This window comes from Alcaligenes sp. RM2, assembly GCF_052931795.1.
The window spans coordinates 170,975-286,317 of sequence record NZ_JBRFIO010000002.1 but is presented as its reverse complement, the minus strand read 5'-3'; the positions used below and the strand labels follow the sequence as shown (position 1 = coordinate 286,317).

The window sequence follows — 115,343 nt, the reverse complement described above, 5'->3', positions numbered from 1 at the left end:
ATCGCGCCCTGCCACTTCGCCGCCCATACGCATCAGATTCAGACGGATGGCGCCGGTATCCGAGAAAGCGTAGTTACCGTCAGCAGTCAGACGATATTGATCAGACGTGCCATAGCCCGCTTCCACCTGGAAGAAGTCTTTCAGCTTGGGAGACTTGGTCACCAGGTTCAGGCTGCCGCCGGTACCGCCACGGCCGGTATAAGCCGAGCTGGGACCTTTCAAGACTTCAACCGATTCCAGGTTGAAGGTCTCGTGCGAGCCACGGGAATAGTCGCGCACACCGTCGATAAAAATATCGGTACTGGCTTCGTAACCCCGGATAAAGGGACGGTCACCCATAGGCGTGCCTCCTTCGCCCGATCCCAGGGTAATGCCAGGAGTCGTACGCAACACATCTTGCAGCGACGTTGCGCCACGGTCCCTGATCACCTCCTCCGGGATCACGGTGATGGAACGCGGGGTGTTAAGCAATGTCTCGGAAAACTTCACCGATTGCGCTTTATGCGCTTGAAAACCATCAATGCCATTAGCATCCGTCGTGCCTTGAACTTTGATGGATTGCAGCTCGGTCACGCCTGGATTGGCGGTTTGAGCAATTGCAGGAGTTGTCAGAGCAGCAAACAATGCTGCGGACAAAACCGTCTCGGCGAACCGACGAGGCGGCAGGGTGGAAACAAACAACATCACCAGCTCCATGTGGTAGTTATCGCTCTTTTTTGGGGCAGTGCCATCGAATCAAGTCCGATCGCTCGCTATTAGCGATGTTTCGCTGCCAGATAAGCGCTTTTAAAGGAAGCGGTAATATTAATCATTCTTATTATGAAGTCCATCCATATCCTGCGATTTCCTGAAATTTGACTCAAAAACCGCGTTTTTGTCCTTACATTGTGGCGTCCATACATCGTATTACGATCAATTCTCATTAAGATGGACAAAAAATAAAAAATCGCTTAGCCACAAACGTTTGTTTAGCCCCTTATCTTCCTGCTTCTCCCCTTAGTCCTCTGCCAATGGACGCAAAAAAGCCTTGATCTTACAAATGAAGATCAAGGCTATGAGGCTAAACGATTGCTGACTCCACCCAGAGGCAGAGCCAGCAAGATTCAGGTTTACAGATTCAACAGCAAACGGTTCACACGCTTCACAAAACTGGCGGGATCCTGCAATGCGGCACCCTCGGCCAGCATGGCTTGTTCCAGCAGCAACTGTGCCCACTCACCAAAAGCCTCGTCGTCAGCGGCCTGGACTTTGGCGATCAAGGCGTGCTCCGGGTTGATTTCCAGAATCGGCTTGACCTCGGGAGCTTCCTGGCCAGCGGCTTGCAGCATACGCAGCAGGTGCGGGCTCAGCTCGTTGGCATCGACCACCACGCAAGCGGGGGAATCGACCAGGCGGGCAGTAATGCGCACTTCCTTGACCTTCTCGCCCAGTGTGGTTTGCAGGCGCTCGACCAGAGGTTTGAAGGTCTCAGCCACTTCGGCCTGATGTTTCTTTTCTTCCTCGTCCGCCAGCGAATCCAGGTCCAGGCCACCCTTGGCCACGGATACCAGTTGCTTGCCTTCAAATTCGCGCAAGTAAGACAACATCCACTCGTCCACACGGTCGGACATCAACAGCACTTCGATGCCTTTCTTGCGGAATACTTCCAGATGCGGGCTGTTAGATGCAGCGGCAAAAGTGTCAGCCGTGACGTAGTAAATCTTGTCCTGACCTTCTTTCATGCGACCGATGTAGTCGTTCAGGGACACGGTCTGGGCCGAACCTTCCTGATTCGTGGAGGCAAAGCGCAGCAAGGCAGCGATACGGGCCTGATTGCCCATGTCTTCGCCAGTGCCTTCTTTCAGGACCTGGCCGAACTGGTTCCAGAACTCGGCATATTGCTCGGGTTGGTTCTCGGCCAGATCTTCCAGCAAGGACAGGATGCGCTTGGCACTACCCTCACGGATGGCACGCACATCACGGCTTTCTTGCAGGATTTCACGCGAAACGTTCAGTGGCAAATCAGCCGAATCGATGACGCCGCGCACAAAGCGCAGGTAAGCAGGCAGCAGCTGCTCGGCGTCGTCCATGATGAACACGCGTTTCACGTACAGCTTCACACCACGGCGAGCATCGCGATCCCACAGATCGAAAGGAGCTTGCTTGGGTACGAACAGGAGCTGGGTGTATTCGCTACGACCTTCGACCCGGTTGTGTGTCCAGGCCAGAGGGTTCTCGTAATCGTGAGCGATATGCTTGTAGAACTCCTGGTACTGCTCGTCGGTGATTTCCGACTTGGAGCGTGTCCACAAGGCGCTGGCCTGGTTCACGCTTTCCCACTCGTCCTGCTTTACTTGTTGCTGCTTTTCTTCGTCCCACTCTTCCTTGCGCATTTGCACGGGCAAGGAGATGTGATCGGAGTAGCGACGCAGCACGTTGCGCAGTCGCCAGCCGTCCAGGAAATCGTCCTCGCCTTCACGCAGGTGCAAGGTGATGGTGGTTCCGCGCTCGGCTTTTTCAGCGGCGGCAATGGTGAACTCGCCTTCACCGGCGGACTCCCACAGCACGGCTTCCTGATCGCTACCGGCACGACGTGTCAGCACGGACACTTTATTGGCCACGATAAAGGAGGAGTAAAAGCCCACGCCAAACTGACCAATCAGTTGAGTGTCTTTTTGCTTGTCGCCCGTCAGTTGGGAGAAGAACTCTTTGGTGCCCGAGCGAGCAATGGTGCCCAGGTTGGCAATGGCTTCATCACGGGACATGCCAATGCCGTTGTCGGAAATGGTGATCGTGCGCTGGTCCTTGTCGAACTCCACGCGGATACGCATTTCTGGGTCGCCTTCCAGCAAAGCTGGATTGTCGATAGCCTCAAAGCGCAGTTTGTCACAGGCATCCGACGCATTGGATACCAGCTCACGCAGGAAAATCTCCTTGTTGCTGTACAAGGAGTGAATCATCAAATGCAGTAATTGTTTGACTTCAGCCTGAAAACCCAAGGTTTCGGACGTATTCGCAGTGTCAGTCTGGCTCATGGTGAAAAAGCAAAAAAATGGGTTGATTGCCGCACGCCAAAGCGCGCCCTATTGCAGACAGATAGGGACGACCCACCATATTTCAAGAGACGGATCAGGCCGCCGGCCCGGATGTCAGGGCAATGACTCCGCTGATCATGATGGCGCAACCGAGCAAACTCCAGACATTGGCCTTTTCGCGCAGGACGACCATACCCAATATGGTGCCGGCCATCATGGACATTTCACGGGCGGGAGCCACCATGGACAAGGGTGCGCCCATACTTAATGCCTGCAAGACCAGGATGTAGGACATGGGCGATAACAAACCCACTGCAGCCGCCAGTTTCCAATAAGGTTTGAACTTGACGAAGCCTGCCCGCCCCCGCTTGGCGATAAAAGGGGCCAGCATCCCCAGGCGCAACACATTGCTGAACCAATCCAGCAGGAATGGCGAGATCAGCAGCACCTTGACGCCATAGGCATCGACCACGGTATAGGCCGCAATCAGAATCCCGGTCTGCATGCCCCAACGCACACCCGTCAGCGCTGCAGGGCTGAAAAAACGGCGCAGTCGACCTTGCGTGGCGATCAGCAAAATCCCCATCACGACCAGCAAGATGCCGAGCACTCCCAAAGGACGCACAGGCTCGCCCAGCAGGATAAAAGCACCAATGGAAGAGAGCATGGGGCCCGTACCACGGGCAATGGGATACACCACGGACAGGTCTGCAACCTGATAGCCTTTTTGCAAACTCAGGCTATAGCACATGTGCAGCAAGGCACTAAGCACCAAACAGGTAATGGTCTCGCTGGTCCAGGGCATATTGCCTTGCGTAAAGACCACCCATAGCGTGATGGGGAAATAAAACAGAATGGCAAAAAAGGAATAGGCGAATACGAAATGCGCCCCTGCCATCGCCGCCCGTTTAGAGAGCAAGTTCCAACCCGCATGAATGAACGCAGCACACACCACCAACAACAAAGCGGTCCAGGACATGAGGGCTTCCACCAGCAAATAGCAAAAGAAAAACTATACGCCCCCTTCAAGGGGGAGGCCAGCCAATCACGGGCCTTTCAACGTCCCATGACAAATAAGAGACAGTACTGGACAATTCAAACATCAAGGTATGATGTTCGACACGTATTTTGATATGGAGCCGATCATGAGCACCCTGCTGTATGTTGATTTTCCTTACCCCGGCCCTTGGGGCTCAGAGATGAGCGAAGCCATGCAAGAACTGGCGCAATCCATCTGCCTGGAACCTGGCTTGATCTGGAAAATCTGGACCGAGAATAAAGAACAGTCCAAAGCAGGTGGCGTGTATCTATTCAGCGATCAAGCCAGCGCGCAGGCGTATCTGGAGATGCACAGCAAACGGCTCAACAGCTTTGGCATCACCGGCATTGATGCGCGCTTTTTTGATGTGAACCAGCCGCTGACAGCTATCAATTCCGGTCCCTTGTCAGCCAAATAAAACACAGACAACAGACGCAAGAAAACCCGCCTGCATATCAGCAAGCGGGCTTCCATATCGATGCTTAGGCAGTCAGCTCAACGGCCTTGAAATCCACCGGAACCTCCAGCGCATTGTTGATGTAGTTGGTGAACAGGTTCAAGGCAGTCACACCGACCAGTTCCACCACCTCACCTTCGGAAAAGCCGGCATCGCGCACGGCTTGCACATCGGCAGCCGAAACTTGCCCACGCTGATCCACCAGCTTGAGCACAAATTTCAAAGCGGCGGCGGTACGCGGGTCATCCGACTGACCACGCTGAGCCTGGGCCAGTGTCTCCGGACTTAGGCCAGCATTGGCACCCAGCACATTATGGGCAGCCAAGCAGTATTCGCAACGATTACGGTCGGCAATGGCAACCGCCAATTGCTCGCCCAATTTCGCACCCAGCTTGCCACCGGCAAAGGCACCGAAAGAGCCCCACATGCTGCGCAAGGCGGCGGGCGAATTGGACACCATACGGAACATGGCAGGCACGCTGCCACCAAAGGCTTTTTGAATTTCCTGCAAAGCAGGCTGGCTGGCGGCGGGAGCTTGAGCAACGTCGGGCAATGTAAGACGGGACATGATGATCTCCTGGTGAAGTAGGCCGGGGTGGCCGGAAAAAGCTTGCAGGGATAGTGTCTCGCCAAGATCAAGATCATTGGATAAGATTAGTCCCGACAACTTACCTTTTCATCCAGATGAGGATGTTTTCATGAACCTGGATCGCCTCTCCCTTCTGCTGGAACAATTCCGTGTTCGGGCTCATTTGTTCTACAACGGCTCTTTGTGTGGCGTAACCCGCTTTGCGGCCCAACCCGGACGGGCCTTCTTGCACATTCTGCGACGCGGCCAGTTAAGCGTGCGCCACGATCCGCGCGATCCCGTGCCGGAAGTCCTGACCATTGACCGCCCCAGCCTGCTGTTCTACCCCCGTCCGCTGGAGCACGCTTTTTACGATCTACCCAATGAAGGCTCGGATTTCACCTGTGCCACCCTGGATTTTGATGGGGGTGAGCATCATCCCTTGGCCCGCTCCCTGCCCGATCTGATTATTGTGCCGCTGGAAGAAGCGGCCGGCCTTGAACAGGCACTGGGCCTGCTCTTTGCAGAAACGGAGTCCGTGCGCTGCGGCCATCGCCTACTAGCAGACCGTCTGTTCGAGATCGTGTTGCTGCAATTGCTACGCTGGCTGTTTGACCATCCTGATCGTTGCGAGATTCCCGTAGGCCTGTTCCGAGGTTTGTCACACCCACCCATCGCGCGCGCACTGCTGGCGATTCAGGCCGATCCCGGTCGGGACTGGACCGTGCAATCACTGGCACAGGAAGCCAAGATGTCGCGCAGCGCCTTTGCCGTGCAATTCAAGCACTGGGTGGGCGACACACCGGCAGACTATCTGGCCCAATGGCGCCTGTCGCTGGCCTGCCAGCGGCTGGCACAAGGCCAGTCTGCCAAACGTATTGCTCTGGATCTGGGCTACGCCAACCCCTCTGCCCTGTCCCGCCTGTTTCGGCAGCGCACGGGACAATCCATGCGGGAATGGTTGGCTGCCCGCCAATCAACTTGAGCGATTCTGTTCCAGCACCGCCAGAAAATTCACCAAGGCCGGGTTGGTATTGTCCGAGACATAAGCACTCATCAGCTCAGCCGCAATATCGTCTGCATCCAGCAAAGGCAGATACTCCAAGGTATCGGTGCGCAAGCGCGCCAGGGAAGCGGGAACAATAGCTGGAGCAATGCCCGCTTCAACCATGACCAGCACCGTGGGCACCATGCTTTCCTGTGCAAAGCGCGGCAGGCAGCCTGAGCGCTGCAGCATGCGCTGCTGCAAGAGATGAAAGTAACGCGACTGTTGCCGCGAATACGCCACCATTTCGTAAGAGAAAGCCTGGTGCAAGGTCAGCCCCTGACTATGCTCCTGAGCACGTGGATCATCCCGCCTGACGACAAACATCATGGGTTCGGACTCCACCAGTTGCGGGTTCAAATCGGGCACGGCAAAGGAAGGCCGAATCAAAGCCACATCCACCCGGCGCTCGTAAAGAGCCGCAGGCATATCGCTGGAGTTCATCTCGTAGATCTGTATATCCACCTGCGGGAAGTCCTGTCGAAAGCGATACAAATGCTTGGATACCCCCGCATAGGCGCTGCTGGGGGTCAGGGCTATGCGCAACATGCCAGTCTCGCCTCTATGCACTTGCTGTACCGCTTGCAAGGTCTGCTCCAGTTCGTTGCCGATCAAGCGCAGGCGGCGCTGCAACTCCGCTCCCGCCGCCGTCAATTGCACCGTGCGTGTGGTGCGGATAAACAAGGTCGCCCCTACCTGCTCTTCCAGCCTGCGTATGGCCTGACTCAAGGGCGGCTGGGTCATGAACAAACGCTGGGCTGCCCGGCCAAAGTGCAGCTCTTCCGCCACCACCAAGAACATCTCGCTTAATTTGGAGTCCAGCATATGCCCGCCAATTAGGTTAGAAAAAAGATCAATAACGATTATTTTTAATATTAGACAACATAATTAGCTCTTACTACCATCCGTCCTGACACTTATCAAAAACAGGGCCATACTGCACGTCACTGCGAATATTGGCCCAACGCAGGAGATAGACATGACGGTATTCAAGCATCGCGCCCCTTTACTGAGTGGCCTGCTCACACTGACTTTGTTGGGTTCCGGTTCGGCCATGGCCGACGCGGCTTACCCTTCGCAGCCCATTACGTTTGTGGTGCCCTACGCTGCAGGTGGCAGCTCGGATACCCGCTCGCGCATGCTGGCTCAAAAAATGAGCGACAGCCTGGGCGTGACCATTGTGGTGGAAAACAAGCCCGGTGCCAGCGGTAATATCGGCACCAGCATGATTGCGCGCGCCAAGCCCAACGGCTACACCATCGGCCTGGGCAACTTTGGCCCCATGTCGGTGAACAAGGCGCTGTACGGCAGCAACCTGCCTTTTGATCCTGAACAGGATTTGCAGCCCATCGCCCTGATCGAACGCGGTGCCATGGCACTGGGTGTAAACAGCAACTCGCCCTACCAGTCTCTGGCTGATCTGGTCGCCGACGGTAAGAAGAACCCCGAAAAACTCGACTACGCCTCGACTGGCGCTGGTGGTGCCTCGCACTTGCTGACTGAACAGTTCAAGGCCACCTCCGGCTTTGACGCCGTACACGTGCCTTACCGTGGTGGCGCTCCTGCATCGAACGACCTGCTGGCCGGCAACATCTCCTTCTATCTGGAATTGGCCAGCCTGTTCCTGCCCCACATGCAAATCGACAACCCACGCCTGCGCGTACTGGGCGTGACCTCGGAAGAGCGTCTGAAAGCCATGCCTGACACCCCCACCTTCAAAGAACAAGGCGTGGATCTGGTGGCATCGAACTGGTTTGGCGTGATTGCCCCCGCCGGCTTGCCTGCTGATGTACTGGAAAAACTGAACAAGGCTGTCAACGACGCCCTGAAAGACCCCGACTACCGTCAGATTGTGGAATCCCAAGGCGCGGAAGTTGTAGGTGGCACACCTGAAGAATTTACCGCTTTTGTGAAAGAAGAAACCAAACGCTGGACCACGCTGATCAAGGCACAGAACATCTCGATTCAGTAGTTCCAGTTCTCGCTTATGACTGCAAGCCCTTCCCCTCTCGCTACGCAGGACCAGGCTATCCAGGCCTGGTCCTGGCTGGCTGATCCCGCCACCTGTATCAGCACCAATCCCACTGGCCCCTTGGCGGGTTTGAGCTTTGGTGTGAAAGATGTGCTGGATGTTCAAGGCATGCCCACGTGCTACGGCGCGCATTTCCCCAACGCGCTACCGGCCGAGCGGGACGCCGCCTGTGTCGCCCTGCTGCGTCAGGCCGGTGCCATTGCCCTGGGCAAAACCGTCACCGCCGAATTTGCCTACGCAGCCCCCGGCCCCACCCGTAATCCACTGAACCTGGAGCACACGCCCGGCGGTTCTTCCAGTGGTTCGGCAGCGGCCGTAGCAGCTGGCATGGTTGATTTTGCATTGGGCACCCAAACGGGGGGCTCCATGATGCGCCCCGCTGCGTTTACCGGCATTCTGGGTTTCAAACCCAGCTTTGGCGCGGTGCATCGCAGCGGTCTTTTCCTGTTGTGCGACAGCCTGGACACGATCGGCTACTTCAGCCGGGACTTGTCCGTGCTGCGCCGCGTGGCCACTGTCCTGCAAGGCTTACCTGATAGTCGAGTCCCCACCGCGCCGCGAATTGGCGTGCTGGATGGCAAAGATCTGGGCCCGATCACACCCGCAGCACTGGCCGCGTTGGAACAAGGCTGTGAGCATCTGGAGCAACAAGGCGCCCACCTGGAGCGTCTGCCTGCGGACCCACAACTGAAAGAGCTGCTGATCCTGCAAGGCCAGATCATGGCTTATGAAATGGCCCGCAGCCTGCTACCCGTCTGGCAAGCCAGCCCGGATGCCTTGCGCCCCATTACCGTGCAAGCCATCAAACAAGGCCTGGAATTGCCTGCAGCGGATTACCACGCCTGGCAGGCGCGCCGTCGCCAATTGCAAACAGAATGGCAGGATCGTTATGGTCATTTCGACGCATTGCTAACTCCAGCGGCTCCCGGCCCGGCTCCCTATGGACTGGATAGCACTGGCTCTTCGATACTGAATCGTCCTTGGTCCTTATTGGGCTGGCCTACCTTGAGCCTGCCCGCGCCCGGTCAAAGCAGCCCACTGCCCTTGGGTTTGCAACTGATCGGACAGCCTCACCAGGACGCGGCTTTGCTCGATCTGGCATCGCTTATCTGCCCGGCTTGATGGGTCTGAAAAGCAATCAAAAGAACTACTCTGCAACAAGCTGAAATAGAGTAAACAGCAACCAGAATCATTAACAAATGCTTTAAATAACAAATATTTAGGAGTGCTTTGAGTTTTCTCAAAACACTCTTGAATATTGGCTCCGCAAACGGCCTGGCAGCGTACTAACATCAATAAGGTGTTCCCGGTGCGCTGCGTCGGTACGTTCATCACATCGCGACTACGCAGCACCCGGCTCTTTCAAACAATCCGGAAAAGACCATGCGTCGCCCTCTCTTACTGCTGCTCTCCACTTTCTTTCTGATCTGGGCTGTTGAAGCCCTGTGGCTGGCCCCCTCGCCACCGGGCGATATGCTGTGGGTGGTCCGACAAGAAGGCATGCTGTTAACCGGGATTCTGGCACTAGGCACCATGACGGCCATCATGATTCTGGCCCTGCGTCCCCGCCGTCTGGAACCCTGGTTAGGCGGCATGGACAAAGCCTACAGGTTGCATAAATGGCTGGGTATCATCGCCATTTTGCTCAGTCTGGCCCATTGGCTCAGCAAGGAATCCAAAGGTCTGATCTCGGCAGCGATCGGCACGGGCGGCCGTCTGGCCAAAACCCCGGTTCCTGAATGGGTCAGCCTGTTCAAGCCCTATGCAAAATCACTCGGTGAATGGACGTTTTACGCGCTGATTCTGATGCTGATCATTACCCTGGCGCACCGCACGATTTCCTATAAAAAGTGGTACAGCCTGCATCGCCTGATGCCAGTGGCCTATTTGATCCTGATCTTTCATGGCGTGGTACTGACGCCCCCTGCTTACTGGAGCGGTATAGGCGGCTGGGCACTGGCCATCACCATGGTGATCGGGACAGCAGCAGCCGGCATCCAGTTGCTACGCAATTTGAGTTCGGCCTACCCGCATACGGGCACCGTGATCTCCTGTACGTCACAAGGTGATGTGCTGGAAGTGCAATGCCGCATGGACCAATCCTGGCCAGGTCACCAGGCTGGGCAGTTTGCCTTTTTGCGTTTGAAGGGTGAATCCGAGTCCCACCCCTTTACCTTGTCCGATGCGGATCAGGATAACCAGATTGTGCGCTTTCATATCAAGCAACTGGGCGACTGGACCCGCAGCCTGCCCGAGCGTTTGCATGTTGGCCAGAACATTGAGCTGGACGGCCCTTATGGACGCTTCACTCAGCCGGACCGCGATGACAAGGGCATTTATATCTGGGTGGGTGCGGGTGTCGGGGCCACGCCATTTCTATCCTGGTTAAGCCAGGAACATCAGGACGGTCACGCTCCCTACGCCTATCTGCAATATGCCTGTCAGCACAGCACTGACCCATTGGCTCAGGCCTTGAGCAAGGCTGCCAAAGAGCACCCGGACGTGAATCTGGAAATTTATGCCGATGGCCGTCGCTGGACGCCCAAAGAGGTGCTGCAGCATTACCATGCCGACAAACCTCTGCATATCTGGTTCTGTGGACCGGCTGCAATGGGCCGACAGTTGCGACGTGAGCTCAAGCAAACACTGCCTGCAAAATCCTGGACCTTGCACAAGGAACACTTCCAGTTCCGCTAAGCCTTTGCTCATCCAGCAACTGGCCTTGTTTAGAAATCAGAACAAGGCCAGTTCTGCGTATGCTGAGTGCAGCAATCCAGTGCGGCTAGAACAGCCTACATATTTTGGAGAGGCGGCGTCGCCCCGAGCATAGACACAAAAAGAGTCACCAGATTGTTCTCCATGACGGCCCACTGCTCTGCAGTTTCCAACCCCATATTGTCGACCGCGCCATGCATGCCCTGGTAGATCACCCAGGCGGTCAAATCCACGTCGGCCACAGACCAGGCCCCCGCTTGCTGCCCTTCGTTCAGGATCCTGTGCAAGGGCTCGGTTACCGTATTGCGTTCGCCCTGGTAGTTGCTGCGCATATGGTCTGAAAACACCAGATCATGCATCTCCAGCGTGTCCCTATAGGCCTGAACCGAAGCGCGAATCCAGCAAGCCAGACGCTGCACCCAATCATCTTCCGGCGCCTGCTCCAGCGCCCCCTGCACCCGGTCATGAAACTGCTGGATGAACTGCTCGCGCAGGGCAGCCAGAATCTCTTGCTTGGAGCTGAAGTAGTGATAGAACAAGCCCTTGGACATGCCCGCCCGCGACACAATTTCATCCACCGGCGTGGCATCAAACCCTTGTTGCAAAAACAAGGTGGCAGCCGCCTCCAATAAGTCTCGGCGACGAACTTCAGAGGGTTGGGTACGAGGTGTTTTGGCAGCGGTCATGGATGTCAAAGTATCAGAAAAACCCCGACAAAGTGCCTCGTCGGGTGTCACCGCGCTATTTTAGCCAGCCTGTTTATTTTTCATTGACTGACAGTCAGTCAATATTTTATAGTCGTCGATAATAATTCTCATTTATCAAATATCATGACTCGCCGACTTGCTCTAACCATCGCCATTTACCTGGGGACTTTTATGGTCACCCTGGACATCAGCATCGTGAATCTTGCCTTGCCACGCATGCAACAAGCCTTGCAAACCGATATGGCCGGGCTGCAATGGATCGTGGATTCCTATGCGCTGTGCCTATCCGCCTTCATGTTGTCTGCCGGGCTACTGGGGGATCGCTACGGACGCAAGAAGAGCTGGTTGCTGGGCGTGCTGGCCTTCACCGTCGGCTCCATGATGTGCGCCTTGGCCGGTTCACTAAGCGCCCTGCTCTGGGGTCGTGTCGTGCAAGGCATGGCCGGGGCTTTACTTATTCCTGGAGCCCTGTCGATCCTGACCCACGCCTTTCCAGACCCGGCCCAGCGTGCCCGCGTCATTGGCGGCTGGTCTTCCTTCAGCGCCCTGGCTTTGGTACTGGGCCCGATTCTGGGCGGTGTGCTGGTCGATGTAGCCGACTGGCCTTCGATCTTCAGCCTGAATCTGCCACTGGGCCTGCTGACCCTGGGCTTGGGCATGTGGGGTATTCAGGAGTCGGCCAATCCCGAACACGCAGCTTTCGACCCTGTCGGCCAGTTGCTTAGCGTTATCTGGCTTGGCTCCCTGACCTATGGCCTGATCTGCGCGGGTGAGCAAGGCTGGCACGCTACCGAGACGATTCGTTCCCTGGGCGTGGCCGCGCTCACCTTCGTGGCGTTTATCTATGCCCAAACCCGTGTCGCCCGCCCCTTGCTGCCTCTGAGTCTGTTTCGGGACTACCGCTTCAGCACTGCCAATATCGCCTCCTTTGTGCTGGGCTTTGCCGCCTATAGCAATGTGTTTTTCCTGTCCCTGTTCTTCCAGAACGCCCTGGGCTGGAGTGCCACCCAAACCGGCTGGGGGCTGGCTCCCCAGTTCATTGGCATGGCTGTGCTGGCCTCCCGTTTCGGTGCCTTGAGCCAGCGCTTTGGATTGAAGCTGATCCTGACTACGGGCTTTGGCCTGATGGCTGCCGGTTCCTGGTTGATGATGTTGCTGCAACCCGGCGCTTCCTACTGGATGGCTGGTTTCGCATTGGCCGTACTGGGCATTGGCATGGGTTTGTCAGTGCCTGCGTGCAGTACCTTGGTCATGAATCTGGTGCCGCGTGAGCGTTCCGGCATGGCATCAGCCACCACCAATGCCATCCGCCAAACCGGCATGACCCTGGGCGTTGCCCTGCTGGCTTCCTTGATGAGCCAAGGAGCAGTCAGCTCCCTGTCCAGTCGTCTTGATCCGGACAATCCCATGCTGGAACAGGCACAACAAATTATCAGCTCCGGTCAGGTGAATCTGCCTGCCTCAGCAGATTCCTTGTTCTGGATGCAAGCCATCCAGCACGCCTGGGCAGACGGCTTTCACCGCGTCATGTTCTGGGCTGGATTGCTGGCCGTCTTCAGTCTGGTTCTGCTGCTGCGTCTGCGTTTGCCTCGTGTACAGGCTGCTCCTGCCGCTGCGGTGGAACTGCATTAAGCCCAGCTTTTGCAGACTGGATTTACAATAGCGCATGGACAAATTACGACTGGATAAATGGCTCTGGGCAGCGCGCTTTTACAAGACGCGCAGCCTGGCTTCCGAGGAGATCACCAAAGGGCGGGTTTTGCTGAATCAGCAAAGCACCAAGCCTGCCCGCGAAGTCTCAATCGGTGATGTGATTACCTTGCGCAAGGAGACTCCTGCCATGGAGGTTCACGTCACCGCCTTAAGCGGCGTACGTGGTCCCGCGCCGCTTGCTCGCCAGCTGTATCAAGAGACGGAAGAAAGCAGCACACGACGCGCGCAGGCCGCCGAACAACGCCGTCTGGCACCTGAACCTGCACTGGACTTTGATGCTGGACGTCCGACCAAGAAAGATCGTCGTCAGATGCAGTTGCTGCGGGGGAAATAGACCGCTCCCTGCTCGTACTTCGCGGTATAGAAAAAGCCCTGCCAAGCTGCCCTGCCTGGCAGGGCTTTTTTTATGATTCGTTCTTTCGATGAGTCTATCACCAGCGTTTCACGGCGATCTGCACAGGGACTAAAAATCCACTCCTGCTTGCCTCTTCCCCGCCGGTCTACCTGCTTATGCCGCAAGCGCCTGCACTGCTTTTGAGCACCCCACAAAACGTCTGCACTCCCGTCCGCTAAAGCATCTGCCGATGCAGAAAACCTTCAACTAAAAACCTTAAAAATAGCGCTACAAACCCTTTTTGATATATCAGATCACGCTTTTATATATCAATGAAATCAAGGGTTTACACCATTGATCGCGCTTGCAACAAAACGCTATAAACCTAAAACAATTACATGCAAACGCATTCAAAAAAATGCAAGGAGACAGAAAAATGAAAATCACGGCAGTACGCGCGATTCCCTTGAACGTGCCTTTTCAGTTCGATAGCGCAGGCATCAAAAAACCCACGAATCTGGCTATCTGCCATGTGGAAATCGAGACCGATGAAGGCATCACCGGCTATGGACTTAGCGCCATTACCGAAGAGCACCCTGTTGCCAGCACGATCAACGATATTCTGGCCAGCGACCTGATCGGGCAAGACCCCTTGAACACCGAGCGCTTGTGGGATCGCATGTACTGGAACGTGTGCCCTCGTGGCCAGACGGGCTATGCCATGCACGCTATCTCTGCGTTGGACATTGCCTTGTGGGACATCAAGGGTAAAGCCCTGGGTCTGCCCGTATGGAAACTGCTGGGGGGCGCTCGTGAAAAAGTCCCTGCCTACGCGACCTTCGGCTTTGCTTTCCTGGGCGAAGAAGAGTTGGTTAAAGTTGCGCGCGACTGCGTGGATCAAGGCTTCAAGGGCTTGAAGATGGTGGTAGGCCATCATGGCTTGCAACGTCGCGACGAACCCCGTCCCCTGGCCGACCTGATCCGCCAGGACATGCGCCGCATGAGCCTGGTACGAGAGGCCATCCCCGCCGACATTCCGCTGTACATCGACGGCAATTGCAGCCTGGACTATGTACACGCCAAAGCCATCGCCCGCCATGCCCGCGATCTGGACGTCGGCTTTTTTGAAGAACCCATCACCCAGAACGACACAGGCCGCTTGCGCGAATTGCGTCAAAGCACTGGGATCACCATTGCCGCTGGTCAAAACGAAGGCCAGTCCTACCGCTTTCGGGATCTGTTGATGCAGCAGGCTGTCGACATTCTGCAGCCCAACGTGCTGATTTCTGGAGGTTTCACCCAGTCCCGCAAGATCTTCGCTCTGGCGGAAAGCTTTAACGCGTCCGTCGCCAATGGCGGGGCGTTCCCCTCCCACAACGGTCACCTGCACTGCGGATTGCTCAATGGCGGCGATGTGGAATGGCACCTGGCCGCCAGCGCCATGATGGCCGAGATCTACACCGGCCTGCCTCAGCCCGAACAAGGCTGGCTGCGCATGCCCGACGCCCCCGGCCTGGGGCTGACACCACGACAAGATCAAATCGACAAGCTGCGCAGCAACCCCGGCAGCCTGGGCTCCGGCAAAGGCTGAAACCGACGACTACCGAGGAGGTAAAAAAACATGAAACCCTGGTCCCGTGTTGTACTTGCCCTCAGTTTTATCTTTGCTGCCGCGCCCCAAATCTGGGCAGCTCCCCCCGCCTGGGCCGAACGCCCGGTGCGACTGATCGTCCCTTCTGCCGCGGGTGGTTCGGGCGACACCCTGGCTCGTCCTCTGGCCGAAGCTCTGGGCAATGAAATAGGTCAAACCGTTGTTGTAGAAAATAAAGGAGGTGTAGGCGGCGTGCTGGGTGCCAGCATGGTGGCCAACTCCAGCCCCGCCGACAATCAGCTCTTGTTTGGTGCCGTGCATCACATGATTGCACCTGCCGTGTTGAAGAACTTCCCCTACGACACACGCAAGGACCTGAAAGCCGTCACCCTGATTGCCGCCATGCCCAATGTGCTGGTGGTGAACGCCAATTCGCCCTATCACAGCGTGGACGACCTGCTGGCCGCCGCCAAGCAAGGGGCTGGCGTGAACTATGGCACCAGTGGCGTAGCCACCATGCTGCATCTGATGGCCGGCAAGCTGGAAAAAAAATCCGGCACCACCATGACCGCCGTGCACTACAAAGGCAGCGGCCCGGCTGTCATGGCGCTGATCAGTGGCGATCAAGTGGACTTCATGTTCGAGACCATGCCGTCGGCCGTGGCACAGATACGCAATGGCCGCCTGCGCGCCCTGGCCGTATCCAGCCCGGAACGCGCTCCTGCCTTGCCGGATGTTCCCACGCTGAAAGAACTGGGCATGGATGAGATCAGTGCCCAGACCTGGTACGGGATTTTCATGCAAGGCGATGTACCGGATGCCACCGTGCAAAACGTGGCAGACAGCATCCATCGTGCCTTGAATACCGACAAGATCAAGGAAATCTGGGAAGGGAACGGCGCGACCCTGGTCACCAACAGCCCAGCCGAGTTCACGGTCTATGTGGATCAGCAGCTGAACTATTGGGCCGACTCGGTCAGTGATCTGGGGCTGAGCAACTTCTAACTTTAAAAACTGCAATTCACCTTCAGGGCTGCCACTGGCAGTCCTTTTTCTTGAGCCTGTCCTGCCCCTGCTGCTTCGCGTTATGCTGTGGCACCATCTACAGCAAACCATAGCCATGTCCAGCCTGTTTCATCCCTTTGAAGAGCTTGCCACCCAACTCCTGCCCCACAGCAGCACCAGTCACAACGACGGCTCCCACGACCAAACGCACTTGCAGCGCGTCTGGAAGAACGTCTGTGCGATTCAGGAAAAAGAAGGTGGGGATCTGCGGATTTTGCTGGCAGCAACGGTGCTGCACGACTGCGTGGCGGTAGAGAAGAATTCGCCATTGCGCTCTCGTGCTTCCACCCTGTCGGCGGAGCAGGCACGACACATTCTGACCAGGCTGGGATGGTCAGAGCAGGACTGTGAAGCCGTGGGCCAAGCAATTCAAAGCCACAGCTTTTCAGCAAACATCCCGCCCGTCAGTCTGGAGGCCCGCATCTTGCAGGATGCAGACCGGCTGGATGCCATTGGCGCTTTAGGGATAGCTCGCTGCTTCTATACAGCGGGGCGAATGGGCTCCAGCTTGTATGAGCCGGAAGACCCAAAAGCAGAGACTCGTCCTCTGGATGACAAGCGCTACGCGCTGGATCACTTCCCGGCCAAATTATTCAAATTGGCCGAGGGTTTTCAGACTGAACGGGGGCAAGCAATCGCGCGTGAGCGACACGCGCGGATGGAACGGTTTATAGAGGAAATGCTGGGGGAGCTGTAATCCCTAGCCCCTTTTACAACTCCGTATATTTCTTGTTCGTCCCCCGCACTTTGTCAGCGGGGTATTTCCGGGCGTTTTTTACCAGCTTGTTGGTAACAGCCTCATTCATATCCACACCCAGAACGAAGGCCAGACGGCTCAGGTAGATTTGCACGTCAGCCAGTTCATCGCGCACGGCTTCAGCAGTTTTCGGGTCTTTGCCTGCTTCGCGGGACTGGTCTTCTGTCAGCCATTGGAAGATTTCGATCAGCTCGCCCACTTCGTTGGTCAGGGCCATGGCCAGATTTTTGGGGCTATGGAACTGGTCCCACTCACGCTCGCGGGCGAACTGGGCGACGGCCTCGTTCAGGCCAGTCAAATTCATCAAGGGGCGTTTTGAGTCTGTCATTACGTACTTCACTCTAAAAATTTCAATCCAGCGACAGACTCACACAAGGGCCGGGGGGATGGCAAGTCTGTTTACGATCTCGCAGCCGTTTGCAGGCTCATCATCAGGCGGTCCAATGCGTTGGCAAACTCACGCCGGTCGGCCTGGCTAAAGGGGGCCGGGCCTCCGATATCCACTCCAGTGCTACGCAGCTCTTCCATCATGTCGCGCATGGCCAGGCGCTCGCCTATGCTGTTGGCGTCCAGGCGTTCGCCCCTGGGTGTCAGGACCAGAGCTTTACGCTCCAGCACCTGGGCAGCCAGAGGGATATCGGCAGTAATCACCAGATCTCCCACGCTGGCGTGCTGGACGATGTAGTCGTCCGCCACGTCAAAGCCCCGTGCCACCTGCACCGCCCTCAACCAGGGCGATGGCGGGGTGCGCAGCATCTGATTCGCCACCAGGATCACATGGCGACTCCAGCGCTGCCCGGCGCGGTACAGAATCTCTTTGATGACTACGGGACAAGCGTCCGCATCGACCCAAATCTGCATGGGTTACAGGCCCAGAGTTTGAGCCAGCAGCCGATCAATGACCTCATTGGTCGAGACGCCTTGCTCGGTAGCACGAGCGCGCACGGCATCAATAACTGGCTGGGTCAGCTTGACGGGGAAGGACACCAGGCCAGCAGCCTGATCCAGACGACGTTGTTCGCGCCGATCGGCCACGGCGGAGTCACCTGCAAAGCGTTGTGGCGTACCCGCTTTTTTTACATTGCTCAGCAGTTTGACGGCGCTGAGTTTTTCCATATCGGTGCGTTTCATCGGATTTCTTTATAAGAATGGGCTGGTTCGCTCACGGTAAGCAAACAATACGGCGACAAGGCCGTTAGCCGGTATGGCTGGCATACTGCGCAGCTTGCAGGAAAATGTCCAGGCTTTTTATGTATAAGCCCTGATAATCAAAGCTTTAGTTTCTGTAAGCAGCCACCGCCCGGCCCTACACCTAACCACCAGTCACCAGTCACCAGTCACCAGTCACCAGTCACCAGATCAGCATGCGCAAAAAAACCCGCCGTAGCGGGTTTTTTATTGGCCTGATCGTATCAGTCCTGACGTGCAGTCACTTCTACCAGGTGGTAGCCGAACTGAGTCTTGACGGGGCCTTGCACAACGCCAACGGGGGCGCTGAACACAACCTGATCGAACTCGGGCACCATTTGGCCACGGCCAAATGTTCCCAGCTCACCGCCCATGCGGGCCGATGGGCAGCTGGAATTTTCCTTGGCCACCTGAGCAAAGTCAGAACCACCTTCGATAGCGGCTTTCAGTTCGTTCGCTTTCTCTTCGGTGCTGACCAGAATGTGGCGTGCGGAGGCTTGTGCCATGGTGTACTCCTTTTTTTAGAAAATCGTTTGAGCTTAACCCAGAACCATGCCGGAAGCGAAGCCCCCGGCACCGGTTCTACACCTGCTGTTTCAATTTCAGGCCTGGGCAGCTTTCTTGCGCTTGGCCGCGGCAATGCCATGACCCAGGGCAACGATCAGCAAGGCACCCACCACTTCAGCAATCAGCTTGGTGCTGGTGGAGGCCTCACCAAAGAACTCGATGAACTTCACGTCGGTCACGATCATGCCACCGGCAATCCAGCCCAGCAGCGCGGCGCCTAAGGTCACCACGATAGGGAAGCGATCGATCAGCTTCAGAACCAGGGTGCTGCCCCAGATAATGATAGGCACACTTACGACCAGACCAAAGACAACCAGACCGATCTGATGATCCGGATCGGCGGTTTGCGCCGCACCGGCAATGGCGATCACGTTGTCCAAGCTCATCACAAAGTCGGCAATAATGATGGTTTTAACAGCTTTCCACAGGGTGGCACTGCCTTCCACATTACCGTGGCCTTCATCTTCAGGGATCAGCAGTTTCACACCAATCCAGACCAGCAACAAGGCACCGACCACTTTCAGGTAAGGCACGGCCAGCAAGGTCAGGGCAAAGGCAATCAGGACGACGCGCAGGCCAATGGCACCGGCCGTACCCCACAAAATACCTTTGACACGTTGTTTGGCAGGCAAGTTACGGCAAGCCAAAGCGATAACCACGGCGTTATCGCCCCCCAGCAATATATCGATCAGGATGATCTGAAATACTGCCGCCCAACTCATTGTTTGCAAAAACTCCATCATGTGTAAGACCGCCTTTTCATATTGTTTGATTAAAAGCTGACGACCATCTTGCATGACTGTACAACGAGAAAATGACGACTCGTGTACAAAACAAAAATGGCCTGATCCATTAAGGGCACAGGCCATATCGTTTTTAGAGGATACACCTTGCCCTTTAATGGCAAGGTCTTGCTTGCAACCCTAAGGTTGCCCGGGCACCGGGAACGTGTGCAAAAAACACAGATTGCCGTGATGACGATGCGCCGGAAAGTAAGCTACTCCCCCTGATAGTTCGCAAGTATAACGATCTTGTATGAAACAACAAAGCTTTTCGCCGGACATGACGATTTTTCGGTGCAAGTTCCGGATCGACGTTGCAAGCTGGCCTCACGCCCCGATAGGGCCTGAATAAAGCGCCATTGAGTTAATGAGAACTATTTGCAATAATTTGCTTTTTGTCATTCAAGCTCCCTGCCCCCATGTCCAATTCGGACCTCTCCCGCAAAAGCTGGCTGGCCTATTATGGCGAGTTCATGCAGTCCTGCCTGCGCCGCTTTGGCGGTGCCGCGGACGCGGAAGACGTCGCCCATGATGCGGTAGAGGCCCTGCTTCGAAAAGATCAGAAAACACTGACAGCGGCCCATGCCCGCAACTTTCTGTACAAGTCCGCGCGCCATCGGGCCATTGATCTGTGGCGTCGCAACAGCCGCTTCCAGCACCTGGCCTGGGACGAGCTGCATGAAGACGCTCACCCCATCACCGACGGTGCCGATGCCCACGCCAGTGCGGAGCAAGTGCGCCACGCCCTGGTTGCGGCCCTGGAAGCGTTGCCTTTGAATCACCGACGGGCTTTTGTCTTGAATCGCATCGAAGGCTGGACCCAGCCTGAAATTGCCCGTCATCTGAAACTGTCCATTGCCAGCGTGGAGCGTTATATTGCGCTGGCCAGCCAGTTTATCCGCGAGCGCCTGCGCGATGAGTTCTGAATCCCCTTTCTACCCCAGTGATGCCACCTCCCCCGCCGAAGCCGCCGCCCAATGGTCGGCCCGCCTGCATTCGGGCCGCTTCAGCCCGGCTGACGAGCAAGCGCTGGAGGAGTGGTTGCAGGCTGACCCGGAAAACGAGCGCGAATTTATGGCGGTGGAGCAGTTAAGCTCCCTGGCCAGCACGCTGGACAAGGATTTGGTCAAGCTGCTGTATGGCGGCAAAGTGCCCCAGCGGCCCGATCTGCGCCGCCGCAAACTGATCCGTAATACCGGCGCCCTGGTCGCTGTCGCGGGCTCTGCCGGTTTGGCAGGCCTACTACTCGGCCCCCAGGCTGTGTACGCCGCTAGCCTGCAAACACGTGTGGGCGAGCGCCGCTGGGTTCCTCTGCCGGACGGCTCCAGCCTGGAGCTGAATACCGCCACCCAAGCCGAGCTGCGGTTTTATGAAGACAGCCGTCATCTGGACCTGATTCAGGGCGAAGTGATGTGCGCGATAGCATCCAGCCCGCAGCGCCCTTTCATCGTCAAAGCAGGCAATACGGTGGTACGCGTTACCGGCACCAGCTTTACGGTTCGCCGCGATGCCGAGCAAGTCAAAGTGCTGGTCGAAAGCGGTAGTGTGGAAGTGTCCAGCGGCCGCTGGTGGAACCGCCAGACCCGGTATCTGGCCGCTGGCTCTGGCGCCACCGTTTCCGTTCAGGATGGGCTCAGTATTCAACCCGAGGTCGATGTGGCCGCTGCCACCGCCTGGCGGCAAGGACGCCTTATTGTGCGGGACCTGTCCTTGTTCGAAGTCGTTGCTGAAATCAACCGCTATCGCGAGCATCCCATCCGCATTGCTGACGGCAGAATCGGCCAGCAGCGTGTCACCGCGTCCTTCCTGCTGGATGAACAAAGTGCGGTGCTTCAAGCCCTGCAACAGATCCTGCCACTGCAGGCCAAGACACAAGACGATGGCAGTGTCCTGCTGAGCAGCGTCTCGTAATTACAATTAGTGTCAAATAAATCGATTCAGGCTGAGGGGTTTAGTAAGACTGACTCGTATTTAGATTCAGCGTTCCTCAACATCGCGTTTGACGAACATCTCTGAATCCGGGCGTCGCCCTGCTCGCCCCTACCCTGAATCTGCACCGTGAACCGAACCGCTTTCCTACCCCGCCTGCGCCCCGTCCTGCTCGCTTTGATGATGGCCAGTGCCAGCACCCCTGCCCTGGCCCAAGACAATCCTGTCCCTATTCACATTCCCGCCCGGCCCTTGTCCGAAGCGCTGCTGAAACTGGCCGAACAGACCCAGCTGCAGGTGCTTTTCTCGCCTTCGCTAGTGCAAGGTCTGAGCACGACACCGATTCAGGGCCGCATGCGCCCGGAAGACGCGCTGCGCAGCCTGCTGCAAGGCTCTGGCCTGGAATACCGGCGCGAGAACAACACCATCACCCTGTCGCGCCCCAATACGGACGCCACCATGCTGGACCCGGTGCGCGTCGTGGGCCGTCGCTTGCCCGTGACGGAAGGCAGCCAGACCTATGCCAGCCATGGCGCTACTACCACGGCCACCAGGCTGAACATGACGCTGCGTGAAACGCCGCAAACCGTCAGCGTCATGACGCGCCAGCGCATTGAAGACCAGTCGCTGGACAATATCGGCAGCGTGCTGCAACAAGCGCCCGGTATTTCCATCCAGCACATAGGCAGCGACCGCTACACCATCTACTCGCGTGGCTATGCTATCGACAACTATCAGCTGGACGGCCTGTCCACGCTGTCCGATATCGTCAGCCAGAACATTCCTCAGGGGCTGGCAGATATGGCGATTTATGACCGGGTGGAAGTGCTGCGTGGTGCCTCTGGTCTATTGACCGGCGCAGGCGACCCAGCTGGCGTCGTCAATATGGTCCGTAAACGTCCGACAGCCGATTTTCAGGGCCATGCCGAAGTGAGCTACGGGTCATGGGATCAGATGCGCGCTCAAGTAGACCTTGGTGGCCCGATTAACGAGAACGGCAGCCTGCGCGGCCGTCTGGTTGGAGCCCATCAGGAAGGCAACAGCTATATGGACTACTTCACAACTAAAAAAGATGTGGTCTACGGCATACTTGAGGCCGACATTACGGACACCACGCTTGTCACCTTGGGGATGGATTATCAAAAAAATGATCCGCGCGGCTCCTCTGGCTCCGGCTTTCCTTTGTTCTACGACACCGGCGAACAGACCGATTTTGATATTTCCACCAATGCAGGGGCTCGTTGGAACACCAATACACTGGAGTCTCACAACACTTTTGTGAAACTGGACCAGCAACTGGGGGCAGACTGGTCACTGGCCATATCCCTGAATTACCTGAAGGCCCGTCGAAGCGGGAAAAGCGCGGATGCTTCCTGGGGCTATCCCAACCGTGAAACGGGCGACGGCGTGCAGCTTTACGGAGGTGTTTCAGATGCCACACAGTATCAAACCAGTTTTGATATTCACGCAAAAGGCCCTTTTCAACTATTTGGACAGGACCACGAACTGATCGTCGGCTTTAATTCGTCGCGCTACAAGAATCGCCATGACACCATGGACGACGATATCGAAGGCACCTCCATCAATCTCCACGACTGGAACAACAACCCGGCCTTACCCCATACAACTGGAGAAAAGCTGTTTGACTATGATCTGACCGTCAAACAGTACGGTGGGTATTCGGCGCTACGCCTTAAACCCAGCGACAAGCTGGCTGTCATTTTGGGGGGCCGCCTCAGCAATTACCGCTACAGTCTTTCCCAAAGCTATCCTGACCCTGGTATGCAGCGCTTTAACAGCCTGAAAACCATGCACGAAGACAATGTCTTCACCCCATATGCCGGCATTGTGTACGACCTGAATGAAGAGCATTCGATCTATGCCAGCTACACCAGCATCTTCAAGCCACAAAGCTATCGCGACCGTAGCGGCAACTTTCTGGACCCGCGCAAAGGCGATAACTACGAAATCGGCCTGAAAAGCGAAATGCAGGACGGCCGCGTGAACAGCAGCATTGCGCTGTACGAAATCCGCCAGGACAATCTGGCCGTGGCCGACAGTGGCTTTATCGTGCCGGGTACCGAGCGCGAAGCGGCCTACACGGCGGTCAAAGGCGCCAAGACCCAGGGCCTGGATATGGAAGTGACGGGCGAGCTGCTCGATGGCTGGAACATGGCCTTTAGCTACACCTACAGCCAGACCAAAGACGCCCAGGGCGAGCGCATCAAAACCCTGGTGCCACGCCATATGGCCAAGCTGTGGACCGCCTACCGCCTGCCCGGCAGCTGGAATCGCCTGACGATTGGGGGTGGTGTGAACTGGCAAAGCCAGATCCATTTCACCGCCACACCGTGGGATTTGGGCAAGACTGTCACCGGCGAACAAAGCAGCTACGCCGTCGTCAACCTGATGGGCCGCTACGACTTCAGCAAGCAATTGACGGCCACCTTGAACGTCAACAATCTGTTCAACCGCAAGTACCTGAGTGCGCTGGATCAGACCTTCTACACCGGCTATTACGGCGCACCGCGTAATGCCATGCTGAACCTGCGTTATTCCTTCTAATCACGTGAAAGCGGCTACCAGACAAACAGCCCCCGTAACCTGGAAAGCCATCCAGGCCTCGGGGGCCACTGCGGGTTTGCTGATCACTTCAGCCTTGTGCCAGCGTTGCTGAACCCTGAAGGCTTACACGCACTTCAGGGCACTCAAATCCCCCGTATACGGAAAGCGCAATTCCTCGTAGCCAAAGGGCTGAAAATGCACCGTCAAACCATCTGCGTTGGGCAAGATAAGCGCGTAACTGGCAGGCTCGAAAGTCGATGTTGCGGCCCCCTCGCGCTCCAGATCCAGTTCGTGCTGATGGTTGGTGCCATTGACCGTCACAAAATGCAGGCCGTTCCACACACCGCTGGCGCAGCGATGCACGTGACCGGAGAACAAATGCACGGGCGCGGGATGAGCCTTGAGCAAAGGCAATAAATCCGACGCATTACTCATACGCAGCCAATCCATGGACGGATACTGCAAGGCAGGTAAAGGATGGTGCGAAAACAGCATTACCGGCCCGCTATGCGCGGCCAGCTCCTGCTGCAACCATTGCAGACGCCGCGTACACAAAAAGCCGTTGGTATAGCCGTCCTCCAAGGTATCCAGGTAGATCAGGCGCCAATCGCCCAAGGTCTCGGCATGCTGTACAAAGCCGGGTAAATCGGTCGTGGCCTGCGGAAATACACTGTGAAAAGCGCTGCGGCTGTCGTGGTTGCCCATCATCAAACGTACAGGCGGAATCAAATCCTGCAAGCCTTCACACAGCCGCTCGTATGCGCGTGGATGACCGGCGTGGGTCAGGTCGCCCGTCAACACGCACAAGTCTGCATCGGCATGATGACGATTGACGTGCTGTACACAGCTACGCAAACGATCCAGAGGGTCCGAGCCAAACAACAGGCCATCGGGCGGGGTAATGTGCAGGTCCGAAAACTGGATGATCTTCATCAGAATTCCTTAACGAATGCCGGCGCGTAAAAAGGCCTGCATGAACTGCTTTTGAAACAGCAAAAAGCCCAACAAAAGCGGCAAGATAGTCATTAATGTGGCGGCACTGATCAGGGAGATACTGACCCCGCTTTCCGGTGCGCCAAACAGGGATAAACCTACGGTCAAAGGACGGGTATGGTCAGAGCTGCTGATCACCAAGGGCCATAGAAAATTGTTCCAGTGCGTAGACACCGACACCAGGGCATAAGCCAGGTACACAGGCTTGACCAACGGCACGTACACTCGCCAGAGCACACCCAGGCGGCTGCATCCTTCCAGTCGCGCCGCATCCTCCAGTTCACGCGGCACTTGCTTGAAAGCCTGGCGCAACAAGAACACGCCAAAGGCACTGGCCATATAGGGCACACCCATGCCCCAGACCGTGTCCGTCCAGCCCAGCAAGGCCACCATGCGGTAGTTCTCCACAATCAGCACTTCGGGCAGGATGAACAACTGCAAAAGCAGCAGCATGAACAGAAACTGGCTGCCAAAGAAACGAAAGCGGGCAAAGGCATAAGCGGCCAGGGTGCACAGCACAAACTGTCCGAGCAGAATGGTCAGCACCAGCACGGTGGTGTTGAAGATGTAGCGCAACCAGGGCGCACGGTCCCAGGCGGCTGCAAAATTACTAAAGGTCCAGCCTGCGCTCCAGTCAAAACTCAAGGCGGCGGACGGGTCGCGAAATGCAGCCCAGCAGGCGTATAGCAAAGGGGCAATCCACAGCAGGGCCAGCGCATGTGCCCCCACCGTATCCAGGGATGGCAAACGCAAGCTGCGGCCCGGAGCAGTCAAAACAGTGTCCATGTTCATCACTGGTAGTGCACGCGTCGTTCAGCGTAGCGAAATTGAAAGATGGCGACAGCACCCAGCCCCAACAGGAGCACAACCGTCAGCACGGCGGCACTAGGCGTATCCATATAGGCAAAAGCGGTTTCCCAGATCCAGTACAGCATCAGCTTGGAGGCATTATTGGGGCCGCCCTTGGTCAAGATAAACAGGTGATCAACCAGCTTGACCGAGTTGATCAGCGCGTTGATCAAAATGAACAGGGTCGTGGGTGCCAGCAAGGGTAAAAGCACACGGCGGCCATACTGCCAACGGGTCGCGCCTTCCAGACGAGCGGCATCGCGCAGCTCGGGCGGGATGGTTTGCAAAGCAGCCAGATAAAAGATCATGAAAAAACCGGCCTCTTTCCAGATCGTCACCACCATGACCGCGCCCAGGGCGGTTTGCGGCTGGCCCAGCCAGTTGGTGGCCCCGGCGCCAAACAGCTTGGCAATCTGATCCAGTAAACCCAGATCCGGTGTGTAGAAAAACAGCCATAGATTGGCGGCGGCAATCATGGGCAGCATGGTGGGCGTGAAGTAGGCACAACGCACCCAGGCCCGCATGCTCATGGCCCGGTTGGCCCACAAGGCCATCAGCAAGGCCAGAGCCATGGACACCGGAATCACAATGGCGGCATACCAAAGATTGTTCTTCAGAACCAGCCAGAACGTCGGGTCAGCCAGCATGGCATCGTAGTTGTCCATGCCCACAAACTGGGCCGGGCGACGAGCCGTGCCTTTGCTCAACAGGCTGGACCAGAACGTGTGCAGCGCCGGGATAAAGGCAAACACGCTTAGCAGCACAAACAGCGGCGTCAACAAGAGGTAAGCAAATACCCACTCTTTACGCAGCACACGCAATGGTTCAGCCATTCCTGCACCTGCTTAGTTGAAAGGACGCAGCAGACGGTCTGCGGCAGCCTGGGCTTCGTCCAGAGCGGCCTTGGGCGTCTTGGCATTGGTCAGCACGGCTTGCACGGCGTTGGACAGCAGCTCGCGTACACGTGCTGTCTCGTAAGTGGCAAACTCGGGCGAGGCCACGGCCAGCTGATCGCGGGCGACCACAGCTTGCGGGAACGTTTTGGCGTACTCGACCAGAGCAGGCGTTTCATAGGCAGCAGGGCTGACACCGACATAACCCGTAGCCATGGACCAGTTGGCCGCACGTTCGGGAGCCGTCATCCAGCGCACGAAATCCAGGGCCGCTTTCTTCTGTTCCTCGTTCGCGCCCTTGAACAGGTAGAAGTTGCCACCGCCGGTAGGCGACGCGGCTTTTTCCTTGGCGGGCAGCATGGCAACACCAAAGTCGAACTTGGCTTCATTCTTGACGGCCGTCAGGTTGCCCGTGGTGTGCCACATCATGGCGGTCTTGCCTTGGACAAAAGCCTGGCGCAGCGTGCCCCATTCAATGGTGCCAGTGGGGCTGACTTTGTGCTTGTAGGCCAGGTCGTGGAAGAACTGTAGCGCCTCCACCGACTTGGGGTCATTGAAGTAGACCTGTGTGCCTTCTTCATTCATCAACTGACGGCCATTTTGCAAGGCCATGGCCTGGAACATCCAGTAGGGGTAGCCCGTCGACGGAATCATCAAGCCGTGATGCTGGTCATTAGTCAGTTTCTGGGCGGTTTGCACCAGCTCGTCCCAGGTCTTGGGAGCTTGATCCGGATTCAGGCCCGCTTCACGGAACATGTCCTTGTTGTAGAACATGACAATGGTGGAGCGCTGGAACGGAATGCCCCAGACCTTGCCTTCCAAGGTGCCGTTAGCCATCAAGGCAGGATAAAAGCTTTTCAGCCAATCCTGGCTGGGGGTGTCCTGAGCCACATCGCTAAAGGCTTCGACCAGACCTTGTTCCACCAGATCATGCGTATCCAGTGCACCCAGTACAGAAAGCTGCACCGGCTCGCCCGCACGCAGGGCCGACAAGGCACGTACTCGGGTTTCATCGTAGTTACCGGAGTAGACGGCTTTAACGGTGACCTCCGGGTTTTGGGCCTGGTAGTCCTTGATCATTCCATCGACCACATCGGTCAGCGGACCTCCTACGGCAATGGGGTAATACATGGTCAATTCCACCGCGCTATGGGCATTGGCGCCCAGGCCCATCAACAGGGCGCTGGAGGTGGCAAGCAAACAATTCTTCAACATGGGTAGACTCGCAGTACGTTTAGGGAAGAACAGCAGGAGGAACAGCGAAAGGAGCAGCAGTCAGAGCATCCGCAGACGGCAGGCGAGCCCCGCTGTCCTGGTTAAAGTAAAAAGCGTGAACAGGGTCCCAGCTCAAGCCACAGCGAGCACCCGCCTCGACGCTGCGGCTGTGCGGCGCGCGCACGATCAGGGTGTGGCCATCGTCAAGCTGCACATACACATAGGCATCGGCCCCCTGAAACTCCTGGTGCACCACGGTGGCAGCCACATACTGCTCGCCCGCTTCGTGCAAGTTCAGGTTCTCCGGGCGCACGCCCACCAGCACACGATGCGGCTGGTCGTACTGACGGCGCGAGGGCCACAACTCCAAGGGCACTTGGTCACTGTGAATCATCATCATGGGTGGGCTGCCGATAAAGCCGGCGGTAAAGACGCTATTGGGCTGCCCGTACAGGTCCTGGGCACTGCCCTGCTGCTCGATGTGTCCAGCGTTAAGCAGCACCACGTGATCGGCCATGCCCATGGCTTCGGTCTGATCGTGGGTGACGTACACCACGGTCAAACCCAAGCGTTGCTGTAGAGCACGGATTTCATGGCGCACGGTGTGACGCAGCTTGGCATCCAGGTTCGACAGCGGCTCGTCCATCAGGCAGATACGATGGCCCGACACAATGCTGCGCGCCAGGGCTACACGCTGCCGCTGCCCGCCCGACAACTGGCCGGGCTTGCGCTCTTCCAGACCTTCCAGATTGGTCAGCGCCAAGGCTTCACGCAAACGCTCTTTTTGCTGCTGACGATCGGCACGGCGTACTTGCAGGCCGAACAAGATGTTGTCGGCCACATTCAGATGCGGGAACAGGGCGTAGGATTGGAACACCATGCTCAAGCCACGCTTGGCGGGCTCCAGATAGGTGGCGTCCTGCCCATTGATCAAAAGCCGACCCTGATCGGGGGTTTCCAGCCCGGCAATAATGCGCAGCAAGGTGGACTTACCGCAGCCCGAAGGCCCCAGCAAGGCCGTAAATTTACCTTCCTGAATGGACAGGTCCATTTGCTTGAGCACGGCCTGTTCACCCCAGGCTTTGCCTATACCTTGCAACTCGATAGCGGCGCGATTCATGCCTGCACCTCGTCAGCGATCACGATCTGAACACGCGCAGGAATTTGCTCGCGGTAAGGTTCGGGAATAGGCTGGTCGCTGACCAGAATATCCACATCATCCAAAGAGCCACTGCGCACAGGAGCACGACGGCCAAATTTGGTGTGATCCAGCACCAGGATCCGCACCCGGCAATTGCCGCGCAGGGCTTTGTGGCAATCGGACTCGGCCATATCAAAGTCCAGCAAAGCACCGTCCGAGTCAAAGCCCCCTACCCCGGACACGCCAAAGTCCGCCTTGAAGCTGTTGAACAGGCGTTCGGCGCCGGGGCCCAGAATTTCGGGGTTGGGCTGACGCAGTTCACCACCCGTCAGTACCACGCGGTGGCTCATATTGTGGGACAGGGCCAGAGCGGCACTGATGTTGTTGGTGACCACGGTCAGATCGCGATGGTCGGCCAGCGCCAGGGCCACTTGCTCGGGGGTGGTGCCAAAACCCAGCAGCAGGCTGGCACCGGGGGGAATCAAAGTGGCAACGGCTCGCCCGATACGGGCCTTGGCTTGCAAATGGGTAATGCGGCGCGTTTGGAAAGGCACATTACGCTCGACCACATTCAGCTCGGCACCACCATGGCGGCGGCGCACCAGATCGGCTTCATACAAGTGGTTCAGGTCGCGCCGGATAGTCTGCGGCGTCACCCCGAAATGCGCGGCCAAGCCATCCACTGACACCGCCCCTTGGGCGGCCAGCAGATCCACAATAATGCTTTGCCTGACAGATAGGTTCATAACACGGCGTATGGGTTTCGTTTGAATACCCGGCAGTGTAGGAACGCGAAGTTACGTGTCGGTGACGCTCAGATGAAAGTTTTATGACGCCCAAATGTTCATATGAACATACTCTGCCTACCATCAGCCATCAAACGCATGCGCCACTCGAGCAGGCCGACTCCATCGTCCATCCTGCACATAAGGTAGCTCTGCATTACGCATAGGGTAATATCAACGCCGAACAACTAAAAAAAACCAGGCGTCTACAGGCGCACTTATTCAGGAGACATGACATGAAACTTCATCGCTTTCTGCGTCCCTTGCTGGCCGCTACCTTGCTGGGGGCTACAGTCACTGCGCAAGCCCAGCTCAGCATGATGCTGCCTGCCAACCCAGGCGGAGGCTGGGACTCCACAGGCCGCCAATCCATGCAGGCCATGAATGAGGCGGGCATCTACACCGGCACGGTCAGCTTTAGCAATAAAGGCGGTGCCGGCGGCACCATCGGTCTGGCCGACTTCCAGCGCTCGCAAAAGGGCAAACCCGATGCACTGGCTGTATTCGGTGCGATCACAGTCGGCTCGATTGCCATGAACAAATCCCCCATCGATTTAAGCAAGTTTCGACCTGTTGCGCGTTTGACAGCGGAATACGTTGTGCTGGCGGTCAAAGCCGACTCCCCCTACAAAAACCTGGACGATTTTGTACAAGCGATGAAAGCCAACCCTGGGGCCATGCCCGTGGGCGGTGGCTCTGCCGGTGGAACGGATCACATTGCTCTGGCCTTGCTGGCACAGCAAGGCCAGGTGCCCGTCAAAGCCCTGAACTACATCCCGCAAGCCGGCGGGGCCGATACAGTGACAGGGATCGTCAACGGGACCCTGAAGGCCGGAATCTCGGGGGCGTCCGAGTTTCAGCAATTTGCCGACAGCGGCCGCATCCGTATTCTGGCCATCTCCTCGGACAAACGGATGAAAGGCCTGGAGCAAGTGCCTACCTTCACAGAAGCTGGCTACAAGGTGGAGATTGCCAACTGGCGGGGCATTCTGGGCTCGGTGGACATGCCTGAAGAAAACTATCAGCTGTGGATTGACCACTTCACCAAACTCAGCGAAGCACCACAATGGAAAGCAACGCAGGAGCGCTTGGGCTGGGAACCGTACTTTCTGGCCGGCGACAAATTCGGTGACTTCATCAAGGCAGAAACCGAGCGCACCACGACCATCCTGCAAGACGCAGGCTTGATCCAGTAAAGCAAGTCGGGGAACACACATGAGTGTAACTTCGCGTCAGCCCTGGTGGCTGGGGCTGGCGGTCATCCTGGCGGGTGCCGTCTGTCTCTACGCCTCCATGTCCCTGACTCTCGGCGCACAATATGCCGCGATCGGCCCAGGCCTGTTCGTTGCGCTGGTCGGCGTGGGACTGGTTGTTCTGGGCATTTTGTTCCTGCTGCAAATGCATCGTGGCACCGCCTTCGACAAGGAAGAGCTGGCCCAGGATCCATGCATGGACAAGGGGCCCTTCCTGACCGTCCTGCTGGCTGCCGTGCTGCCCAGCCTGATGATGGAGCCGTTGGGCCTGCCACTCACGGCCTCAGTGTGTTTCATGCTGGTGGCACGTGCCCTGGGTTCACGTCGCGTGCTGCTGGATCTGCTCTCCGGCTTGGTACTGGGCAGCGCCTGCTGGTTTCTGTTTGGCCGCCTGGGTTTGCAACTGGGCGGCTTTCTTCCTGTGGCGGGGCTGTAATGAATACGCTTTCTTTGCTCTTGCACGGCTTTGAGGTGGCTCTGCAGCCCATGAACCTGATGTGGGCCTTGATCGGTTCGGTGCTGGGTACGGCCATCGGCATTCTGCCCGGCATTGGCCCGGCACTGACCATTGCCCTGCTGCTGCCAGTCACGGTTTCCGTGGGGCCGGTTTCAGCCTTCATCATGTTCGCCGGTGTGCTGTACGGCGCCATGTACGGAGGTTCGACCACCGCCATTTTGATCAATACCCCCGGTGAAGCGGGCTCCATGATGACCGCGCTGGAAGGCAACAAGATGGCACGCCGTGGGCGAGGCGCGGCCGCCTTGGCCACGGCCGCCATTGGCTCTTTTATTGCTGGCACCATCGCCACGCTGGCGTTGACCTTCGCCGCCCCGGCCGTGGCCGAACTGGCCTTTATTTTCACACCGGCGGACTACTTTGCCCTGACCATCATGGCATTTACCTCGGTCGCTGTGGTGATGGGAGCTTCCCGCGTCCGTGGTTTTATTTCCTTGTTTCTGGGCCTGGCTTTGGGCGTGATCGGCATCGATGCCATGACCGGGCAGGCTCGCATGACTTTCGGGCTGCCCGACCTGCTCGATGGTGTTGAGCTGACGGTGGTGCTGGTCTCGGTCTTTGCGGTGGGAGAAATTCTGTACGTGGCCAGCCGCTTTCGTCACAACGACGAGCAGATCATCCCCATCAGTGGCAAAGCTTTCATGACACGCAATGAATGGGCACGCTCATGGAAGCCCTGGTTGCGTGGCACGGTCATTGGTTTCCCGATGGGAGCGATTCCTGGCGGAGGCTCTGAGCTGCCCACCATGCTGTCCTATTCCCTGGAAAAAAACCTGTCCAAAAACAAGGACGAGTTTGGACACGGTGCAATCGAAGGCGTTGCCGGTCCCGAAGCGGCCAATAATGCCGCCGCAGCCGGAATTCTGGTGCCCTTGCTAACGCTGGGCTTGCCCACATCCGCCACCGCCGCCATTTTGCTGGTTGCCTTTCAAAACTACGGTCTGCAGCCCGGCCCTTTTCTGTTTTCCAGCAACCCCGAACTGGTCTGGGGCCTGATTGCCTCGCTGTATGTCGGCAATGCCATGCTGCTAGTGCTGAACCTGCCGCTAGTCGGCCTGTGGGTGCGTCTGCTTTATATTCCCAAACCGCAGCTTTACGCCGGAATTCTGGTCTTTGCCATGATCGGCATCTGGGGCGTGTCCGGCTCCACCTTTGAACTGGCCATGATGGCCGGCCTGGGCGTGGTCAGCTACATCATGCGAGTCTACGGCTTTCCCATTGCCCCTTTGCTGATCGGTCTGATTCTGGTGCCCTTGGCAGAAAATCAGTTGCGAACGGCCCTGGCGGCCGGACAGGGAAATTTTCTGGTACTGCTGGAAAGTCCAGTTGCAGTGGGTTTTTATATTGCTGCCATTCTGTTTTTGAGCGTGCCATACATGCTCAAGCGCCTGCAAAAATAAGCCAAAAAAAAGCAAGCCCCGTATCCTGCGCGGCTTGCTTTCCCCCGACCAAGCCTCAAGCCAAGCGTTTATTTTGTCCCTTGCTGCGCCGCCAGATCGCGCACGGCCTGCAGGGTTTTGCTGACATGCTCATCGGGATCCATAGCCGTGTATTCGTACACAATCTTGCCTTCGGGCGAGATCACATAAGACATGCGGGCAGCCCGTTCGGTGTGCGTCCCCAGGCCCGCATCATAAGCCTTGATGACCTGGCCTGTGGTGTCCGCCCCCACCGCGAACTTGCTACCGCAAGGCCCCGTGGAGAAATCTTTCAGGGTATCGATATTGTCCGAGGACAGCCCGATAACCGTGGCGCCAAAATAAGCGTACTCATCAATCGCCTCGGCGAAAGTATGCGCTTCAATGGTGCAACCTTTGGTGAACGCAGCGGGATAAAAGTACAGCACCACCGGCCCATTTTTCAGAGCTTCTTTCAAGGAGAAATCAAAGGTTTTACCGGCCAGAGCGGCCTGCACGGTAAAGTCCGGCGCGGGTGTGCCCACGTCCAAAGCGGCCTGTGCGCCACCTGCCCCCGCCAGCAGGGACAAACCCAAAGAGAAAGCTGCTATTGCCTGCTTCATGCCATTACCTCCGTATGTGTGCGCTGCACCAGCAAGCAGCGTAATCCGCACAGGCACGAAAGCACAAGGCCTGGTTTTCCGGCCCGATCAGGGATGAACGATGCCGCTCCACAGCAGGACAAACACATTGTGGGGTGCGTCATGGCGGGCCAGACGGCCAGCTCGAATCAGCCTGGCGGCCTTGCCCAGCAAGGCAAACAAGGACTCGCATAACCAACTGGCCGCCAGATCGCGCCGCAAGTCCCCGCTTTCCTGCCACTGTTGGAACTGCTCAATCAACGCCTGTCGTACCGCTTCAGTGCGAGCCGTGGAATACTCCTCTACCTGCAACTGGCGCTCAACGTACATGTACAGATCCACAATAGGCAGCAGTTCCTGGATTAGTCGTTGAATGACTTCTTGTGGACTTCCCTCGCACAAGCGGGCGCGCTCAATAGCCTGCTCCGCACTATTTACCCCTTCCTGGAAGATCTCCATCATCATGGCTTCACGAGACGGGAAGTAGCGGCACAGGGTTGCGCGACTCAAGCCCACCAGACCGGCCAATTGCCCCATGGACGCCCGCGGCTGGTCGGCCAAAGCGCTTACAAGGCGCAATAGCAATTCCTCGCGAGGCCGAGGCTTTGCTGCAGTCATAATTCTTCCCCTAGGTAATACAGGACTGGATCGGGCACGGGCTATTGCCAGATCGCTGCGAATCGGTCTTCTTGTTTGGCACCACTGGAGAGCAGGAAAACGAACAGGCACGCTACCTGGGTGGAGCGTGCGCTAGTGTAACGTCATTCATTGAGAAACCGTATTTCACCCATGGAATAATGACTATGCGGGTGATTTTTTAAACGCTCAGACCGGCACGCGGAGTCGGCCAGAAAGCATCTGTCAGCAAGGTATCCGGATCCAGATCCAAAGGGCCGGGCCGGGTCTCCGGCACGCAGCGGCGCAAGGCTTGCTGCATCCGGTGCAAGGCCAGTTCGCCCGTGGCCCCGGCAGTGACCCGATCCCACCAGAAGCGATGCACATGGCGTACCTGCACGGGTACGCTAGGCAGGCCCAGCCTCTGGGCCATGGCCAATCGGTGCAGACCACGATTAATTTTCAGAATACGGCCATCACGGGAGATCACCACTCCCAAGGCATCTTTGCCGCGCCTGGGATCAAAGCCATCACGAGCCATCTCATCCAGAAAACCCAGGTAAATACGCAGGTACTCAATAATCTTCTCCGGCGTATCCAGAAATACACCTTGCTGATACGACTCCCAAGGATTGCCCTGTTCAATACGCTTCATCAGCTTTTTGAAACGCGCCGTTTGTTCCAGCTGATGCCGGTTTTCATCCAGATCGCTGATCAGGGAGTAACGCGTTCCGACGCGCAAATCTTCACGTCGCTGGTCCCAGCTTCCCTCCCAGATAAAGGCCAGGGAGGACGGCCGTTTTTCCTCTTTGCGAGGCGCCTGAATGGCCATGCGGATCAGCTCGCGCGGGTTCACATGCAGGGTTAAGGCCTGCTCCCCCAAGGTTTCATGGACGATGTGACGCGGCAGGCCAAACGCCTCGATCCGACGGCTGCCAGCTTTGCTGTGCATCCAGCGCTGCAGCATGATGCGGCCCAAGGGGAAACCCAAGTACTGCTGGGTCTTGTCCCGGCTATGGGCCACCCAATGGGCCAGCAGCACGCGCTGCCGAATCTCGGGCGCCGCCAAGCTGCTAAAAGCGGCATCCGCGCCGGGGCCCAGCAAGGCTTCGCGATTCGATTGACGCAACTCACGCGGATGAGTCATGCGCTTTCCATGACGGTTCACAGTTTTCCTCCCAAGCACTCGCAGCCTTGGCCGCCCCCAACAAAGCACAGCGACCCAGAACGACTGACAGTGGCCTTATTGAGCAATCACAATACCAAATGATACATAATAGTCTCAAATAATACATATTTTTATTGAGCCGATTCTCCACAAACCGCAAGGCTGACAAGGATCAAACCGGCCCCACACCACATCCTTACCTGTTCAGACACACACGCCTCAACATCACTACGCTCCCGCTGTTATCCGACGGGACGAGCTTCTTGAAACGCACGCTGCAAAAAAAAGCCCCTGCCAAGGCAGGGGCTTGTTCAAACAGGGCCAGAAAGTCAGATCACTCAGGCAGCCTTACGAGCGCCTCGTACAAAGTAAATAACAACCAAGGCGAGCAGGAACGGCACACCAAACAGCAAGGTGTAGTGAAAGATATTGATGAACCAGGTGGTCACCAAAATCGCCACAATGCCAATCAAGCCCAGCAAGGTGCCGATGGGATAGGCCGGCATACGGAAACGTAGCTGCACACCGTCCCGGGCCACGCGGCGGCGGAAGAACAAATGAGTCAGGAAGATCATGCCCCATGTGAACAAGGCGCCAAACATGGACAGGGCGATCATCACCGGAAAGGCGGTTTCCGGATTGTTGGCATACACCACTGCGGCCACGGCCACACCGCTGGCCGATAAAGCAAGGGCATTCAAGGGCACGCCATTGCGCGCCACCTTGCCCAGCGCAGCGGGCGCATCACCGGCACGCGACAGGCTGAACATCATGCGGGTCGAGATATAGAGCATGCTGTTCATGGCCGACAAGGCCGCAATAATCACAATGAAGTTCAGGATACTGTCTGCATAGGGAATGCCGACGGACTGCATCACCGTAATGAAAGGACTGGTTGTGCCTTCCGCTACCAGCACCTGCCAAGGCACCAGCATCACGATAAGCGACAAGGACAGCAGGTAGAAAATGATCAAGCGCCAGATGGTGGCCTTGAAGGCCTGGCGCACGGCTTGCTCGGGGTTTTCTGCCTCGCCCGCCGCCACGGCAATCATCTCGATACTCAGATAGCTGAAGATGGAAATGATCACCCCTACCCACACCCCATACCAGCCATTGGGCATGAAGCCACCCTGGCCAAACAGATTTTCCTGTACCTGTGCGGGCTTGTAATAGCCCGTCAACATGCCAATGGCCAGCACGATGAACGCAATAATGGCAAACACCTTGATCAGGGCAAACCAGTACTCCACCGAGCCAAAAGCCTTGACGCTGTAGGCATTGACGGCAATCAGCACGGCCGAGAAAAAGGCGATCCAGATCCAGGGTGAGACGTCCGGGAACCAGAACTTCATATAGTCCGCCACCGCCGTCACCTCGGTGCCCACGGCCAGAACAATGCAGGCCCAATAGCTGTAGCGCACCAGGAACCCGGCCAGCGGATGAATATAGAACTCCGCATAGGCTCCAAAAGAGCCCGATGTGGGGTGTTCCACCGTCATCTCGGCCAGGCAGCCCATCAGGACCAGAGCAATGAAGCCGCCAATCACATAACTCAGTACAACGCCGGGACCAGCAAAGCCAATGGCAAATTTGCTGCCCAGGAACAAGCCGGTACCGATGGCGCCCCCGATCGCAATCATGCTCATTTGGCGGGCACTCAGTTTTTTATGCAGCCCGGCTTCGCGCGATTGAATTTGCTCAAATCGGCTCATGTCTCCTCCTTTATGCTTATTTTTTATATCAGCCTGATCAGGTCACCTTGGAGCGTGTTTTATAGGCGGGCTTGTCCCATTCCTTATCGGTCAGTACCGCCTTGATATGCTGCACAGCCTGCCAAATATCCACAAAAGACAGATACAAGGGCGTAACACCAAAGCGCATCACTTCAGGCTCGCGGTAGTCCCCAATCACACCACGGGCGATCAGGGCCTGCACCACGGCATAGCCTTGCTCATGGGCAAAACTGACATGGCTGCCACGGTAGTGGTGATCGCGTGGAGTCACCAGACGCAGGCCAAATTCCGCACATTCCTGTTCCACCAACGCGATGAACAAGTCCGTCAGCGCCAGGGATTTACGGCGCACCGCCTGCAGGTCGGTTTGCAGGAACACGTCCACACCGCAAGCCACCAGGCTCAAGGAAACAATGGGCTGAGTACCGCACAAGAAACGCTCGATACCGTTGGCGGCTTCATATGACGGGCTCATGGCAAAGGGGTGCTTGTGGCCCCACCAGCCGGACAAGGGCTGGCTGATCTGGCCCATCAGCTTGGGGTTCACCCACAGCAGGGCCGGAGCACCCGGACCGGCGTTCAGGTACTTGTAGGTGCAGCCAATGGCAAAGTCGGACTCGCTGTCTTTCAGCTCGATAGGCAAAGCACCCACGGAGTGGCACAAATCCCAGATCAACAGGCCATTGTGTTCATGCACCAGGCGGTTGGTCGCCTGCATATCGTGCAAGTAACCCGTGCGGTAATTCACATGGGACAGCACCACCACAGCGGTTTCATCATTGACGGCTGTTTGCAGGTCTGCCGGGTCATCAATCAATTCAAGCCTATAGTCTTTGCCAAAGAAGGCGTTAAACCCTTCAATGATGTAAAGATCCGTAGGGAAGGAATCACGCTCGGCCAGGATCACTTTCTTTTCCGGATGGCGCTCTTTTTGCAAATTGACGGCGGCAGCCAGCACCTTGAACAGATTGACCGAGGTGCTGTCGCTGACGATGGTTTCACCTTGACCGGCACCGATCAGGGGCGACATCTGGTCGCCCAGACGCACGGGCAAGGTCCACCAGCCTGCCTTGTTCCAGCTATTGATCAGGTCGGTACGCCATTCCTGAGCAATAACTTCCTGGGCGCGCTCCATGGCGTGTCGGGGCATGGCGCCCAGCGAATTCCCGTCCAGATAAATCGTGTTGGGTGGCAGGTCGAACTTGGCTTTGAAGGCAGCCAGTTCATCGGCCTGATCCCACTGCTCGCATTGCTGCAAGGTAATCATATTCATGCTCCTCGATTCTGCTTTTTAAGCTATTTAGTCTAGCACCGAGCCTCTGGTAAATTATTCCAAAGCGATGAAGATTATGATTAATACTGGAAGAAAATTCGGTTTTTAAAAACCTTTTTCATAGAAAATTCTAAAATATGAGACTAGATGAGACAGACCTGAAAATCCTGCGTCTTTTACAGGACAACGGCAGGCTCAGCAACCAGGAACTAGCTGACCTGGTAGCCCTTTCGCCCTCCTCCTGCCACCGGCGCGTAAAGATTCTGGAGCAGGAAGGCTTCATCGAAAACTACAGCGCCAACTTGAGCGCAGGCAAACTGGGCTTTGCCATTGAAGCCTTTGTGGAAGTGAATATCGGGCAGCTCAACGAGAGCGAGCATCAGTACCTGAGCAAGGCACTGGCTACCATGGATGAAGTGCTCCATGCCTACATCGTGACCGGGCAGGCAAACTACATGCTGCACATACGCACGCGCAACTTCGAGACTTTTTCCAATTTTGTCATTCACAAGCTCAACACACTGCGCGGCGTCACCAAGATCCATTCGCAGATCGTGCTGTCTTGCATCAAGGCCAAGGGGCAACGCTTGCCTGTGTAAACCGGCTACCGGCAAGGTCTGGCCAGGTGCCAGACCCCGGACTTAGTCGTAGTTCAGTTTGAAGCGTCGCTTGAAATGCTCGCTGCGCCACCAGCCCTTGCCGCTTTGCACCGGTTTGTTATCGGTATTGAACAGATCAATACGCTGCACAATCACGGCCTGGTTCTCCTTGATCCAGAGCTGCTTGGCCATGTCTGCCGACGCATTGGCCATGCTGATCTCTTCTTGCGCATGCTTGATGGGCACGTTCAGCACGCCAGTCAGCATCTCTACCATGGTGTGTGTTTCCAGAGCCTGTTGCTCGATACGTTCTCCTATCGAGCGTAGCAAGTAATTCTCCGCAAAATAAAGGGGCACCGCTGACCTGTAGCGCACCGCTTGCAGCTTATAAACCGGCTCATCGGAAGCGAAAAACTCAGCAATATCTGCCGGAGGGGTGACCAGCCCCCAACTGGCAATCTGAGTGGTGGTGTCTTTGCCCAACTGCACCAGGTCATTGATGGAACTCAGCTCCCAGGAGCCGGTGTTCTTGCGTTCCAGCACAAAGGAGCCTCGGCTGGGAAAACGCTCGATCAAGCCATTGCGCGTCAAGATCGCCAGGCCCTGACGCACGGTGATGCGGCTGACGCCGAACATCCCCCCTAGCTCGGCCTCTGTAGGCAAGCGGTCGCCGGGCTTCAAGCGACCGTCCTGGATATAGCGGGTCAGCTTGTCAGCAAGCTGCTCATACAGTGGTTTTGTACTCACTTTTTTATCTCATCCCTGTTGATGACGCTCTGCTGCTGGCTCTCCCTACGTGTTGTGTTCCACCTGCGGTATCAACAGAAAATCGTTGGTTCCCCTGCCAGTAAGCCGTCTTCTTATTCGCGTTCCAGCAGGCCCTTGATCAGAAACATCTCGGCCTCATGGACACAGGAAATCTGCTCCCATGCCGCATCGCTTTGTGTAGCCAAACGCCAGGTCAGCAAGCTCACTACACATTTGTCTGCGCCCAGCTTGAGCACCTCGCCTGGAATAACGCGCGACATATTACGAAACTGCATCGCCTCCTTGCTGGCGCCCACCTCGTAATCCACCTGAAAGCGGTCTGCGTCCACATTCAGGCGCACATAGGTTTCCTGGCCGCTAAAGACCGAGGTCCCCCTGAACAGGCCCGGTTCCACTTCGCTGCGATTCGCACTGCCCCAGGCCCACTGACCTTGCAAGATGCCATCGGACATGATTTCAAAAGCGACCTTAGCCGGGCGCTCCACCAGGATGCTACTGGAATGACAATGTGGATCTTTCACGTACTTGCTCCTGTGACCACTGCTTATTGTTATGACAATGTTTTTATTGTCATGCCAAAGGAAAACCGATACTAGACGGGAAAACACGTACAGTTCAGCGAAAGATTGTCCATAACAAAGCCGCTGCCTCTCAACCCGGAGACGCAGCGGCTTTGAAACCTGAAGCAAAGCGCTATCAGGCGATGGACTACTGTCAGTTATGTCCTAACTTGCTGTCACCCACTGCTGGATGAAAGCGCGCAGCTCGTCGGGGCTGGAGGCCACACCCCCAGGTACCCGATAAACCTTTTCCAAAGGCCCCACCATCTCCTGCAGGGCAGGCAGATTGGCAGGGTCATCGCACATCATCACAATCCCGCGGCAATAACGACCGAAGCCTTCACGATGTGCCTTTAACCACAACACCGCTTTCTTGCGCCCTTCCGGGTCGCCGGGAGTGGAAGGATCGGGCAGGCTTTCGTAGACCAGAACGAACTCTTTTTCGGCCTTGATCAGGGTTTCCATATCGTCCAGCCATTGCGTGGTCAGCTCCAGGGTCAAGGGGAACTCGCGCACCCTTGCTATCGGCAAAGCGGATGTATCCAGAAACTGGGTGGAAAAGTCAGGAGAAATGTCTTGCTCACTCATTGCTAAAGCTCCTTGAATGAGGGCTGTCATGCCCAATTGCAGTATGCCCTCCATCTCGACCTCCTCCACGACCCGTTCCACGGCTGCACGTGGCTCCCGGCCAGCCACGGCATAGACCGTATCGGCAACCGCCAGGCAATGAAAGGCCACCGTTCCCATCAAGTAACGCGAGCGCTCGAAGGACACGCCATAAGCCTGAGCAATGTGCTCTTGATGCTCCCGGATCTTGTCCAGCATGGAAGGAGTCGCCACCAGCCTGCGTATCACATAGGGCGTGATGCCCGGATTGGCTTTCACAAAAGCCTGTGTCGCCGCACTGAACAGCTGCAGATAGTCCTCCAGGCTGTCTTGAACCGGAATCGTGGCCCGAGGCACTTGCCAGCGGCTGAAAATTTCTTCGGCCACCAGTTGTTTAAGCCCTTCCAGATTGCCCACATGCTTGTACAGCGCCATCTGGCTGACACCCAAAGCGGCCGCTACCCCCACAAAGGTGATGTTGGGCAGGCCAATCTGAATGCCAGCGTCGGCAATCCGTGCTCGGGTGATGGTGGGAGGACGTCCGCGTGGCGCGGGCGCCTGAGGGGTTGGCATATCTATGTTGACCCTTTTGATGGCAGCAGCGTGCTAGTACCTGCCACTGCCTCTTATTTAATTTATGAAACTCTACTAATTAGAAGCCTAGTTTACATCCACGATAATGATTCTCAATATCATTTTTTGCAAAGCGAGTGTTCCCGCTGATGAAGTCGCAAGACATCGACCTGAACGAGCAACAGCGTAACCCGATTCCTCCCGCCCCATCCTGGCAAAAATAGTCAGGAACAGAGACTTTCACGCCTGAAAACCGTGTGACAGCCCCTGCCCGTTCCACCTCTTATTTCTGGTTTTTGACCAAAATTGGTATGACCAATTAATTGGATAAAAAATTGTTTATTCTTGAATCGTTAGGGTAAACACTTAGATTCAATAAAATAATCCTTTCTATACAATGCGCTCTGTTCTTGACGATCTCAAGAAATGGTCAGACCAATTTAACGACCTTCAGGCTCGCTTGCGATACAAGCGCCTCCCATTTGCTCCTGCGGAGATAGAACAACATGCAACAAGCGTGGCTGCAGCAATACGATCCCACCGGCAATATCTGGCTGTCGGCACTGATCGCCCTTATTCCGATCATCTTTTTTTTCCTGGCCCTGACCAAGTTGCGCATGAAGGGGTATATGGCAGGGACGATTACCGTCTTGCTGGCCCTGGGCGTTGCCCTGTTTTTCTATCGCATGCCGGTTTCCACTGCGCTGGCCTCGGTGGTGTATGGCTTTTTCTATGGGCTGTGGCCGATCGCCTGGATCATTGTGGCCGCCGTTTTTCTGTACAAGATTTCGGTCAAGACCGGTCAGTTCGACATCATTCGCGCCTCCATCCTGTCCGTCACGCCTGACCAGCGCCTGCAACTGATCCTGGTGGGCTTTTGCTTTGGCGCCTTCCTGGAAGGGGCAGCCGGTTTTGGTGCGCCCGTTGCCATTACTGCCGCCTTGCTGGCTGGCCTGGGTTTCCGCCCCTTGTACGCGGCCGGTCTGTGTCTGATTGCCAATACCGCCCCGGTGGCGTTCGGTGCCATGGGTATTCCTATCATCGTGGCCGGTCAGGTATCGGGTATTGATCCCTTTGAAATCGGCCAGATGGCTGGTCGCCAACTGCCTTTCATGACGGTGCTCGTGCTGTTCTGGCTGATGGCCATCATGGACGGCTGGCGCGGTATCAAGGAAACCTGGCCTGCCGTGCTGGTCGGTGGCGGCTCCTTCGCGCTGGTGCAGTTCCTGACCGCCAACTACATTGGCCCCGAGCTGCCGGACATTACCTCGGCTCTGGTTTCCCTGGTTGTGCTGACCCTGTTCCTGAAAGTGTGGCAACCCAAACGTATCTTCCGTTTTGAAACACAAGAAGGCTCGCCTGCCCAGGACAATCTGGCCAATCAAGCCCCTACCGTGCTGAGCACTGGCCGCATCATCAAAGCATGGTCGCCCTTCATCATCCTGACCGCCATGGTCACGATCTGGAGTGTGCAGCCTTTCAAAGCCTTGTTTGCTGCCAATGGCCCGCTGGCGTCGACCATCGTGAATATTCCTGTGCCCTTCCTGCACAATCTGGTCGACAAGGCCCCACCCGTCGTGGCCTCGGCCACTCCGTATGGCGCGGTCTACTCCTTTAACTGGCTCTCTGCCACCGGCACCGCCATTCTGATTGCCGCCTTGCTGACTATCCTCTTTTTGCGCATGAAACCCGCAAAAGCGGTGGAAACCTTGGGCGAAACCTTCAAGGAACTGGCTGTACCGATCTACTCGATTGGCATGGTGCTGGCCTTTGCCTTTATCGCCAACTACTCCGGCCTGTCCGCAACTTTGGCGCTGGCCCTGGCTCACACCGGCAAAGCCTTCACCTTCTTCTCGCCCTTCCTGGGCTGGATCGGTGTGTTCCTGACTGGTTCCGACACCTCTGCCAACGCCTTGTTTGGTGCCTTGCAGGCAACCACGGCACAGCAGCTGGGTCTGCCTGAAGTGCTGATGGTGGCCGCCAACACCACAGGTGGTGTGACCGGCAAGATGATCTCGCCCCAGTCGATCGCCATTGCCTGCGCGGCAGTGGGTCTGGCCGGCAAAGAATCCGATCTGTTCCGCTTTACCGTGAAACACAGCTTGATCTTTGCGGTTCTGATTGGCCTGCTGACTACCCTGCAAGCCTATGTGTTACCTTGGATGATTCCCTAAGGGCCCGCCCTCATCCTTCATCTGCAAGGCGCGTATACGCGTGCCTTGCAGATTTATTTTTCCGGTATCTCAAGAACTATGCGCCTCTCTGATCACGTTGCCCAACAATTGCTGGCGCTGATTCAATCCAGCGATTTCAAGGCCGGGCAAAGACTGCCTGCCGAGCGTACGTTGGCAGCTCAATTGAATGTGTCGCGTGCATCGCTGCGCGAGGCTATTCAGCAACTGAACAGCCAGGGCATTTTGCGCAGTCAGGTAGGTTCAGGCACTTACCTGGCCTCCCAAACGCCCCAATGGACCCAGCGCTCGGTAGACCCGCTGGCCGCCCTGATGCTGTCTGATCCCCAGTACCGTTACGACGTGCTGGAAGCGCGCATTGCTCTGGAGAGCAGTACCACCTGGCACGCAGCCCTGCGTGCCTCGCCCGAAGACAAGGACAAGATCCTGCAATGCTTCGAGCAAATGATTCGCTACCAGCAAAGCGGCGATACCGTGCAGTCCGCCCGCGCCGATGCCCAGTTTCACCTGGCCGTGGCCGAAGCCTCGCACAATCTGGTGCTGGTTCAGGTCATGCGGGGCCTGTTTGATCTGGTGCTCAGCAGCGTGACGCAAAACCGGGACATCATCATGTTCGTGCATGACTCCCCCGAGACCATTGTCAATCTGACGGCGCAACACGAAGCCCTGGTCAAAGCCATTGTTGATGGCGATCCCGCTCAAGCACGCCACGTTGTGAACGAACACCTGGGCTACGTACGCAACACCCTTCTTCAGGCTGACGAAGACCTTGCACGCCGCGAACGTGCCGCGCGCCTGCAAACCCCTCCTTCCGTCTTATCCGACCCGACCCTGCCATGATTATTTCCTCCTCGACCGACTACCGGCGTGCCGCCCAAAAACGACTGCCTCCTTTCCTGTTCCACTACATTGACGGCGGTGCCTACGCCGAGCACACGCTACGCCGCAATGTAGACGATCTGGCCAATGTCGCCCTGCGCCAGCGTGTCCTGAAGGACATGAGCCAGCTCGATACCAGCATTGAGCTGTTTGGTGAAAAACTGTCCATTCCGGTGGCCCTGTCCCCGGTAGGTCTGACAGGCATGTACGCGCGTCGAGGGGAAGTCCAGGCTGCCCAGGCAGCCGATGCACATGGCATTCCCTTCACCATGTCGAGCGTGTCAGTCTGCCCGATCGAGGAAGTTGCGCCGCGCCTGAAGCGGCCCATGTGGTTTCAGCTGTATGTGCTGAAGGACCGTGGCTTCATGCGCAATGCACTGGAACGCGCGCAAGCTGCTGGCTGCAGCACCCTGGTCTTTACCGTGGACATGCCCGTACCCGGCGCTCGTTACCGCGATGCGCATTCGGGCATGAGCGGCCCGAACGCCGCCCTGCGTCGCTATGCACAGGCTGTCATGCACCCGCGCTGGGCCTGGGATGTTGGTCTGCTGGGTCGCCCGCACGATCTGGGCAATATCTCGCGCTACCTGGGCAAGCCTACGGGTCTGGAAGACTATATGGGTTATCTGGGCGCGAACTTTGACCCCTCGATTTCCTGGAAGGATCTGGAGTGGATACGCGAATTCTGGAAAGGCCCCATGCTGATCAAAGGCATTCTGGACCCCGATGACGCCCGCGATGCCGTGCGCTTTGGTGCCGATGGCATCATCGTCTCGAATCACGGCGGCCGTCAGCTTGACGGCGTCTTGTCCTCGGCACGCGCGCTGCCTGCCATTGCCGATGCCGTCAAAGGCCAGATCAAGATTCTGGCAGATTCGGGTATCCGCAGTGGCCTGGACGTGGTGCGCATGATTGCGCTGGGTGCCGACGCTGCCATGCTGGGCCGCGCCTACATCTATGCCTTGGCCGCCGCCGGGCAATCCGGCGTGGACCACCTGCTGGGCCTGATTGAAAAAGAAATTCGGGTCGCCATGACACTGACCAGTGTCAGCAGCATTTCCCAGATCACCTCTGACCTGCTTGTACAGGAGTCTTGACCATGTCAGTTTCCACCAGCGCTGCGGATTTGTTGCAGCAACTGCGCTCTATTGTCGGCAACCCTCACGTCCTGACGGACGACCGCAGTACGCGTCGTTACCGCAAGGGCCATCGCACGGGTGAAGGCAAGGTATTGGCCGTTGTGCGGCCCGGAACGCTGCTGGAACAATGGCGCAGCCTGCAAGCCGCTGTCGCTGCCGATTGCATCGTGATCATGCAGGCAGCCAACACCGGCCTGACGGGCGGCTCCACCCCCGACGGGGACGACTACGACCGCGACATCGTGCTGATGAACACCATGCGTCTGCAAGGCATACAAGTCATCAACGATGGCCAGCAAGTTGTCTGCCTGCCCGGTGCCACGCTGGACCGTCTGGAACAGACCCTGGCCCCGCTGGAGCGTGAGCCCCACTCGGTGATTGGCTCCTCGTGTATCGGCGCCTCTGTGCTGGGCGGTGTTTGCAATAACTCCGGCGGTGCGCTGGTACGACGCGGCCCGGCCTACACGGAATTGACGCTGTACGCGCAAGTGCTGGACGATGGCACCCTGCAACTGGTCAATCACCTGGGCATCAATCTGGGAGATACCCCGGAAGAAATTCTGAGCCGCCTGGAGCAAGGCAAATACAGTGTTGCGGATATCATCAACGACCCGGAACGCAAGGCCAGCGACCCACGCTACGCCGACGATGTGCGCGATGTGGATGCCCAGACCCCGGCCCGTTTCAATGCCGACCCTTCACGCCTGTACGAAGCCTCCGGCTCGGCCGGCAAGCTGTGCATTTTTGCCGTGCGTCTGGATACCTTTCCCAAAGAAGCCAGTACCGTTTTCTACATCGGCACCAATGACCCGGACGAGCTCACGGCCGTGCGCCGCCATCTGCTGACGGAACTGCCCCGCCTGCCCATTGCGGGCGAGTACATCCATCGCACCGCCTACGATATTGGCGAGCAATACGGCAAAGACACCTTCTTGCTGATCGACCGTTTTGGTACCGCCAAAGTGCCATCCGCCTTTGCCATGAAAAGCCGTGTGGATGGCTTTTTTGAGCGCTTTGGCTGGCGCGGCGTCACTGATCGCGTGATCCAGGCCATCATGAACCGCCTGCCCAGCCACCTGCCGCCGCGCATGCGTGAATGGCGCGACCGCTTCGAGCATCACCTGTTGCTGCGCGTCTCCAACGACACCGCGCAGGCCACGCGCGATTTTCTGAGCCAGCAATTTGAAGGCAGCCAGCAAGGTGCCTATTTCGAGTGCGATGCCGAAGAAGGTCGCAAAGCCTTTCTGCACCGTTTTGCCATTGCCGGTGCTGCCATCCGCTACCGCGAGGCGCACCCCGACAGCGTGGAAGATATTGTGGCGCTGGACATTGCCTTGCGCCGTAATGACAAGGAATGGGTGGAGCAACTGCCGGACGATATGGAAAAAGACATCGTCCACAAGCTCTATTACGGCCACTTCCTGTGCCACGTATTCCACCAGGACTACATCGTCAAAAAAGGCGTGGTTCCTCTGGATATGGAACACCGCATGTGGAAGTTGCTGGATGAACGCCGTGCCGAATACCCGGCCGAGCATAATGTTGGCCACCTGTATATCGCCAAACCTGCCCTGGCCGGTTTCTATCGCGAGCTGGACCCGACCAACACCTTCAACCCTGGCATCGGCCACACCTCGCGCCGCAAATGGTGGAGTGTGTGCTGCGGCGGCAAACACGACTAGCCCCCTTTTTCTTGAAGGCACTCACGGGCTGCAAGCCATTCCCTTGCTTGCAGCGCGGTCCGCCCCTTCAATAAACCGTCCTTCATGCAAACCAGCAGGCCCCCAAGCTCGACTTGGTGGGCCTGTTTTTTTGTGCATTGTGACAAACAGAACACAAAAATATTCTGCCGCCTTTCCTATTTAGTTTAATAGGTTCCACTAATTCAAAATTTAGATTACATTATCGATAATGATTCTCAATACCTTATATTGAAGAGCCGAATTCTCCGGCTTTTTAGATACTTACCACCGCTCATGACCACTCGTGAAACTGCTACGGACGTGCGTAAAGAGCCTGGCCCCATCAGCCAGATCCTCAGCTCTATACGCTCACGTCTGATTGTTGCCGCCGTTCTGGCGGCCTTGGGTTCAATGCTGACCCTGGTGCCTTTGGCCGGAATCGCCCATCTCGCCAAGTTGGCTTTGGGCAATACCCTGTCTGGAGAGCTGCAAGGCGATATAGGCTGGACGGTGCTATTGAGCATCATCAGCATGTTTGCAGGCCTGGCCCTGATCTCGGCAGGCGAGCTGCTGGCCCACCTGGCCGACAATCAGCTGACACGCGGTCTGCGTCTGAGCGCTGCCCAACGACTGGCCAAAGTGCCACTGGGCTGGTTTACCGGCCAGGCTTCAGGCGAAGTGAAACAAGCCATGCAGGATGACATCGCCACCCTGCACAGCCTGACCGCACACTTTTACACCTCGGTCGGCCGCGCCGTCGGTGCTATTGCGATCTCGGTGCTGTACCTGTTCGTCATGGACTGGCGTATGGCCATCGTGGCTCTACTGCCCTTCCCCGGTTTCTTCCTGTTCTTGCGCCACGCCATGAAGGCCAGCAGCGCGAACATGCAGGGCTTTGTCGAAAAGCTGGGCCGCTTGAATAGTGCCACCGTGGAATTTGTCAGCGGCATTCCCGTGGTCAAGGCCTTTGGCTCCAATGGGCAGGCACATGGCGGCTATAGCAAGGCCGTGGATGGCTTTGCCGACGCCTTTCTGAACTTTGCCCGCCCTTTGGTGGCCCGCATGGCTCACGCCCATGCCATGATCGCTCCGGTCACGGTTCTAGGTGTCGTGCTGATCTTCGGTGCCCTCTTCAGCTATTTGAACTGGATTGCCCCGGTAGACATTCTGCCCTTCGCCCTGGTGGCTCCCGGCATTTGCGCCCCCCTGCTCTTGCTGCATACCCTGCTGCACGATCTGGGTGGCGCAACGGGTGCGGCACAGCGCGTACAAGCTTTGATGCAAACCCCCGTACTGGAACCGCTGAGCACTGATCAGCAACAAGTCCCGGCAAATCAGGAAGTACGGGTCGAAAACGTCAGCTATGCCTACGGCGAAGGCCATCTGGCACTTAGCAATATCAGCTTCACCCTGGAGCCAGGCACAGTCACCGCGATTGTGGGCTCTTCCGGTTCTGGAAAATCCACCATCGCCCGCCTGCTACTGCGCTTTTTTGACCCCAGCGAGGGCCGCATCACCCTGGGCGGTGCCGATCTGCGCCAGATTGAATCCACCGAACTTTACCGCCGCGTTGGCTTTGTGCTGCAAGAGGTGCGCCTGATCAATGCCAGCGTGCGCGAGAACATTGCGCTGGGCCGCCCCTCGGCCAGTCAGCAAGAGATTGAAGATGCCGCTCGCGCCGCCAATATTCACGACCGTATCTTGACCCTGCCTCGTGGCTACGACTCTGTCGTGGGTGAAGACGCCCAACTCTCGGGCGGCGAGCGTCAGCGCGTCAGCATTGCGCGCGCTGTCCTGCTGGACCCACCCATTCTGGTGCTGGACGAAGCCACCGCCGCTGCCGATGCCAGCAATGAAGTGGCTATTCAAGATGCTCTGTCACGCTTTGCCCAAGGCCGCACCTTGCTGGTCATTGCTCACCGCCTGGACACCATCATGCACGCGGATCGCATTCTGGTGCTGGAAGACGGCGCGATTGTGGAGCAAGGCAGTCACACCAGCCTGCTGGCTGAACAAGGCCGTTACGCACGGCTCTGGACCCTGGGTGGCTACGACAACCGTTCCAAGGACACATCATGCTAAAGACCCTGATTCAGTTGCTGGGTACGGATGCCCCCATTTTCCGCCGCTATGGCTGGATGGCTGTTTTATACGGCCTGCTGTGCGGCCTGACCATGACTACCTTGGTCCCCGTTTTCACTCATCTGCTCAATGGCGAGCCCAAACAAGCAGGCGGCTGGTTGCTGGTCCTGCTGCTTGGCGTGGCTGTCTGCTGGGCTTGGCGCCGCCATGTGGAGCAGGCTGGTGTAAATGTTGGGGCCGCCATCCTGCAAGGTGGCCGGCATCGTCTGGGCGAACATATCGCCCAACTGCCCGTAGGCTGGTTCTCCGCTCAAAACACCGCGCGGCTTGGGCACATCGTCACTCAAGGCATGATGTCGGTGGCCCAATTGCCTGCACACGTCTTCACCCCGCTGATCGCCGGAGTTGTGACGCCGCTTGTGCTGGTCGTGGCGCTGTTCATCCTGCATTGGCCGCTGGGTTTGATTGCCCTGATCGCGTTGCCTTTGCTGGCGGGTGTTCTGGCACTGACCGCCCATTTGGGACGCAAGGCTGATGATGCCTTCCAGGCCCACTTCGCCCATGCCAGCCAGCGCGTGGTGGAGTTTGCCCAGGCCCAATCCGTGCTGCGTGCCTTCAATGGCGAAGGCGGTGGCACCCGTCTGCTGGAAGAAGCGATTGAGCGCCAGCACCAGGCGGGCAAGAAACTGATCTGGCAATCCACGGCCTCGGCGGTACTCAATGCCTGGGCCGTACAAGCAGCCTTTGCGGCCTTGCTGATTGCCGCCACGCCTTGGCTAAACAGCCATACGGGTCTGGGCCTGAGCAGTGCAGAAGTCATCGCCGTCATCGTGTCCTTGCTGCTGAGCGCACGCTATATCGACTCCTTGCTGGAAGTGGCCAGCTACGGTGAAGTGCTGCGCGGTGCACGCGGCCAACTTGATGCGATTCAAGAACTGTTTGCCGTTCAGCCCCTGCCCGAACCCGCTTCGCCCCAAACTCCAAGCGACGGCTCGATTGTGCTGAACAATGTGCATTTCCGCTATGCCGCCGACAAGCCCAATGTACTGAATGGCGTCAGCCTGAACATTGCACCTGGCAGCATGGTGGCCCTGATCGGGGAATCCGGCTCAGGCAAAACCACACTGGCTCGTCTGATTGCCCGCTTCTTTGATGTCAGCCAGGGCAGTGTCTCCATTGGAGGCGTGGATGTACGCCAGATCGGCAGCCCCGTACTGGCCACGCAAATCAGCCAGATTTTCCAGGACGACTATCTGTTCGCAGGCAGCATTGCCGAGAACATACGCCTGGGCAAACCGGATGCAACCGAGGCCGAACTGATGGAAGCGATGGAACAAGCCGGTGTCAGCGAAATCATCGCGCGCTTGCCAGAAGGTCTGAACACAACGGTGGGCGAAGGCGGGGCCCGCCTGTCCGGGGGCGAGCGTCAACGCATCGCCATTGCGCGCGCTCTGCTCAAGAACGCCCCCATTTTGCTGGTGGACGAAGCCACCGCCGCACTGGATGCCGAAAACCAGGCAGCCATTGCCCAGGCTTTGGCCCGTCTGCGTGGCAAGCGTACCCTGATCGTGATTGCTCATCAGCTCTCTACCGTAGCCATGGCCGATCAAATCGTGGTGCTGGAAAACGGCCAGATTATCGAGCAAGGCCCGCCGGCCCAACTGCGCGAAACCCAAGGCCGTTATGCCCACTTCCTGAACCAGCGTCATGCCGCCAAAGGATGGCGTATTGACACCGCAGCCCAGAATAACGGTGTGTGATGCGAGCTAGATCTTTTGTGCTGGTGTTTCTGATCTTGTGCAGCCTGTCTTTGCTGATAGGTGCACGGCAAATCAGCTGGGCACAATTATGGAGTTTTTCAGGCGATGCCTGGCTGACACTGAGCGCCAGCCGCCTGCCCCGTCTGGCGGCGCTGGTCTTGAGTGGTATAGGCCTGTCTGTCTGCGGGGTGATCTTGCAGCACATTGTGCGCAATAAATTTGTGGAACCGGCCACCTCGGGCGGGCTGGATGCCGCCAAGCTGGGCATTCTGATCGCCCTGACTCTGGCCCCCACCAGCGGCACATTGGGCAAGCTGCTGTTTGCCCTCTTGTTCTGCTTTGCCTCCAGCCTGATCTTCATCGCTGTGGTACGCCGCATCCGCTTCAAGAACACCGTGCTGGTGCCGGTGATTGGCTTGATGTATGGGGGTGTGCTTAGCGCCATTGCCGAGTTCTATGCCTACCACCATCAGATTTTGCAAAGCATGCAGGGCTGGATGCTGGGCGACTTTTCCAAGATCGTGCAGGGCAATTACGAAATCATTTATTTGATCCTGCCCATTGTGTTGCTCACCTATCTGTATGCGCATCGCTTCACTGTGCTGGGCATGGGCGAAGGCATGGCCACCAGCCTGGGCCTGAACTATTCCGCCACCGTGGCCCTGGGTTTGATACTGGTCGCGGTTACCGTCTCGGCCACTGTTATTACCGTAGGGGCCATTCCCTTTATCGGCCTGGTCATCCCCAATCTGGTGGCGCTGCGCTATGGTGACAATCTGGCTCGCACCTTGCCCATTGTGGCGCTGGGTGGTGCCAGCCTGCTGCTGGCTTGCGACATTCTGGGCCGCCTCATCATCTACCCTTTTGAAGTCCCTATTGGCCTGACCGCAGGCGGCGTGGGTGGCCTGCTGTTTCTGTTCCTGATCTTCTGGAGGAACCGATGAAACGGCAACATCTGGTCTGGATCCTGTTGCTGGTGCTGGCACTGAGCTTTGTGTTCTATCGCTCCGGCCTGGACTTCGACTACATCATCCCCAAACGACTGAACCGCTTGGCGGCTATGGTGATTGGCGGCATCTGCATTGCCTGGTCCTCGATTATTTTCCAGACCATGACCGGCAACCGGATTCTGACGCCCGCCATCATGGGATACGAAGCGGTTTACCTGCTGTTCCAGTCCCTGCTGATTTTGCTGCTGGGCACACAAAGTCTGGTGATGCTGGGCGCCAATGGCAATGTGGTGCTGTCCATTGTGCTGATGCTGGCCTACTCGCTGGCAATCCATCACTGGCTGTTTCGCCAGGGCAAGAACAATGTGTATTTCCTGCTGCTGATGGGGCTGGTACTGACCATGATCATCAGCACCTTCACCCAGTTTGTGCAGCTAAAGATCAGCCCCGGCGAGTTCTCCATTTTGCTGGGTTTTAGCCAAACGTCCTTTAACCGGGCCGAGCCTTTGCAACTGCTGGTTTCCGCCCTTCTGGTGGGGAGCATTTGCCTGGGCAGCCTGCGCAGCTTGCCCACGCTGGACGTGCTGTCTTTGGGCCGCGAACAAGCCATTTCTTTAGGTGTCGACTATCGCCGTACCGTGCGCATCCAGCTGGCACTGATTGCTGCCCTGGTGGCTATTTCCACCAGCCTGCTCGGGCCCACTGCCTTCATGGGGATTTTTGTAGCCAACACCAGCTATGCGCTGGCCCGCAGCTTCCGACACCGAATCACGCTGCCGCTAGGCTGCGCCATCGCCATCGTCATGTTTTTGCTGGCACAGATAGCGGTGGAACACATTTTCAATTACCGCACGACCGTCGGGATACTCGTCAACCTGGTGTGTGGCGCGTACTTTCTGGGACTGATGGTTCGTACCCGAGGCACTGCATGATTACGATCAATCAGCTCTCCAAACACTACAAGAAGAAGACCGTGCTTTCCAAGGTCAGCACACAGTTCCCCGCCGGACAGCTCAGCTCCCTGATCGGCCCCAATGGTGCCGGTAAAACCACCTTGTTGATGAGTATCGCCCGCTTGCTGGAGACCGACGAAGGCCAGATCCAGCTAGACGGCCGCAACATTGCGGATATACGTATTGCTGACTATGCGCGCCGGGTGGCCACCTTGCGCCAATCTCCTGATTTCAATTTGCGCCTGACGGTGGAAGAACTGGTCGCCTTTGGCCGCTTCCCCTATAGCCGGGGCGTGCTGACGGATGAAGATCAACAAGCCATCTCCGACGCTATTCAGTTTCTATCGCTGGAACCCTTGCGCCAGTCCTATCTGGACGAGCTGAGCGGCGGTCAGCGACAGATGGCTTTTCTGGCCATGACCATTGCCCAGCAAACCGATTATTTGCTGCTGGATGAGCCGCTGAACAATCTGGACATCAAGCACGCCGTCCAGATCATGCGCGCCTTGCGTCGGCTCTGTGACGAGTACGGCCGTACCGTGATTCTGGTGGTGCATGACATCAACTTTGCCGCCAACTATTCCGATCATATTGTGGCCATGAAAAACGGTGCTTTGTACTGCGCAGGACCGGTGTCAGAGGTCATCACGCAAGCACGGCTGACCGAACTTTATGGTCTGGATTTCGAGATTACGCACAGCGAGCGTGGCCGCCTGTGCAATTACTTCACCCCATCAGGAGAACTAGCATGATCGCCAAACACAGATACGGGCTGATAGCCCTGTTTGTGGCCGCCAGCTTTGCCTTGCAAGGCTGCGAGAAAAAGACCCAGGCAGCGGCGGAAACCCCGGCACCGCAAGCCGCCGTCAGCCCGCAGGCCAGTGCCCGCTATGAACCGATTGTGGTCGAACACAAGCTGGGCTCGACACGCATCGAAAAGCTGCCACAACGCGTCGTGGCGCTGGACATGAACGAAGTGGATTTTCTGGATGCCTTGGGTGTCCCGGTGGTGGGTATGCCCAAAGACTTCATCCCGGTATTCCTGGACAAGTATAAAAACGCCCCTGAAATTCAGGACACCGGCGCAATTGTGCAACCCAATGTGGAACAGGTGTACGCCGCCAAACCGGACCTGATTCTGATCACCTCCTTGCAAGCCAATCACTACAAGGAACTGAGCCAGATCGCCCCCACCATTCACTTTGACGTGGATTACCGCGATAGTCAGGTCAACCACATTGAAGTCATCAAGAATCACCTGCTGACTCTGGGCTCGATTTTCAAGAAAGAAGCGCTGGCCCAACAAAAAGTGGCCGAGCTGGATGCCAAAGTCGCCCAGGCCAAAGAAATCACCCAGGAGCGTCCTGAAAAAGCCCTGATTGTTCTGCATAACAACGGCTCGTTCAGCTCCTTCGGAGTGCAGTCCCGCTACGGTTTTGTATTCAATGCGCTGGGCGTACAGCCTGCCAGCCCGACGGTAGAAACCGGCCTGCACGGACAGCCTGTTTCCAGCGAGTTCATCCAGCAAGCCAATCCGGACATCATTTACATCATCGACCGTACCGCCGTAATGGAACGTCGCCCTGCCCTGAACGCCGACAGCCTGAGCAACCCGCTGCTGCGTGAAACCAAAGCCTGGCAAAACGGCCGTGTGGTATTTGCCAATGCCGAAGCTTGGTACGTAACTGCCGCCAGTGTCACCTCGCTGAAATTGATTATTGATGACGTGATCAAAGCCTACCAACAACCATGATCTAACGGTTTTTACACGGGCAAATAGACAGTAACGCGACTCAATCCAATTTCTATTTGCCTTAATCAAAGCAAAGAAACACACCCCGCCACATAAAGGAAACTGGCATGTACACACCACGCCACAATGGGACGTTTGCGCCCTCGATACGTAAAATCGGCAGTTCCAGCCGCTCCGGCTTTGCCCTGGACCGCACTTTCAGCGCCGTGCAAATAGCATTAATACTGGGTTTGGGAGCCAGCGCGCTGGCCTTGATGGCCTCGCCTGCGCAGGCACAAAACAGTACGGCTGCCCAGGCCGATGGAGTCGTCACCCTGCCATCCGTTACCGTCAAAGGCCAGCGCGACAAGACCGTCGAGAGCTACGCCGGTGGACAAGTTGCCACTGGCGGACGTGTCGGTTTGCTGGGCACCAAAGACTTCATGGAAACACCCTTCAACACCATCAGCTATACCGAGCAATACATAGCCGATCAACAGGCGCGTGACATCAGCGAAGTGATCGCCAAAACCGACCCCAGCGTGTTCATGAGCGGCATCGCAGGCGAGAGCAACGAAAGCTACTCCATCCGCGGCTTCCGTTCCGATGTGGGTGATGTCACCGTCAACGGTCTGGCCGGGATGGGCGGCTACTACCGCAACTCGCCCGAAGCCTACGAGCGCGTCGAGGTCCTGAAAGGCCCCTCGGCCCTGCTTAACGGTATGCCGCCCAAAGGCTCGGCAGGCGGCGCCGTCAACCTGGTCACCAAACGCGCCGGCGACGATCCCCTGTTTCGCGTAACAGGCAGCTATATGTCCGACTCGCACTTTGGTGGCCACGTGGATCTGGGCCGTCGATTTGGCGAGGACAAGCAGTTTGGTGTACGCCTGAACACAGCCTACCGCGATGGTGAAATTGCCGTCAAAGACCAGGACAAGAAAATTACCCAGACCTCTTTGGGCCTGGACTGGCGCGGTGAGCGTGTCCGCTTGTCTGCCGACCTGTTTCACAGCAAAGACCGCGCCTACGGCCTGACGCGCGGCCTGACCTTGAATCCCGGCGTAGAACTGCCCAAACCACCCAAACCCGATGTGTCGTGGAACCCGCCTTGGGCTTTTTACGACACCACCGATAAAGGCGCCATGATCCGTGGCGAGTTCGATCTGAACGATCAATTCACCGCTTACGCCGCCGCCGGTATCAGCCGTACCAAATTCAGATCCAATATGGGCGCTGGTCAGGTGATCAATAACGCAGGCGACTTCCGGATCAACTTCAGCGGCGTGGCCGACGAGATGCGGCGCAAAACCGCTGAAGTGGGTCTGATGGGTAAGCTGCAAACCGGCCCGGTCAGCCATCAATTCGCGATCAACGCCACGCAGTACAACGAAGACTACGACCTGAGCGGCTTTCGCAACTTGCTGCCCACCGCATGGGAAACCAATATCTACGATCCCGTCTGGGGCCCAGAGCCTTCCTTGCCGAACAATATTCCGCTGATCAGCACCACTAAAACTCGCTTGAAGAGCATCGGTTTTGCTGACACCCTGTCCTTTGCCGAGGACCGCGTACAAGTGACACTGGGCGCACGCCGTCAGCAAGTGATCAACGAGAGCTTTAACGGCACCACCGGCCAGCGTACAGGCGAGCGCTACAAGGAAAGCGCAACCACTCCCGCCGTCGCTTTCCTGGTGAAAGCCACTGATCAAGTCTCGGTCTACGCCAACTACATCGAAGGCTTGTCCCAAGGCGCGATTGCTCCCAACACCGCCGCCAATGCAGGTCAGGTTTTTGCCCCCTTCAAAACCAAGCAGAAGGAAGTGGGCCTGAAGCTGGATCTGGGTGACTTTGCCCATACCCTGGCCTTGTACGAAATCAAGCGCCCCGGCAGCTATACCGACCCATTTACCAACGTGTTCTCCTTTGGTGGCGAGCAACGCAACCGGGGCATTGAATGGGGCTTTTTCGGCTCCCCCATGGAAGGTGTTCGCTTGATGGGTGGCGTGGCTTACTCCGATCCGGAAATCACCAAAGCCGCCAACCCGGCTGAAGAGGGCCGCCAGGCCACGGGCCTGCCCAAGTGGCAAGCCAAGCTGGGCGTGGAATGGGATGTACCCAACTTGCAAGGTCTGACCGTGATGGCCAACGCCTCCACCTCATCCAAGCAATACCTGAGCGCGGACAACTCCCTGTCCATCCCCGGCCATACCGTGTTTGATCTGGGCGCACGCTATCGCACCAAGATCTCCGGCCGTCCGCTGACCTTGCGGGCGACGGTGAATAACGTAGCGAACAAAGCCTACTGGGCCAAGCCGCACTTCACCAGCCTGGGTGTGGGCGCACCACGGACTTTCATGTTGTCAGCAACGATGGATTTCTAAGCTGAAGAGCTGAATTTGATGACAGGGCCTTGTTGCAGCTGAGTGGTGTGACAAGGCCCTTATTTGATGACAAGCAGATGCTGCCATCGGTATTTTCAGGTGAGCTCACCAGCGGTCGACTCACCAGTCAGCTAAGTGGCGTACAAGTGAGCAATTTCTTAAGCCACGAAGCACAACAGGTGAATATCTTCCGGGTCCAGCGCAAATAAACGCGGGTCTGGCTCTGGCGCGATTTCAAAGCCGTGAGCCATATAAAAATCCACCGTATTCACCGAAGGCGTGGCCGAGGCATAGACCGCCTTTGCGCCCCACTTCACAGCCTGCTTCTTGGCCTGATCCAGCAGCCATACGCCCATCCCCTGCCCGCGCAAGGACTGGCTGACATGCAGAAAGAACAACTGACGCCACTCCCCCTGTGGTCCCAAGGGCAGGCTGTCCAGGCCGACGGCGGCCAGCAGGCTATCACCCTTGAATACGCCCATGAACCAGGAGCCTCGATGAAAAGCGTCCTCATGTTCCGGGTGATATTTCTCCGGGTCACCTTCCGGCCAACCCTGCAAATCAATATCAGCCGCTTGCTTGTGCAAGACGCCATCGCGCAGCTCGTACAAACCGTCAATCCGTTCACTACGGTCTATAGACCACAACAGATTCAGTTCGGTTTCTTTCAAAGGGCGCAGCGTCAAGCCTGGAGGTAAAGAGGGCATGGTAATCAAGGTGATGTATTTCGGGTTTGTAGAGGATTGAATCCGCCTCAACGCTCAACCAGGGAACTCGCCTGGCCAAGTCCCGCATGAAACTTGCCCCCTGGGTGAACGCGCCCGATTATAGGCGTACATCGCTCTGAATGCCTCGGCGAACAGGACGGCGCAAGACCGTAGCAGCTCGCAAATCGGGCTGTGGATCACGATCCTCTGCCTGCGCCAGCGTACTTAAAATCGAGCAGTCAGGCTGTTCATCACCCGGACAACAACCAATGGATGCTTCCAGCGCCAAGGCCATGTCCTGCATGTTTTTAATGCGGCTGCTCAGCTCAGTCAGATGCTGTTGCGCGACCCGCTTTACATCTGCACTCTGACGCGACGGGTCGTGCCACAGGCTCAGCAAATCACCAATGGCTACCATGGAAAATCCCAGATCGCGAGCACGTCTTATAAAGCGCAAGCGCTCCACATCTTTTCGGCTATACGTCCGGTAACCCGCAGCAGTGCGCTCGGTTTCCGGGATAAGGCCAATCTGCTCGTAATAACGAATCATTTTGGCCGACACTTTGGATACCTTGGAGGCTTCACCAATATTCATCTTGCTCCCCTTGCTCAATGAAAGGACTCGAAAGTCGGGTGTCAGTGATGGCAAAAGGTGGCAGGCCTTGTCCAAAGCCCCATCAGTCTTTTCTGCCTGCCCAGGCCTGTGTTGCCAGCACTGACAACACACAGTGTGAAGATTCCCACGGTAGGAAGGTCAAGCGCCCGCGTGGCCCAAGCCTCCGGCTCCAGAACGCTATGGCGTAAAAAATACATCCACATGCAAATCCTGCACTTTCAAACCGCGCTTGAGCACCATGCCCATCGTGGCATCCACCATGGATGGCGAGCCCGCCACATAAACCTTCCAACCGCTTAAATCAGGCTGATCGTGGCCAACGATATCGGTGACAAGCCCCCGGCGATAGTGAGTGGCCGGTATCCCGGAGATGACAGGAGTAAAAGCCAGATTGGGGTATTGGCGCTCCAGCGCCCGGAAGTCATCAATAGCATATAAATCCCGCAGTTCGCGCGCTCCAAAATACACATGAATGGGCTGATTCATGCCACAGGCCAACGCCGTTTCAACAATCGATTTGATAGGGGCCAGGCCCGTGCCTCCCGCAATGCACAAGATAGGGCCGCCATGCCCCTCGCGCAGATAGGAGGAGCCGCGAGGCACGTCCAGGCTGAGCTTCTCGCCCGGCTGAAGCACGGTGTGCACATACGAAGACGTCACCCCACGGGGAACACGGCGTATGTGAAACTCCAGCTCGGGTGCACCAGGGCGGTTGGCCATGGAGTAACTGCGCACGGGCGCCTGTCCGAATTTGATATCCGCGTACTGACCGGCAAAAAACATCAGAGGCTCAGGCTCATCCAGACGGATACGCACAAGGCGCACATCGTGCGTCAGTTCTCGCAACTCGGACACCGTGCCGGTCACGCTACGCGAGGGTGCCAGCCCCCGTACATCATCCGTGCCAATCCAGTCTACGGTCACATCACTTAAGGGGATCGCCCTGCAGGCCAGAATCAGACCGCGGGCTTGCTGCTCCTCGGTCAGGGCAAAGCGGGAGTGCTCCAGCCGGTCAATTTGCCCATCAACCAGCCGGGTTTTACAGCCCCCACAACGTCCCAGACGACAGCCATGCGGATAGGCCAGGCCGCTTTGCAAGGCGGCCTGCAAAATGTTTTGCCCCTCCTGAGCGGCGATCTGCTGACCGGTCTGACGGATAAGAATTGTTTTGCTGCTCATTGCTGCCCCCTTCACGTATAGCCCCACGGGCCACGCATTGCTCTCAGTTCCCGCCCGGTTCTGGTTGACCAATAGGGATCTGGCTGTCTCATTCTTGTATTTGACATGGCGACTCCACACAAAGTTGTTGTTTAACGACACAAAAGGCTTATTTCTCAATGCCTTGTGAACAAGCTAAAGCTTCCAACGATTGGAGAGTCAACACCTTCAACAAGGTGTGCAGACAAACCTTGACCTTCCAATCGTTGTAATGCCTAGCCTTGGCTAACAACTTTGCACAGACGCTTCGGAAGGGCCGAAGCCCTGCTGCAAGAAAGGGATACAGCCATGCGTCGAACATTCAAATTTGCTTTAGCGGCAAGCGCCATCGCCGCCATCGGAACCGCCTACGCTGCCCGCGATGGTTCCGATCATAAAGACAAGGCAGCAGAACCGCCACCAGAAGCCGCCAGTACGCCCGCAGGCCCCAGCGTGCCTGTTGCTCAAGTTCTGGAGCGCAGCATTCTTCCCTCTACGGATTTCACCGGATTTCTTGCCGCCCCTCAATCGGTAGAACTACGTTCGCGCGTAAGCGGCGCGGTCGAAGCGGTCAGCGTCCCGGAAGGCAGTCTGGTACGTAAAGGGGAGGCTTTATTTCATATAGACCCGCGCCCCTTTCAAGTGGCTCTGGATACAGCCACAGCGCAATTACGTCAGTCCGAGGTTCTGGCCAAACAAGCGCAAGACGATCTGAACCGGGTACAGAAACTGGTCGAGACCGGCGCCGTTTCCCGCAAGCAATACGATGATGCACTGGCCATACGCAACGCCCAGCAAGCTCAGGTCCAGGTTGCCAAAGCAGCGGTCGCCGCCGCGCAGCTGGACCTGTCCTACACCCATATCCGCTCGCCCATCTCGGGTCGGGTAGACCGGGTCCTGGTCACGGCAGGCAATCTGGTCAATGGCGGCGCCACTGATCAGGCCAGCCTGTTGACCACCATCGTCTCCACAGACCCTTTGTATGCGTACTTCGACATAGACGAAGCCACCTACCTGAAAGCCATCCGCCAGACCCGCCCCGAAAAGGATGACAACACCTCCGGGCTACCCGTTTCCGTTGGACTGGCAACAGATCAGAGCTTCCCATATCAGGGGACACTGGACTTTGTGGGAAACCAGATTGATCGCAGCACCGGAACCGTACGGGCGCGCGCAGTCATTCCCAATCCCGACGGCATGCTGGCCCCCGGTTTGTTTGCACGCGTCAGACTGGCTACAGGGGCAGAACAGGCCGCTATCTTGATTGACGATCAGGCCTTGGGCACTGATCAAGGGAAAAGATATGTACTGGTTGTAGACCAGAACAATCAAGCCCAATACCGCGTGGTCGAACCTGGACCGATGGTCGATGGTTTACGTGTCATTAAAAGCGGTCTGCAAGCAGGTGAAAAAGTCATTATCAAAGGCTTGGTACGCCCCGGCATGAGCATCGCTCCTCGCATGGTTTCCATGCAGGCGGGCAATGAGACGGTACGCCCCGCGGAGGCCCAACCATGAAGTTCCCTCACTTTTTCATCGCCCGGCCCATCTTTGCCATCGTGCTGTCCTTGCTGATGCTGATCGCCGGTGCCATGGCCTTCTGGCAACTGCCGCTAAGCGAATATCCGGCAGTCACGCCCCCTACCGTGCAGGTAACGGCCAAGTATCCAGGTGCCAATCCAGAAGTCATTGCCGACACGGTGGCCGCGCCGCTGGAACAAGCTATCAATGGCGTGGAGAACATGCTGTACATGAACTCCCAAATGGCGACCGACGGCCAGATGGTCCTGACCATCGCCTTCAAGCAGGGAACGGATGCCGACATGGCACAGATCCAAGTGCAGAACCGGGTTTCTCGCGCCCTGCCCCGTCTGCCCGAGGAGGTTCAACGCATCGGCGTCGTCACCCAGAAAACCTCGCCTGATGTGCTGATGGTAGTCCATCTGGTCTCCCCGGAAAAACGCTACGACTCGCTGTATCTGTCCAACTTTGCCATCCGGCAGGTACGAGACGAACTGGCCCGCCTTCCTGGGGTGGGTGATGTGCTGGTTTGGGGAGCCGGTGAATACTCCATGCGCATCTGGCTGGACCCGTCCAGCGTGGCAACACGTGGGCTGACTGCCAGTGACATCGTGGCGGCCTTGCGCGAACAGAACGTGCAGGTCGCTGCCGGTTCGGTGGGGCAACAGCCCAATACGGACTCGGCCTTTCAAGTCACCGTCAATACCTTGGGGCGCCTGTCCACGGAAGAACAGTTTGGTGAGATTGTGGTCAAGACGGGCGAGGACGGACAAGTGACCCGTCTGCGCGATGTAGCCCGAGTCTCTTTGGGGGCCGATGGCTACACACTGCGCAGTTTGCTTAATGGCGAATCCGCCCCTGCCCTGCAAATCATTCAAAGCCCAGGTGCCAATGCCATTGATGTCTCCAATGCGGTACGCGCCAAGATGCAGGAACTGCAAGGCGGTTTTCCGCAAGACATTGAATACCGCATCGCCTATGACCCGACAGTGTTCGTTCGGGCCTCCTTGCAATCCGTGGCCATCACCTTGCTGGAAGCCGTCTTGCTGGTGGTGATTGTGGTTGTCCTGTTTCTGCAAACCTGGCGTGCTTCCATCATCCCGCTGGTCGCCGTGCCGGTGTCCCTGGTAGGCACCTTCGCCTTGATGCATATCTTTGGTTTCTCCCTGAACACGCTCTCGCTGTTCGGGCTGGTCTTGTCCATCGGCATCGTGGTTGACGATGCCATTGTGGTGGTAGAGAACGTGGAACGGCACATGGCGCTGGGCGAGTCGCCCAAGCAAGCGGCCTTCAAAGCCATGGATGAAGTAACCGGCCCGATTATTGCCATCACATCCGTTTTGGCAGCGGTCTTTATCCCCTCCGCGTTTCTATCCGGACTGCAAGGCGAGTTTTATCGACAGTTCGCCCTGACGATCGTGATTTCCACCATTTTGTCGGCCATCAACTCCTTGACCCTGTCGCCCGCGCTGGCCGCCATCCTGCTCAAACCTCATCACAGCAAGACACGTCCAGATTGGCTGACACGGCTGATCGATACCCTGTTTGGCGGATTCTTCCGCCTCTTTAACCGTTTCTTTGACCGCGCTGCCGGCTCTTACGTAGGGACAGTGCACCGTGCAGTCCGTGGCAGTGCGATTGTTCTGGTGTTGTATGTCGGCTTTGTGGGTCTGACCTGGCTGGGTTTTCACCAAGTACCCAACGGCTTTGTGCCCGCTCAGGACAAGTACTTTCTGGTGGGCATCGCGCAGCTTCCTAGCGGAGCCTCGCTGGACCGCACCGAAACGGTGGTCAAGCAGATGTCGAACATTGCCCTGTCCGAGCCGGGCGTGGAAAGTGTGGTCGCGTTTCCAGGCCTGTCCGTCAACGGGCCGGTCAATGTTCCCAATTCCGCTCTGATGTTTGCCATGCTCAAGCCTTTTGACGAACGTCAGGACCCCTCGCTTTCTGCCAACGCCATCGCCGGCAAGCTGATGGGCAAGTTCAGCCAGATCCCTGACGGATTTTTGGGGATTTTCCCGCCGCCACCTGTGCCCGGACTAGGCGCCATGGGTGGCTTCAAACTGCAAATTGAAGACAGAGATGGTTTGGGCTTCGAAGCTCTGGTGCAGGCACAAGGGCAAATCATGGCCAAAGCCATGCAGGCCCCGGAGCTGGCCAATATGCTGGCTAGTTTTCAGACGAATGCCCCCCAGTTGGACGTGGAGATTGACCGAGTCAAAGCCAAGACCCTGGGCGTATCCATGACAGACGTATTCGAGACCTTGCAGATCAACCTAGGATCGCTGTATGTCAACGACTTCAACCGCTTCGGGCGCACTTACCGCGTCATGGCACAGGCTGACGCGCCATTCCGCGCCCAGGCTCAGGACATTGGTCTGCTGAAAGTACGCAGTAATAAAGGCGACATGATTCCCTTGAACGCCTTTGTCACCCTGACCGAAGGCTCCGGCCCCGACCGGGTGATCCGCTACAACGGCTTTCCCTCCGCCGACATCAGTGGCGGCCCTGCCCCTGGCTACTCATCCGGGCAGGCCACAGACGCGATCGAAAAAATCCTTAGGGAAACCTTGCCCGAAGGCATGGTCTACGAATGGACAGACCTGGTCTATCAGGAAAAGCAGGCCGGCAACTCCGCCCTGTACATATTCCCTCTGGCCGTCCTGCTGGCCTTCCTGATTCTGGCCGCGCAATACAACAGCTGGTCCCTGCCCTTTGCCGTCTTGCTGATCGCCCCCATGGCCCTGCTCTCGGCCATAGGCGGTGTCTGGCTATCCGGTGGCGACAACAACATCTTCACGCAGATTGGTTTTGTAGTACTGGTCGGGCTGGCCGCCAAAAACGCCATTCTGATTGTGGAGTTTGCCCGCACGCAGGAAGAGGCGGGAGCTGACCCATTGACGGCCGTCCTGGAGGCCGCCCGGCTACGGCTGCGCCCCATCTTGATGACCTCTCTGGCCTTTATCGCTGGCGTGGTTCCCCTGATGCTGGCCAGTGGAGCAGGTGCAGAAATGCGCCACGCCATGGGGGTGGCCGTGTTCGCCGGCATGTTGGGCGTCACCCTGTTCGGCCTGCTACTGACCCCTGTGTTCTACGTGCTGGTGCGCAAACTGGCACTGCGCCGCCAACAGCGCCGGGCCCCTGACCGCAACGACCAGCAACACGCATGAAGCCAAGGACAAGCATGAACATGATTTTCCCCTCTCTACCCCGCGTTCGACGCCTCAGCCCCCTTGCCCTGGCATTGATACTGACAGGCTGTACGCTGGCCCCCAAGTACGAGCGGCCGGCAGCCCCTATCGAGGCCACGTATCCCGCTTCCCCCCTTACTACGGAAGAGGCTAGCTCTGCTGCAGTCATCGCTGCAGAAATAGGCTGGCGCGACTTTTTCCGCGACCCGCTACTACAGCAACTGATAGAAATTTCACTGGCAAACAACCGCGACTTTCGTACAACAGCTTTAAATGTCGAAGCGGCACAGGCGCTGTATCGCATTCAGCGCGCCAAACTGCTACCAGATCTAGGGGCGGCCGCCAGCGGTGCCTCCGAGCGCCTTCCCGCCGACCTAAATCCAACTGGCACCAGCCAGCTTAATCGTCGCTACGAGGTGGGCGGTGTCAGCACAGCCTGGGAGCTGGATCTATGGGGCCGCATCCGCAGTCTGAACGAACAGGCACTGGCCCACTATCTGGCCCTGGATGAAACTCGCGTAGCGGCCCAAACCAGCCTGATCGCCGAGCTGGCCAATACCTATCTGACGCTGCGGGCCGACCAGGAGCTGCTACGTCTGAGCAGCGACACGCTGGCAACGCAACAGCGCTCCTACGAATTAAGTCGCCAGTTAAAGGAACTGGGCCATGCCACCCAACTGGACCTGCGCCGCGCGGAAGTCGCTCTGCGACAGGCAGAATCCAGCTATGCCGCCTATAGCCGCCAGGCAGCCCTGGATCGCAACGCTCTGGTCCTGCTGTTGGGACAAGCACTCAGTGCCGATCTATCCAGACAGCTGGATGAGGCGGTTACGCTGCCCGATCAGATCCTTGTGGCGGATCTACCTGGCGGCCTGCCCTCCGACCTGCTAGTACGCCGACCCGACATTCGGGCTGCCGAGCAAACCCTTCGAGGCGCCAACGCCCATATTGGCGCAGCACGAGCTGCTTTTCTTCCTACCATCAGCCTGACTGGGTCCATCGGAACCGCCAGCGCTTCACTGGAAGGTCTGTTCGACTCGGGTACACGGGCCTGGAGCTTTTTTCCCAGCATTAATCTGCCCATTTTCAAGGGGGGTGCCCTGCTGGCAAATCTGGATGTCGCCCATGTGCGCAAACGGATAGAAATCGCCCAGTATGAAAAAACCATTCAGGTCGCTTTCCGGGAAGTGGCGGACGGGCTGGCAAGCAAAAGCCTGCTGGACCAGCAGATCCAATCCGAGAAGCTGGCGGTCACGGCCAGCCTTGAGGCTCAAACCCTGGCCGAGCAACGCTTTCAGGAAGGTATGGACGACTACTTGAGCGTTCTGGATGCATATCGCAGCCTGTACAGCAGCCAGCAAACACTGGTCAGAACGCGCCTGGCACGACTGAGCAATCTGATTGATCTGTACAAGGCTTTGGGGGGTGGGTGGAAGGAGTACACAAACTCGGCGGATCACAACACTTGAACCTCGCTTTTGTGCCCGAGGCAGGACAGCATGTGCATGGCGTGATGGATGGACCTCCCGCTCTGGCCCTGACACTGCTCTAGCAGTGCCAGGACACCACGGTTGATCTTAACGATTCCGACGGGCCCGCTCCTGCACGACGTTACTTTCCAGCATCAATACCGCCCGGCTAGTAACCCGATCCAGCATGCTGCTCAGGGCCGACAGTTCTGCTGCACTCAAATCCTGAAAGATCTCCTCGTTCAAGGACGCAACAACCGGCATAACCTCCTCATAACGCTGCATCCCCAATTCCGTCACCGAGACATGCACAACACGCGAGTCTTTGGTATCGCGCGTCCGCTTTAGCAAACCTTTCTCGCACAAAGTACTGACCGCTCGTGAGCAACGAGCGGTATCCAATGCTGCCGCCTCGGCCAAAGCCGTGCCTGTCAAAGCAGGATGCATGTTGGCAATCGCCAGAATGCGCCATTCACGGCGAGTGATATTGAAACGCCCCTCGCACAAGCGAATAAAAATCGGATTACTGGCAGACCAGGCTCGATACAGCTGGAACATCATCATGGCCGGCAGCGTAAGGGGCGCCGCACTGCCTGCAGTGCTTGCCAAGGCAGGGGAAGGCTTGGGGGAGCTGACCATGGGATGACCTTTAACCTTGAAGATACTTGATTAGAACAACTATCAGCCCCCTTGGTAAGCTGCGGTAAAAACTGATGGAAATCAAAAAAAAGGAGACAAATCATGGCCCTGAACCGCCTTCGCGCCACGGTAACAAGCTGTCTGCTGTCAGGACTGCTGTTCACTGGTTTATCCCACGCAGCAAGCCCCGTTGAAACCCTGACTGTCGTTGTGCCCTATGCGCCCGGAGGCGCGTCTGACCGGGCCGCACGCATTGTGTCGGACGGTCTGCACAAGAAGCTGGGTATTCCCATTGTGGTCGAGAACAAGACCGGCGCCGGGGGCCGAATTGCCGCTCAGTATGTCAAAAGTACGGCGGCAGACAAAAATGTGCTGATCCTGGCCAACCCCGCCGTCATGGTCGTCGCCCCCCTGGTTTTCAATGACATCCCCTACAAACCCGACACCGACTTTCAGGCCGTTTCCATGGTGACCGAATACGGTTTTGGGGTAGCGGTGTCGGCAGACAGCGACATTCAAACCATGGACCAACTGATTGCCTGGGCCAAAGAGCATCCCGGTGCCTTCAATATTGGCGTCCCGGCCACCGGCAGCCTGCCGCACTTTTTCGGCCTGATGCTATCCCAGCAAATTGGCTCCAAGGGCGAGATCATAGGCTATCGCGGTTCGGCCCCAGTCATTACAGACTTGATCGGCGGCGTACTGCCCTTGGCTATCGATACGCTGGATGTACTGACGTCTCAGCACCAGGGCAAGCGCATCCGCATTCTGGCCACCTCGGGCAGCGAACGAGAGACCACCCTGCCAGATGTACCTACCTTGAAACAGTCCGGTGTGGACCTGGAAGCCTCAGGCTGGAACGCCTTCTTTGCCCCGGCCTCCATGCCAGCCGACAAAGTCGCTTTCCTGGGCACGGCCATTAAAGAAGTCACCAGCGACCCGGCGCTGCAAGAAACACTGCTGAAAAATGAATTGATTCCCGTATCTGCCGATGCAGAAGAAACCCGCGTCCGCATTGAACAATTCCGCCAGCAATGGGCTCCGGTCATTCAGGCCTCCGGCTTCAAAGTCACGCAATAAACCAGCAACACAGACAACATGACACAACGCAAGAACGTCCTGTTCATCATGGCCGATCAGCTGCGGGCTGATCACCTGGCCTGCTACGGCCACCCTCATATTCGTACCCCCCATCTGGATGCTTTGGCCGCCAAGGGGGTGCGCTTTGATCGCGCTTTCGTCAATTCCGGCGTCTGCGGCCCGTCCCGCATGAGCTACTACACAGGCCGCTACCCATCGACGCACGGAGCCACCTGGAATCGCGTGCCCTTGTCGGTAGGCGAAGTCACCATGGGCGAGTATTTGCGCGCCGGTGGACACAAACTGGTGCTGGCGGGCAAGACCCACATCATGGTCGACCACAAGGGGCTGGAACGGCTGGCACTGGATGGTGGCAGCGAACTGGCCCGCCTGCTTAAAACAGGGGGGTTTGAAGAGATAGACCGTTACGACGGCCACCACGAACCGGGAGAAGAAAGCGGCTACCCGGCTTACCTGCGACGTCATGGTTATGAATCCGACGACCCATGGACAGACTTTGTCATCTCTGCGCACGGGCCCGATGGGCAGCCAGTCAGTGGCTGGCACATGCGCAATGCTTGCTACCCGTCCCTGGTAGAGGAAAAGCACTCGGAAACGGCCTATATGACGGACCAGGCCCTGTCCTTCATGGAGCGCATGGGGGATGAACCTTGGGTGATGCACCTGAGCTACGTCAAACCACACTGGCCCTATATCGCTCCTGCGCCCTACCACGATATGTATAGCGCCGAGCAATGCCTGCCCGTAGTGCGCAATGAGGCCGAATTAAGCAATGCGCATCCGATCGTAGAGGCCTACCGCCAGCAAGAGGAATGCGTCAGTTTCGCCAGCGAAACCTGCATCAACACGGTCAGACCCGCCTACCAGGGCCTTATTACCCAATTGGACGACCACCTGGGCCGCTTGTTCGACTTCATGTCCCGCAATGGCCTGATGGACAACACCCTGATCATCTTCACGGCCGACCATGGGGATTTCCTGGGCGATCATTGGCTGGGCGAGAAAGAGCTGTTCTACGACACCGTGCAGCGTGTACCTTTCATCGTCTACGACCCGTCACCGGAGGCGAATGCTACGCGGGGAACAGTCGATAACAGAATGGTCGAAGCCGTGGATGTGCTACCCACCATGCTCTCGTGGCTGGGCCTGCCGCTGGCTTCCCACCGCCTTGAGGGACGAGACTTGCTGCCCCTGCTACATGGCACCCAGCCACCTTGGCGCGACTGCGTGTTTTCCGAACTGGATTACAGCTATCGCCTGGCCCGCGTGATACGCGATAAATCACCATCCAATGCCAGAGCCTGGTCCCTGCGCAGTGACCGCTGGCGCTATGTGTATTGGCTGGACGAGCCTGAGCAGCTCTACGACCTGCATGCCGATCCTGAGCAGTTCAACGACCTGGGCCAAACTCCAGACCACGAAGACGTACGGGTTGAATGTCGGGAGCGCTTGCTGCAGTGGTTCACAAGTCTGAAACGCCGAACGACCGTGACGGACGAAGAAGTAGAGCGCGGTACCAATGCGTATAAAAAAGCAGGGGTATTTTTCGGGCAGTGGTAAGCCCAGGAGCAGAAAGGGCAAGCGTGTAGCATCAAGCGCTTGCCCCCTTCCTAGTCCGGGTTCTTCGGACCGCGGCGCTTGGGCAAGATGGCGGGCGTATCGTCATGTGGCTTGAACAAATACGGACTCTTGTCGGGTTCCGGATTCGGAGAACCATCAAACTGCGTGGCTTTATGGTCTACCGGCCGCCTTCGCTCCTTGTCTTTGCCGTGTTCATTTACTTCCTTCAGGTCTTCCTGCACCCGCCCGGCAATATCCACTTGGGATTCGCTGCTGGGCTCCGGTGCTTTGGCTTGATTCGAGCCTTCGGTGTTGCCTTTGCGTGTGGGACTCATGCGGACTCTCCAAAGATCAGGTTTCACAGACAGGCTCCAGCAAACAGTGTGCCTAGTAGCCTTCATGGCTGCCCCCAAGCTGAAAACCTGCCAAGCAAGGCCGTCAATCAACAGCCTTGGACGGATGTGGACTAAGGCTTGGCCTGACTGTGACCTTCATTGGCACGAGCCAGAAAGATCCGTATCAACTCCGGTGAGTGCTCTTCCAGCCAACGAGCCATCGCGCGCTCTTGCTCCAGGATTTGATGGCACACCATCGCCGTCTCCGTATCGCCCACAAAATCAGCGGCCTCCTTGAGCTGGCTGTAAGCCGCAATTTCCAGGTTTTCGAAGGCAAAGCTGAACATCGTGCCTTTCACCACCTCATCAGAGGCAAAGATCCCGGAAAAGCCCTGAAACGCTGCCATAACTTTCCCGCCCAGGTCTTTGAGCAAGGACGTATCCCCACCGCGCCGCTCTATGCATTCGCGCACCAGCCCCTGCTGTGTCTGAGTTTCCTTGATATGTTGCTGAATGCGCTGATGCAACTCCGGGTAGTTCTCCACCCGCGAGAGCATGCTGTTCAGCATCGTCTCAGCCTGTTCTTCCATTGCATGTGCGTCTCGAAGCCAGTCCATCAAGTGTTTGTCCGCGCGTGATTTATTGGTATCCATGACATTCTCCTGTCGGTTTGCCTTGCCGCAACTGCGACAAGCAACTGATACCCAGCATATGGCGTTCCCAAGGTGCCAGCGCCCCGCGCACACCTTGAAAAACACCAAACAGCTACCTGCTTCCTCTTGAATCAGCTCCCACACATTCCGGACCGGAAAAATGAAGCCAGGCAATCACGCACGGCAAGAAAAATACTTAAATAATCGACATTAAAAAAAGGCGCCCAGCCCCGCCAAAAGCACAACCAACGCCGGTGGTACACGCCCCACCGTCAACAAGCCAAACAAGAGCAAGGCCAAGCCAAAATCCGCCTTGTCATGAATGGCACTGGTCCATACCGGGTCATACAGCGCGGCCCCCAGGATACCGACCACCCCTGCATTAATCCCTGCCATCGCCGTGCGCACGCCAGCCCGATGTCGCAGCCCTTCCCAAAAAGGCAGGACGCCAATCAGAATCAAGAACGCTGGGATAAAAATAAGCGCCAGCAGAGCCAAGCCGCCCAGCCATCCCTGCAAAGGCCATTGAGCCATCGCCCCGATATAAGCCGCGAAGGTAAACAGGGGCCCCGGCACTGCTTGCGCCGCCCCATAACCCACCATCAAGTCCGCATTGCTGACCATTCCTGTCGGTACGACAGAGGCCTGCAAGAGCGGCAACACGACATGCCCCCCACCAAAGACCAGTGCCCCGGATCGGTACACCCCTTCCAGTAACTGAACAATCGATGAGCCTGTTGCCGCAGCCCACACAGGCAAAGCAAGCAAGAGCCCGACAAAAGCCACTAGGGCAGCCATCCCTACCCTGCGAGACACCGGAAACGAATGAGCCTGAGCCACTCCTGCTTGAGCAAAGTCCAATTTCCTCCATGCGATCAAACCTGTCACCGCAATGGCCAGAACCTGCCCAAAGGCCGAGGGCAAGGCCAGACTTAACAAAGCAGCCACCATCGCCAATGCAGCACGAGATCGATCAGGACATAGAGACCGGGCCATTCCCAACACCGCCTGGGCCACAATTGCTACCGCCACAATCTTGAGCCCATGTACCCACGCAGACTCTGCAATCCCCTGCTGTCCCGCCAATCCCATGGCAAACAAAATCAATGCAATGGCCGATGGCAAGGTAAAGCCGGTCCAGGCTGCCAGCAAACCCATCCACCCAGCACGCCCCAGCCCCAGCGCCATCCCGACCTGGCTGCTGGCCGGACCCGGCAAGAACTGACACAGGGCAAGCAGATCGGAGTAGCTGCGATCATCCAGCCAGCGACGGCGCTCTACGAACTCGGTACGGAAATAACCCAGGTGCGCGATCGGGCCGCCAAACGAAGTCAGCCCGAGTTTCAGGAAGGCCCAGAAGACCTCCAGCGGGCTGCCTGGCCTATCCGACGCCTGCCTCTGCACTTCTGCCGGTACTGATGTGGGTGTCTGTGTCTGTGTCTGTGTCTGTGTCTGCACAGGTTCGTTCGAATTATTCATTGCTGCCTGTTCCCCCCCTTGATCAACATCCGGCACACGTCATCTGCACCACCTGTTTTTACTGCTGATTAGTTTTCTGCTTACCGCCGATAGACAAGCTACAGACACCTTAGCCTGGCAACATATGAATACTGTGATGTAGAACGTCAGAACCGTCCTCATCACGCGCTATTTCGAGCCACCCAGCCCTGCCTCCCAGCACTCGCTCAAATAGCTTACAAACGTGGAAATCCGCGCCGATAAAGCCGTATTGCGGTAGTACACCGCATTGATAGGCTGACACATCTCCAGCGTGCGTTTCGGGAACAACTGCACCAAACGTCCTGCCTCGCGATCCCGGTGCGTCATGAAGTCCGACAACGACACAATCCCCACGCCATCCAGCGCCAATTGCCGCAAGGTTTCCCCACTGGAAGCGGCAATACTTGGCTTGATATGCACCGGCATCCCGTCCTGCGCAGGCAAGGGCCATTCATTCAGGGATAGCGGCTGGGTAAAGCCCAGCAAAACATGATTATCCAGGTCGGCCACGTCACGCGGATGACCGTGCTTTTCCAGATAAGCAGGTGAAGCCATCACGCGCAGACGCGTGTTGCCAATAGGTCGCGCATGCAAGGTAGAGTCCTTGAGCCGACCAATCCGAATAGCCACATCCGTGCGATGCTTCAGCAGATCAATCCATCCTTCATTACTGGTCAGCTCCAGGCTGACCTGCGGATAACGCTCCTTATAGCCGCGCACAATCGGCACCCCAACTAGATAAATCAAGACAACTTACCAAACAAACTCAAGGCTGAAGGCGTGAAGCCAGAAATATAGTGGTTAACAATCGCTGTGATTTCTTAGGCAGATAAACCATACCCGATCATGAATGGCGAGAATTAGAATTAATTTCAAAAAAATAGATGTTAACAACTCATATAACCAATAAAAGAATTAAACATCAAAAATAAACCACCTAAATAATCAAAACAAAAAATTAAAAAAATGAATTAGTCAGCTTTAACAACACACATCCAAAGTCCAAATACCCAAATGGAGAATAGAATAAGAAAAATCAAACAAATAAAGGAAGAAAATTGAAAAAAATATTAAATTTATCGTCATTTATTTTCATAAGTTCTTTTTTACTTACATCCAATGCACACGCGCAAAACTTTTGGACGGGGAAACTCACTCTTCAGATAACGAGGTTGGAAACCTATCACCTTAGCTTCAACCCCATCCAATTCGGCCATTCCCTGCCAGCGGGGGCAAAAATTGAGCGTGTTGAAGCCTATATGTCTGGGGACCAAATCGACAAGGTTTCGTCAACGACGCATGTTTGCTGGAACGGAATTTCAGATTGCGTGCCCATGTACGGGAAGGATTTATCCACCTACAGCTTCAGAAACCGCGACGCTAGCAAACCAATATACGTCGTGCTTCGCGCAACCAACTTTGGTGGCCTCTTTCCTCCTGCCTACGTGCCTATAACGGTCACCGTTTATTACACCCTATAAACACCGTCCAGACACCACTCCCACACCCTACTCTGCTACCTGCTCAATAAAGGTCACACTCATGTTTGTTAGTTCATCCTCCCCCAAACTCATGCCCGCCGTACAACTCACAAACAAGCGGCAGGTTGATACAGCCAACTCTTCCAATTTCAGTGAGGTTCTCGCTGAATTTTCCAAACAGGTCGGCATTTCAGAAATCGATTTACCCAGCCCCGCCCCCCCAAAACCAAAAGAAAACCTCGTTAAAGGCGTTTTCGTTATGGACGAGTCCATCCAGAAAATGGACGATGCCACGCTACGAGTCTTGCTCCAAGGAATGGTTTACGAAGATATAGCAGGCAAAGGAGACGGACCAGGAGGAATGCTAGATCTGACTGAGTGGATACATGGAGGGCCTATTCGTTACTCGAATACTGGCGAACTGGTAACTGCAGAAAGCAAAAATTATTTCAATTCAGCGGCAAGCCAATACCGATCGCAAAAAATATCAGTGCTTGACACCGGCTTACGAAACGGCACCCCTCTTGTCAAGATCTATGAAAATCTGTGTGAGTTAACTTCACAGCAACCCGTACGGTTCCTGGGAATGATGGGGTATCTGGTTGCGCCAGCATAAAACCCAATCTGCTTACAGGCTTCTGAGCAACACGTTTTGCACACTCTCCCATATAGACCACAACACTGGAACTCAACCCATGCTTATCAATTCAACAACAACCGAAGTGGCTTTAGGCAAAAAAAATGTCCTGCAGCAGCTCGGTACAAGCACCGCTACCCCCAGCTTCCAGACTGCTCTCGCGGCTGCATCGACACGAGTAACAATCTCATCCGCAGCTCAACAACAAGCTCAGGTCACCGAGCTTAAGCATGGCAGCTTTGCAATGCGCGACACCGTCAGCAAAATGGACGAAAGGGAATTTGGCGCTTTTCTGAAAGATATCGTGTATGAAGGAGGGCCCAAAAGACTAGCCCTGCACGAAATCATGGTTGATATCACCGACTGGCTAAAAGGTGGACCGATGTACTACTCAAATACACGGGAGCCGGTCACGGAAGAAAGCACCGCCTATTTCATGATGGCTGATGCCAAATACCAGGCGGAGAAAGTCGCCTTGTATGAGCTGGAACTAAGTAAGGGCACGCCGCTTATTGATATTTATGACAAGTTATCAGACTTGACATCCAAACAACCTGCACGGCTTTTGGGGATGAGGGGGTATCTGGTTAAGCCGACTTGATTCTGCCTATCCGGTTTGAAAGGCTACATGTTCTGATGAAGCCAACAGGGAGCTGTTCGCAGGCTACCTTTTTAAAAACACAATTCCAACTGCTCCGTCTTAGTGTCAAAGGATTTGGAGAAAACAGCCCATCAAAAGGGCTCAATAGGTTTAAAAACCCCCGTCTTGCTCATATTACGCCGAAGGTCAAACTGAGCCAGTGCCTCCACCACATCAATCATGGGCAACATCTCAAAATTGATCTCTGACCATGCCTCCCGACCCACCCTCACGGAGTACAAATAATCATCACGCAACTGCCCTGTTGCCGGATCATGACGTTGAGAAAACCCCGATAGAGTGATGCACTGAACGACAGGGAGAGCGGCAAAGGTTTCCCCAATAATCCGGAAACCTACACCATGCACATGGGCCATATAACGCTTACGTACCTGCACTGCTGGCAGATCCTTCACAGACAGCTTCAAGCCCCTTGCCGGAACCGCTGCAATCTTCGAGGGCATATCCTCAATCTCCGGCAAATCGATATCCAAGTGAACATGCGCTCCCTGCTCCGCAATGTCCAACGATATCAACGTCTCCCGAGGCCAAGCGATATCTTGGAGGTTAGCTTCCAGCCATTGCTCCATCGCTGCCGTATCTTGATAGATATCCTCTTCAAGCAGCTTACGCCGCTGCTCTTGCTCATAAGCATGTTGAGTCTGATCACTTTTCCATGCAGCCAATAACCGTTGATGCTCGCTGGCTATCTGCTGATTGAGCTGATTCAATTTTTCCAAACGTTTGGGAAAAAACTTTTCCCACCATTTTGCACTTAGCAAAGCAGGCTGCAAGGGCTCAGAACGAAGAAAACGCTCTGGAACATACCTGGGTGCAATATGAGGCGCAGGAGTGTCTAAATGGATATTAGCCACCGCTTCACATTCACTATTTATTTCATCGCATTTACGCTGGATTAAGCTTTGAATAGCCTGGCGGTTCTGCTTCTTGGCGAGCTCAACAACCGACTCGGAAACAGGCTCTCCGTCCTGATCATGGAAACTCAACATTCCTTGCTCTGTGACCCCACACACCAAAGAGAAAGTCTGTGTTTGCTGGGCAGATTGGCGCGGCTTAGGGGCAGGAGCAGCCTTATATAGGGTATGACGAGCGGAAAATCCCAAAAAACTGGTATTGAGATGTGCCCCACGCTTACCAACATTCACCGTTGAGCCCCGCGGCCCCAAGGTCCAGCTAGTGCCCGAGCCACTCAAGTTCATGCGTATGCCTGGAGCCAACTTAATCGATCGTCGAAAACGTACAGCCACAACTCCCTCCATGCTTTTTAATAGTTTTAAAAGCTTATGAACTTCCACAAAAGAGGTTTTGGAATGCAGAGAAACCTGATGGGGATGTATAACACTGTGCTGAGGCTAACTCAAAACCAGAGGCGGCTAACTACCAGGCATAGTCACTGAATAAGCGGAAGCAGAGATAAGGGCACGAGACGGAGACAATCGCAGACAAAGGTAAGCATCGCTGTACCGATTCTGTATCCATTGAAGTGCTGAGTTGATTCCCTGAACAGGGACTGACACTACGGTATCTTCCAACTGTTTGAACTTCAGGAAGATTTTAGATGGTGCCCGGGGCCGGAATCGAACCGGCAAGCCTTGCGGCGGGGGATTTTGAGTCGGTGATTTACAGTGTCTCTACAGGGAAATGGGGCGAATTCTAGCGTAGATTGAAATAGGTAAAACGAGTTTAAAATCAGTAGGTTAGCGTATTTTTACCGAATTGGTGGAAGCTGGTCACTGTACCTGCACTGTACCGAAAAGCCTTCTCGGTACAGTGACTAGGTGAATGGCGGCAAGCGGTGTGTACGCCCGGGTACCCATCTAAACATAAGATCACTAAATGGCTTTTTTCCTGCTTTTGACCGATTCAGCGACTTTATCGCTAAGTGAGTCTAAACCCGTCGCCAGTGCCTCGCATTGATCATGGAACATGTCAATATAGATCTTGTCAGTGTTACCGTCGAAGCTAAGCGCATGTGCTGCCTTAATTCTATTCTCGCCGATGCTTCTAATGATCTTACTTGCTTCTGTTCCGGCATTAGCCTTCAGTTCCAGCAATTCTAAGAGTTGAATACCCGATAGAGGCCGCTTGCTCTCATTATGGGTAAATTCAGTTTCGTCAGTGCCAAAATTTTCGACCAGGTAGTACTCTAAAATTTTTTTATTGATGCTGTCGTTACCGATTAGCTTGTACAACTCATTGCAGGAGTCACAGTAGGCGCGTTGCGTATTCTCCACTGGTGCGTGCAGCAAAGTATTGTGGGTGCGACGAAAAATAGCCGCTTCCAATCGCTCGTTAACTCGTTCGATCGCGGCTAGCGCGTCTTTGAGAGGATCCTTGTATGAAATCCATCTACCTTCTAGGTTCACGTCGATGAAGTCGGAAAATCCCTTGTCTTGCTCTGCAAACAATGCGTCTTTTATCTCATAGCCATGCCAATAACGTTGTTCAGCTTCGCTCAACTTGAGAAGGTCAGTGAGGAAAGCTGTGACCGCACTTCGTCCATTCTCCAGCTTTCTACGGCCATGCCGTATATCAATATATAAAAACTCCTCTTCGCCTAAATACGTTATATGTCCCCCTGAGACGGTGTCGTGCACATCATAGAGGTCTGGACGAGTCAGGTATTTTCTCAGTACCTCTTCATAGAAATATACAAAAGAGTAAGTGTGGCTTCCCTTCATAACTCTTTCTTCGAAGATAGGGAGATTTCGGCGCACCAAATCAGATCTGTAGAAGTGTTCGGTGAGAACAGCTTTGCTTGGAAAAATTACATGGCATTGAACGGGCGCGCCACGCTTTATCCCGCCTGCTCCGAACGTTAGTGGAGTGAGGGCCACATTCTTATTCAAGGACGCCAAACCAGCGGCCTCAAGCTCAAGCATTGCCGCCTTTACCTGCTCATTGTCCAACTTAAGTGCTTGAGCAATTCTCAGACTGTCACATCCTGTTTGATGATCTATCCAGTACTGGATGGCGAACTCAATGACCAGCTCTTCCATAGTTTTAGTTTTGCGGGACATGGGGGAGTCTTTAAATAGTTGACGAAAGTTCGTTTAGGCACAGCAGACTCTGCTCCTGTTGAGAAGCTGCTGTTTGACGCTAGCTTTCAGCTCTCTCGCCGTTGTGGCGCGACGAGACTTCGATATCATACGGGTATCTCGAGCTCAGAAGGACAGCGCGAATCGGCGAAAACTACAATGCCGACTTACTATGGTCCGGCGCATCAAAAACGAACCAAGGCACACGATCTTGAAGCAGTAGTGACGCGCAAAGCACTGTCTTTTCAATTAAAAGATTTTGCGGTTTTGATTCGGCAGAAGGCCAATTTTCTTGCAGGTCCAAAATTCGAAAAATATCGTGCCCAATTTCCCAAAAACAATAATTTCCACTTTCCATAGTGGGGGCGCCAAATTCTAGGTAGTTGACAGGGAAATAGGCGGATAGACCTAAACCATCAATTTTCCACAAACTCTCATCAAAGATTTCATTGAGATTTAGCAAATTCCCCGCCTTGAGAATTACAGTAAGGGTTTCAATCGGGCGCTCTACCAAATCTGCACATTTTGAAAAGTCATTCTTGGAACGCGCAAGCAAGTAGCGTAGCACTTGGTCTGGAGCAATATCCCAATGTGAAACTTGTCCATTACATACTATGAGCGAATGAAAAATATGGCTGGCCAGTAGCTCGGCTTCTTCTTCTAAACCAATTGAAACGGCTGTTGATAATGCTACGGCCCAAAATGGGGCTTGTGCATCTGAGATTGCAATTATCGACGTTCCCAGGTTGTCGACAATAAATCGGAGCAAGAATTCGAACTGTTCTCTCGCGTGTCCTTTTTGCTCCAGAGTCGAGCATAACTCTATCGCTACCGAAGCCCAACCAAGTACCCTGGAGATTTTGATTGGAAGCTGGTAGAGATCAAAGAACCCACCGTCACCATCTGACAAAAGAGCATACTTGCTCACTAGTAGATTCGTGATTAATTGCTTGTTAGCTACTGCTAGCCCTGCGCGACATTGCTCCATTAGGGCCTCAACAACTTCTGCGACTGGGCGAGACTCAATGTAGGGCAGAAGGCACGTTGCTATGCATGCTGCGACTTGGGGAAGGCGAAATGGATCCCGGCTATTCAATGCCTTAAGCGAAAAAGTTGCTGCTATCCGGCTTGCTTGATTGGCGAGGATACGGGGGGCATGAATAGTCGGAGTTAGAATTGTTCTAACTATTCTGAGAAAATCGTCGATTACCCAATTATCGCTTAGGGAGGTGTATGCACTCCACAGCGCGCTATAGTTCTCTTTGACGATTTTGTCGCTGTCAGTAGGCCACGTCTGAATTACATCTCGCAGCGGTGCAGCGGGATCTTTATTGAACTTTGGATTCAGGCAAAAACTCGGTGGGCCATATAGATTCAAACCCCATACGATGGGGTTTTGGTTTTGTTCTTTCAAACGAGTGGATATATGTCTGCCAATCTCTACCAAGTCTAGAACCGGCGTGCTGTCTTGTACAAAACTTCGCCCTTCCATGCAGTCCAAGATTGCATTGGTTCCTAAGCCACCATTGATGGTTTCTCCCGCGGGTTGGTTTTGACTAGATGTTGCTACTAGGGTTAACGCCGGAGTGCCAACATCACCAAGTAAGTCTGGCTTAAGAAGAACTCCGAGGTCCGTAATTAATCCCCCACTTTCACATGCGTCAATTATTATGTTGCTTTGTCTTGGAGATGACTCGTTTAGGCTTCGAAACATGTCGGCGAGTGACAAAGCCGTCATGGATTGTGCATTTGGCCTGCTATCGCGGACCCACATGTAAAAGCTTCCAGCACTAACTCCGCCATGCCCTGCAAAGAAAAAAGTAAATGTGCCGATGCTGCCTGAGTTGAACAGTACGAGTTTTATGTTTTCTCGCATTTGTTCAAGGGTTGGAGAAAGCACAAGGCGCGATAGTTTGGGGTCGTATTGGCCAATATCCGGATTGATCAGTGCGTTAAATATACGCTCTGCGTCTTTTTCTGCCCCGGTCAGTTGCGTGGCATGATCAAAGTGGTTGCAACCTACCGCTAGTAGAACTTTCATCGACTACTCCCCGTACTTCACAAAGCGAGCTTTCCGATCTGCTTCTCTTTTTAATGCCTCAGCTCGTTTACGCTTCATGATTTCTTCGATTTGATTGTGATACTCAGGGGGCGCCTCGCTGATGGCTCTTTGGAACGAATCAAGCGTATTGGGTCCTACGTGTATCTGAGGCAGGGTAACGTTTCCATCTTTGTCTACAGAGAATTCAATCTTCTCTAACATGCGAGCGAATGCTGCTGGTAATGACCCTTCTTTTTGTGCGTCCACCACATTGCCACTTTGTTCGCTGGCTGATGATATGGAGCGATACATCATTTGTGCAAACTGTCGCTCCATATCACCGCTAACTCCTGCAATGCATCTAGCTATCGCAGACAAATCATTATTAATCAGCTCTTCAAATGTAATAGTGGTTTTCGAAGAATGGGTCTGAAGTCCACTTAGGTAAGCTTCAGGTGCTCCTGGGTGCGAGTGAGTGCCCCTATGCCTAAGTCGCTGAGTATTTTCAGGGGGAAGATAGCGGGCAACGACTTGCCGCTGCACTGCTCTGAGCAGGTCTGCAAAACTTTTCGAGAATGCAGTCGCCCTGCCTGGCTCTTCAAAAAAACTTTTTCTTTCGCTTGGGGTGAGCTGCGACACGTGTTCGGTTTGGTGGGAATTCATAATAAAGGACGACGCGCTCGTTAATTTACTTGGAGACAAGAGCTTCGTAGACTACGTCGTCTAACGAAAACCGGCGACAGCCTATCCTGCACTAGTCCCCAAATCCTAAATCTCTTCGTCATGACGAAGACTTTGGGAGTGCTAATGCGTCAGCGCGCGGCTGCACAAACTCTTGCAGGCTTATCTGGCCATCGACGAAACGCTGCGCGTGGGCCTCATCTGCTTCACTGAGCGAGAAATCTTCTAGACCGACGGAGGCCCGCGCATAGTTAACTGCCGATTGCCGGCGGCTGCGTTCGGTATCCGATATGGTTTTGTGGGGCTGTTGCCTGCATTTACCCGTGCCTGCCATGGTGCCTCCTTGCCGTAGGTAACTCGATCTTACAAGAAGTATGGGTAATTTGGTTTAGGTGCACGTAGCCACAGAGGTGGTGCGCTGAAATTGTCTTGTTTTACCTGCTATGGACGCCAATATCGGCTGCGTACTAGCCGTAGTTTCCAAAGAGGCTTTGCCTCTCTGGACTCTCCACCCTCGCCGGCGGGAGCCTCGGGGGCAGGGGTTGCGGGCTCTGGCCCGGAACTCCTGCCCCCGGGCATAGCGTAGGGCGCTCCTGCCGCGTCAAGGGGCCGTGTCCTCGCCCTGTGGGCTGCGGGCCGCACCAACCCCTTGACCCGTCATCCGCTTGACGGCACCGCTACTGACGCCGTTTGGCCGGAAGAGGCGTCAAGGGCGGGACCGGAAGCCGCAGCCCGAAGCGCAGCGCAGGGAACGGGTGAGGATCCCGGGCGAAGCCTTCACCCTTGATGCCTCTGGAAGCCATGCAGCCTGTCGGCCGGGGGGAGGAACAAGGCGAAGCCGCCTGGGCCTGCCCCCGCGGCCAGTCCGGCAAGAACGGACGCGGGATGCAACCGAAGGGGTTGCCCAAGCGTAGCGCGGAGATATGTGTGCCCATGAATCAAAAGGCCTCGCTGATGACGAGGCCTATGCGGACGCAACATGCACATCACTTACCGTTGACGGAGCCGCCCGTTGCCGGTCCCCAGTTCTTGCCCATGTTTTGCAAGACGTGTTGCCGATAGGCTGGGTTCCACATGGTGTTGCCTGCGATCATGTGGTTGGTTCGGCCGGCAGTAACCATCATGCCCGACTGCATATCGCGGCGAGTCGTCTTAGGATTCACCACGTTGCCAATACCCTGTGCCATGCTCCTGAATGTCACAGCGTCAAAGGCGATGCCGCCAGCTAGTCTCGCCCCTAAGCCACTCGTTTTTCTCTGCGCGAAGAAGATGATCAAGGCAAGAACGATGATCTGCACAAACGAACTGATGGGATTGTCCGTAGTCGTACTTATTACCCTGTCGAACAGCGCCTTGAATAGCGCCACACCGACAGACACGACAACCATTGTGATGGCAATTTCAAGGATGTAGGCTAGTGCCTGCTCAAACCATTTGTCGAACCATTTCGCGGTGACTGGAAACATTAGCGCCGCGATAAACAGTGGTCCGAGACCAAGCATTATTCCGAGACCGAGCTTTGCCATGATGATGGTCGCGGCCGCAGGCAAATGAATAAGAAACACGGCAATGGCCATCATGAGTGCATTCAGGGCATCCCAGAACATATGACCTAGTTCGTAGAACTCGCGCTTTGCGACTTTGCCTAGCATGTCGTAAGCCACGTTAAGCCCTTTGTCCGCCGAGTTGTCCAGCACCTGATAGATACTTGTCGCTTGAGCGTTAGACGTAGACATGACGTCGGCCAGACCTGTCTCCAGCCCTTGAATGGCCGACACAACAGTGGAGGTGTAAGAATCAGCCGTCATGCAGAATGCCGTGATAATGAGGATCTTCATACACTGCTTGATGAAGGTCTGAAAGGGAGCTTCAACCGCGCCCGCGCTGATGGCGTAGCCAGTCAAGGTGATGTACAGCGTGACGCCGGTCAGCATCAGCATTTGAAAACCGAGGATGACGTTCGAAGCGGTTTCCGATACGAAGGTGTTCAGCATCGCATCGACGCTGCTGCCTATCCACTGGAATAAGGCGAATCCCATGTTATTGACCTCCCTTGAGCGGATTGATCGGTGTCAGGTCGAAATAGCCCCGCTTGTCGACGGCCAGATGGTTTGCCGCTGTCTTGGCGTTGATGCAGTTGGCGGATGCGGCGAACTCGCCAGGACTGGCTTCGCACTTCGCGATCATCGCGTTGCGTTCGGGGGCATGCGCCTTGTACCAATCGACGGTTTGAACGGGGGTGTTTTCGCCGCAAGCTGCCAGCGTGAGCGCGATGAAGAACGGGAAGAGGATGTTTTTCATTTGTGTGCCTCACGTGCGTTGATGATGTCGAGTGCGTGGGCCACTTCGGCGGCCTCAATGATGCGTAACGCTACAAGGGTTCGCACGACGCTTTCGCGCATGCCGCCCCATGTCGGCTGTGTGAAGCGATTTGGCGCGTTTGTCCAAACGATGCCGATGCACGCAATGGATGTGACGGCAGACAGGATGATGTTCATCCATGGCGGCAACGGTTCTTCATCAATGAACGGCAGCGTGAATCCAAACCAGCCCATAGCCGCGTAGTAGGCCGTGAAAGCAGCCATACCGATAGCCACGACATCAAAGGTTCTCATCAGCGGCGCACGCCGCAAAAGCTCTCGGTAATACTCGGGACTCAGGCGGCGAGCGCAAGCCCAGAAGCGATAGATGGCAAGGCATAGCGTCACCACTGGAACCAGTGTGATTGCGTAGAACGGAGCCATGATGTTCTCCTTAGCGTGCAAGCGGGTTGAAGACTTGAAGAGTGGGGTAGCCCCGTTGATCAACAATCTTTGCGTTGATCTCCTTCCGCCGTTGCTGCTGTAGGCGGTCTTCGGCTGCCGCGACCATCTGGTACATCTGTAGCTTGGTCTGCTCGTTCTGAATCATGGTCTGCTCGTTCTGAATCATGGCCTGCTCGACTGCGATGCGGCCTTGCAGTTCAGCAATGGCTTTCGGGTCTTTTGTCTGGTTGATCTGCCGCATCAACTGGTCGATTTGGCTGAGGCGGTTCTTCGCCGCGTCGTAGGCATCAAGCGCAAAGGCTTTGTCTTGCGCACCTTTGACAGCTTGGGCTTCGCAGTTTGTGCGCTGCTCCGTCGAGGCAAAGGCGACGCAGGCGTCATACACCTTGTTGTCGTTGTAGATGGACTCAGCGCGCCCGCTCAGGCCGGCATAGCCGCCTGATTTGACGGAGTCGTAGACGCCTTGCCAGTCGTGCGGAAGGTAGTCCCGCAACTGCGGATTGTTGAATAGTTCGCCCATGCCGCGCGCGCCAGTGACTGCTGCGTATTGCTGCTTCATCTGGTCGATTTGACTGACCATCTGGTCATACTGCATCTTCCACTTCGCCATCGTTTCGATCTGGTTTTCCACGCTCTTGGCGATGGAAGCGCCATCTGTCACGGGGATTTGTGCGAAGCCGGCCGACGACGCGGCAATGCCGACGGTCAGAATGCAAGAGGCTGATAATTTCTTCATGTTCGCCACTCCATTTAGTAGGTGTTGATGGCGAACGCTGGGCCGTCTTTCCAGCCAGTCATTGGGAGCTTATTTAAGGCTCTTGCCCGGCACACATGTTCAGTGTTCTTGGGGCTTTCGAAGACACGTCTCTACCGTGTTGTCATCCCCTGCTTTTCCGGGGCGGTCATCCTCAACTTTTCCGAGGCAGTCAGCACACTACTCTTCGGTGCGGTCACGCGGCTCATCTCCCCGCGTCAGGCCCTTCTTTTCGGGCCGGCACCCGGTACGCCGAAGCGTTCTTGGGGCGGTTGCAGCGTTCGTATCAGTTAAAAGCACAGCCGAAGCTGGTCGTACTTACGTTAATGCAAAGTAGATTTCCGACTACGGCCACCACATCCGGCGGTCAATGATGATGCGGTCTGACAGGTACGAGATGTTCGCCAATTCCGCCAATGCCATTTCTACTGTTCTGAACCGGTAGGGTCGGCCCTCGTCATCCATGACGTGGTGCTCTGTAGTGCCGTCCTGCACGGCCAAGGCAAAGCCCTTCCAGTAGTGCGCATACAGAATGACCTGCACATCACCAGTGCGCGCTGGATCATCGCAGTAGTCTTGCAGGGCGTCGTAGCGTAAAGCCATCTTATGGTCCTTCTTGCGCAATCAATCAACGGCTCAGGTCGCCAGTATCTGGGTGGTTGGTCCCATCCAGTTGATGGGCGTCCTTGGTCACTTCTGTGCTGCGCTGACTACGCTGTGCGACCGGTAGCGTTCTGCCCTGAGAGGGATCAAGGAACCGGACAATTTCCAGGGCAAGTGATTTGTCCTCTATGTCACCAGCGGCCAAGGCTTTCGCAATGTGCCCGTAGCCATTCCTGATGGCACGTGAGAAGCCGGAAAGCTTGCGTTGTTCCCGCTCGGCCGCTTTGGTGCTCTTGCCGCGCTTGGCGGCATGTCGCGTCGCCTGCTTGACCGTAGTGTGCGTGTTAGACCGCGCCCTACGCGGTGTGGCGTTGGCCTCGATGCCTTGTTCACGCAGTGCCTCGGCGAAGCGTTCCCGCCAGCGTTGCAGGTCCGCTTTTCGTGGGTTGAGCCGGCTGCCGTCGAGACCCAGCGCCTTAACGCAAAGGTGGCCGTGGGGATGGGCTTCATCGTCATGGATGGCGAAGACATACGCGTGGTTGGCGCCGAACTCCGTTTTCGCGAATGCACGGATAGCGTCATTGACTGCGCATCGGTCGGTGCCGGGTGGCATGGACAGCACGATATTGAACGTTTCGCGGCACGAGCCGTTATCAGGCAACCCGTACTGGCCGCTTTTCCATTCGTCGCGCACGTCCTGCACTGCCTCACGGCCAAGGATGACTTCACCGTCTTCGTTCTCCAACGCGACCAGGCCGTTGCGCGATATGTAATCGAGGTGCGCTTTCACCTGGGCGATGCCTTTGCCGCCGCCGGAGATCTTCACCATGACTTCGGGCGCTTTGCGAGTGGTCAGCATCAACTTGTCACGGACCCGAGCGCTGCCGGTCAACAGCAGAGGCTTGGAGGGTGGCGAAGTGCGTGATCGCGTCACTGTGCGCTTTACGCCTTGGCTGGTGACGGGCTTGGTATAGATGCGTTCGCCCCAGTCCTTCAAAATTCCATCAATGACCAGACTCATTCCAGCCTCCAGCGGTCAATATTGGCGCGCATGATGTCTGCCACCAGCGCGGTGTGGGTTTTGATATGACGGGTCAGTGTGTCGATACGCTCAGCGGTTACCACCGTCTCCAGCGTGCGTCCTGCGTTCATATGCCTGGCGATCTGGTTCAGGTTGCGACCGATGGCCAGCAGCCTCGAATTCGATTCGCCCAGCGTTCGCAGCTCCGTCATGCCGAACTGCGGTTCGCCGCTGAGATTGGCCCGTATCAGGTGGATGACCCAGCGATTGGCTGACATGCCCTGCTGCAAGGCTAGTGCTTCGATACGGGCATATTCCGTCTCAGTCGGGCGGAGTTCCAAGCGGCGACGCGAAGTATCGGGCTGCTCATGTGTTGACGGAGTGGGCGAACTGGCTGTTGTTGAGCCGTTGAGTAATCGAACGATGACCTGTCGCAGTGCGTCGCTGGGGGTGCTGCCCTGGCGGACGCAGAACACCTGCCAACGCCGCTTCAGATCGCTATCTAGTCGAACACTTAGTGTGGCCTTGTTGTTTTTCATCTCGGCGTCCTCGCGTGCATGCTCAACTTGGCCTTCAGGTCTTGAAGGCGGGCTTGAGATTCAGCTTTGCTGAGTGGTGCTGATTCCGATGCGCGCGGCATATCCTGAGTCGCTGCCAGACGTTCCCTTCTGGTTGCTATCGGGATGCCAGCAGCCGGCACGAATCCGCCTGTGCGGTGGCGGTCAACAAGTCCTTTGAGGTAAGCGACCTTCGTTGTTCTGATGGTGCCCGGTTTCTTGATTGCGCCTTCCAGTTCGTCAAGCAAAGCCTGGGCGCTTTCGGCGGGAATGTTGGCCAACAGATTCTGTATCGACATCCTTTCAGCAGGAGCCAGCGAGCTAGGGTATTGCAAGCCGTTGCCGGTTCCCGTTGTAGTAGTAGTGTTATAGATAAAGTTAGTGTTAGTAGTAGTGTTACCCGGCCGCCTATTCATACCGTTTGGATAGGGTGTGCATAGGGTATCGGGTTCGCTAACTCCTTGATTAATAAGCGCGTCGTGTGGGGCACTTTGAATCGATGATTGGCTATCGCTAGGGTCGGCATAGGCTGTCGATACCCTATCGCTAGGAGAAGCCAGTGCACTGGCTACCGTATCTCGCAGCGGGTCGTCGGCCGGCAGTCGATTGATGAAGTCGTCCACATAGTCGTTGCGCCAGCGTTCGGGAAGGGCTTCGATCTGTTGGAATGTCTTCTTCCTGAGTGTGGATGCGACAGCCATCTTGGCGGAGTTGTGATCCCACCAGGCCTTCACCCAGACGTAGTTCGCGTCTGCGTCGAAATAGATAAGGTCGGCGTCGACAAGCCGGCGGATCACGTTTATCAGTTGAGACTCGACATCCCAACCCATCTCCGAGGCTGCAACGCGCAGGACGATTTCATACGCGCCGATGACGTTGCTGAATGGCGAGGTCAGGAAGTAGAACAATGCATAGCGATCTTCGACCGTGCAGCCTGACAGGCGATTTGAGCGCCATATCTGGTCGTTGATGGTTCTTTGTCGACTCATGCGCGAGGCCCTCGCGCAGCGGCCCCTGCGGGCGTGACTTCGCCGTCTGCCGGCTGTTCCAGACTCAGCGCTTCCGTGACCTGCAACGTCCGAAAATAAACGCGGCGACCGACCCGCAGCATGGCTGGTTTCAGCTTGCGCGAAAAATCGGTATCGGTATAAAGCGCAACGCGGACGCCATCGGGAGATCGGCCTAGCAAGGTGGCAACGTCAACGATGCTCATCAACGGCCCAAACCGTCCCAACAAATATTCTCCAGTAGTCATTCATATGCCTCACAAGTTCACCGTAGGTGAGGCCAGTCTTTACTGTGAAGGAATGAATGTCAAAGGCCAAAATAGCGCGTCTGCGAAAACCAAAATTTGGCATCGTCAAGTGCCAAGATAAGGCATATTGGTTTTTTTCGATGCAGCGATCAAGCGAAATAAATCTGTAAATCAAAGGCTTAGAAATGGTCAGAGACAGAGCTTGATTTGGGCGCCTGAAACCTCTACGGGCAAAGAAAAAAATTGTGAGAAATTGCCAGCGATGTGGACGTGATCAAACTATTGGCTAGTATCCGAGGTTGATGACATCAGGAGCAGTGAATCGGGGATCACGCTACCTTGGAGAGCCAAGTATCATGATGGGTATGCAGGTCGAGTCGCTAGGAAGTTATATGGAACTTAGAAATGACGCCCGGTAATGCTCGAGTCCGGCGCTTTCAATTGAATGCAAACGGCCGTGATTTTGCGGTGGGTGATATCCACGGTCATTTTGGTCGGCTTGAGGTCGCGCTGGCTGCCGTAAAGTTTTCGCCAGAAAAGGACCGATTGTTTTCCGTAGGCGACCTTGTGGACCGAGGCCCTGAATCGGCCGATGTTCTGAAATGGTTGCAGCGCCCGTGGTTTCACGCGATCTGCGGGAATCACGACCTGATGACGTGGCGACGGGCGATGGGCGACCCGATTCCGGACGTCGATCACCGCGCCCACGGCGGTGGATGGTTGGACGCCTGCGCTGGCGATATTCGTGAACGCATTGCGACCAGCTTGAGCGCCTTGCCGCTGGCTATCGAGGTGGAAACGCCGAGGGGCGTGGTCGGTATGGTTCACGCCGACTTCCCCTATGACGATTGGCAGGCTATTCACGGCGCTACCTTCAGTCCAGAGGACGAAGATGCCTGCCTATGGTCCGTAGATCGTTATCGAATGCAGTATTCCCAGCCAGTCCGCAATGTACGTGCGGTGGTCCATGGACATTTGACGCTGCGCAAGCCTGTGCAACTTGGTAATGTTTACTACATCGATACAGGTGGATGGCAGGATGCGGGGAGATTTACGTTGCTGGACTTGCATACGCTTAAGTCGTGGCCGCGCTAATTTCATTCTGCCACCTCTGAAATACATGGCGTAGCCTTTAAAGACCCGACATACGGGCAGATCAGAGAAGTAATCTGATAGGGCAAAAAAGTTCGCCGCCGATTTCCGCGAAGGGCTTCTCGCCTGACGTTTTCGAGATTGCGGAGTAGCAGCCAGCGCGAGGACCTGATGATCTTGCGCGCCACTCGGTCGCCGCGTAGGCAGGGATGATTTGCTCAGGAAGACATACGGCGAGTTCGGCCCGAAGCGGTCGATCGGCACTTCCTTCTAGTGGACCGATTTAGGCTGATCGGAGTCATACACGGCTCAGTGCCTGATCGACAGCTACAACCATTACAGCAGTTATCTATCCTGAAAGGCTCGCAGCACGTGCTTGAATGTCTACGTGGAAAGGGGAACTTACGGAGACACTTCGGTTTGCGACGCCGCACAGTTGCATGGTTGGGATGGCAAGTTTGTGCAGCCGCCACGATTTACAGCGATTTCGCCAAGCCGAATCGAGCTGGCGCGAGATTTCAGCCATGATAGGTAGCCTAAGGCGATGCGAATACGGTCAGTGGACTGTTGGTCACAGTGCGCAGGAAATTGTTCGTCGCACCCAGGATCGTCAGGTGTTCGTTCGTGATGCCTGCTGCGTGCAGTCCGGGCTGAACGATACCCACCTTAAAGATAATAAACTTCCGTCGAGAAGCCTTTCGCAACGCTACGAGCTGGCGCAAGGAACCACGGACAAACCGACTATCACGACCCCGCAACAGCCGCGTTTCCCGGTCTACGATGTGGCGGACGAGGTTTGGAAAGCTCCAGGCCCACTTTGTGGACTTCTGAGCTTGTCCGCAGACCTCATAAAGGTCTTGGACGTTGTTTGCCGGGCTATCTCCTGTCGCGAACTTGCAATGCCAAAGCAGCACAGTAATGGTGTCCGCAGTCTCTTCAATCGCGACAATGTCCGCGCTCTCGCCACTGTCATCATCGTCAATGATGAATGAGTACGGTCCTTCTTCAAGGTACTCGATGAATCTCTGCTGAATGGATTGGGGACGATACACCCCGTTTCTCCATCGACTTTCCTGACGGATATTCGTGTTCCCCCAGTCCAAAGACTGAATCGATTCACGGGGGAAAGTCTCCCCAAGTGCCTCCCGAGGTTTAAGAAGAATCTCTCCAGAGAGCTGTGAGCCATCAGCAAGGCGCACCATAGGTGGACTTGTTGTAAAGAACTCGACAGCAGTAACTCGGCGGGAGAAAGCGTCAATTCGAAGCTCCGGGCCTGCGATCTGTTCAATTCCGTACTTCAAGCCGTCTATCGCTACCGTTAGAAGGGTCTGCCGATATGTCGCAGACACATCTGCGCCTGCCGTTAAGGTGAACGTAAAGGCGTTGCTCCCGGCGCGCCATTCCCCGAGGTCAAGCTGGCAATCATGGAAGTCAAAGCTTCGGTCACCTACCACCACATTAAACCTGAACGTCGCTGCTTCAAATAGTTGATCAGGCCAGTCGGCCAGCAGTGCTACCTCGTCAGGTAGTAAACCTTGTAGTTCGGTCGGGACGAGTGTGTACCGAAGAAAGTCGTCGGGTTCGGTCTCATTGTTAGAGAGCTTGGCTCCCAGATGAAGGCACCATTCCCGCCACTCGGCAAGCGTGCCCGTGCTCAGGGCCCAGATTTTCCCCTTACGAGAGCAGCCTACGCTAATGCGTTGGCCGTTCTCATAGCCGACCCCCGTGACGTTCGATTTCTGCTTGTTGGCTTGCAGTGCCGGATCGATCGCGTCCCTCACATCCAGTCCTGCAAACATCTGATATCGGACATTTTTGCTTAAGCTAGTCAGTCCTACGCTGTGCAGCACCAACCTGCGGAGATTTGTGAAAGCTCGAAATACCTCCTCATTTTTGATAAGGGCTGGCTCGGTAGAGACCTTGGACGCCAAGTTCTCAGCAACGCGCTTGCGTGAACTGTTAATGAAAAGCAGATTTCGCTCGGCGTCATGGAAAACAATGAAGAGGTCCCAGCTATCCGTTGCGATATCCCGTGAATCAGTCCAGTCGAGTAACTCTTTCTGATTGACAATAAACACAAGCATTCCGTCTGGACGGCTGAAATAGGGCTGATGGATTACCTGTCGCGGCCGAAATGCCTTCACATAGTCTTGCGGGCGGAAGTCCGTCACACGAAACACTTCCGCACTCAACTTCGGGCGGAGCGTTAGAGTGGAGATATGGACGGAATCCGGATTTTTGCGAATTGGTTGAAGGTTCTCGACGAGTTCAGAAAGACGGGCCTGTGGGTCAATAGCGTCGTAGCTCAAGTCTGAGAGCAGAACATTCCAGTCTGCATCCTCCTGATAGAGGCCTTCCAGTGCCTCAGGCACTCCGTCTTCAGCCGTGTTGGCAACGAATGTCGCTGGTCCAATCGCCTCGCCTGCTGAACGGGCAAAGCGGCCGATGAATTGGAGCGTGATCCCGAGGCTCTTGTGAACAGAATGAAGCGCTGCGACCTTTAAGCGCGGCAAATCAAATCCCTCACCAAACATGTCCACACAAATAATGATCCGATGATTGCCATTTCGGATGCTGCGGAGAGTCTGCGCGCGGCCCGCTGAGCGGCTGTGGATCACAATGGGGTTCAGATCTGCATAGTTGGGCGAATAGATCCGGTCGTAAAGCCATACTGCATGGTCGATAGCATCAGCCCGGGCAAGTAGCAAGTGGTCGTATCCTGCGGCAAGGTCTTCGCGCAACCGTGCCACGGCTGCCGCTGCAATTGCGGCATCAGCCAGGGTGTCATCGGGTTCAAAGACCTCCAGAAACCGAATGGGCTTGAAGAACTGTTCGTCCTGCGCGGCCTGTAGCGGGTAGTTGTAGATAATCTTGCCAGGTAATGCTTTACCGTCTTCTCGAAAGGGAGTTGCCGTGAACAAAAGCGTGCGCGCATGGCCGCAATATGTGCTGAATTTCTTCCATGTCTCCGCTTGTATGTGGTGGGCCTCATCAAAGAAGACCTCACTGAACAGAGCCGCAAAAGCTCTTTGTCCTGCTTCATCTACCCGGCTGATTGAAGCCATGGTTGTGACTACGATATTGCATACTCGCAACGACTCTATACAGTCGTCAGTAGGCGCACCCTTGAGAACGCCAACGACAGGGTTGGCGGTGCTGTTGACCACGCCAAGATGGCGTAGCAGGCCGTACTCTCGGAACTTGCCGGCCGTTTGCTCACGCAGGGCGTCGCTGGGAACTACAACAAGGATGCGTTCTCCACGCGATTCGACCGCAACGGCGACCATGACTTCCGTCTTGCCTGTTCCTGTTGGCATGACAATGACAGCGGGCTCTCTGTGAAGGCTCCAGTGCGCAGCTATAGCGTGGAGCGCCCCCACCTGGGGCTTTCGAAGACCAGGTCGCCCAGGTAATTGCCCGTCGGGGTCTAGCTGGGCAATATAGTTGATCCCAGTACGCCAGGCTTGATGTGCCGCATTTCGCAGCGCTAATGCGTCAGAAAGAGCGGTTGAGCTACCCTTGAACCTGGCTTCCTCGAACTCTCCAAAGCCCTCTGTGACGGTAATTGATCGGGCGCGAATTATGCCAGCCGTCTCGACCTCGTCATAATCGAACATTGAAGATACACAGTCAATGGCGAAAACACGTCCGTCAGCGGCTGTCGCGAGAAATCGGCGGTGATTTGGCCCTCGGCTGCGATAAGGCGCTAGCGAAACCTCAATAATTGTTGAGGGCGCTTCAATGCATGACAAATCGAGTGTCTTTCCCGATATTTGAAACGCATACCGTATCGGCAGACGAATACGGTTTACTGCCGCTATCTGTACATCTGTCAGCATGCTCCCTCCAGGTTTCAAGGGATATTACTTAAAGTTGCAAAATTTGCAATCGCCTTTTTAAGCACTCTAGGCCAGTCGATCGAACTGGCTAACTTGTGATTGTCGAAACCCTGCCCATCGACACCGCGAAGAACATTTCTTCGGATTGCAGTTATTGCCTAGATAATAAGTAGCGATGACGTGACGCACACGTCCGGCAGACTGCCGCGCCGCCGACATATACAGAGGTGAAGCCAGCGACTGCTCCGGTCGTTCTGCGACTCCCAACCACCCCGCAGATCGGCGTAGAACCAAAGAAAAGGCCCTTCACTCATAGGTGAAAGGCCTTTCGTTTTAGAACTGACTCAGGGTTGTTTATCCGCGCTTGAACAGGCGCTCGTGCATCCATCCATCGTTGGTCAGAATGACAGCCGCCTTACCCTGTATATCTCCCTGAGTCTGTTCCGCAAAATTCTTGTAATTGGCACGCATGCTTTCCGATTTGGCCCAGTCATCTGCACCTTCTACCTTGTAGCGGTAGTTCACCTGCGACACCTTTACGCCCATCATGTCGCTGGGTTCAGTGAAGTTGCTCACTTCCACAACGGTGTACTTGCCGGTGCAAAAGGCATCTTGTCCAGCCATCGTATTGGCACCATTGGCGACGAGGAATTTCTTGCCGGTGTCAGTGATTTGGTACTCGGTGGCCGGCTCCATCTTGTTGCCAAACATGGCTTTGACTTCGGTGTCTCGCTTCGTCAGCAGCCCGGCATCGACCAGCGCGTCGGCGCGCTTCTTGCTCTGACCGCCCAGCATGTCTTGATTTGCCAGGGTGAACGGCAAGCCCTTAGCAGGAATCGCAGCGCATAGGCCATTTTGAGTGTCCAGGTATGCCTGTATGGCCTTACTGAAGTTGCTCTTGTTGGCGTCTTTGGCGCTGCCGCACGCGGCAAGGGTAAGGGCAAGGCTGCTGATGGCGACGATCTTGATAGCGGTATGCAAAACTAGCTTCCTCCGTAGGTTAAGGCAATCAGTTATTCATTATGGCAACGCGATGGAGCGATTATGCGATGTTCTCTGTTTGGGAGTCGGTCTCACTCCGTTGTTTAGAAGTGGACGGCGCGCGACGCACGAGGCGGTCCAGCTTCTGCACCAGGTCTTCGGCCCGCAGGTGCGTATAGCGCTTGAGCATCTGCATCGACTTGTGGCCGCTGATGGCCGACACCTCCTGATCGCTCAAGCCGGCTTCCACGAACCGGCTGACAGCCTCGTGTCGCAAGTCGTGAAAGCGGAAGTCTTCAAGGCCCGCTGCTCGCTTGGCATCGGTCCATGCTTTGTCGAACAGGTAGGGGCGTCGTATGCCGTCCCGGCCGGGTTCGCCGAAGAACACCAGTTCGGTTTCGGCAGGTCGTAAGGGGTTGGTCAGCGCCTCGGTGAACACGCGCGTTGCCTCGGCAGTCAGTGGGACGGTGCGAGGCGAAGAGTTCTTGGTATGTTCCAGCCGGACGACGCGCCGCTCGATGTCCACTTGCCGAATGCGCAGCGTGGCAATTTCAGATAGCCGCATGCCGGTCTGGACGGCAATGCGGACGATCCATCCGAACATCGAGTTCGAGTGCTTATCGACGGCTTGCAGCAGGCGGGTCTGTTCTTCGGGAGTCAAGCGCCGGTTGCGGCCAGACCCAGGGGCCGGGCGGCGAATGTTGGACACTGGATTGAAAGGTAGGCCAATGCCCCATTCCTTGATCGCGACGGTGAACAGGTGGCCCAGCAGCGCCAGTTCCAAGCGTACCGTGTTGTTACTGCGAGGCCGTTGCTTGCCATTTTTGTCCGGGTCGCCGGCTAGTCGCATGTCACGGAACTGCGCCACGATCTCGGCGTTCAGGGCGGCCAGCGAGTACTTGCCAAGATGGCGGATGATGACTTGCGCCTTCTTGTGTTCGCCGGCTTGGGTCGATTCCCGCTTGGTGGGCGTGACTTCCTTGAGGTAGCGGGCTAAGGCCGCTTCAACGGTCATGCGCTCGGCGGGCGCTCGCTGGATGTATACGCCGCGTACCATTTCGTCTTCGGTACGGCGCGCCCAGTCTTCGGCGTCGCGCTTGGTGCGGAACGTCTTGGCCGTGGCCGGCCAGCCTGTCTTGCGGATGAGGGCTTTCCAAGTGCCCGAGGAAGTCTTAACGATCGTAGCCATGAGTACTCCGTATGGGGCTAGCGCCGCATCACTGTACCGAAACTGTACCTGACCACAATTTTAGGAAAATCCCCCGGTGCGGGGCTTGTACTGAGAAATCTTCTAATGGCTTGAATTACCAGAAGATTTGGGGATGGTGCCCGGGGCCGGAATCGAACCGGCACGCCTTGCGGCGGGGGATTTTGAGTCCCCTGCGTCTACCAATTTCACCACCCGGGCTAGGTATGGCAACCTGGGAATCCAGGCTTGGAAGGAAAGATTGTTATTATACGCAGATTCCTGAGGGTTTTGGCAAGTGCCACAGCAATTTTTTTAAATTTAGCCTGGCACTGAAAACATTCCCACCTAAAATCCGTCGGAAGCCCCGTTTTCCGCCCGCTTTGTCACAACTGCTTAAGCATTAACGGACGGTTCTAGGCAGGCAGGAACCCACACCACTTTTGGCCATACTCAAACCTGGATTCCAAATAAAAAAACAGGCCAGGTACACCGTCCTGGCCTGCTCAATTTTTCGGTTCTGAGTATGGAGCCCCTAGTCCCCTGCCACAGCCTGCCCGTTACGAATCCACTCTCTCCAGATCGCGACCAACAAAGCCATCAGGACCGGGCCGATGAACAAGCCCACGATGCCCATTGTTTGCACACCGCCAACCAAACCAAAGAAAGTCGGCAAGAACGGCAATTTTACCGGGCCACCCACCAGGCGTGGTCGCAGTGTTTTGTCGACAATGAACAGCTCGATAGCGCCCCACAGGAACAAGCTCACGCCAGCCACCAGGTGACCAGAGCCTATTAAATACAAGGACACCATTGTGAATGACAGGGGAGCACCGCCGGGGATCAACGCCATAAAGCCGGTGATCACACCCAAGAGTACGGGCGATGGAACACCAGCAATCCAATAGGCAATACCCAAAACCACACCCTCACCCAAGGCGATCAAGCCCATCCCGGTGACAGTGGAGTTAACAGTAGCAGGCACAACACGAGAAAAGCGCTGCCAGCGGCCTGGCAGGATGCGCTCACCAACAATATCCAATTGCACCAGCAGCCTGTCGCCATCTTTAAAGATGAAGAACAGCGTGATCAGCATGAACAGCACGGTCAGCAGCAGGTGAAACACGTTGCCGGTAGCGGACAGCACCATGCGATAGATATTGCCCAGATGCTGGCCACTAACCATCTCGACCAGCTCGCCCAGCGCGTGGGGCTCGCCTAAATAGACTTGCCAGTACTCGGTCAAGCGCTCGCCCATCAGGGGCATGGCTTTGATCCATTCCGGAGTAGGAGTGCCGTAGCGGTTGGCGGCCAGCGCCCAGGTAATGAAGCTGCTGGCTTCCTGGATCGCAAAGGACAAGGCCAGGGACAAGGGCACGACCAGGACCACGATGACGACCAGCAAGGCCAATGTAGCCGCCAGTGCGGTGCGGCCATTGCAGCGTACGACCAGCCGTTTATATAAGGGCCAACCGGCCAGGCCTATGATCAGCGCGGCCAGAACAGGGACCAGAAATCCCTTTAAAAAGTAGACGCCTGCGGCCAGCAAGAGCAGCAATAGCCAGCGAGCGATAAGGAATGCGGGTAAGACGGGTTGCATAAACGGTGGAGACCCTCTTGTCTATTGGTCTGGGCATGGGTCGGTGCCCGAAAGTTTTTTGACGATAGCATGATCACAGCCCGAGGAATACCCGTTTCTTACAACAAGCTGATAACACTTTTTAAGGTGGAAGCAAGCTCTAAGCGGCACCCGCGATCTGCATAGGGTCAAGACTCATCATGGCGGGCTGGATAGCAGCATCAGGACTGGGGCGGTTCGATAGAGATAACTCGGATCTGATCCTCAATGAACTGCGCCTCACATCGCGCCTTGCCAAGTCTACTCCTGCTGCTGTGAAGCAGCTTAAACGCTGCAAACGAAAGCTTGAAATCTACAACAGGGGTTCAAGTCTCGTGATCCACAGTCGCTTGAGAGCTGCAACAGGCATCACGTGCTGGTGCTGGTGCTGGTGCTGGTGCCTTCAGTCTGCTCTTGCAGAGCTCCCGACTTCTTTTTTTTGTGAGCAATAAAAAACGCCCTTAGGCTGGTTGCCTCAGGGTGTTTCTCTATATTCAGGGGCGTCTTTAGACAAAGCCCTGCTGACTGTGGCTGTCTTTATCCCCTCAAGCCATGCTCAGGGCGCCACCGGCAATGCACGTTTATGCGCCGAAGCACGGAAGGTTTTGATGATGATCTGCGTGGCTTCATCATCAATCACCTTACCTTCCAGAAAATCATCAATCTGGTCGTAGCTGACACCAAAGGCGTCTTCATCCGGTTTCAAGGGGCTAAGACTTTCCAGATCGGCAGTGGGGACTTTGAACACCAAGGCGTCAGCAGCGCCCATCGCACTCGCCAAGGCACGCACACGGCGTTTGTTCAAGCCAGCCAAAGGCGTAATGTCAGCAGCGCCGTCACCAAACTTGGTGAAAAAACCCATCAGGGCTTCAGCGGCGTGGTCTGTACCAACCACCAAACCACCGTTCGCACCGGCAATCGCGTACTGCGCCACCATACGTTGACGGGCTTTAATGTTGCCCATCAGAAAATCCTGTTGTGCCGCGTCGCGGAACTTCAGGCCGGAGGCCAGCAGTTGCTCCAGCATGGCATCCGATGCGGGCTTCACATTCACGACCAAGGTCTGATCGGGATTGATAACATTCAAACCACCTTGGGCGTCTTTCTCGTCAGCCTGCTCACCGTAAGGCAAACGCACGGCGATGAATTGCGCTTGATGGCCTTGCTGACGTGCCTGCTCTACGGCTCGCTGAGACAGACACCCTGCTGCCAGGGAGTCCACGCCCCCGCTGATCCCCAGGACCAGGCTGCGGCAGCCGGTACGCAGCAGATAGTCACTTAGAAAGCGGACGCGACGTTCGATTTCTTCCTGAGCATCGAAATGATCCGTGATCCCCAATTCCGCACGGATACTGGCTTGCAAAGCGCGTTGATCATCAGTCATGGCGCAGGCTCTCTACACAAAGTGAACAATAGTTCGATTGTAAAGGACTGGGAGAGCTGTGCCATACCGCCTTATCAGGGGTTTTTAAAAAATTGGGATCCTTATTCATTAAAAATGGATTCTGTATATAATCTTCAGTCAAGAAAAGCAAATCGCCCTTACTGAGACAAGCCCCTTTGCTATAGCTCGGGCACAATAAAACCAGCCCATGCCATCCGGTGTCTTGCGCGACATTGAGCGTGCCTACGCGCCCGGCTGGCAGCAAGCTCACCATACGTATCCCATGAGATCCTCAACTGAAATCGCAGACGAAATCCTGAGACGTATTCAGTCCGGCCACTACCGGCCCGGCGACTCGCTAAGTCAATACGAGCTTGCGGAGGAGTTTCAGACCAGCCGCACCCCTGTTCGGGAAGCCCTGCGTTTTCTGGAGGCACGCCGCGTGACCTCGTTGACCAAGACCGGCCGCACGATTGTGGCTATTCCTTCTGCCAAATCAATCCGCGAGGCATTTCAGATTCGGGCCGAACTGGAAGGCTTGGCAGCGCAACTGGCGGTGGACTGGATCAAGGACTCGGATCTGGAGATCTTGATGCAGCATCAGTCCGACTATGCCCGCACCTTGCGAACGCGTGTGCGCAGCGAGGAGGGGTCAGAATGGTTGCAACACAACCGCTCTTTTCATGACCTGATTACGATCACCAGTCACAACGAGCGCCTGCACGAGCTGATTCAGGAGCTGCAAAACGACAGCGTCTCCAGCGCTTTAAGTTTTGCCTCGAAAATGCCGCCGCGTTTGATGGAAGAAAATATTCTGGAGCATGAGGCTATCATCGCCGCGCTGGCTGATCGCAATGGCACCGCCGCTCGAGAAGCCATGACGGAACACGTTGCCAAGACCATGAATCTGGTCCTGGACTGGTTGCCAGAGCGCTAAATAAAAAACAGTGCCACCCGCAAGGAGAGGTGGCACCGCACAATCAAGGTGGTTTGCGATCCCCCGGACAAACCACCCGACTGTTAAAACCGCGGCCTGCGTACCTGCAGGCAATCCTCTACCAGTTGGGCAACATCCACCAGCCATTCATCCTGATACAGCCCCCCCACCAGTTGCAGCCCCACGGGCAAGCCAGAGGCGCTGATTCCGACAGGCAAGGAAATGGCAGGCTGCCGCGTCAAATTGAAGGGATAGGTATAGGGATTCCAATCCAGCCAATTCTGCGAAGCGGCGTCAGACGGCGCTTCCCGGCCCGCCTCAAACGGCAATATCGGAACGGTAGGCGTCAGGACCAGATCAAACTGCGCAAAGTGTCTAAGCATGGCTTCACCCAGCTTTTGTCGGCCAATCAGGGCTTGGTAATAGTCCGGCAAGCTGTTCTTCTCGCCCTTACTGGCAACCTGGCGCAGACCTTCGTCCACTAAAGGACGCTGTGCCGCAGAGACTTGATTCACCAACCAGGCCGTACCAGCTTCCCAATGCGCTGTAATCAGCTCTTTTGCACCGGCCAGGGGTAGCTCGGTAGGCACAATATGCGCCCCCTGCTCTTGCAGCTTGTCAGCCGCCGCCTGGATGATGCCCCTGACCTCGGGGCTGCACTGCTCATCCAGATGCAAACCGATACGCAGGCCCTGCAAGGTACGAACGGGAGCTCGCACATGACGCGGCAAAGGTACCGAGTTCCAGTCGCGTGGGTCGGCTTGCATCATGACGCTCAGCAAGCCTTTCAGGTCCGCCACGGATCGGGCCATGGGACCGACATTGGATAAGGTCAGCATCGGGCCGGCAGGCCAGGCAGGTACGCCCCCAAAGGTAGCTTTCATGCCGGTGATGCCGCAAAAACTGGCGGGAATCCGGGTGGATCCGCCGCCATCCGTACCGATTTGCAGCGTCCCCATCCCCGCTGCCAGCGCCGTGGCCGCACCTCCGCTGCTGCCTCCGCTGGTCAGACTGAAGTCCCAGATATTACGGGTGACTCCCGTTAGGGGACTGTCCGCCGTTCCCTTCCAGCCAAACTCCGAGGTCGTCGTTTTGCCGATCAGTACCGCCCCGGCCTCACGCATCCGCGCCACCGAAGGCGCGTCATCCTGGGCAGCGTCCGCCATCTTTGCTGCACTTGAACCATAGCCAGTCGGCAAGCCACGCACCAGAAGCAAGTCTTTAACTCCGTACGGAATGCCATCCAAAGGACCACGTGCCGCACCTGCCATCCAGCGAGCCTCTGATTCGGCAGCCTCTTGCAAGGTCAAGGCACGGTCCAAATAACAGTAGGCATTCACAATGGGATTCCAGCGATCTACCGCATCCAGCGTAGCCCGCGCCACATCTACAGGAGACACCACTTTGCTTTGATACAAGCGCTGCAGTTCATCCGCACTGGCATAAATCAGATCCATAGAAGTGGGAGACTTCATGTCCACGGCGCTCTCAGATTTGGCGATTGGCTCATCCTTGTGGGAACTGCGCATCATGCTGACGCCTCCATCAAACGAACCAGCACCAGGGAGATCTCAGGCACATAAGCCAGGATGAACAGAACGATGATGGCTGCAATGACAAAGGGCATGACCCCTCTCACCACCACCTCGTAAGGCTGGCCAGACACGGAGACCGTCGTGAACAGATTCAGGCCAAAGGGAGGGGTAAAGAAACCCACCACCAGATTGACGCAGAACACCACACCCAAATGGATAGGATCCACACCCAAGGCAATGCCGATAGGAACCAGAATCGGTGCCAGGATCACGATGCTGGCTGCAGCATCCATCACGCAACCAACCAGCAGCAAAAACACCACCAACAAAGCCAGGTACAGGAACTGTGTATCAAGCAAAGGCGTCAGTTCCGCCACCATCAGCATGGGGATACGCGCCGAGGCCAGAATCCAGCCAAAAATACCGGCTGCACCCAGAATAATGCCCACCATGGAAGAGGTTTCCACCGAGCTTTTCATGACCTGCCACAGAGTACCTACGGTGAACTGGCGGTAGCACACGCCCAACACCAAGCTGAATACCACACCCACGGCGGCGGCTTCGGTAGGCGTGAACACACCACCATAGATGCCGCCCAGAATCACAACAGGCATCAGCAAGGACGGAATCGCCTTCAAAGCCACCATGACCATCTCTTGCGAGGTATAGGAACGCGTTGCGGTTTTAGGCACTTTCAGCTTTCTGGTCAGCAGCATATGGGTCAGCATGAAAGCCAGAGCCATCAACAAGCCGGGCAGGATATTGGCTACAAACAGCTTGGGGATAGAAACGTTGACGGTTGCGCCATACAGAATCAAGGCAATGCTGGGCGGAATAATATTGCCCAAGGCACCCGATGAAGCTGTAATCCCTGTCGCCAAAGAAGCGGGGTATCTTTGGGCGATCATCGCGGGCATCATGATGGCGCCAATGGCCGCCACCGTAGCCGGTGCCGAGCCGGTCAAGGCCCCGAACATGGCACAAGCAATCACCGTCACATAGCCCAGTGCGCCGTGTACGCGCCCGACCATCATGTCGATCAAGTCGATCAGCCGTTTGGACAGCCCGGCCTTCTCCATCAAATTACCCATCAGGATAAAGAGCGGCACCGCCAGCAAGGGGAAGGAGTCCAGCCCCGCCATCACACGCTGCGGCACAACAATCAGTGGCCGCATGCCGGTAAACAGCAAAAACAGCGCACTGCACAGCAATAAGGAAAAAGCGATAGGAATGCCCGCGATGAACAGCGTGAACATCAAGCTAAAAAGTAAGAGAGCTTCTTGCATTTACACCCCCTGCGCCGCTGGGCTGGGCTGATCCCGATACCCGTCCAGCAAGGCATTCACACACTGCACGGCAATGATGGCGCCGCCTACCGGCAAGGCCGCGTACACATAGGCCATGGAGATGCGCATGGCAGGACTAAGCTGTTGGTAAACGATGGCAATCAGTTGCAAACCCTGCACCAGCAGGACCAGTGCGCAGGTCAAAATCGCAATCTGAACCAAGCCGCTATGCACTTGGCGGGCTTTGCCTTTCAGTCGCATCACCAGCAGGTCAATCACGGCATGACCATTGCTTTTAACCAGCACAGCCGTTCCCAGCATGATCATCCAGATAAAGCTGTAGCGTGTGATTTCCTCAATCCACGGTGGGGAGTAACCCATAAAATAGCGCCCGGCCACCTGTATTGATGCGGCCAGCACAATCAGCCCCAGAAATGCCGCCCCCAAGGTTCTGCATAAGCTATCCAGGCGGGTACTGACTCTATCGGCCCAATCGAGCAAAGAGTGTTTCATGATGGTTATCCGCCAGGATTATTGAGCAAGCGCCGCAGCACGGGTGACCAGATCAGGATCAATCACCGTCTTGTATTTTTCGTAAATCGGCATGACGGCTTTGCGGAACTGCGCTTTATCCACATCCGCATTAATGGACACGCCTGCCTCCATCAGTTTCTTCTCGATCTGCGCTTCGCTCTGGATCAGGAACTGACGTTGCTCCTGCACCGCCTCACTAGCCGCTTTCTGGAAGATGGCTTTTTCATCAGCCGATAAGGTGTCCCAGACCCGCCCGGAAATCACCAAAGGAATCGCCACATACACGTGCTCGGTTCGGGACAGATAAGGGGCCGCTTCGTAAAAGCGACTGGTATAGAACAAGGCCGTGGGGTTCTCTGCACCATCAATGGTTTTTTGCTGCAGGCCGGTAAACAGTTCCGGATACGCCATGGAGGTGACATTCACGCCCAGCGCCTGCCAGGTATCCACATAAATAGGACTTTCCGGCGTACGCACTTTCATGCCGCTCAGGTCCGACAAACTGCGGATTGCGTGCTTGGAGTTATACAGATTCCGGAAACCGCCATGCCCCCAGCCCAAAATTTTCAGGCCGGATTTTTCCAGATCTGCTTCAATCGGATCCGTGAAACTGGAGTCCAGGGTTTTGAAAGCGGTCTGGTAATCCTTGAACAGGTAAGGCAGGTCAAACACCATCGCTTTTTTCTCGAAGGTGCCCAAGGTGAAACTGGCCAGCAGGCTCATGTCCACCGTGCCCAGCTGCATGCCTTCAGCCACATCACGCTCGCCACCCAGTTGAGCACCGCCCAGCACCTGGACCTTGATGGCCCCCTTGGTTTGATCCTCCACTCGCTTGGCAAAATTCGTTGCCAGGTGGTGGTACATATCTTCGTTCTGCTCTACCGAAACGTGGGCAAGCTGTAATGTTCGCGGGCCTTTGCTTTCATGCTTTGCCGTATCGCCCGAACCGCCCTTGCCACATGCGCTCAGTGCGCCCAGCATCGCCAGAACCGCGATCCCCACTCGTGTCATTCGTTTCATGATCGTCCCCCTGCATCCTGTGGTATTGAATTTCTGTTCAGTTTTATTTGTGTTTCAAGCCAGCCCTGATCGGGCTTTTTTTGCTTGTTGATGCTGCCCATACGCAAAGGCATGGGCAGCTTTCCTGTAGCTCGCTGTTAAAGCGGGACTGCTTACACCGCTCTGGACTCTTCCTCTAGGGAACGGCGGGTTTTCATATTGAAGCGGCCTTCATAAATCGCAGGCTGGCGGGTGGTCGGCCCCATGTACTGCACGTACAGAATCTCGCCGTCTTCCAGGGTCGTCAGTGCGTGCTCGTAATGCGGGTCCGGGTGAAACACCATGGTGCCCTCGCCGTAGATCACGCCATTGATCTCGAACTTACCCGCCAGGATGTACCAGATCTGGGCAAAGTAATGGCTGTGCAAAGGGTGCCCGGAACCCTTCAGATACTTCACGACCCCGGCGTTGGGAATGGTGGGGTCGTCTTGCGTGGGGTGGAACATCATCTTGGTGAACTGCCCTTCGTAGCGCAGGTTGTCCCACTCCAGATCATCCCGATGCTTGACCGCCATTTCCCGGTGAGCTGCCGTCAGCGGGCCGCCGATGCCACCCGGATTCAGAATCGGAGCCAAGGTAATTGGATCTATTTCACTCATCACTTCCTCCTTAAAAACCAAATTAACAAAATGGGATCCCGTTTTGCATGAAATGGATTCTATCAGGACGATGGCACTGGAATATTCGTATTTACCCGGTACGTTTCTACCAGGCATAAAAAAACCCCACCTGCTTCAAGGCAGGTGGGGTTTTTACAAGCAGAACTAGTGCTTAGCGGTCCAGTTGCGACACATCACGCACGGCACCACGGTCAGCCGATGTTGCCAGCGCGGCATAGGCTTTCAGTGCTTGCGACACAACGCGCTCGCGGTTCACTGGCTTCCAGGCCTTGGAGCCACGCGATTCCATTTCGGCACGGCGTGCGGCCATTTCTTCATCGCTGATAGCCAGGTGAATACGACGGTTGGGGATGTCAATCTCGATGGTGTCGCCATCTTGCACCAGGGCGATATTGCCACCTTCGGCAGCTTCAGGTGACGCATGACCAATCACCAGACCGGACGAACCGCCGGAGAAGCGACCATCGGTGAACAAGGCCGAGCTTTTGCCCAGGCCCATGGATTTCAGATAGGAGGTGGGGTACAGCATTTCCTGCATACCTGGGCCGCCTTTGGGGCCTTCGTAGCGAATGATGACCACATCACCTGCCTTGACCACGCCATCCAGAATAGCGGCTACGGAGTCATCCTGGCTTTCATAAACACGCGCCGTGCCGGTGAAGGTCAGAATGCTTTCATCCACGCCAGCGGTTTTCACGATACAACCGTTGATGGCCAGGTTGCCGTACAACACGGCCAAGCCGCCGTCTTGCGAATAAGCATTAGCCTTGTCGCGAATACAGCCCTTGGCGCGGTCTGTATCCAATTCCTGGTAGTAACGTTCCTGGCTGAAGGCCACTTGGGTCGGAATGCCGCCGGGGGAAGCACGGAAGAAGTCACTAATGGCTTTGACGTTGTCGCCCTTGACGTCCCAACGCTTGATGGCTTCACGCAAGGTGCCACTGTGTACGTTGCCCACATCCAGGTTCAGCAAGTCGGCCCGGGCCAGTTCGGCCAGAATAGCCATGATGCCACCTGCGCGGTGCACGTCTTCCATGTGGAATTCGGGGGTGGCAGGGGCCACTTTACATAGGCAAGGGACGCGACGCGAAATCTTGTCGATATCGGCCATCGTAAATTCCACACCGGCTTCCTGAGCTGCGGCCAGCAAGTGCAGCACGGTGTTGGTGGAGCCGCCCATGGCCACGTCCAGGGTCATGGCGTTTTCAAAAGCCTGGTAGGTGGCGATGTTGCGTGGCAGGACGGATTCGTCGTCTTGCTCGTAGTAGCGCTTGGCCAGATCCACGATCAGGCTACCAGCACGCTCGAACAAACCTTGGCGACGAGCGTGGGTGGCAACAATGGTGCCGTTACCGGGCAAGGACAGGCCCAGCGCCTCGGTCAGACAGTTCATGGAGTTGGCGGTAAACATGCCCGAACAGGAACCACAGGTCGGGCAAGCGCTACGTTCAACAGCTTCAGCCTGTTCATCAGTGACGTTAGGGTCAGCGGCTTGAATCATGGCGTCCACCAGATCCAGCTTTTGCACCACGGTCTTGCCGTCTGGCGAGTAGACCTTGCCCGCTTCCATCGGTCCGCCCGACACAAACACCACAGGGATGTTCAGGCGCATGGCGGCCATCAACATGCCGGGGGTGATCTTGTCGCAGTTGGAGATACACACCATGGCGTCGGCACAGTGAGCGTTGACCATGTATTCCACCGAGTCGGCGATCAGTTCGCGCGAAGGCAGGGAATACAACATGCCGCCGTGGCCCATCGCAATACCGTCGTCCACCGCAATGGTGTTGAACTCTTTTGCCACACCGCCGACCGCTTCAATTTGACGGGCAACCAGCTGGCCCATGTCTTTCAGGTGTACGTGACCCGGTACGAATTGCGTAAAGGAGTTCACCACCGCAATGATCGGTTTGGAGAAATCCTCGTCTTTCATACCGGTGGCGCGCCACAGGGCACGCGCGCCGGCCATATTCCGACCGTGGGTCGAGGTACGGGAGCGATATTGGGGCATGACTACTCTCTGAACAGGAAAATTATGTAAAGATACCTATCATAAACGTCCCAAGGCGCTTTGTGCGCGTCAAGGTCGGGAAGGCGTCTTACCGTAGGGCGGCTACCGATCTGGCACCCAGAATCCTTTGCAGCAAAACCCCTTATTTAACAGGAGATATATTATGCCGCAGGCCGTGCCTGACCTTTCCAACCTGCTTCGACAGGACATCCGCTTTCTGGGCAAGGCCCTGGGAGAGGTGATTCGTGATAGCGAAGGAAAGGCGACCTTCACGCTGATTGAAGCCCTGCGCCGGGCGGCTGTCAGTTTCAGACGTGAACACGATCCGCAGCAAGCACGGATTCTGGAAAAAGACATTCCCAAGCTGAACGATGCGCAGGCCCGTTCCGTGGCCCGTGCCTTTGCCTACTTTTTGCACCTGTCCAATATTGCCGAGGACCGCGACCAAAACCGTCGCCGCGAAGAGCAAGATCCTGCGAAACTGCTGGGCAGCCTGCAACACGCCATTCAGACCTTGATGGACCAGGGTCTGAGCGCCAAGAAAATTCGCCGCTATCTGCAAGAAGCCTGTGTGATGCCGGTGCTGACGGCTCACCCTACCGAAGTTCAGCGCCAAAGTACGCTGGCTGTGCATATGGCCATTGCCGATGAATTGAACGACCTGGATCACAAAGCCAGCGCCACGCAATCAGCCCGCACCCAGGAAAAGCTGACCGGTCTGGTGTCCCTGCTGTGGCAAACCCGCATGCTGCGCGATCACAAGCTGACGGTGATGGACGAGATCGATAACGCCCTGGCCTATTACGGCTCCACCTTCCTGCCCACCATTCCGCAGCTGTACCACGATCTGGACCGTTTGCTGGAACCGGGCAAAAAAAGCCTGCTGGATCAGAAAACACGTTCCCTTCCCGCCTTTTTGCGCATGGGCAGCTGGATTGGCGGTGACCGCGATGGCAACCCCAATGTGGGCCCTGAAACGGTTGAACAAGCGGTGCTGCGTCAGTCGACACGCGCGCTGCAACACTATCTGGAGCAGATTCGTTTGCTGGGTACAGAAATCTCCGTATCCGACGCACTGAACCGTGTCAGCAAAGACCTGGCGGCCTTGTCGGCCAGCAGCCAGGACCCGTCGCCACACCGTGTAGACGAACCTTATCGCCGCAGCTTTATTCATCTGTACGCCCGTATGGCGGCCACAGCGCAGAACCTGCTGGGCCGCGACCTGGCCGATCGCCCCACTTACGCCGCCCCACCCTACGCAAACCCGCAAGAATTCAAGGCTGATCTGCAAATCATTGCCGACTCCCTGGCTGAAAACAAAGGCGGCGCCATTGCCGGCCTGCGTTTGAACGAATTGATTCAAGCTGTGGAGGTTTTTGGCTTCCATCTGGCCACTTTGGACCTGCGCCAAAGCTCGGACGTGCACGAGCGCGTACTGGACGAACTGTTCCGCGTGGCAGGCACGCTGTACAAGGACGAACCCGTCAATTACCGCCAACTGTCCGAAGAAGACCGCATCACTTTGCTGCGCTCGGAGTTGCGCCACCATCGCCCCCTGGTTTCGCCCTGGTATCGCTACTCGGAAGAAACCGAGAAAGAACTGTCCATTCTGCGCAAAGCCGCCGAATGCCGCCGTCGCTTTGGTGCCCGTGCGCTGGAACAAACCATTGTGTCGCACACCGAAACGCTCAGCGATTTGCTGGAAGTGCTGGTACTGCAACAAGAAACCGGCCTGATCGTGCCCAACTCCAACGAGCCGGAGCATCAAGGTCTGATGGTTGTACCGCTGTTCGAGACCATTCCTGACTTGGAGCGTGGCCCGCAAATCATGCAGGAATGGCTGGATATGCCTGAAATCCGCCAGCGCGTGCGTCACGCTCAGGACAGCGTGCAGGAAGTGATGCTGGGTTATTCGGACAGTAATAAAGACGGTGGCTACCTGACCTCCAACTGGACGCTATACCGTGCCGAACGTGAATTTGCGCAGGTTTTCTCGCGCCGCAAAGTGCGTTTGCGCCTGTTCCACGGTCGTGGCGGTTCGGTAGGCCGAGGCGGTGGTTCCAGTTTCGACGCTATTTTGGCGCAACCTCCAGGCACCGTGAATGGTCAGATTCGTCTGACCGAGCAAGGCGAGATGATTCAAGGCCGCTACAAGGATGCGGACGTGGGCCGCTGGCATCTGGAGCTGTTTGTCGCTGCCACGCTGGAAGCCAGCCTGGGTTCACGCAAAGGCTCGTCCAATGACGACGAACATCTGGCTGCGTATGGTGACGCCATGGCCTGGATGTCCGAGCAGGCTCATCAAAGCTATCGCCAACTGGTCTACGGTACGCCGAACTTTGATCAGTACTTCTTCCAGTCCACGCCTATCAAGGAAATTGCTGGCCTGAATATCGGCTCGCGTCCTTCCTCGCGCAAGGCCACGCAAAGCATTGAAGACCTGCGCGCCATCCCCTGGAGTTTCTCCTGGGCACAATGCCGTCTGCCTATTCCTGGCTGGTACGGCATGGGCACGGCCTTGAACCGCTATCTGGAATCGGGGCTGCCCAATGATGGCCTGAACCGCAGCAAGCGCTTGGCTCAGTTGCAAACCATGGCGCGCGACTGGGCCTTCTTCCGCACGCTACTGTCCAATATGGAGCAGGTGCTGGCCAAGACTGACCTGGATATCGGCCTGAAATACGCCGGTCTGGTCGAGGACGAGGAACTGCGCGAGACCATCTTCACGCAAATCCGTGACGAGTTCGAGCTGACACACCGACTGTTCCGTGAAATCACCGGCCATGAACTGCTGGCGCACGATCAGGCTTTGCAAGATGCCCTGGCCGAACGCTTTGCCTATATTGACCCGCTGAACCACTTGCAGGTGGAACTGCTGCGCCGCCATCGCCGTCAAGGTGAAAAGGCCAACAAGCCCACACGCAGCGGTGTGAACAAGCAACACGTCATTCACCTGACGATCAACGGTATTGCGGCTGGCCTGCGTAACTCGGGCTAACTCCAAGCCATGGAAATTGACCTATTAATTACTTTTATAAATAAGCTAATTTCCAAAAGAAGTTAAGAGCGTACAATAAGCCATTACTACGCTTTCTGAAAAAGGCGTGATCCCTACCGGGGTCACGCCATATGGCTTATGGCGCTTGCAATCATCCTGGGAATTCTGACTGGCCTGTCGCTGGGCCTGACTGGCGCGGGTGGCGGTATTTTGGCCGTGCCCGCTTTGGTATTGGGCATGGGTTACAGCATGACGGCGGCCACGCCAGTGGCCTTGCTGGCTGTAGGCGCCGCCGCTCTGGTCGGCGCGCTGGATGGTCTGTACAAGCATATCGTGCGCTATAGAGCTGCCATGTTCATGGCTATCACGGGCGCTTTGGTCACGTCTTTGGGCGTACGCATCAGCCACGCCTTGCCGGAAAAAGTGCTGGTAACGCTGTTTGTCGCCATCATGCTGTGGATCGTCACCAAAATGCTGCGTCGTCCGGCGGCAACAGCACATGCTCATACACCCTGTTGCCTGAACCCGGAAACCGGCCGCCTGCGCTGGACGCCAGCAGGCACAGCCACCTTGGCTTCAATTGGTGCGGTAGCGGGTTTGTTTTCAGGCATGTTGGGCGTGGGCGGCGGCTTTCTGATCGTGCCTGCCTTGAAACGTTTCAGCGACCTGTCCATGCATAGCATTGTGGCTACATCCTTGATGCTGATCGCCCTGATCTCCCTGAGCGCTTCGGCCATGAGTCTGGCACACGGGGCGGAGATTCCCCTTAGCGGCTGGGTATTTGTAGCCTCGGCCATGGGCGGCATGGTGATAGGCCGACAACTAGCCCCTCATATTCCTTCTGTGCGCTTGCAACAGGGTTTCAGCATCCTCACCGCTGTTGTGGCCCTGTCCATGCTGGCACGTACCTATCTGTTTTAAGCCGCGATTCTGTACACGCGCTCAAGCAACACCGGATACATGGTTTTGAGCCAAGCGCCGCGCTTGGCTCAAAACTGCACATGCTTTACTCGCAAATACTGCCACCACCGTCTTGCGGATTCAGACGGTAATCGCTGAAAGAGCCGCCCTCACGCGGACGCACGGCGACAATGCGCTGAACAATATGGTCCGGATCGGCCCGGAAACCATGCTCATACGCCACGATATCCAGGTCCGCACACCAGCGCAGCAGCTCCCCCGGCTGCAACAGGAAGTCCGGATTACGCGGCGTGTTGTATTGCTCGTTGCCCACCCCAAAGGTTTCGTAAACCAGCACCCCACCTGGCTCCAGACTCTCCAGCAAAGTCGGCATCAAGGGGCGCCACAAGTACTTGGTCACCACCAGAGCATTGAACTTGCGCCCGGCAAAAGGCCAGGGACCATTTTCAATATCAGCCTGGATAATTTCCCCGTAAGGCGAAGTCGCTGCCACCGCTTCCGGGTCCCGGTCTACACCGATCACGGTATTGCCGCGCTCGGCCAACCAGCGGGCATTGCGCCCCCGACCACAGGCCACATCCAGAACCGTGCCCGGATTCGGAATCAAATGGGCCCATGCCTGTAACCAGGCGCTGGCCTGTCCCCTGTCGTTCATCCTTACCCCTTTGCTAAGCAGACAAAACGCCCATGGTAACGCAGCAGTGGGCAAGCTCAAGCACAGCACTGGCCTGGGCTACAATTGGCCCCGATTCCACGCTATTTTTTGAGGGTGTATGAAAGTTCTGCTGCAAAAACCCATATTGCTGATGGCCGTTCTGTGCCTACCTTTATGGTTTGTCTACGGCAACTTCATCCTGGCCGCCGTCACCTCCATCCTGATCGGGATGCTGGTGGGCATGATCCGCACCCTGCACCAAGTGACCCAGGCCAAGAAAGCCAGCGCCAAGAGCGCCGCCCCGGCTTCTTCCGAGACACCTAACGACAAGCCCAACTGACGCCATGAACGTACTGTCCGCCCCTGCCCTGCCACACGGTTTGCCTCCCCTGTCCGAGGAACTGAAAAAACACGTTGCACAGGTTAACGATTACTTGCTGGACCGCATTGCCGATGAAGGCGGTTTCCTGCCATTCGACCAATGGATGCACCATGCACTGTACGCCCCCCATCTGGGCTACTACACCGGCGGCAGCACCAAGTTTGGCAGCAATCAGCCAACGGGCGACTTTACGACGGCCCCCGAACTCTCCCCCCTGTTTGCTCAGACCCTGAGCCGTCAGGTCATGGAAGTACTGGAAGGCAGCCAATCCCTGTCCATTTTGGAGTTTGGCGCGGGTAGCGGCGCTTTGGCCGAAGCGCTGATTACGGAATTGCGCAAGCAAGGTATCGAGCCGCAGTATTCAATTCTGGAAGTATCGCCTGATTTGCGCGCGCGTCAGCAAGAGCGTCTGGCCCCCCTGCAAGCACAAATGCAGTGGCTGGACAGCACACCGCACAGCTTCAAGGGTTGCGTGGTGGCTAATGAAGTTCTGGATGCCATGCCTGCCAGCCTGTTCACGTTTGATGTGGCTGGCAAGGTGCTGGAAGTGGGCGTTATTGCCGCAGACGACAGCACAGCCCAAGGCCTGCCAGCACCTTTCTACCTGGCTACCCGCCCGGCTCCCGACCATCTGGCTTCGCTGGTGGCCGAGCGCGTGGAAGCGCAGCCCTTCTACCTATCCGAGATCAACCTGCAAGCCGAAGCCTGGGTGCGCAGCATGGGTACCTGGTTAAAGCAAGGCGCGGCCATTTTGATCGACTACGGTTTTCCGCAGCGCGAGTACTACCACCCGCAACGTGACAAAGGCACCTTGATGTGCCACTTCCGCCACTTTGCTCATGCCGAGCCGCTGGTGCTGGCTGGCTTGCAGGACATTACCGCCCACGTGGACTTCACCGCCATGGCGGATGCCGCCCTGGAGGCCGGTTTGGATGTGCTGGGCTATACCAGCCAGGCGCGCTTCCTGATGAATTGCGGCATCACTAATTTCCTGGCGTCCCCGCCGGAAGACCCATCGCCCGCCGTGCAACAGCAATGGGCACAGACCATGAGTGCCGCCAACAAGCTGCTGTCTGAAGCGGAAATGGGGGAACTGTTCAAAGTGCTGATTATTGGGCGCGATATTTCAGCCCCAGTGCTGGGCACAATGAGCGGAGATCGACGCGAACGTCTGTAAAGCGGCCTTGGGGAACTTCCTGAGGACATTTCCCTCAAGAGTCATAAGCAGAGATCAGCAAACGGCAGGGTATATACCTTGCCGTTTTTACGTGAAGCAACCGCGCCAGAACACTCCCCCGAGACATCGCCCCCTAGACGAACACGCACTCAGCAGAAAAAATAAGCGGCCTATTAGCCGCTTATTTTCTGAGTGTGCACTCCAGGCTGCTCACACATAGACTAAACAGACTGCTCCAAAGCTGCCAATCGAGCTGCGCGCACCGCTTCACGGATTTTGCCTGGCTCGGCCTTGTATCGAGCAGCAACTGCACCGGCATCCACACTGGCCATCACCTTTCGCAAGAAGTCCCATTCCAGCTCTGGAACGTCCTGCTGACAGGCCGCCGCACTGATCAGCTGAGTAAAGCGCTCTGGTTTGCGCAAGGCATCCAACGACTCCATGACTTGCAAGGCAGATTCCACATCTGCACGAGGCTGCAACAAGGCAGGGCTGGCCAACAGCACTGGCAAAAGACGGGCCTGGTCGCGCCATTCAGAAGGAGCTCGAATCTGCTCGGCCACCTGTCCTGGGGTGTCCGAAATATGGCACAGAACGGCAAAGCAGCTTGCCAGATCCAGACGCCTGTCTTTGGCGATCTGCACCTGCTGACCCACCTGATCGTTGTAGTTCAAGCCGGGCATGACACGCTCTAACGCGCCGACCTCCCGCAGTACCTCGAACATGCGAGCGGGCTGCTGGGCAGATAAACCTTTCGCTATTTCCAGATAGATGCGCTCAGGCACCAGCTCGTCCACTTCGCCCTGCTCGACCAGATCACGTGCCAGAGCCCAGGTATCGTCGGCCACGGTGAACTCGGTAAAGCGGGCCGCAAAACGTGCCAAACGCAGCAAGCGTACCGGGTCTTCGCTAAACGCGGTGCCCACATGCCGGAATAGACGGGCCTGCAAATCCGCCAAACCATTCAAGGGATCATGCAGATTCCCCGCCGCATCCACGGCCATGGCATTGATGGTCAGATCACGGCGACGCAAATCGTCCGCCAGGCTCACGTCTGTGCCGGTGTAAAAGGTAAAGCCCTTGTAACCACGGCCCGACTTGCGCTCAGTTCGGGCCAGGGCAAACTCTTCTTTGCTATGGGGATTCAGAAAGACAGGAAAGTCGCCACCTACGGGAACAAAGCCGCGCGCGGCCAGGTCTTCGGGCCGGGCACCGACTACGACCCAATCCTTGTCACCCGCTGGCAGCCCCAGCAAGGCATCGCGAACCGCGCCACCCACCACATAGACCTGCAAACCGTCCAGAACAGGATCTGGCGGCCCCATCAGGGCCGCCAGAGCTGCTTGCTGTCTGTTATCAAGCATGGACGAACTCATCAAGGCGAAATCGTACCCAAACGCCCTTTGAGGGACTGCGGCTGACCGCTGAACATCATGGCGTAATAGGTCGCGTTGGAGAGTACGTTTTTCACGTACAAGCGCGTTTCGGTAAAGGGAATGGTTTCGGCAAAAATGGCTCCTTCTACCGGAGTGTTCAAGCGCGAACGCCACTGGCGGGGACGACCTGGCCCTGCGTTATAGCCTGCCGATGCCAAGACCTGCGATCCATCCAATTGGCCCAGAACCATGTTCAGGTAATTGGTACCCAGCACCGTGTTCACCTCGAACTCGTTCACACGGGAGGGAGAGAAGTCGCGCATATCGATCTTGTTGGCCACCCATTTGGCGGTGGCAGGCATCAGCTGCATCAAGCCCGACGCCCCGACTCCCGAGCGTGCATCGGTAATGAAGCGCGATTCCTGACGGATCAGGCCATACACCCAGGCCGGGTCCAGATTGATGGACTTGGCCTGCTCGGTTACGCGGCCTTCAAAGGGCGCGATAAAGCGCTGGCTGAAGTCGATCTCGTTCTTGGTCAACAGGGAGGTATTCACCACGCGATCATAGATATGCTGCTCGCGCGCGAACTCGGCTGCTGCACGCAACTGTCTGTCGTTCATGCCACGCAAGGCAAAGTTCCACTCGGGTACCGCTTCCGGACGCCAACCCAGCTTGAACAGCTCCACCGCACGCAGCAAGCCCGCATTGGTACGGGCATCCTGCATGTCCAACGGCGTCAAAGGCTGTGGCTGAGGGGGCAAGGAAGGAGTCAGACCCAACTCTTCTGTGGCCAGCTGACCGTAGAAGTTCAGATCACCCACAATGGACTGGAACTTGGCACGAGCCTGATCTTTATGACCCAAGGCTTCATGGGCACGCCCCGACCAGTACACCCACACCGGCTCGGCCTTTTGCGCATCGTTCATCTTGTCGATGGCGGCAGAGACATGCTTCCACTCGATGGTGCCCTGACGCAACTCGGCGCGCACTTGCCAGGCATTGTTGTAATCCGTCATGGGGGTACGACCGGAGCGGCGATACCATTTGGCCGCATCGTCTTCCACCCGCAAGGCACTGATCAGACCGAACTGGCCCCACACCCAATTCAGGTTTTCCTGAGGGATTTTGCCGGCCCAGGTACGGTCGATATAGGCCGCTGCAGCATCACGCTGACCACGACCCAGACGGGACAAGGCCAAGGACACCAGCTCCGGATTGACCGAACTGTTGTTCACATTACGATCCAGCCACTTCTGCGGCGAAGCCATCAAGGCGGTGTAATCCTTCATTTGCGGCGCAGTGAAGATAATCGCAGCCAGGCGGCGGGCCTGGGATGTGCGGTTATTTTCCAGAGCATCACGCATCAGATCACGGACCTGATTCTTGCTGATCACTTTACGGGCGTACAACTGGTCCAGTGCCGACCAGCAGGCCTGGCTTGGAGAGAACGACGCCAGCAAGTCCTGCACATCCACAGGCTGACCGGCCACGTTCTGTGCCGACGCTACTGCACACTTCACAGCCGAGGTAGGGGCGTGAACGGGGGCCAGCTCACGCACCAAAGCATAGTTGCCGGTACGCGCGGCCGCCACAATCCAGTCGGACTTCAGGCGATTTTCCAGATATTCGTCTTGATTGCCGCTCAGGAACAAACGAATTTGCTCATCGGGCACGGGCGTGGTCGTATCCTGCAAAATCCGACGCAAGCGCCAGTATTCGGCGTAAGAACCCAGAACAGGATCATTCGCGGCAACCGGAGCCAGAGCATCGAGCGCCGTCCAGCGCTTGGCCTGCATGGCATCACGGGCGTCAATCAAAGCCTGGCGGGCCGTTGGCGGCACAGGCGGGACTCGATCCCAGCGGCGCACGGCTTCTTTGGCAGGCTGCAACACGACAGCTTGCTTGGCAACGGCAGGATCCGGGGAATGGGTCTGAGCTTGCGGCGACTGCGACCCCGCACAGCCGACCAAACCCAGGGCAAACACCACCAAAGCGCTCAAGGGCGGGCGAGGAAGCATGGATGCCATGCCCCAAGCTGGTGTTTTCTGGTACTTTAGCTGGTTGATACCCATAGTGACGGCCTTTAGAAAATCACCCATGATTCAGAACGTAGAGCATAACGCAGCCGCGCTGCGCACGCGACTAAAAGACCTGCGAGCCGGGCAGCCCTCCATCGACACCAACCGGGGCGCTTTGCTGATACGGGGCCGTCTGTTTACCTGGCTGGCCACCAACCGCAGCCGCCTGCGTGAACAGGGCCGTACCGAACCCACTACCATTGCCGCTTTCTGGCCTATGGCCCAGGAGCCGGACTTGCGCCCACTGCTGCTTCAATGGGTGGAAGAGGAAGGCATCAATGTCTGTCTGCC

At 56.3% G+C, this 115,343-nt stretch carries 102 protein-coding genes, 1 tRNA gene and 1 pseudogene (2 of these 104 running past the window's edge); 42 read left to right on the top strand and 62 right to left on the bottom strand.

Annotated features, from left to right (window positions below; translation table 11 throughout):
* The 3 genes from ACU6HM_RS08145 to ACU6HM_RS08135 form a co-directional block, all read right to left on the bottom strand.
* Window positions 1–684, bottom strand: partial view of a TonB-dependent receptor gene (locus tag ACU6HM_RS08145; RefSeq protein ID WP_251196513.1) — the 5' portion only. Its footprint begins 1,512 nt before the window's first position; the window shows 684 of its 2,196 coding nt (coding positions 1–684); it begins with the start codon at window positions 682–684; the stop codon falls past the left edge of the window.
* A gap of 425 nt (window positions 685–1,109) precedes the next feature.
* Window positions 1,110–3,014 carry a molecular chaperone HtpG gene (gene htpG / locus ACU6HM_RS08140; RefSeq protein ID WP_250756685.1) on the bottom strand — a complete coding sequence of 635 codons (1,905 nt, stop codon included), beginning with the start codon at window positions 3,012–3,014 and terminating at the stop codon, window positions 1,110–1,112.
* A 94-nt stretch (window positions 3,015–3,108) separates the two neighbouring features.
* A complete protein-coding gene (locus tag ACU6HM_RS08135; RefSeq protein WP_060186242.1) occupies window positions 3,109–3,993 on the bottom strand; it encodes an EamA family transporter in 885 nt (294 codons plus the stop codon).
* A 166-nt stretch (window positions 3,994–4,159) separates the two neighbouring features.
* Between ACU6HM_RS08135 and ACU6HM_RS08130 the strand changes: the two genes are divergently transcribed.
* A complete protein-coding gene (locus tag ACU6HM_RS08130; RefSeq protein ID WP_060186241.1) occupies window positions 4,160–4,471 on the top strand; it encodes a monooxygenase in 312 nt (103 codons plus the stop codon).
* 64 nt (window positions 4,472–4,535) lie between these two features.
* On the opposite strand, the gene ACU6HM_RS08125 is transcribed toward ACU6HM_RS08130, so the two are convergent.
* Window positions 4,536–5,078 carry a carboxymuconolactone decarboxylase family protein gene (locus tag ACU6HM_RS08125; RefSeq protein ID WP_083054202.1) on the bottom strand — a complete coding sequence of 181 codons (543 nt, stop codon included), beginning with the start codon at window positions 5,076–5,078 and terminating at the stop codon, window positions 4,536–4,538.
* Window positions 5,079–5,208: 130 nt separating this feature from the next.
* Here ACU6HM_RS08125 and ACU6HM_RS08120 point away from each other — a divergent pair, with 130 nt between their 5' ends.
* A complete protein-coding gene (locus tag ACU6HM_RS08120; RefSeq protein ID WP_115634286.1) occupies window positions 5,209–6,063 on the top strand; it encodes an AraC family transcriptional regulator in 855 nt (284 codons plus the stop codon).
* On the opposite strand, the gene ACU6HM_RS08115 is transcribed toward ACU6HM_RS08120, so the two are convergent.
* Window positions 6,055–6,948 (bottom strand): LysR substrate-binding domain-containing protein, encoded by an 894-nt coding sequence (locus ACU6HM_RS08115; protein WP_026484978.1) that lies wholly within the window; start codon window positions 6,946–6,948, stop codon window positions 6,055–6,057. The genes ACU6HM_RS08120 and ACU6HM_RS08115 overlap by 9 nt on opposite strands.
* Before the next feature lie 154 nt (window positions 6,949–7,102).
* Here ACU6HM_RS08115 and ACU6HM_RS08110 point away from each other — a divergent pair, with 154 nt between their 5' ends.
* From ACU6HM_RS08110 to ACU6HM_RS08100, 3 genes are all read left to right on the top strand, one after another.
* Window positions 7,103–8,095, top strand: a complete 993-nt coding sequence (locus ACU6HM_RS08110) for a Bug family tripartite tricarboxylate transporter substrate binding protein (RefSeq protein WP_035271329.1) — start codon at window positions 7,103–7,105, stop codon at window positions 8,093–8,095.
* A 15-nt stretch (window positions 8,096–8,110) separates the two neighbouring features.
* Window positions 8,111–9,277, top strand: a complete 1,167-nt coding sequence (locus ACU6HM_RS08105; RefSeq protein ID WP_446763644.1) for an amidase — start codon at window positions 8,111–8,113, stop codon at window positions 9,275–9,277.
* A 261-nt stretch (window positions 9,278–9,538) separates the two neighbouring features.
* On the top strand, window positions 9,539–10,852 hold the full coding sequence (locus tag ACU6HM_RS08100; protein WP_035271333.1) for a ferredoxin reductase family protein: 1,314 nt from the start codon (window positions 9,539–9,541) through the stop codon (window positions 10,850–10,852).
* A 95-nt stretch (window positions 10,853–10,947) separates the two neighbouring features.
* Here the strand turns inward: ACU6HM_RS08100 and ACU6HM_RS08095 are convergent, their stop codons facing one another.
* Window positions 10,948–11,556 carry a TetR/AcrR family transcriptional regulator gene (locus ACU6HM_RS08095; RefSeq protein WP_446763643.1) on the bottom strand — a complete coding sequence of 203 codons (609 nt, stop codon included), beginning with the start codon at window positions 11,554–11,556 and terminating at the stop codon, window positions 10,948–10,950.
* A gap of 144 nt (window positions 11,557–11,700) precedes the next feature.
* Here ACU6HM_RS08095 and ACU6HM_RS08090 point away from each other — a divergent pair, with 144 nt between their 5' ends.
* The 5 genes from ACU6HM_RS08090 (at window position 11,701) to ACU6HM_RS08070 (ending at window position 16,977) form a co-directional block, all read left to right on the top strand.
* Window positions 11,701–13,209, top strand: coding sequence for a DHA2 family efflux MFS transporter permease subunit (locus ACU6HM_RS08090; RefSeq protein ID WP_446763642.1), 1,509 nt, complete (start codon window positions 11,701–11,703; stop codon window positions 13,207–13,209).
* 34 nt (window positions 13,210–13,243) lie between these two features.
* Complete coding sequence (locus ACU6HM_RS08085; RefSeq protein WP_250756681.1) at window positions 13,244–13,624, top strand: RNA-binding S4 domain-containing protein; 381 nt, start codon at window positions 13,244–13,246, stop codon at window positions 13,622–13,624.
* Between the two features lie 436 nt (window positions 13,625–14,060).
* Window positions 14,061–15,215, top strand: coding sequence for a mandelate racemase/muconate lactonizing enzyme family protein (locus ACU6HM_RS08080; RefSeq protein ID WP_446763641.1), 1,155 nt, complete (start codon window positions 14,061–14,063; stop codon window positions 15,213–15,215).
* Between the two features lie 30 nt (window positions 15,216–15,245).
* Complete coding sequence (locus ACU6HM_RS08075; protein WP_446763640.1) at window positions 15,246–16,220, top strand: Bug family tripartite tricarboxylate transporter substrate binding protein; 975 nt, start codon at window positions 15,246–15,248, stop codon at window positions 16,218–16,220.
* Window positions 16,221–16,335: 115 nt separating this feature from the next.
* Window positions 16,336–16,977 carry an HD domain-containing protein gene (locus ACU6HM_RS08070; RefSeq protein ID WP_250756679.1) on the top strand — a complete coding sequence of 214 codons (642 nt, stop codon included), beginning with the start codon at window positions 16,336–16,338 and terminating at the stop codon, window positions 16,975–16,977.
* 13 nt (window positions 16,978–16,990) lie between these two features.
* Here the strand turns inward: ACU6HM_RS08070 and ACU6HM_RS08065 are convergent, their stop codons facing one another.
* The 5 genes from ACU6HM_RS08065 to ACU6HM_RS08045 all read right to left on the bottom strand — a co-directional run bounded on the left by ACU6HM_RS08065 (window position 16,991) and on the right by ACU6HM_RS08045 (window position 19,535).
* Window positions 16,991–17,365 (bottom strand): nucleotide pyrophosphohydrolase, encoded by a 375-nt coding sequence (locus tag ACU6HM_RS08065; RefSeq protein ID WP_009463202.1) that lies wholly within the window; start codon window positions 17,363–17,365, stop codon window positions 16,991–16,993.
* A 71-nt stretch (window positions 17,366–17,436) separates the two neighbouring features.
* Window positions 17,437–17,898, bottom strand: a complete 462-nt coding sequence (locus ACU6HM_RS08060) for a YaiI/YqxD family protein (RefSeq protein ID WP_009463200.1) — start codon at window positions 17,896–17,898, stop codon at window positions 17,437–17,439.
* A 3-nt stretch (window positions 17,899–17,901) separates the two neighbouring features.
* A complete protein-coding gene (locus ACU6HM_RS08055) occupies window positions 17,902–18,168 on the bottom strand; it encodes a hypothetical protein (RefSeq protein WP_009463198.1) in 267 nt (88 codons plus the stop codon).
* Between the two features lie 281 nt (window positions 18,169–18,449).
* Window positions 18,450–18,731, bottom strand: coding sequence for a peptidylprolyl isomerase (locus ACU6HM_RS08050; protein ID WP_009463196.1), 282 nt, complete (start codon window positions 18,729–18,731; stop codon window positions 18,450–18,452).
* Window positions 18,732–18,827: 96 nt separating this feature from the next.
* Entirely contained in the window at window positions 18,828–19,535 is a 708-nt protein-coding gene (locus tag ACU6HM_RS08045; protein WP_009463194.1) for a TerC family protein, read from the bottom strand.
* Between the two features lie 458 nt (window positions 19,536–19,993).
* Between ACU6HM_RS08045 and ACU6HM_RS08040 the strand changes: the two genes are divergently transcribed.
* From ACU6HM_RS08040 to ACU6HM_RS08030, 3 genes are all read left to right on the top strand, one after another.
* A complete protein-coding gene (locus ACU6HM_RS08040; protein WP_226348074.1) occupies window positions 19,994–20,500 on the top strand; it encodes an RNA polymerase sigma factor in 507 nt (168 codons plus the stop codon).
* Window positions 20,490–21,485 carry a FecR family protein gene (locus ACU6HM_RS08035; protein WP_254499863.1) on the top strand — a complete coding sequence of 332 codons (996 nt, stop codon included), beginning with the start codon at window positions 20,490–20,492 and terminating at the stop codon, window positions 21,483–21,485. The genes ACU6HM_RS08040 and ACU6HM_RS08035 overlap by 11 nt, the downstream gene beginning before the upstream one ends.
* Before the next feature lie 147 nt (window positions 21,486–21,632).
* On the top strand, window positions 21,633–24,068 hold the full coding sequence (locus tag ACU6HM_RS08030) for a TonB-dependent siderophore receptor (protein ID WP_446763639.1): 2,436 nt from the start codon (window positions 21,633–21,635) through the stop codon (window positions 24,066–24,068).
* Window positions 24,069–24,191: 123 nt separating this feature from the next.
* Here the strand turns inward: ACU6HM_RS08030 and ACU6HM_RS08025 are convergent, their stop codons facing one another.
* Genes ACU6HM_RS08025 through ACU6HM_RS08000 form a run of 6 tightly spaced genes read right to left on the bottom strand, consistent with a single transcriptional unit; the run spans window position 24,192 to window position 29,905 of the window.
* Window positions 24,192–25,001 (bottom strand): phosphodiesterase, encoded by an 810-nt coding sequence (locus tag ACU6HM_RS08025; protein ID WP_009463186.1) that lies wholly within the window; start codon window positions 24,999–25,001, stop codon window positions 24,192–24,194.
* A 9-nt stretch (window positions 25,002–25,010) separates the two neighbouring features.
* Complete coding sequence (locus tag ACU6HM_RS08020; protein ID WP_009463184.1) at window positions 25,011–25,853, bottom strand: carbohydrate ABC transporter permease; 843 nt, start codon at window positions 25,851–25,853, stop codon at window positions 25,011–25,013.
* A complete protein-coding gene (locus tag ACU6HM_RS08015; RefSeq protein ID WP_009463182.1) occupies window positions 25,853–26,743 on the bottom strand; it encodes a carbohydrate ABC transporter permease in 891 nt (296 codons plus the stop codon). Before ACU6HM_RS08015 ends, ACU6HM_RS08020 begins: the two co-directional genes overlap by 1 nt.
* A gap of 12 nt (window positions 26,744–26,755) precedes the next feature.
* Window positions 26,756–28,018 (bottom strand): ABC transporter substrate-binding protein, encoded by a 1,263-nt coding sequence (locus ACU6HM_RS08010; RefSeq protein WP_254499867.1) that lies wholly within the window; start codon window positions 28,016–28,018, stop codon window positions 26,756–26,758.
* A gap of 19 nt (window positions 28,019–28,037) precedes the next feature.
* On the bottom strand, window positions 28,038–29,138 hold the full coding sequence (locus ACU6HM_RS08005; protein ID WP_369326234.1) for an ABC transporter ATP-binding protein: 1,101 nt from the start codon (window positions 29,136–29,138) through the stop codon (window positions 28,038–28,040).
* Entirely contained in the window at window positions 29,135–29,905 is a 771-nt protein-coding gene (locus ACU6HM_RS08000; protein ID WP_009463176.1) for a DeoR/GlpR family DNA-binding transcription regulator, read from the bottom strand. Before ACU6HM_RS08000 ends, ACU6HM_RS08005 begins: the two co-directional genes overlap by 4 nt.
* Window positions 29,906–30,180: 275 nt before the next feature.
* Here ACU6HM_RS08000 and ACU6HM_RS07995 point away from each other — a divergent pair, with 275 nt between their 5' ends.
* From ACU6HM_RS07995 to ACU6HM_RS07985, 3 genes are read left to right on the top strand one after another with little or no spacing between them, the layout of a single operon-like run.
* Window positions 30,181–31,140, top strand: coding sequence for a Bug family tripartite tricarboxylate transporter substrate binding protein (locus ACU6HM_RS07995; RefSeq protein ID WP_009463174.1), 960 nt, complete (start codon window positions 30,181–30,183; stop codon window positions 31,138–31,140).
* A gap of 19 nt (window positions 31,141–31,159) precedes the next feature.
* Window positions 31,160–31,633, top strand: a complete 474-nt coding sequence (locus ACU6HM_RS07990) for a tripartite tricarboxylate transporter TctB family protein (RefSeq protein ID WP_446763638.1) — start codon at window positions 31,160–31,162, stop codon at window positions 31,631–31,633.
* Entirely contained in the window at window positions 31,633–33,114 is a 1,482-nt protein-coding gene (locus tag ACU6HM_RS07985; RefSeq protein ID WP_250756674.1) for a tripartite tricarboxylate transporter permease, read from the top strand. The genes ACU6HM_RS07990 and ACU6HM_RS07985 overlap by 1 nt, the downstream gene beginning before the upstream one ends.
* Before the next feature lie 68 nt (window positions 33,115–33,182).
* Here ACU6HM_RS07985 and ACU6HM_RS07980 read toward each other — a convergent pair whose 3' ends face one another.
* The 5 genes from ACU6HM_RS07980 to kynU all read right to left on the bottom strand — a co-directional run bounded on the left by ACU6HM_RS07980 (window position 33,183) and on the right by kynU (window position 38,535).
* Entirely contained in the window at window positions 33,183–33,734 is a 552-nt protein-coding gene (locus ACU6HM_RS07980) for a peroxiredoxin (RefSeq protein ID WP_009463168.1), read from the bottom strand.
* A gap of 87 nt (window positions 33,735–33,821) precedes the next feature.
* Window positions 33,822–34,331, bottom strand: a complete 510-nt coding sequence (locus tag ACU6HM_RS07975) for a TetR/AcrR family transcriptional regulator (RefSeq protein WP_152978317.1) — start codon at window positions 34,329–34,331, stop codon at window positions 33,822–33,824.
* Between the two features lie 238 nt (window positions 34,332–34,569).
* Window positions 34,570–35,514 (bottom strand): hypothetical protein, encoded by a 945-nt coding sequence (locus ACU6HM_RS07970; protein ID WP_446763637.1) that lies wholly within the window; start codon window positions 35,512–35,514, stop codon window positions 34,570–34,572.
* 359 nt (window positions 35,515–35,873) lie between these two features.
* Window positions 35,874–37,247 carry an amino acid permease gene (locus ACU6HM_RS07965; RefSeq protein ID WP_250756672.1) on the bottom strand — a complete coding sequence of 458 codons (1,374 nt, stop codon included), beginning with the start codon at window positions 37,245–37,247 and terminating at the stop codon, window positions 35,874–35,876.
* Window positions 37,248–37,284: 37 nt separating this feature from the next.
* On the bottom strand, window positions 37,285–38,535 hold the full coding sequence (gene kynU, locus ACU6HM_RS07960; protein ID WP_009463162.1) for a kynureninase: 1,251 nt from the start codon (window positions 38,533–38,535) through the stop codon (window positions 37,285–37,287).
* A gap of 143 nt (window positions 38,536–38,678) precedes the next feature.
* Here kynU and ACU6HM_RS07955 point away from each other — a divergent pair, with 143 nt between their 5' ends.
* A complete protein-coding gene (locus tag ACU6HM_RS07955; protein ID WP_021447021.1) occupies window positions 38,679–39,140 on the top strand; it encodes an Lrp/AsnC family transcriptional regulator in 462 nt (153 codons plus the stop codon).
* A 42-nt stretch (window positions 39,141–39,182) separates the two neighbouring features.
* On the opposite strand, the gene ACU6HM_RS07950 is transcribed toward ACU6HM_RS07955, so the two are convergent.
* From ACU6HM_RS07950 to ACU6HM_RS07940, 3 genes are all read right to left on the bottom strand, one after another.
* Entirely contained in the window at window positions 39,183–39,887 is a 705-nt protein-coding gene (locus ACU6HM_RS07950; protein ID WP_009462553.1) for a GntR family transcriptional regulator, read from the bottom strand.
* A gap of 113 nt (window positions 39,888–40,000) precedes the next feature.
* Window positions 40,001–40,429 carry a hypothetical protein gene (locus ACU6HM_RS07945; RefSeq protein WP_009462554.1) on the bottom strand — a complete coding sequence of 143 codons (429 nt, stop codon included), beginning with the start codon at window positions 40,427–40,429 and terminating at the stop codon, window positions 40,001–40,003.
* Window positions 40,430–40,633: 204 nt separating this feature from the next.
* Window positions 40,634–41,647, bottom strand: a complete 1,014-nt coding sequence (locus tag ACU6HM_RS07940) for a TetR/AcrR family transcriptional regulator (protein WP_446763636.1) — start codon at window positions 41,645–41,647, stop codon at window positions 40,634–40,636.
* A 506-nt stretch (window positions 41,648–42,153) separates the two neighbouring features.
* Between ACU6HM_RS07940 and lldP the strand changes: the two genes are divergently transcribed.
* From lldP to ACU6HM_RS07885, 11 genes are all read left to right on the top strand, one after another.
* Window positions 42,154–43,821, top strand: coding sequence for an L-lactate permease (gene lldP, locus ACU6HM_RS07935; protein ID WP_250756670.1), 1,668 nt, complete (start codon window positions 42,154–42,156; stop codon window positions 43,819–43,821).
* Window positions 43,822–43,899: 78 nt separating this feature from the next.
* Window positions 43,900–44,679 carry a transcriptional regulator LldR gene (lldR, locus tag ACU6HM_RS07930; protein WP_009462556.1) on the top strand — a complete coding sequence of 260 codons (780 nt, stop codon included), beginning with the start codon at window positions 43,900–43,902 and terminating at the stop codon, window positions 44,677–44,679.
* Window positions 44,676–45,815 carry an FMN-dependent L-lactate dehydrogenase LldD gene (lldD, locus tag ACU6HM_RS07925; protein ID WP_026484948.1) on the top strand — a complete coding sequence of 380 codons (1,140 nt, stop codon included), beginning with the start codon at window positions 44,676–44,678 and terminating at the stop codon, window positions 45,813–45,815. The genes lldR and lldD overlap by 4 nt, the downstream gene beginning before the upstream one ends.
* Before the next feature lie 2 nt (window positions 45,816–45,817).
* Window positions 45,818–47,539, top strand: coding sequence for a D-lactate dehydrogenase (gene dld / locus ACU6HM_RS07920; protein WP_009462558.1), 1,722 nt, complete (start codon window positions 45,818–45,820; stop codon window positions 47,537–47,539).
* Between the two features lie 294 nt (window positions 47,540–47,833).
* Entirely contained in the window at window positions 47,834–49,621 is a 1,788-nt protein-coding gene (locus ACU6HM_RS07915; RefSeq protein WP_446763635.1) for an ABC transporter ATP-binding protein, read from the top strand.
* Complete coding sequence (locus ACU6HM_RS07910) at window positions 49,615–51,381, top strand: ABC transporter ATP-binding protein (protein ID WP_446763634.1); 1,767 nt, start codon at window positions 49,615–49,617, stop codon at window positions 51,379–51,381. Before ACU6HM_RS07915 ends, ACU6HM_RS07910 begins: the two co-directional genes overlap by 7 nt.
* Window positions 51,381–52,325 carry an ABC transporter permease gene (locus ACU6HM_RS07905; RefSeq protein ID WP_254499886.1) on the top strand — a complete coding sequence of 315 codons (945 nt, stop codon included), beginning with the start codon at window positions 51,381–51,383 and terminating at the stop codon, window positions 52,323–52,325. The genes ACU6HM_RS07910 and ACU6HM_RS07905 overlap by 1 nt, the downstream gene beginning before the upstream one ends.
* A complete protein-coding gene (locus tag ACU6HM_RS07900) occupies window positions 52,322–53,263 on the top strand; it encodes an iron chelate uptake ABC transporter family permease subunit (protein WP_369326227.1) in 942 nt (313 codons plus the stop codon). The genes ACU6HM_RS07905 and ACU6HM_RS07900 overlap by 4 nt, the downstream gene beginning before the upstream one ends.
* Entirely contained in the window at window positions 53,260–54,036 is a 777-nt protein-coding gene (locus tag ACU6HM_RS07895; protein WP_369326226.1) for an iron ABC transporter ATP-binding protein, read from the top strand. The genes ACU6HM_RS07900 and ACU6HM_RS07895 overlap by 4 nt, the downstream gene beginning before the upstream one ends.
* The gene (locus ACU6HM_RS07890; protein ID WP_369326225.1) at window positions 54,033–55,037 is read left to right on the top strand and encodes a siderophore ABC transporter substrate-binding protein; all 1,005 of its coding nucleotides are present in this window, start codon (window positions 54,033–54,035) and stop codon (window positions 55,035–55,037) included. Before ACU6HM_RS07895 ends, ACU6HM_RS07890 begins: the two co-directional genes overlap by 4 nt.
* Before the next feature lie 107 nt (window positions 55,038–55,144).
* Window positions 55,145–57,397, top strand: a complete 2,253-nt coding sequence (locus ACU6HM_RS07885; protein WP_250756664.1) for a TonB-dependent receptor — start codon at window positions 55,145–55,147, stop codon at window positions 57,395–57,397.
* 158 nt (window positions 57,398–57,555) lie between these two features.
* Here the strand turns inward: ACU6HM_RS07885 and ACU6HM_RS07880 are convergent, their stop codons facing one another.
* From ACU6HM_RS07880 to ACU6HM_RS07870, 3 genes are all read right to left on the bottom strand, one after another.
* Window positions 57,556–58,104, bottom strand: a complete 549-nt coding sequence (locus tag ACU6HM_RS07880) for a GNAT family N-acetyltransferase (RefSeq protein ID WP_250756663.1) — start codon at window positions 58,102–58,104, stop codon at window positions 57,556–57,558.
* Window positions 58,105–58,222: 118 nt separating this feature from the next.
* Window positions 58,223–58,699, bottom strand: coding sequence for a Cu(I)-responsive transcriptional regulator (cueR, locus tag ACU6HM_RS07875; RefSeq protein WP_009463760.1), 477 nt, complete (start codon window positions 58,697–58,699; stop codon window positions 58,223–58,225).
* A gap of 198 nt (window positions 58,700–58,897) precedes the next feature.
* Window positions 58,898–59,899: a 2Fe-2S iron-sulfur cluster-binding protein gene (locus ACU6HM_RS07870; RefSeq protein WP_369326224.1), complete on the bottom strand. Its 1,002-nt coding sequence runs from the start codon at window positions 59,897–59,899 to the stop codon at window positions 58,898–58,900.
* A 327-nt stretch (window positions 59,900–60,226) separates the two neighbouring features.
* On the opposite strand from ACU6HM_RS07870, the gene ACU6HM_RS07865 reads away from it, so the two are divergent.
* The 3 genes from ACU6HM_RS07865 to ACU6HM_RS07855 are packed head-to-tail and all read left to right on the top strand — an operon-like array spanning window position 60,227 to window position 66,098.
* On the top strand, window positions 60,227–61,435 hold the full coding sequence (locus ACU6HM_RS07865; protein ID WP_369326223.1) for an efflux RND transporter periplasmic adaptor subunit: 1,209 nt from the start codon (window positions 60,227–60,229) through the stop codon (window positions 61,433–61,435).
* Window positions 61,432–64,608 carry an efflux RND transporter permease subunit gene (locus tag ACU6HM_RS07860; RefSeq protein ID WP_446763633.1) on the top strand — a complete coding sequence of 1,059 codons (3,177 nt, stop codon included), beginning with the start codon at window positions 61,432–61,434 and terminating at the stop codon, window positions 64,606–64,608. Before ACU6HM_RS07865 ends, ACU6HM_RS07860 begins: the two co-directional genes overlap by 4 nt.
* Window positions 64,609–64,622: 14 nt before the next feature.
* Complete coding sequence (locus tag ACU6HM_RS07855) at window positions 64,623–66,098, top strand: efflux transporter outer membrane subunit (protein ID WP_446763632.1); 1,476 nt, start codon at window positions 64,623–64,625, stop codon at window positions 66,096–66,098.
* A gap of 108 nt (window positions 66,099–66,206) precedes the next feature.
* Here ACU6HM_RS07855 and ACU6HM_RS07850 read toward each other — a convergent pair whose 3' ends face one another.
* A complete protein-coding gene (locus ACU6HM_RS07850) occupies window positions 66,207–66,737 on the bottom strand; it encodes a MarR family winged helix-turn-helix transcriptional regulator (protein ID WP_446763631.1) in 531 nt (176 codons plus the stop codon).
* A 102-nt stretch (window positions 66,738–66,839) separates the two neighbouring features.
* Here ACU6HM_RS07850 and ACU6HM_RS07845 point away from each other — a divergent pair, with 102 nt between their 5' ends.
* Both ACU6HM_RS07845 and ACU6HM_RS07840 read left to right on the top strand, forming a co-directional pair.
* Window positions 66,840–67,817 carry a tripartite tricarboxylate transporter substrate-binding protein gene (locus ACU6HM_RS07845; RefSeq protein ID WP_052159363.1) on the top strand — a complete coding sequence of 326 codons (978 nt, stop codon included), beginning with the start codon at window positions 66,840–66,842 and terminating at the stop codon, window positions 67,815–67,817.
* Window positions 67,818–67,835: 18 nt separating this feature from the next.
* On the top strand, window positions 67,836–69,398 hold the full coding sequence (locus ACU6HM_RS07840; protein WP_446763630.1) for a sulfatase-like hydrolase/transferase: 1,563 nt from the start codon (window positions 67,836–67,838) through the stop codon (window positions 69,396–69,398).
* Between the two features lie 50 nt (window positions 69,399–69,448).
* Here the strand turns inward: ACU6HM_RS07840 and ACU6HM_RS07835 are convergent, their stop codons facing one another.
* From ACU6HM_RS07835 to ACU6HM_RS07820, 4 genes and pseudogenes are all read right to left on the bottom strand, one after another.
* Window positions 69,449–69,733, bottom strand: coding sequence for a hypothetical protein (locus ACU6HM_RS07835; protein WP_251196491.1), 285 nt, complete (start codon window positions 69,731–69,733; stop codon window positions 69,449–69,451).
* A 131-nt stretch (window positions 69,734–69,864) separates the two neighbouring features.
* Entirely contained in the window at window positions 69,865–70,386 is a 522-nt protein-coding gene (locus ACU6HM_RS07830) for a ferritin-like domain-containing protein (protein WP_009463738.1), read from the bottom strand.
* A 210-nt stretch (window positions 70,387–70,596) separates the two neighbouring features.
* A complete protein-coding gene (gene chrA, locus ACU6HM_RS07825; RefSeq protein WP_446763629.1) occupies window positions 70,597–71,865 on the bottom strand; it encodes a chromate efflux transporter in 1,269 nt (422 codons plus the stop codon).
* Window positions 71,866–72,033: 168 nt separating this feature from the next.
* A pseudogene (locus tag ACU6HM_RS07820) lies at window positions 72,034–72,615 on the bottom strand (LysR substrate-binding domain-containing protein); the annotation flags it as partial.
* A gap of 813 nt (window positions 72,616–73,428) precedes the next feature.
* Between ACU6HM_RS07820 and ACU6HM_RS07815 the strand changes: the two are divergent.
* The gene (locus ACU6HM_RS07815; RefSeq protein WP_446763628.1) at window positions 73,429–73,983 is read left to right on the top strand and encodes a hypothetical protein; all 555 of its coding nucleotides are present in this window, start codon (window positions 73,429–73,431) and stop codon (window positions 73,981–73,983) included.
* A 79-nt stretch (window positions 73,984–74,062) separates the two neighbouring features.
* Window positions 74,063–74,605 (top strand): hypothetical protein, encoded by a 543-nt coding sequence (locus ACU6HM_RS07810; RefSeq protein ID WP_446763627.1) that lies wholly within the window; start codon window positions 74,063–74,065, stop codon window positions 74,603–74,605.
* A gap of 131 nt (window positions 74,606–74,736) precedes the next feature.
* On the opposite strand, the gene ACU6HM_RS07805 is transcribed toward ACU6HM_RS07810, so the two are convergent.
* The 14 genes from ACU6HM_RS07805 to ACU6HM_RS07740 all read right to left on the bottom strand — a co-directional run bounded on the left by ACU6HM_RS07805 (window position 74,737) and on the right by ACU6HM_RS07740 (window position 87,380).
* Window positions 74,737–75,924, bottom strand: a complete 1,188-nt coding sequence (locus tag ACU6HM_RS07805) for a DUF4236 domain-containing protein (protein ID WP_446763834.1) — start codon at window positions 75,922–75,924, stop codon at window positions 74,737–74,739.
* Window positions 75,925–76,497: 573 nt separating this feature from the next.
* Window positions 76,498–77,685, bottom strand: a complete 1,188-nt coding sequence (locus tag ACU6HM_RS07800) for a hypothetical protein (RefSeq protein WP_446763626.1) — start codon at window positions 77,683–77,685, stop codon at window positions 76,498–76,500.
* Between the two features lie 172 nt (window positions 77,686–77,857).
* Window positions 77,858–79,744 carry a caspase family protein gene (locus ACU6HM_RS07795; protein WP_446763625.1) on the bottom strand — a complete coding sequence of 629 codons (1,887 nt, stop codon included), beginning with the start codon at window positions 79,742–79,744 and terminating at the stop codon, window positions 77,858–77,860.
* Window positions 79,745–79,747: 3 nt separating this feature from the next.
* The gene (locus ACU6HM_RS07790) at window positions 79,748–80,446 is read right to left on the bottom strand and encodes a hypothetical protein (protein WP_446763624.1); all 699 of its coding nucleotides are present in this window, start codon (window positions 80,444–80,446) and stop codon (window positions 79,748–79,750) included.
* A 79-nt stretch (window positions 80,447–80,525) separates the two neighbouring features.
* Window positions 80,526–80,759 (bottom strand): antitoxin VbhA family protein, encoded by a 234-nt coding sequence (locus tag ACU6HM_RS07785; protein WP_050483447.1) that lies wholly within the window; start codon window positions 80,757–80,759, stop codon window positions 80,526–80,528.
* 652 nt (window positions 80,760–81,411) lie between these two features.
* Window positions 81,412–82,464, bottom strand: a complete 1,053-nt coding sequence (locus tag ACU6HM_RS07780) for a type IV secretion system protein (protein WP_446763623.1) — start codon at window positions 82,462–82,464, stop codon at window positions 81,412–81,414.
* A 1-nt stretch (window position 82,465) separates the two neighbouring features.
* Complete coding sequence (locus ACU6HM_RS07775) at window positions 82,466–82,726, bottom strand: EexN family lipoprotein (RefSeq protein WP_010925840.1); 261 nt, start codon at window positions 82,724–82,726, stop codon at window positions 82,466–82,468.
* Window positions 82,723–83,169 (bottom strand): hypothetical protein, encoded by a 447-nt coding sequence (locus tag ACU6HM_RS07770; protein WP_446763622.1) that lies wholly within the window; start codon window positions 83,167–83,169, stop codon window positions 82,723–82,725. Before ACU6HM_RS07770 ends, ACU6HM_RS07775 begins: the two co-directional genes overlap by 4 nt.
* 10 nt (window positions 83,170–83,179) lie before the next feature.
* Window positions 83,180–83,926 carry a P-type DNA transfer protein VirB5 gene (gene virB5, locus ACU6HM_RS07765; protein WP_446763621.1) on the bottom strand — a complete coding sequence of 249 codons (747 nt, stop codon included), beginning with the start codon at window positions 83,924–83,926 and terminating at the stop codon, window positions 83,180–83,182.
* Between the two features lie 363 nt (window positions 83,927–84,289).
* Window positions 84,290–84,547 (bottom strand): hypothetical protein, encoded by a 258-nt coding sequence (locus ACU6HM_RS07760; protein ID WP_240685763.1) that lies wholly within the window; start codon window positions 84,545–84,547, stop codon window positions 84,290–84,292.
* Between the two features lie 25 nt (window positions 84,548–84,572).
* Complete coding sequence (locus ACU6HM_RS07755) at window positions 84,573–85,568, bottom strand: relaxase/mobilization nuclease domain-containing protein (RefSeq protein WP_446763620.1); 996 nt, start codon at window positions 85,566–85,568, stop codon at window positions 84,573–84,575.
* Window positions 85,565–86,107, bottom strand: a complete 543-nt coding sequence (gene mobC / locus ACU6HM_RS07750) for a plasmid mobilization relaxosome protein MobC (protein ID WP_446763619.1) — start codon at window positions 86,105–86,107, stop codon at window positions 85,565–85,567. Before mobC ends, ACU6HM_RS07755 begins: the two co-directional genes overlap by 4 nt.
* Entirely contained in the window at window positions 86,104–87,114 is a 1,011-nt protein-coding gene (locus tag ACU6HM_RS07745) for a hypothetical protein (RefSeq protein WP_446763618.1), read from the bottom strand. Before ACU6HM_RS07745 ends, mobC begins: the two co-directional genes overlap by 4 nt.
* Window positions 87,111–87,380 (bottom strand): hypothetical protein, encoded by a 270-nt coding sequence (locus ACU6HM_RS07740; RefSeq protein ID WP_446763617.1) that lies wholly within the window; start codon window positions 87,378–87,380, stop codon window positions 87,111–87,113. The genes ACU6HM_RS07745 and ACU6HM_RS07740 overlap by 4 nt, the downstream gene beginning before the upstream one ends.
* 405 nt (window positions 87,381–87,785) lie before the next feature.
* Between ACU6HM_RS07740 and ACU6HM_RS07735 the strand changes: the two genes are divergently transcribed.
* Window positions 87,786–88,475 (top strand): metallophosphoesterase, encoded by a 690-nt coding sequence (locus ACU6HM_RS07735; protein WP_446763616.1) that lies wholly within the window; start codon window positions 87,786–87,788, stop codon window positions 88,473–88,475.
* Between the two features lie 533 nt (window positions 88,476–89,008).
* On the opposite strand, the gene ACU6HM_RS07730 is transcribed toward ACU6HM_RS07735, so the two are convergent.
* The 6 genes from ACU6HM_RS07730 to nadE all read right to left on the bottom strand — a co-directional run bounded on the left by ACU6HM_RS07730 (window position 89,009) and on the right by nadE (window position 97,480).
* The gene (locus ACU6HM_RS07730) at window positions 89,009–92,311 is read right to left on the bottom strand and encodes a DEAD/DEAH box helicase (RefSeq protein WP_336579896.1); all 3,303 of its coding nucleotides are present in this window, start codon (window positions 92,309–92,311) and stop codon (window positions 89,009–89,011) included.
* A gap of 354 nt (window positions 92,312–92,665) precedes the next feature.
* On the bottom strand, window positions 92,666–93,292 hold the full coding sequence (locus tag ACU6HM_RS07725; RefSeq protein ID WP_446763615.1) for a hypothetical protein: 627 nt from the start codon (window positions 93,290–93,292) through the stop codon (window positions 92,666–92,668).
* Window positions 93,293–93,353: 61 nt separating this feature from the next.
* On the bottom strand, window positions 93,354–94,481 hold the full coding sequence (locus ACU6HM_RS07720; RefSeq protein ID WP_446763614.1) for a site-specific integrase: 1,128 nt from the start codon (window positions 94,479–94,481) through the stop codon (window positions 93,354–93,356).
* 134 nt (window positions 94,482–94,615) lie between these two features.
* A tRNA-Leu gene (locus ACU6HM_RS07715) sits at window positions 94,616–94,700 on the bottom strand.
* A gap of 313 nt (window positions 94,701–95,013) precedes the next feature.
* Complete coding sequence (locus ACU6HM_RS07710) at window positions 95,014–96,078, bottom strand: AI-2E family transporter (protein ID WP_021447032.1); 1,065 nt, start codon at window positions 96,076–96,078, stop codon at window positions 95,014–95,016.
* 574 nt (window positions 96,079–96,652) lie between these two features.
* The gene (nadE, locus tag ACU6HM_RS07705) at window positions 96,653–97,480 is read right to left on the bottom strand and encodes an ammonia-dependent NAD(+) synthetase (protein ID WP_446763613.1); all 828 of its coding nucleotides are present in this window, start codon (window positions 97,478–97,480) and stop codon (window positions 96,653–96,655) included.
* A 208-nt stretch (window positions 97,481–97,688) separates the two neighbouring features.
* Here nadE and ACU6HM_RS07700 point away from each other — a divergent pair, with 208 nt between their 5' ends.
* The gene (locus ACU6HM_RS07700; RefSeq protein WP_446763612.1) at window positions 97,689–98,417 is read left to right on the top strand and encodes a GntR family transcriptional regulator; all 729 of its coding nucleotides are present in this window, start codon (window positions 97,689–97,691) and stop codon (window positions 98,415–98,417) included.
* An 83-nt stretch (window positions 98,418–98,500) separates the two neighbouring features.
* Here ACU6HM_RS07700 and ACU6HM_RS07695 read toward each other — a convergent pair whose 3' ends face one another.
* The 6 genes from ACU6HM_RS07695 to ilvD form a co-directional block, all read right to left on the bottom strand.
* Window positions 98,501–99,949: an amidase gene (locus ACU6HM_RS07695; RefSeq protein ID WP_446763611.1), complete on the bottom strand. Its 1,449-nt coding sequence runs from the start codon at window positions 99,947–99,949 to the stop codon at window positions 98,501–98,503.
* Complete coding sequence (locus tag ACU6HM_RS07690) at window positions 99,946–101,238, bottom strand: TRAP transporter large permease (protein WP_446763610.1); 1,293 nt, start codon at window positions 101,236–101,238, stop codon at window positions 99,946–99,948. Before ACU6HM_RS07690 ends, ACU6HM_RS07695 begins: the two co-directional genes overlap by 4 nt.
* A complete protein-coding gene (locus ACU6HM_RS07685) occupies window positions 101,239–101,751 on the bottom strand; it encodes a TRAP transporter small permease (RefSeq protein ID WP_021447035.1) in 513 nt (170 codons plus the stop codon).
* A gap of 18 nt (window positions 101,752–101,769) precedes the next feature.
* On the bottom strand, window positions 101,770–102,792 hold the full coding sequence (locus tag ACU6HM_RS07680; protein WP_060186181.1) for a TRAP transporter substrate-binding protein: 1,023 nt from the start codon (window positions 102,790–102,792) through the stop codon (window positions 101,770–101,772).
* A 152-nt stretch (window positions 102,793–102,944) separates the two neighbouring features.
* Window positions 102,945–103,430, bottom strand: a complete 486-nt coding sequence (locus ACU6HM_RS07675; protein ID WP_009462584.1) for a cupin domain-containing protein — start codon at window positions 103,428–103,430, stop codon at window positions 102,945–102,947.
* A gap of 172 nt (window positions 103,431–103,602) precedes the next feature.
* A complete protein-coding gene (gene ilvD, locus ACU6HM_RS07670) occupies window positions 103,603–105,462 on the bottom strand; it encodes a dihydroxy-acid dehydratase (protein WP_446763609.1) in 1,860 nt (619 codons plus the stop codon).
* A 163-nt stretch (window positions 105,463–105,625) separates the two neighbouring features.
* Here ilvD and ppc point away from each other — a divergent pair, with 163 nt between their 5' ends.
* Both ppc and ACU6HM_RS07660 read left to right on the top strand, forming a co-directional pair.
* On the top strand, window positions 105,626–108,460 hold the full coding sequence (ppc, locus tag ACU6HM_RS07665; RefSeq protein WP_446763608.1) for a phosphoenolpyruvate carboxylase: 2,835 nt from the start codon (window positions 105,626–105,628) through the stop codon (window positions 108,458–108,460).
* Between the two features lie 138 nt (window positions 108,461–108,598).
* Complete coding sequence (locus tag ACU6HM_RS07660) at window positions 108,599–109,381, top strand: sulfite exporter TauE/SafE family protein (RefSeq protein WP_446763607.1); 783 nt, start codon at window positions 108,599–108,601, stop codon at window positions 109,379–109,381.
* Between the two features lie 85 nt (window positions 109,382–109,466).
* Here ACU6HM_RS07660 and ACU6HM_RS07655 read toward each other — a convergent pair whose 3' ends face one another.
* A complete protein-coding gene (locus ACU6HM_RS07655; protein ID WP_009462587.1) occupies window positions 109,467–110,036 on the bottom strand; it encodes a class I SAM-dependent methyltransferase in 570 nt (189 codons plus the stop codon).
* Between the two features lie 118 nt (window positions 110,037–110,154).
* Between ACU6HM_RS07655 and ACU6HM_RS07650 the strand changes: the two genes are divergently transcribed.
* Together ACU6HM_RS07650 and ACU6HM_RS07645 are read left to right on the top strand one after the other, a co-directional pair.
* Window positions 110,155–110,376, top strand: a complete 222-nt coding sequence (locus ACU6HM_RS07650) for a hypothetical protein (RefSeq protein WP_026484127.1) — start codon at window positions 110,155–110,157, stop codon at window positions 110,374–110,376.
* 4 nt (window positions 110,377–110,380) lie between these two features.
* Window positions 110,381–111,595 carry a class I SAM-dependent methyltransferase gene (locus ACU6HM_RS07645; protein ID WP_446763606.1) on the top strand — a complete coding sequence of 405 codons (1,215 nt, stop codon included), beginning with the start codon at window positions 110,381–110,383 and terminating at the stop codon, window positions 111,593–111,595.
* A gap of 221 nt (window positions 111,596–111,816) precedes the next feature.
* On the opposite strand, the gene ACU6HM_RS07640 is transcribed toward ACU6HM_RS07645, so the two are convergent.
* Together ACU6HM_RS07640 and ACU6HM_RS07635 are read right to left on the bottom strand one after the other, a co-directional pair.
* On the bottom strand, window positions 111,817–112,959 hold the full coding sequence (locus tag ACU6HM_RS07640; RefSeq protein ID WP_446763605.1) for a hypothetical protein: 1,143 nt from the start codon (window positions 112,957–112,959) through the stop codon (window positions 111,817–111,819).
* An 11-nt stretch (window positions 112,960–112,970) separates the two neighbouring features.
* On the bottom strand, window positions 112,971–115,073 hold the full coding sequence (locus ACU6HM_RS07635) for a lytic transglycosylase domain-containing protein (RefSeq protein WP_230940618.1): 2,103 nt from the start codon (window positions 115,071–115,073) through the stop codon (window positions 112,971–112,973).
* On the opposite strand from ACU6HM_RS07635, the gene ACU6HM_RS07630 reads away from it, so the two are divergent.
* Window positions 115,072–115,343, top strand: the beginning of a protein-coding gene (locus ACU6HM_RS07630; protein WP_009462592.1) for a 5-formyltetrahydrofolate cyclo-ligase. Its footprint extends 358 nt past the window's final position; only the first 272 of its 630 coding nucleotides appear in the window; it begins with the start codon at window positions 115,072–115,074; its stop codon lies beyond the right edge, outside the window. The genes ACU6HM_RS07635 and ACU6HM_RS07630 overlap by 2 nt on opposite strands.

Coding starts and splice junctions, on each gene's coding strand:
- ACU6HM_RS07840 (WP_446763630.1), top strand. CDS start 67,836: ATGACACAACGCAAGAACGTCCTGTTCATCATGGCCGATCAGCTGCGG.
- ACU6HM_RS08105 (WP_446763644.1), top strand. CDS start 8,111: ATGACTGCAAGCCCTTCCCCTCTCGCTACGCAGGACCAGGCTATCCAG.
- ACU6HM_RS08135 (WP_060186242.1), bottom strand. CDS start 3,993: ATGTCCTGGACCGCTTTGTTGTTGGTGGTGTGTGCTGCGTTCATTCAT.
- ACU6HM_RS08085 (WP_250756681.1), top strand. CDS start 13,244: ATGGACAAATTACGACTGGATAAATGGCTCTGGGCAGCGCGCTTTTAC.
- ACU6HM_RS08055 (WP_009463198.1), bottom strand. CDS start 18,168: ATGAAACGCACCGATATGGAAAAACTCAGCGCCGTCAAACTGCTGAGC.
- ACU6HM_RS08035 (WP_254499863.1), top strand. CDS start 20,490: ATGAGTTCTGAATCCCCTTTCTACCCCAGTGATGCCACCTCCCCCGCC.
- ACU6HM_RS08025 (WP_009463186.1), bottom strand. CDS start 25,001: ATGAAGATCATCCAGTTTTCGGACCTGCACATTACCCCGCCCGATGGC.
- ACU6HM_RS07735 (WP_446763616.1), top strand. CDS start 87,786: ATGACGCCCGGTAATGCTCGAGTCCGGCGCTTTCAATTGAATGCAAAC.
- ACU6HM_RS08120 (WP_115634286.1), top strand. CDS start 5,209: ATGAACCTGGATCGCCTCTCCCTTCTGCTGGAACAATTCCGTGTTCGG.
- ACU6HM_RS07730 (WP_336579896.1), bottom strand. CDS start 92,311: ATGCTGACAGATGTACAGATAGCGGCAGTAAACCGTATTCGTCTGCCG.
- ACU6HM_RS07845 (WP_052159363.1), top strand. CDS start 66,840: ATGGCCCTGAACCGCCTTCGCGCCACGGTAACAAGCTGTCTGCTGTCA.
- ACU6HM_RS07995 (WP_009463174.1), top strand. CDS start 30,181: ATGAAACTTCATCGCTTTCTGCGTCCCTTGCTGGCCGCTACCTTGCTG.
- ACU6HM_RS08040 (WP_226348074.1), top strand. CDS start 19,994: ATGTCCAATTCGGACCTCTCCCGCAAAAGCTGGCTGGCCTATTATGGC.
- ACU6HM_RS07680 (WP_060186181.1), bottom strand. CDS start 102,792: ATGAAACGAATGACACGAGTGGGGATCGCGGTTCTGGCGATGCTGGGC.
- ACU6HM_RS07710 (WP_021447032.1), bottom strand. CDS start 96,078: ATGCAACCCGTCTTACCCGCATTCCTTATCGCTCGCTGGCTATTGCTG.
- ACU6HM_RS08020 (WP_009463184.1), bottom strand. CDS start 25,853: ATGAACATGGACACTGTTTTGACTGCTCCGGGCCGCAGCTTGCGTTTG.
- ACU6HM_RS07780 (WP_446763623.1), bottom strand. CDS start 82,464: ATGGGATTCGCCTTATTCCAGTGGATAGGCAGCAGCGTCGATGCGATG.
- dld (WP_009462558.1), top strand. CDS start 45,818: ATGTCAGTTTCCACCAGCGCTGCGGATTTGTTGCAGCAACTGCGCTCT.
- ACU6HM_RS08100 (WP_035271333.1), top strand. CDS start 9,539: ATGCGTCGCCCTCTCTTACTGCTGCTCTCCACTTTCTTTCTGATCTGG.
- ACU6HM_RS07880 (WP_250756663.1), bottom strand. CDS start 58,104: ATGCCCTCTTTACCTCCAGGCTTGACGCTGCGCCCTTTGAAAGAAACC.
- ACU6HM_RS07955 (WP_021447021.1), top strand. CDS start 38,679: ATGAGACTAGATGAGACAGACCTGAAAATCCTGCGTCTTTTACAGGAC.
- ACU6HM_RS07770 (WP_446763622.1), bottom strand. CDS start 83,169: ATGGCTCCGTTCTACGCAATCACACTGGTTCCAGTGGTGACGCTATGC.
- ACU6HM_RS08015 (WP_009463182.1), bottom strand. CDS start 26,743: ATGGCTGAACCATTGCGTGTGCTGCGTAAAGAGTGGGTATTTGCTTAC.
- ACU6HM_RS07685 (WP_021447035.1), bottom strand. CDS start 101,751: ATGAAACACTCTTTGCTCGATTGGGCCGATAGAGTCAGTACCCGCCTG.
- ACU6HM_RS07690 (WP_446763610.1), bottom strand. CDS start 101,238: ATGCAAGAAGCTCTCTTACTTTTTAGCTTGATGTTCACGCTGTTCATC.
- ilvD (WP_446763609.1), bottom strand. CDS start 105,462: ATGCCCCAATATCGCTCCCGTACCTCGACCCACGGTCGGAATATGGCC.
- ACU6HM_RS07650 (WP_026484127.1), top strand. CDS start 110,155: ATGAAAGTTCTGCTGCAAAAACCCATATTGCTGATGGCCGTTCTGTGC.
- ACU6HM_RS07810 (WP_446763627.1), top strand. CDS start 74,063: ATGCTTATCAATTCAACAACAACCGAAGTGGCTTTAGGCAAAAAAAAT.
- ACU6HM_RS07980 (WP_009463168.1), bottom strand. CDS start 33,734: ATGAAGCAGGCAATAGCAGCTTTCTCTTTGGGTTTGTCCCTGCTGGCG.
- ACU6HM_RS07755 (WP_446763620.1), bottom strand. CDS start 85,568: ATGAGTCTGGTCATTGATGGAATTTTGAAGGACTGGGGCGAACGCATC.
- chrA (WP_446763629.1), bottom strand. CDS start 71,865: ATGAATAATTCGAACGAACCTGTGCAGACACAGACACAGACACAGACA.
- ACU6HM_RS07830 (WP_009463738.1), bottom strand. CDS start 70,386: ATGGATACCAATAAATCACGCGCGGACAAACACTTGATGGACTGGCTT.
- ACU6HM_RS07835 (WP_251196491.1), bottom strand. CDS start 69,733: ATGAGTCCCACACGCAAAGGCAACACCGAAGGCTCGAATCAAGCCAAA.
- ACU6HM_RS08000 (WP_009463176.1), bottom strand. CDS start 29,905: ATGAACCTATCTGTCAGGCAAAGCATTATTGTGGATCTGCTGGCCGCC.
- ACU6HM_RS07855 (WP_446763632.1), top strand. CDS start 64,623: ATGAACATGATTTTCCCCTCTCTACCCCGCGTTCGACGCCTCAGCCCC.
- ACU6HM_RS07805 (WP_446763834.1), bottom strand. CDS start 75,924: ATGGAGGGAGTTGTGGCTGTACGTTTTCGACGATCGATTAAGTTGGCT.
- ppc (WP_446763608.1), top strand. CDS start 105,626: ATGCCGCAGGCCGTGCCTGACCTTTCCAACCTGCTTCGACAGGACATC.
- ACU6HM_RS07640 (WP_446763605.1), bottom strand. CDS start 112,959: ATGCTTGATAACAGACAGCAAGCAGCTCTGGCGGCCCTGATGGGGCCG.
- ACU6HM_RS07740 (WP_446763617.1), bottom strand. CDS start 87,380: ATGACTACTGGAGAATATTTGTTGGGACGGTTTGGGCCGTTGATGAGC.
- ACU6HM_RS07905 (WP_254499886.1), top strand. CDS start 51,381: ATGCGAGCTAGATCTTTTGTGCTGGTGTTTCTGATCTTGTGCAGCCTG.
- ACU6HM_RS07660 (WP_446763607.1), top strand. CDS start 108,599: ATGGCGCTTGCAATCATCCTGGGAATTCTGACTGGCCTGTCGCTGGGC.
- ACU6HM_RS07815 (WP_446763628.1), top strand. CDS start 73,429: ATGTTTGTTAGTTCATCCTCCCCCAAACTCATGCCCGCCGTACAACTC.
- ACU6HM_RS07940 (WP_446763636.1), bottom strand. CDS start 41,647: ATGCCAACCCCTCAGGCGCCCGCGCCACGCGGACGTCCTCCCACCATC.
- ACU6HM_RS08005 (WP_369326234.1), bottom strand. CDS start 29,138: ATGAATCGCGCCGCTATCGAGTTGCAAGGTATAGGCAAAGCCTGGGGT.
- ACU6HM_RS07965 (WP_250756672.1), bottom strand. CDS start 37,247: ATGAGCCGATTTGAGCAAATTCAATCGCGCGAAGCCGGGCTGCATAAA.
- ACU6HM_RS07915 (WP_446763635.1), top strand. CDS start 47,834: ATGACCACTCGTGAAACTGCTACGGACGTGCGTAAAGAGCCTGGCCCC.
- ACU6HM_RS07695 (WP_446763611.1), bottom strand. CDS start 99,949: ATGATGCGCAGTTCCCACAAGGATGAGCCAATCGCCAAATCTGAGAGC.
- ACU6HM_RS07785 (WP_050483447.1), bottom strand. CDS start 80,759: ATGGCAGGCACGGGTAAATGCAGGCAACAGCCCCACAAAACCATATCG.
- ACU6HM_RS07885 (WP_250756664.1), top strand. CDS start 55,145: ATGTACACACCACGCCACAATGGGACGTTTGCGCCCTCGATACGTAAA.
- ACU6HM_RS08075 (WP_446763640.1), top strand. CDS start 15,246: ATGAAACCCTGGTCCCGTGTTGTACTTGCCCTCAGTTTTATCTTTGCT.
- ACU6HM_RS08045 (WP_009463194.1), bottom strand. CDS start 19,535: ATGATGGAGTTTTTGCAAACAATGAGTTGGGCGGCAGTATTTCAGATC.
- kynU (WP_009463162.1), bottom strand. CDS start 38,535: ATGATTACCTTGCAGCAATGCGAGCAGTGGGATCAGGCCGATGAACTG.
- ACU6HM_RS07775 (WP_010925840.1), bottom strand. CDS start 82,726: ATGAAAAACATCCTCTTCCCGTTCTTCATCGCGCTCACGCTGGCAGCT.
- ACU6HM_RS08095 (WP_446763643.1), bottom strand. CDS start 11,556: ATGACCGCTGCCAAAACACCTCGTACCCAACCCTCTGAAGTTCGTCGC.
- nadE (WP_446763613.1), bottom strand. CDS start 97,480: ATGACTGATGATCAACGCGCTTTGCAAGCCAGTATCCGTGCGGAATTG.
- ACU6HM_RS07760 (WP_240685763.1), bottom strand. CDS start 84,547: ATGGCTTTACGCTACGACGCCCTGCAAGACTACTGCGATGATCCAGCG.
- ACU6HM_RS07985 (WP_250756674.1), top strand. CDS start 31,633: ATGAATACGCTTTCTTTGCTCTTGCACGGCTTTGAGGTGGCTCTGCAG.
- ACU6HM_RS08110 (WP_035271329.1), top strand. CDS start 7,103: ATGACGGTATTCAAGCATCGCGCCCCTTTACTGAGTGGCCTGCTCACA.
- ACU6HM_RS08060 (WP_009463200.1), bottom strand. CDS start 17,898: ATGCAGATTTGGGTCGATGCGGACGCTTGTCCCGTAGTCATCAAAGAG.
- virB5 (WP_446763621.1), bottom strand. CDS start 83,926: ATGAAGAAATTATCAGCCTCTTGCATTCTGACCGTCGGCATTGCCGCG.
- ACU6HM_RS07720 (WP_446763614.1), bottom strand. CDS start 94,481: ATGGCTACGATCGTTAAGACTTCCTCGGGCACTTGGAAAGCCCTCATC.
- ACU6HM_RS08065 (WP_009463202.1), bottom strand. CDS start 17,365: ATGACAGACTCAAAACGCCCCTTGATGAATTTGACTGGCCTGAACGAG.
- ACU6HM_RS07675 (WP_009462584.1), bottom strand. CDS start 103,430: ATGAGTGAAATAGATCCAATTACCTTGGCTCCGATTCTGAATCCGGGT.
- ACU6HM_RS07895 (WP_369326226.1), top strand. CDS start 53,260: ATGATTACGATCAATCAGCTCTCCAAACACTACAAGAAGAAGACCGTG.
- mobC (WP_446763619.1), bottom strand. CDS start 86,107: ATGAAAAACAACAAGGCCACACTAAGTGTTCGACTAGATAGCGATCTG.
- ACU6HM_RS07635 (WP_230940618.1), bottom strand. CDS start 115,073: ATGGGTGATTTTCTAAAGGCCGTCACTATGGGTATCAACCAGCTAAAG.
- ACU6HM_RS07795 (WP_446763625.1), bottom strand. CDS start 79,744: ATGAAAGTTCTACTAGCGGTAGGTTGCAACCACTTTGATCATGCCACG.
- lldD (WP_026484948.1), top strand. CDS start 44,676: ATGATTATTTCCTCCTCGACCGACTACCGGCGTGCCGCCCAAAAACGA.
- ACU6HM_RS07890 (WP_369326225.1), top strand. CDS start 54,033: ATGATCGCCAAACACAGATACGGGCTGATAGCCCTGTTTGTGGCCGCC.
- ACU6HM_RS08010 (WP_254499867.1), bottom strand. CDS start 28,018: ATGTTGAAGAATTGTTTGCTTGCCACCTCCAGCGCCCTGTTGATGGGC.
- cueR (WP_009463760.1), bottom strand. CDS start 58,699: ATGAATATTGGTGAAGCCTCCAAGGTATCCAAAGTGTCGGCCAAAATG.
- ACU6HM_RS08070 (WP_250756679.1), top strand. CDS start 16,336: ATGTCCAGCCTGTTTCATCCCTTTGAAGAGCTTGCCACCCAACTCCTG.
- ACU6HM_RS07900 (WP_369326227.1), top strand. CDS start 52,322: ATGAAACGGCAACATCTGGTCTGGATCCTGTTGCTGGTGCTGGCACTG.
- ACU6HM_RS07870 (WP_369326224.1), bottom strand. CDS start 59,899: ATGAGCAGCAAAACAATTCTTATCCGTCAGACCGGTCAGCAGATCGCC.
- htpG (WP_250756685.1), bottom strand. CDS start 3,014: ATGAGCCAGACTGACACTGCGAATACGTCCGAAACCTTGGGTTTTCAG.
- lldR (WP_009462556.1), top strand. CDS start 43,900: ATGCGCCTCTCTGATCACGTTGCCCAACAATTGCTGGCGCTGATTCAA.
- ACU6HM_RS08130 (WP_060186241.1), top strand. CDS start 4,160: ATGAGCACCCTGCTGTATGTTGATTTTCCTTACCCCGGCCCTTGGGGC.
- ACU6HM_RS08125 (WP_083054202.1), bottom strand. CDS start 5,078: ATGTCCCGTCTTACATTGCCCGACGTTGCTCAAGCTCCCGCCGCCAGC.
- ACU6HM_RS07970 (WP_446763637.1), bottom strand. CDS start 35,514: ATGACTCATCCGCGTGAGTTGCGTCAATCGAATCGCGAAGCCTTGCTG.
- ACU6HM_RS08050 (WP_009463196.1), bottom strand. CDS start 18,731: ATGGCACAAGCCTCCGCACGCCACATTCTGGTCAGCACCGAAGAGAAA.
- ACU6HM_RS08115 (WP_026484978.1), bottom strand. CDS start 6,948: ATGCTGGACTCCAAATTAAGCGAGATGTTCTTGGTGGTGGCGGAAGAG.
- ACU6HM_RS07990 (WP_446763638.1), top strand. CDS start 31,160: ATGAGTGTAACTTCGCGTCAGCCCTGGTGGCTGGGGCTGGCGGTCATC.
- ACU6HM_RS08080 (WP_446763641.1), top strand. CDS start 14,061: ATGAAAATCACGGCAGTACGCGCGATTCCCTTGAACGTGCCTTTTCAG.
- ACU6HM_RS07865 (WP_369326223.1), top strand. CDS start 60,227: ATGCGTCGAACATTCAAATTTGCTTTAGCGGCAAGCGCCATCGCCGCC.
- ACU6HM_RS07645 (WP_446763606.1), top strand. CDS start 110,381: ATGAACGTACTGTCCGCCCCTGCCCTGCCACACGGTTTGCCTCCCCTG.
- lldP (WP_250756670.1), top strand. CDS start 42,154: ATGCAACAAGCGTGGCTGCAGCAATACGATCCCACCGGCAATATCTGG.
- ACU6HM_RS07910 (WP_446763634.1), top strand. CDS start 49,615: ATGCTAAAGACCCTGATTCAGTTGCTGGGTACGGATGCCCCCATTTTC.
- ACU6HM_RS07655 (WP_009462587.1), bottom strand. CDS start 110,036: ATGAACGACAGGGGACAGGCCAGCGCCTGGTTACAGGCATGGGCCCAT.
- ACU6HM_RS07800 (WP_446763626.1), bottom strand. CDS start 77,685: ATGTCCCGCAAAACTAAAACTATGGAAGAGCTGGTCATTGAGTTCGCC.
- ACU6HM_RS07860 (WP_446763633.1), top strand. CDS start 61,432: ATGAAGTTCCCTCACTTTTTCATCGCCCGGCCCATCTTTGCCATCGTG.
- ACU6HM_RS08090 (WP_446763642.1), top strand. CDS start 11,701: ATGACTCGCCGACTTGCTCTAACCATCGCCATTTACCTGGGGACTTTT.
- ACU6HM_RS07745 (WP_446763618.1), bottom strand. CDS start 87,114: ATGAGTCGACAAAGAACCATCAACGACCAGATATGGCGCTCAAATCGC.
- ACU6HM_RS07700 (WP_446763612.1), top strand. CDS start 97,689: ATGCCATCCGGTGTCTTGCGCGACATTGAGCGTGCCTACGCGCCCGGC.
- ACU6HM_RS07850 (WP_446763631.1), bottom strand. CDS start 66,737: ATGGTCAGCTCCCCCAAGCCTTCCCCTGCCTTGGCAAGCACTGCAGGC.